General features: G+C 59.4%; 95 protein-coding genes, 5 tRNA genes, 17 pseudogenes and 1 riboswitch (1 of these 118 running past the window's edge). Of the genes and pseudogenes, 53 read left to right on the top strand and 64 right to left on the bottom strand.

Annotated elements, in window-relative coordinates; translation table 11 throughout:
* Window positions 1–137: 137 nt before the first annotated feature.
* Window positions 138–227 (bottom strand) — tRNA-Ser (locus AB4N76_RS23090).
* Between the two features lie 308 nt (window positions 228–535).
* On the opposite strand from AB4N76_RS23090, the gene AB4N76_RS23085 reads away from it, so the two are divergent.
* The 3 genes from AB4N76_RS23085 to AB4N76_RS23075 all read left to right on the top strand — a co-directional run bounded on the left by AB4N76_RS23085 (window position 536) and on the right by AB4N76_RS23075 (window position 3,268).
* Complete coding sequence (locus AB4N76_RS23085) at window positions 536–1,225, top strand: crotonase/enoyl-CoA hydratase family protein (protein WP_046027080.1); 690 nt, start codon at window positions 536–538, stop codon at window positions 1,223–1,225.
* Window positions 1,226–1,440: 215 nt separating this feature from the next.
* The gene (locus AB4N76_RS23080) at window positions 1,441–2,163 is read left to right on the top strand and encodes a lysophospholipid acyltransferase family protein (RefSeq protein WP_046027081.1); all 723 of its coding nucleotides are present in this window, start codon (window positions 1,441–1,443) and stop codon (window positions 2,161–2,163) included.
* A 133-nt stretch (window positions 2,164–2,296) separates the two neighbouring features.
* Window positions 2,297–3,268, top strand: coding sequence for a magnesium and cobalt transport protein CorA (locus AB4N76_RS23075; RefSeq protein ID WP_046027082.1), 972 nt, complete (start codon window positions 2,297–2,299; stop codon window positions 3,266–3,268).
* A gap of 83 nt (window positions 3,269–3,351) precedes the next feature.
* Here the strand turns inward: AB4N76_RS23075 and AB4N76_RS23070 are convergent, their stop codons facing one another.
* The 3 genes and pseudogenes from AB4N76_RS23070 to AB4N76_RS23060 form a co-directional block, all read right to left on the bottom strand.
* Window positions 3,352–4,074, bottom strand: coding sequence for an amidotransferase (locus tag AB4N76_RS23070; protein WP_046027083.1), 723 nt, complete (start codon window positions 4,072–4,074; stop codon window positions 3,352–3,354).
* Between the two features lie 95 nt (window positions 4,075–4,169).
* Window positions 4,170–6,313: pseudogene (locus AB4N76_RS23065) on the bottom strand (3-hydroxyacyl-CoA dehydrogenase NAD-binding domain-containing protein).
* A 28-nt stretch (window positions 6,314–6,341) separates the two neighbouring features.
* On the bottom strand, window positions 6,342–7,547 hold the full coding sequence (locus tag AB4N76_RS23060; RefSeq protein ID WP_077430602.1) for an acetyl-CoA C-acetyltransferase: 1,206 nt from the start codon (window positions 7,545–7,547) through the stop codon (window positions 6,342–6,344).
* 588 nt (window positions 7,548–8,135) lie between these two features.
* Between AB4N76_RS23060 and AB4N76_RS23055 the strand changes: the two genes are divergently transcribed.
* Window positions 8,136–8,957 carry a c-type cytochrome gene (locus AB4N76_RS23055; protein ID WP_460164632.1) on the top strand — a complete coding sequence of 274 codons (822 nt, stop codon included), beginning with the start codon at window positions 8,136–8,138 and terminating at the stop codon, window positions 8,955–8,957.
* A 121-nt stretch (window positions 8,958–9,078) separates the two neighbouring features.
* Here AB4N76_RS23055 and AB4N76_RS23050 read toward each other — a convergent pair.
* The 10 genes and pseudogenes from AB4N76_RS23050 to AB4N76_RS23005 all read right to left on the bottom strand — a co-directional run bounded on the left by AB4N76_RS23050 (window position 9,079) and on the right by AB4N76_RS23005 (window position 18,109).
* Window positions 9,079–9,889 (bottom strand): annotated as a pseudogene (locus AB4N76_RS23050) (transglutaminase family protein).
* A pseudogene (locus tag AB4N76_RS23045) lies at window positions 9,886–10,837 on the bottom strand (alpha-E domain-containing protein). The pseudogenes AB4N76_RS23050 and AB4N76_RS23045 overlap by 4 nt, the downstream one beginning before the upstream one ends.
* A 12-nt stretch (window positions 10,838–10,849) precedes the next feature.
* Window positions 10,850–12,259, bottom strand: a complete 1,410-nt coding sequence (locus AB4N76_RS23040; protein WP_077430604.1) for a circularly permuted type 2 ATP-grasp protein — start codon at window positions 12,257–12,259, stop codon at window positions 10,850–10,852.
* A gap of 395 nt (window positions 12,260–12,654) precedes the next feature.
* Complete coding sequence (locus tag AB4N76_RS23035; protein WP_460163565.1) at window positions 12,655–12,996, bottom strand: ribonuclease E inhibitor RraB; 342 nt, start codon at window positions 12,994–12,996, stop codon at window positions 12,655–12,657.
* Between the two features lie 215 nt (window positions 12,997–13,211).
* On the bottom strand, window positions 13,212–13,445 hold the full coding sequence (locus AB4N76_RS23030; RefSeq protein WP_046027089.1) for a hypothetical protein: 234 nt from the start codon (window positions 13,443–13,445) through the stop codon (window positions 13,212–13,214).
* A gap of 161 nt (window positions 13,446–13,606) precedes the next feature.
* Window positions 13,607–14,482, bottom strand: coding sequence for a polyamine aminopropyltransferase (speE, locus tag AB4N76_RS23025; protein ID WP_046027090.1), 876 nt, complete (start codon window positions 14,480–14,482; stop codon window positions 13,607–13,609).
* A gap of 269 nt (window positions 14,483–14,751) precedes the next feature.
* Window positions 14,752–14,938, bottom strand: a pseudogene (locus AB4N76_RS23020) (PLDc N-terminal domain-containing protein); the annotation flags it as partial.
* A gap of 85 nt (window positions 14,939–15,023) precedes the next feature.
* Window positions 15,024–15,551, bottom strand: a pseudogene (locus tag AB4N76_RS23015) (hypothetical protein); the annotation flags it as partial.
* 105 nt (window positions 15,552–15,656) lie between these two features.
* A pseudogene (locus AB4N76_RS23010) lies at window positions 15,657–16,174 on the bottom strand (ankyrin repeat domain-containing protein).
* 96 nt (window positions 16,175–16,270) lie between these two features.
* Window positions 16,271–18,109, bottom strand: coding sequence for a long-chain-acyl-CoA synthetase (locus tag AB4N76_RS23005; RefSeq protein ID WP_460163564.1), 1,839 nt, complete (start codon window positions 18,107–18,109; stop codon window positions 16,271–16,273).
* Between the two features lie 340 nt (window positions 18,110–18,449).
* On the opposite strand from AB4N76_RS23005, the gene AB4N76_RS23000 reads away from it, so the two are divergent.
* The gene (locus AB4N76_RS23000; protein WP_046027152.1) at window positions 18,450–18,728 is read left to right on the top strand and encodes a DUF3509 domain-containing protein; all 279 of its coding nucleotides are present in this window, start codon (window positions 18,450–18,452) and stop codon (window positions 18,726–18,728) included.
* 209 nt (window positions 18,729–18,937) lie between these two features.
* On the opposite strand, the gene mtnC is transcribed toward AB4N76_RS23000, so the two are convergent.
* The 5 genes and pseudogenes from mtnC to aroC form a co-directional block, all read right to left on the bottom strand.
* Window positions 18,938–19,621: an acireductone synthase gene (gene mtnC, locus AB4N76_RS22995; protein WP_460163563.1), complete on the bottom strand. Its 684-nt coding sequence runs from the start codon at window positions 19,619–19,621 to the stop codon at window positions 18,938–18,940.
* 4 nt (window positions 19,622–19,625) lie between these two features.
* Entirely contained in the window at window positions 19,626–20,171 is a 546-nt protein-coding gene (locus AB4N76_RS22990) for a 1,2-dihydroxy-3-keto-5-methylthiopentene dioxygenase (protein WP_077430607.1), read from the bottom strand.
* A 12-nt stretch (window positions 20,172–20,183) separates the two neighbouring features.
* Window positions 20,184–20,803, bottom strand: a pseudogene (locus AB4N76_RS22985) (methylthioribulose 1-phosphate dehydratase).
* On the bottom strand, window positions 20,800–21,951 hold the full coding sequence (locus AB4N76_RS22980; RefSeq protein ID WP_460163562.1) for an MFS transporter: 1,152 nt from the start codon (window positions 21,949–21,951) through the stop codon (window positions 20,800–20,802). Before AB4N76_RS22980 ends, AB4N76_RS22985 begins: the two are co-directional and overlap by 4 nt.
* A 28-nt stretch (window positions 21,952–21,979) precedes the next feature.
* Window positions 21,980–23,070 (bottom strand): annotated as a pseudogene (gene aroC, locus AB4N76_RS22975) (chorismate synthase).
* 84 nt (window positions 23,071–23,154) lie between these two features.
* Between aroC and AB4N76_RS22970 the strand changes: the two are divergent.
* A pseudogene (locus AB4N76_RS22970) lies at window positions 23,155–24,154 on the top strand (alpha/beta hydrolase).
* A 95-nt stretch (window positions 24,155–24,249) separates the two neighbouring features.
* The gene (locus AB4N76_RS22965) at window positions 24,250–25,041 is read left to right on the top strand and encodes a hypothetical protein (RefSeq protein ID WP_046027100.1); all 792 of its coding nucleotides are present in this window, start codon (window positions 24,250–24,252) and stop codon (window positions 25,039–25,041) included.
* A 126-nt stretch (window positions 25,042–25,167) separates the two neighbouring features.
* Here the strand turns inward: AB4N76_RS22965 and prmB are convergent, their stop codons facing one another.
* On the bottom strand, window positions 25,168–26,076 hold the full coding sequence (prmB, locus tag AB4N76_RS22960; protein ID WP_046027101.1) for a 50S ribosomal protein L3 N(5)-glutamine methyltransferase: 909 nt from the start codon (window positions 26,074–26,076) through the stop codon (window positions 25,168–25,170).
* Window positions 26,077–26,314: 238 nt separating this feature from the next.
* Between prmB and AB4N76_RS22955 the strand changes: the two genes are divergently transcribed.
* The 5 genes and pseudogenes from AB4N76_RS22955 (at window position 26,315) to AB4N76_RS22935 (ending at window position 29,087) form a co-directional block, all read left to right on the top strand.
* Window positions 26,315–26,905 (top strand): cysteine hydrolase family protein, encoded by a 591-nt coding sequence (locus AB4N76_RS22955; RefSeq protein ID WP_460163561.1) that lies wholly within the window; start codon window positions 26,315–26,317, stop codon window positions 26,903–26,905.
* Window positions 26,906–27,036: 131 nt separating this feature from the next.
* A pseudogene (locus tag AB4N76_RS22950) lies at window positions 27,037–27,356 on the top strand (hypothetical protein).
* A 74-nt stretch (window positions 27,357–27,430) separates the two neighbouring features.
* Entirely contained in the window at window positions 27,431–27,988 is a 558-nt protein-coding gene (locus AB4N76_RS22945) for a Smr/MutS family protein (protein ID WP_046027104.1), read from the top strand.
* A gap of 77 nt (window positions 27,989–28,065) precedes the next feature.
* Window positions 28,066–28,611 carry a GTP cyclohydrolase I FolE gene (gene folE / locus AB4N76_RS22940; RefSeq protein ID WP_003204506.1) on the top strand — a complete coding sequence of 182 codons (546 nt, stop codon included), beginning with the start codon at window positions 28,066–28,068 and terminating at the stop codon, window positions 28,609–28,611.
* Window positions 28,612–28,715: 104 nt separating this feature from the next.
* Window positions 28,716–29,087: a glutathione S-transferase N-terminal domain-containing protein gene (locus AB4N76_RS22935; protein ID WP_046027105.1), complete on the top strand. Its 372-nt coding sequence runs from the start codon at window positions 28,716–28,718 to the stop codon at window positions 29,085–29,087.
* A 62-nt stretch (window positions 29,088–29,149) separates the two neighbouring features.
* Here AB4N76_RS22935 and AB4N76_RS22930 read toward each other — a convergent pair whose 3' ends face one another.
* Window positions 29,150–30,316: an aminotransferase-like domain-containing protein gene (locus AB4N76_RS22930; protein ID WP_046027106.1), complete on the bottom strand. Its 1,167-nt coding sequence runs from the start codon at window positions 30,314–30,316 to the stop codon at window positions 29,150–29,152.
* Between the two features lie 82 nt (window positions 30,317–30,398).
* Between AB4N76_RS22930 and AB4N76_RS22925 the strand changes: the two genes are divergently transcribed.
* The 3 genes from AB4N76_RS22925 (at window position 30,399) to AB4N76_RS22915 (ending at window position 33,202) form a co-directional block, all read left to right on the top strand.
* Window positions 30,399–30,845: a MarR family winged helix-turn-helix transcriptional regulator gene (locus AB4N76_RS22925; RefSeq protein WP_046027107.1), complete on the top strand. Its 447-nt coding sequence runs from the start codon at window positions 30,399–30,401 to the stop codon at window positions 30,843–30,845.
* A gap of 317 nt (window positions 30,846–31,162) precedes the next feature.
* Entirely contained in the window at window positions 31,163–32,512 is a 1,350-nt protein-coding gene (locus AB4N76_RS22920; protein ID WP_077430608.1) for an NCS2 family permease, read from the top strand.
* A 63-nt stretch (window positions 32,513–32,575) separates the two neighbouring features.
* A complete protein-coding gene (locus tag AB4N76_RS22915; protein ID WP_077430609.1) occupies window positions 32,576–33,202 on the top strand; it encodes a LysE family translocator in 627 nt (208 codons plus the stop codon).
* Window positions 33,203–33,395: 193 nt separating this feature from the next.
* Here the strand turns inward: AB4N76_RS22915 and uraH are convergent, their stop codons facing one another.
* On the bottom strand, window positions 33,396–33,749 hold the full coding sequence (gene uraH / locus AB4N76_RS22910; RefSeq protein ID WP_046027110.1) for a hydroxyisourate hydrolase: 354 nt from the start codon (window positions 33,747–33,749) through the stop codon (window positions 33,396–33,398).
* 423 nt (window positions 33,750–34,172) lie between these two features.
* Here uraH and puuE point away from each other — a divergent pair, with 423 nt between their 5' ends.
* The 8 genes and pseudogenes from puuE to AB4N76_RS22870 all read left to right on the top strand — a co-directional run bounded on the left by puuE (window position 34,173) and on the right by AB4N76_RS22870 (window position 42,222).
* Complete coding sequence (puuE, locus tag AB4N76_RS22905; protein ID WP_460163560.1) at window positions 34,173–35,099, top strand: allantoinase PuuE; 927 nt, start codon at window positions 34,173–34,175, stop codon at window positions 35,097–35,099.
* Complete coding sequence (gene uraD / locus AB4N76_RS22900; RefSeq protein WP_109787707.1) at window positions 35,096–35,611, top strand: 2-oxo-4-hydroxy-4-carboxy-5-ureidoimidazoline decarboxylase; 516 nt, start codon at window positions 35,096–35,098, stop codon at window positions 35,609–35,611. Before puuE ends, uraD begins: the two co-directional genes overlap by 4 nt.
* Window positions 35,612–35,700: 89 nt before the next feature.
* Window positions 35,701–36,696, top strand: coding sequence for an allantoicase (gene alc, locus AB4N76_RS22895; protein ID WP_046027113.1), 996 nt, complete (start codon window positions 35,701–35,703; stop codon window positions 36,694–36,696).
* A 128-nt stretch (window positions 36,697–36,824) separates the two neighbouring features.
* Entirely contained in the window at window positions 36,825–37,328 is a 504-nt protein-coding gene (locus AB4N76_RS22890; RefSeq protein WP_008146154.1) for an ureidoglycolate lyase, read from the top strand.
* 50 nt (window positions 37,329–37,378) lie between these two features.
* Entirely contained in the window at window positions 37,379–38,695 is a 1,317-nt protein-coding gene (locus AB4N76_RS22885) for a urate hydroxylase PuuD (RefSeq protein WP_460163559.1), read from the top strand.
* A 134-nt stretch (window positions 38,696–38,829) separates the two neighbouring features.
* Window positions 38,830–40,188 (top strand): nucleobase:cation symporter-2 family protein, encoded by a 1,359-nt coding sequence (locus AB4N76_RS22880; protein ID WP_046027115.1) that lies wholly within the window; start codon window positions 38,830–38,832, stop codon window positions 40,186–40,188.
* Window positions 40,189–40,276: 88 nt separating this feature from the next.
* A pseudogene (locus tag AB4N76_RS22875) lies at window positions 40,277–41,061 on the top strand (outer membrane protein OmpK).
* A gap of 375 nt (window positions 41,062–41,436) precedes the next feature.
* Window positions 41,437–42,222: an outer membrane protein OmpK gene (locus AB4N76_RS22870; RefSeq protein ID WP_046027117.1), complete on the top strand. Its 786-nt coding sequence runs from the start codon at window positions 41,437–41,439 to the stop codon at window positions 42,220–42,222.
* A gap of 140 nt (window positions 42,223–42,362) precedes the next feature.
* Here AB4N76_RS22870 and AB4N76_RS22865 read toward each other — a convergent pair.
* Window positions 42,363–43,534: pseudogene (locus AB4N76_RS22865) on the bottom strand (patatin-like phospholipase family protein).
* A 31-nt stretch (window positions 43,535–43,565) separates the two neighbouring features.
* Entirely contained in the window at window positions 43,566–44,501 is a 936-nt protein-coding gene (locus tag AB4N76_RS22860; RefSeq protein ID WP_460163558.1) for a lipid A biosynthesis lauroyl acyltransferase, read from the bottom strand.
* 118 nt (window positions 44,502–44,619) lie between these two features.
* Between AB4N76_RS22860 and minC the strand changes: the two are divergent.
* The 7 genes and pseudogenes from minC (at window position 44,620) to AB4N76_RS22825 (ending at window position 51,517) form a co-directional block, all read left to right on the top strand.
* Window positions 44,620–45,356 (top strand): annotated as a pseudogene (minC, locus tag AB4N76_RS22855) (septum site-determining protein MinC).
* A 201-nt stretch (window positions 45,357–45,557) separates the two neighbouring features.
* On the top strand, window positions 45,558–46,382 hold the full coding sequence (gene minD / locus AB4N76_RS22850; protein ID WP_460163557.1) for a septum site-determining protein MinD: 825 nt from the start codon (window positions 45,558–45,560) through the stop codon (window positions 46,380–46,382).
* Entirely contained in the window at window positions 46,369–46,623 is a 255-nt protein-coding gene (gene minE, locus AB4N76_RS22845; RefSeq protein ID WP_007944431.1) for a cell division topological specificity factor MinE, read from the top strand. The genes minD and minE overlap by 14 nt, the downstream gene beginning before the upstream one ends.
* A 179-nt stretch (window positions 46,624–46,802) precedes the next feature.
* Window positions 46,803–47,438 (top strand): RluA family pseudouridine synthase, encoded by a 636-nt coding sequence (locus AB4N76_RS22840; protein ID WP_046027121.1) that lies wholly within the window; start codon window positions 46,803–46,805, stop codon window positions 47,436–47,438.
* Between the two features lie 190 nt (window positions 47,439–47,628).
* Window positions 47,629–48,918 carry a M18 family aminopeptidase gene (locus AB4N76_RS22835; protein ID WP_109787711.1) on the top strand — a complete coding sequence of 430 codons (1,290 nt, stop codon included), beginning with the start codon at window positions 47,629–47,631 and terminating at the stop codon, window positions 48,916–48,918.
* 160 nt (window positions 48,919–49,078) lie between these two features.
* Window positions 49,079–49,255, top strand: a complete 177-nt coding sequence (locus AB4N76_RS22830; RefSeq protein WP_175648953.1) for a hypothetical protein — start codon at window positions 49,079–49,081, stop codon at window positions 49,253–49,255.
* Between the two features lie 114 nt (window positions 49,256–49,369).
* Window positions 49,370–51,517 carry a mechanosensitive ion channel family protein gene (locus AB4N76_RS22825; RefSeq protein WP_460163556.1) on the top strand — a complete coding sequence of 716 codons (2,148 nt, stop codon included), beginning with the start codon at window positions 49,370–49,372 and terminating at the stop codon, window positions 51,515–51,517.
* Here the strand turns inward: AB4N76_RS22825 and AB4N76_RS22820 are convergent.
* Window positions 51,493–52,206 carry a UTRA domain-containing protein gene (locus AB4N76_RS22820; protein WP_077430616.1) on the bottom strand — a complete coding sequence of 238 codons (714 nt, stop codon included), beginning with the start codon at window positions 52,204–52,206 and terminating at the stop codon, window positions 51,493–51,495. The genes AB4N76_RS22825 and AB4N76_RS22820 overlap by 25 nt on opposite strands.
* Window positions 52,207–52,567: 361 nt before the next feature.
* Here AB4N76_RS22820 and AB4N76_RS22815 point away from each other — a divergent pair, with 361 nt between their 5' ends.
* From AB4N76_RS22815 to AB4N76_RS22790, 6 genes are all read left to right on the top strand, one after another.
* A complete protein-coding gene (locus AB4N76_RS22815) occupies window positions 52,568–53,632 on the top strand; it encodes an ABC transporter substrate-binding protein (protein ID WP_046027125.1) in 1,065 nt (354 codons plus the stop codon).
* 185 nt (window positions 53,633–53,817) lie between these two features.
* Complete coding sequence (locus AB4N76_RS22810; protein ID WP_046027126.1) at window positions 53,818–54,624, top strand: alkaline phosphatase family protein; 807 nt, start codon at window positions 53,818–53,820, stop codon at window positions 54,622–54,624.
* Window positions 54,621–55,466 carry an ABC transporter permease gene (locus AB4N76_RS22805; RefSeq protein ID WP_460163555.1) on the top strand — a complete coding sequence of 282 codons (846 nt, stop codon included), beginning with the start codon at window positions 54,621–54,623 and terminating at the stop codon, window positions 55,464–55,466. Before AB4N76_RS22810 ends, AB4N76_RS22805 begins: the two co-directional genes overlap by 4 nt.
* Window positions 55,453–56,253, top strand: coding sequence for an ABC transporter permease (locus tag AB4N76_RS22800; RefSeq protein ID WP_046027128.1), 801 nt, complete (start codon window positions 55,453–55,455; stop codon window positions 56,251–56,253). Before AB4N76_RS22805 ends, AB4N76_RS22800 begins: the two co-directional genes overlap by 14 nt.
* The gene (locus AB4N76_RS22795) at window positions 56,250–57,254 is read left to right on the top strand and encodes an ABC transporter ATP-binding protein (protein WP_046027129.1); all 1,005 of its coding nucleotides are present in this window, start codon (window positions 56,250–56,252) and stop codon (window positions 57,252–57,254) included. The genes AB4N76_RS22800 and AB4N76_RS22795 overlap by 4 nt, the downstream gene beginning before the upstream one ends.
* A gap of 34 nt (window positions 57,255–57,288) precedes the next feature.
* Window positions 57,289–57,942, top strand: a complete 654-nt coding sequence (locus AB4N76_RS22790; protein ID WP_046027130.1) for an HAD family hydrolase — start codon at window positions 57,289–57,291, stop codon at window positions 57,940–57,942.
* 114 nt (window positions 57,943–58,056) lie between these two features.
* On the opposite strand, the gene AB4N76_RS22785 is transcribed toward AB4N76_RS22790, so the two are convergent.
* Complete coding sequence (locus tag AB4N76_RS22785) at window positions 58,057–59,019, bottom strand: NAD(P)H-quinone oxidoreductase (protein WP_460163554.1); 963 nt, start codon at window positions 59,017–59,019, stop codon at window positions 58,057–58,059.
* 139 nt (window positions 59,020–59,158) lie between these two features.
* Between AB4N76_RS22785 and AB4N76_RS22780 the strand changes: the two genes are divergently transcribed.
* Together AB4N76_RS22780 and AB4N76_RS22775 are read left to right on the top strand one after the other, a co-directional pair.
* A complete protein-coding gene (locus AB4N76_RS22780; RefSeq protein WP_175649011.1) occupies window positions 59,159–61,240 on the top strand; it encodes a carboxy terminal-processing peptidase in 2,082 nt (693 codons plus the stop codon).
* A 146-nt stretch (window positions 61,241–61,386) separates the two neighbouring features.
* A complete protein-coding gene (locus AB4N76_RS22775; protein ID WP_046027133.1) occupies window positions 61,387–63,177 on the top strand; it encodes a bifunctional diguanylate cyclase/phosphodiesterase in 1,791 nt (596 codons plus the stop codon).
* Window positions 63,178–63,342: 165 nt separating this feature from the next.
* Here AB4N76_RS22775 and AB4N76_RS22770 read toward each other — a convergent pair whose 3' ends face one another.
* From AB4N76_RS22770 to AB4N76_RS22735, 8 genes and pseudogenes are all read right to left on the bottom strand, one after another.
* Window positions 63,343–63,660: a hypothetical protein gene (locus tag AB4N76_RS22770; RefSeq protein ID WP_460163553.1), complete on the bottom strand. Its 318-nt coding sequence runs from the start codon at window positions 63,658–63,660 to the stop codon at window positions 63,343–63,345.
* Window positions 63,661–64,004: 344 nt separating this feature from the next.
* Window positions 64,005–64,433: a hypothetical protein gene (locus AB4N76_RS22765; protein ID WP_460163552.1), complete on the bottom strand. Its 429-nt coding sequence runs from the start codon at window positions 64,431–64,433 to the stop codon at window positions 64,005–64,007.
* 9 nt (window positions 64,434–64,442) lie between these two features.
* A pseudogene (locus AB4N76_RS22760) lies at window positions 64,443–69,244 on the bottom strand (RHS repeat-associated core domain-containing protein).
* A gap of 192 nt (window positions 69,245–69,436) precedes the next feature.
* Window positions 69,437–69,844 (bottom strand): SEL1-like repeat protein, encoded by a 408-nt coding sequence (locus tag AB4N76_RS22755; protein ID WP_046032938.1) that lies wholly within the window; start codon window positions 69,842–69,844, stop codon window positions 69,437–69,439.
* Window positions 69,845–70,216: a hypothetical protein gene (locus AB4N76_RS22750; protein WP_007898892.1), complete on the bottom strand. Its 372-nt coding sequence runs from the start codon at window positions 70,214–70,216 to the stop codon at window positions 69,845–69,847.
* Entirely contained in the window at window positions 70,213–70,554 is a 342-nt protein-coding gene (locus tag AB4N76_RS22745; RefSeq protein ID WP_046032946.1) for a helix-turn-helix domain-containing protein, read from the bottom strand. The genes AB4N76_RS22750 and AB4N76_RS22745 overlap by 4 nt, the downstream gene beginning before the upstream one ends.
* Window positions 70,555–70,668: 114 nt before the next feature.
* Window positions 70,669–71,124, bottom strand: coding sequence for a YkvA family protein (locus AB4N76_RS22740; RefSeq protein ID WP_046032937.1), 456 nt, complete (start codon window positions 71,122–71,124; stop codon window positions 70,669–70,671).
* A 294-nt stretch (window positions 71,125–71,418) separates the two neighbouring features.
* Window positions 71,419–72,132: an FKBP-type peptidyl-prolyl cis-trans isomerase gene (locus AB4N76_RS22735; protein ID WP_008060887.1), complete on the bottom strand. Its 714-nt coding sequence runs from the start codon at window positions 72,130–72,132 to the stop codon at window positions 71,419–71,421.
* Between the two features lie 267 nt (window positions 72,133–72,399).
* Here AB4N76_RS22735 and AB4N76_RS22730 point away from each other — a divergent pair, with 267 nt between their 5' ends.
* Window positions 72,400–74,208, top strand: a complete 1,809-nt coding sequence (locus AB4N76_RS22730; RefSeq protein ID WP_460163551.1) for a di-heme-cytochrome C peroxidase — start codon at window positions 72,400–72,402, stop codon at window positions 74,206–74,208.
* Window positions 74,205–75,338 carry a catalase family protein gene (locus AB4N76_RS22725; protein WP_046032935.1) on the top strand — a complete coding sequence of 378 codons (1,134 nt, stop codon included), beginning with the start codon at window positions 74,205–74,207 and terminating at the stop codon, window positions 75,336–75,338. Before AB4N76_RS22730 ends, AB4N76_RS22725 begins: the two co-directional genes overlap by 4 nt.
* A gap of 146 nt (window positions 75,339–75,484) precedes the next feature.
* Here the strand turns inward: AB4N76_RS22725 and AB4N76_RS22720 are convergent.
* The 4 genes from AB4N76_RS22720 to AB4N76_RS22705 all read right to left on the bottom strand — a co-directional run bounded on the left by AB4N76_RS22720 (window position 75,485) and on the right by AB4N76_RS22705 (window position 76,026).
* Window positions 75,485–75,561: transfer RNA gene (locus AB4N76_RS22720), tRNA-Asp, on the bottom strand.
* Window positions 75,562–75,579: 18 nt separating this feature from the next.
* Window positions 75,580–75,655: transfer RNA gene (locus AB4N76_RS22715), tRNA-Val, on the bottom strand.
* 199 nt (window positions 75,656–75,854) lie between these two features.
* Window positions 75,855–75,931 (bottom strand) — tRNA-Asp (locus AB4N76_RS22710).
* A gap of 19 nt (window positions 75,932–75,950) precedes the next feature.
* A tRNA-Val gene (locus AB4N76_RS22705) sits at window positions 75,951–76,026 on the bottom strand.
* A 161-nt stretch (window positions 76,027–76,187) separates the two neighbouring features.
* Here AB4N76_RS22705 and rdgC point away from each other — a divergent pair.
* The 3 genes from rdgC to sugE all read left to right on the top strand — a co-directional run bounded on the left by rdgC (window position 76,188) and on the right by sugE (window position 78,682).
* Complete coding sequence (gene rdgC, locus AB4N76_RS22700) at window positions 76,188–77,108, top strand: recombination-associated protein RdgC (protein ID WP_046032934.1); 921 nt, start codon at window positions 76,188–76,190, stop codon at window positions 77,106–77,108.
* A 175-nt stretch (window positions 77,109–77,283) separates the two neighbouring features.
* Window positions 77,284–78,249 carry a bile acid:sodium symporter family protein gene (locus AB4N76_RS22695; RefSeq protein ID WP_460163550.1) on the top strand — a complete coding sequence of 322 codons (966 nt, stop codon included), beginning with the start codon at window positions 77,284–77,286 and terminating at the stop codon, window positions 78,247–78,249.
* A gap of 118 nt (window positions 78,250–78,367) precedes the next feature.
* On the top strand, window positions 78,368–78,682 hold the full coding sequence (gene sugE, locus AB4N76_RS22690) for a quaternary ammonium compound efflux SMR transporter SugE (protein WP_027922462.1): 315 nt from the start codon (window positions 78,368–78,370) through the stop codon (window positions 78,680–78,682).
* Window positions 78,683–78,806: 124 nt separating this feature from the next.
* Here sugE and AB4N76_RS22685 read toward each other — a convergent pair.
* The 4 genes and pseudogenes from AB4N76_RS22685 to AB4N76_RS22670 form a co-directional block, all read right to left on the bottom strand.
* Window positions 78,807–80,682 (bottom strand): annotated as a pseudogene (locus AB4N76_RS22685) (MFS transporter).
* Window positions 80,683–80,780: 98 nt separating this feature from the next.
* Window positions 80,781–81,932: a TDT family transporter gene (locus AB4N76_RS22680; RefSeq protein ID WP_460163549.1), complete on the bottom strand. Its 1,152-nt coding sequence runs from the start codon at window positions 81,930–81,932 to the stop codon at window positions 80,781–80,783.
* A gap of 105 nt (window positions 81,933–82,037) precedes the next feature.
* On the bottom strand, window positions 82,038–82,349 hold the full coding sequence (locus AB4N76_RS22675) for a cupin domain-containing protein (RefSeq protein WP_046032930.1): 312 nt from the start codon (window positions 82,347–82,349) through the stop codon (window positions 82,038–82,040).
* Window positions 82,350–82,391: 42 nt separating this feature from the next.
* Complete coding sequence (locus tag AB4N76_RS22670; protein ID WP_460163548.1) at window positions 82,392–83,585, bottom strand: MFS transporter; 1,194 nt, start codon at window positions 83,583–83,585, stop codon at window positions 82,392–82,394.
* 149 nt (window positions 83,586–83,734) lie between these two features.
* Between AB4N76_RS22670 and AB4N76_RS22665 the strand changes: the two genes are divergently transcribed.
* Both AB4N76_RS22665 and AB4N76_RS22660 read left to right on the top strand, forming a co-directional pair.
* A complete protein-coding gene (locus AB4N76_RS22665) occupies window positions 83,735–84,271 on the top strand; it encodes a TetR/AcrR family transcriptional regulator (protein WP_046032928.1) in 537 nt (178 codons plus the stop codon).
* A gap of 153 nt (window positions 84,272–84,424) precedes the next feature.
* Entirely contained in the window at window positions 84,425–87,895 is a 3,471-nt protein-coding gene (locus AB4N76_RS22660; RefSeq protein ID WP_460163547.1) for a hybrid sensor histidine kinase/response regulator, read from the top strand.
* A 28-nt stretch (window positions 87,896–87,923) separates the two neighbouring features.
* Here AB4N76_RS22660 and AB4N76_RS22655 read toward each other — a convergent pair whose 3' ends face one another.
* Window positions 87,924–89,288 (bottom strand): DNA recombination protein RmuC, encoded by a 1,365-nt coding sequence (locus AB4N76_RS22655; RefSeq protein WP_175649012.1) that lies wholly within the window; start codon window positions 89,286–89,288, stop codon window positions 87,924–87,926.
* Between the two features lie 175 nt (window positions 89,289–89,463).
* Window positions 89,464–89,787, bottom strand: coding sequence for an SEL1-like repeat protein (locus tag AB4N76_RS22650; protein WP_077432170.1), 324 nt, complete (start codon window positions 89,785–89,787; stop codon window positions 89,464–89,466).
* A 951-nt stretch (window positions 89,788–90,738) separates the two neighbouring features.
* Between AB4N76_RS22650 and AB4N76_RS22645 the strand changes: the two genes are divergently transcribed.
* From AB4N76_RS22645 to AB4N76_RS22635, 3 genes are all read left to right on the top strand, one after another.
* Window positions 90,739–90,963, top strand: a complete 225-nt coding sequence (locus AB4N76_RS22645) for a hypothetical protein (protein WP_019407963.1) — start codon at window positions 90,739–90,741, stop codon at window positions 90,961–90,963.
* Window positions 90,964–91,239: 276 nt separating this feature from the next.
* Entirely contained in the window at window positions 91,240–91,722 is a 483-nt protein-coding gene (locus tag AB4N76_RS22640; protein WP_046032924.1) for a hypothetical protein, read from the top strand.
* A 146-nt stretch (window positions 91,723–91,868) separates the two neighbouring features.
* Window positions 91,869–93,140, top strand: coding sequence for an OmpP1/FadL family transporter (locus AB4N76_RS22635; RefSeq protein WP_046032923.1), 1,272 nt, complete (start codon window positions 91,869–91,871; stop codon window positions 93,138–93,140).
* Window positions 93,141–93,230: 90 nt separating this feature from the next.
* Here AB4N76_RS22635 and AB4N76_RS22630 read toward each other — a convergent pair whose 3' ends face one another.
* The 14 genes and pseudogenes from AB4N76_RS22630 to cobO form a co-directional block, all read right to left on the bottom strand.
* The gene (locus AB4N76_RS22630) at window positions 93,231–93,782 is read right to left on the bottom strand and encodes a glutathione peroxidase (protein WP_046032922.1); all 552 of its coding nucleotides are present in this window, start codon (window positions 93,780–93,782) and stop codon (window positions 93,231–93,233) included.
* A 55-nt stretch (window positions 93,783–93,837) separates the two neighbouring features.
* The gene (locus AB4N76_RS22625) at window positions 93,838–93,960 is read right to left on the bottom strand and encodes a hypothetical protein (RefSeq protein ID WP_256577145.1); all 123 of its coding nucleotides are present in this window, start codon (window positions 93,958–93,960) and stop codon (window positions 93,838–93,840) included.
* Window positions 93,957–95,166, bottom strand: a pseudogene (locus tag AB4N76_RS22620) (MFS transporter). The gene AB4N76_RS22625 and the pseudogene AB4N76_RS22620 overlap by 4 nt, the downstream one beginning before the upstream one ends.
* A gap of 53 nt (window positions 95,167–95,219) precedes the next feature.
* On the bottom strand, window positions 95,220–95,624 hold the full coding sequence (locus AB4N76_RS22615) for a MarR family winged helix-turn-helix transcriptional regulator (RefSeq protein ID WP_046032920.1): 405 nt from the start codon (window positions 95,622–95,624) through the stop codon (window positions 95,220–95,222).
* Between the two features lie 54 nt (window positions 95,625–95,678).
* The gene (locus AB4N76_RS22610) at window positions 95,679–96,410 is read right to left on the bottom strand and encodes an adenosylcobinamide-GDP ribazoletransferase (protein ID WP_460163546.1); all 732 of its coding nucleotides are present in this window, start codon (window positions 96,408–96,410) and stop codon (window positions 95,679–95,681) included.
* Window positions 96,411–96,412: 2 nt separating this feature from the next.
* Complete coding sequence (cobC, locus tag AB4N76_RS22605; protein ID WP_460163545.1) at window positions 96,413–96,988, bottom strand: alpha-ribazole phosphatase family protein; 576 nt, start codon at window positions 96,986–96,988, stop codon at window positions 96,413–96,415.
* Window positions 96,985–98,040, bottom strand: a complete 1,056-nt coding sequence (gene cobT / locus AB4N76_RS22600) for a nicotinate-nucleotide--dimethylbenzimidazole phosphoribosyltransferase (RefSeq protein ID WP_046032917.1) — start codon at window positions 98,038–98,040, stop codon at window positions 96,985–96,987. The genes cobC and cobT overlap by 4 nt, the downstream gene beginning before the upstream one ends.
* The gene (gene cobU, locus AB4N76_RS22595) at window positions 98,037–98,558 is read right to left on the bottom strand and encodes a bifunctional adenosylcobinamide kinase/adenosylcobinamide-phosphate guanylyltransferase (protein ID WP_046032916.1); all 522 of its coding nucleotides are present in this window, start codon (window positions 98,556–98,558) and stop codon (window positions 98,037–98,039) included. Before cobU ends, cobT begins: the two co-directional genes overlap by 4 nt.
* Window positions 98,559–98,705: 147 nt before the next feature.
* Window positions 98,706–100,156 (bottom strand): annotated as a pseudogene (locus tag AB4N76_RS22590) (cobyric acid synthase).
* The gene (gene cobD / locus AB4N76_RS22585; protein ID WP_046032914.1) at window positions 100,153–101,145 is read right to left on the bottom strand and encodes a threonine-phosphate decarboxylase CobD; all 993 of its coding nucleotides are present in this window, start codon (window positions 101,143–101,145) and stop codon (window positions 100,153–100,155) included. The pseudogene AB4N76_RS22590 and the gene cobD overlap by 4 nt, the downstream one beginning before the upstream one ends.
* On the bottom strand, window positions 101,138–102,046 hold the full coding sequence (cbiB, locus tag AB4N76_RS22580) for an adenosylcobinamide-phosphate synthase CbiB (RefSeq protein WP_046032913.1): 909 nt from the start codon (window positions 102,044–102,046) through the stop codon (window positions 101,138–101,140). Before cbiB ends, cobD begins: the two co-directional genes overlap by 8 nt.
* Window positions 102,043–102,693: a 5,6-dimethylbenzimidazole synthase gene (gene bluB / locus AB4N76_RS22575; RefSeq protein ID WP_077430637.1), complete on the bottom strand. Its 651-nt coding sequence runs from the start codon at window positions 102,691–102,693 to the stop codon at window positions 102,043–102,045. The genes cbiB and bluB overlap by 4 nt, the downstream gene beginning before the upstream one ends.
* Window positions 102,690–104,018: a cobyrinate a,c-diamide synthase gene (locus tag AB4N76_RS22570; protein WP_046032911.1), complete on the bottom strand. Its 1,329-nt coding sequence runs from the start codon at window positions 104,016–104,018 to the stop codon at window positions 102,690–102,692. The genes bluB and AB4N76_RS22570 overlap by 4 nt, the downstream gene beginning before the upstream one ends.
* Window positions 104,015–104,629 carry a cob(I)yrinic acid a,c-diamide adenosyltransferase gene (gene cobO / locus AB4N76_RS22565; protein ID WP_460163544.1) on the bottom strand — a complete coding sequence of 205 codons (615 nt, stop codon included), beginning with the start codon at window positions 104,627–104,629 and terminating at the stop codon, window positions 104,015–104,017. The genes AB4N76_RS22570 and cobO overlap by 4 nt, the downstream gene beginning before the upstream one ends.
* A gap of 81 nt (window positions 104,630–104,710) precedes the next feature.
* Window positions 104,711–104,945, bottom strand: a riboswitch (cobalamin riboswitch).
* A gap of 156 nt (window positions 104,946–105,101) precedes the next feature.
* Between cobO and AB4N76_RS22560 the strand changes: the two genes are divergently transcribed.
* On the top strand, window positions 105,102–105,686 hold the full coding sequence (locus AB4N76_RS22560; RefSeq protein ID WP_077430638.1) for a hypothetical protein: 585 nt from the start codon (window positions 105,102–105,104) through the stop codon (window positions 105,684–105,686).
* Window positions 105,687–105,753: 67 nt separating this feature from the next.
* Complete coding sequence (locus AB4N76_RS22555) at window positions 105,754–107,067, top strand: PQQ-dependent sugar dehydrogenase (protein ID WP_460163543.1); 1,314 nt, start codon at window positions 105,754–105,756, stop codon at window positions 107,065–107,067.
* A 36-nt stretch (window positions 107,068–107,103) separates the two neighbouring features.
* Here AB4N76_RS22555 and AB4N76_RS22550 read toward each other — a convergent pair whose 3' ends face one another.
* The 5 genes from AB4N76_RS22550 to AB4N76_RS22530 all read right to left on the bottom strand — a co-directional run bounded on the left by AB4N76_RS22550 (window position 107,104) and on the right by AB4N76_RS22530 (window position 111,752).
* Complete coding sequence (locus AB4N76_RS22550; protein WP_460163542.1) at window positions 107,104–107,640, bottom strand: C40 family peptidase; 537 nt, start codon at window positions 107,638–107,640, stop codon at window positions 107,104–107,106.
* A gap of 163 nt (window positions 107,641–107,803) precedes the next feature.
* A complete protein-coding gene (locus AB4N76_RS22545; protein WP_046032907.1) occupies window positions 107,804–108,430 on the bottom strand; it encodes a C40 family peptidase in 627 nt (208 codons plus the stop codon).
* Between the two features lie 214 nt (window positions 108,431–108,644).
* A complete protein-coding gene (hda, locus tag AB4N76_RS22540; RefSeq protein WP_010456804.1) occupies window positions 108,645–109,349 on the bottom strand; it encodes a DnaA regulatory inactivator Hda in 705 nt (234 codons plus the stop codon).
* Between the two features lie 236 nt (window positions 109,350–109,585).
* Window positions 109,586–110,653 (bottom strand): AI-2E family transporter, encoded by a 1,068-nt coding sequence (locus AB4N76_RS22535; protein ID WP_046032906.1) that lies wholly within the window; start codon window positions 110,651–110,653, stop codon window positions 109,586–109,588.
* Between the two features lie 37 nt (window positions 110,654–110,690).
* Window positions 110,691–111,752: a DUF2066 domain-containing protein gene (locus AB4N76_RS22530; RefSeq protein WP_460163541.1), complete on the bottom strand. Its 1,062-nt coding sequence runs from the start codon at window positions 111,750–111,752 to the stop codon at window positions 110,691–110,693.
* Window positions 111,753–112,124: 372 nt separating this feature from the next.
* Here AB4N76_RS22530 and purM point away from each other — a divergent pair, with 372 nt between their 5' ends.
* Genes purM through AB4N76_RS22515 form a run of 3 tightly spaced genes read left to right on the top strand, consistent with a single transcriptional unit; the run spans window position 112,125 to window position 114,555 of the window.
* A complete protein-coding gene (purM, locus tag AB4N76_RS22525) occupies window positions 112,125–113,183 on the top strand; it encodes a phosphoribosylformylglycinamidine cyclo-ligase (RefSeq protein WP_008033526.1) in 1,059 nt (352 codons plus the stop codon).
* On the top strand, window positions 113,183–113,833 hold the full coding sequence (gene purN, locus AB4N76_RS22520) for a phosphoribosylglycinamide formyltransferase (protein ID WP_460163540.1): 651 nt from the start codon (window positions 113,183–113,185) through the stop codon (window positions 113,831–113,833). Before purM ends, purN begins: the two co-directional genes overlap by 1 nt.
* An 8-nt stretch (window positions 113,834–113,841) precedes the next feature.
* On the top strand, window positions 113,842–114,555 hold the full coding sequence (locus AB4N76_RS22515; protein WP_046032903.1) for a DUF3108 domain-containing protein: 714 nt from the start codon (window positions 113,842–113,844) through the stop codon (window positions 114,553–114,555).
* Window positions 114,556–114,619: 64 nt separating this feature from the next.
* Here the strand turns inward: AB4N76_RS22515 and AB4N76_RS22510 are convergent, their stop codons facing one another.
* On the bottom strand, window positions 114,620–115,343 hold the 3' portion of the coding sequence (locus AB4N76_RS22510; protein ID WP_460163539.1) for a trans-sulfuration enzyme family protein. Its footprint extends 455 nt past the window's final position; 724 of the gene's 1,179 nt are visible here — the last part of the coding sequence; its start codon lies off the right edge, out of view; it ends in the stop codon at window positions 114,620–114,622.

Raw genomic sequence — 115,343 nt, 5'->3', positions numbered from 1 at the left:
AAAACGAGAGTGTCGGAACAGCGAAGGGACTGGATCGGAGTGACGGAAGGCGGGATGGGATGAGTAGTACAATTGAGTAGTGCGACTGAAAAATAAAAACCCCCGTAACTCATCGAATTACAGGGGTTTTCTGAATGTGGCGGTGAAGGAGAGATTCGAACTCTCGATACAATTTCTTGTATACACACTTTCCAGGCGTGCTCCTTAAGCCACTCGGACACTTCACCGTATCTCGTCAAACATGTTCTGTCTGTCGAGGCGCGCTAATGTAGTCGAAACCTTTTCTGATGGCAAACTTTTTTTGCAGAATTTTCATGCGCTTAGCGTTTTAGTCGTTCCGGCGGGTTCCGGGCCATGGCAAACCTGCCAATCTCTGGCTTCGCCCTTCCTTCTATATAGAGAGGAATACGCGACGGGTGTGGCCGGCTACGCTTGCCCGACGGGGAAAGGGTGACTGGCGGGTCAGTCACGGCGCTTTACCTGGCCTGCCGTGGTGGGTAACGTCAGCCCCAACTTTCATACAAGGAATAGCGTCATGAGTGAGTTGATTTCCTACCATCTCGAAGACGGTATCGCGACCCTGACCTTGAGCAATGGCAAGGTCAATGCCATCTCTCCGGACGTGATTGCTGCGTTTAATGCTGCGCTGGATCAGGCCGTGACTGATCGTGCGGTGGTGATCATTACCGGTACGCCCGGGATTCTGTCGGGTGGTTATGACTTGAAGGTGATGACGTCCGGCCCTAAAGAAGCCGTGGCGTTGGTCACGGCCGGTTCGACACTGGCCCGTCGCCTGCTGTCGCACCCGTTCCCGGTGATCGTCGCGTGCCCTGGGCATGCTGTGGCCAAGGGCGCGTTCCTGCTGTTGTCGGCGGATTACCGCATCGGTGTCGATGGCCCGTTCAGCATTGGCCTGAACGAAGTGCAGATCGGCATGACCATGCACCACGCCGGTATCGAGATCGCACGTGATCGCCTACGCAAGTCGGCGTTCCACCGTTCCGTGATCAATGGCGAGATGTTTAACCCGCAGAGCGCTGTCGATGCCGGTTTCCTCGACGCGGTGGTGTCGGCCGAAGAGCTGCAAGGCGCAGCGTTGGCGGCGGCTCGTCAGCTGAAGAAGATCAACATGACCGCGCACAAGAACACCAAGTTGAAAGTGCGCAAGGCGTTGCTGGAGACGCTGGACAACGCGATCATCCTGGATCAGGAGCATTTGGGTTAAGCCCAAAACTCGCTGCACCGAAAAGCCCGACCGTCGTGTCGGGCTTTTTCTTACACATCGCGATGAAAGGTCTGTAACCGCTCTGGTATGCGACTGACCAACAAGTCGGAAACATGCGCACAAATATCGCCTATCTCCCCCTTCTATAGCGGCAATTGCCGAAAACAGTGCACATCCGTACACTGCGCCACCTTTTGTCCCGGTGGGGCCTGTAAATGCTGTTTGTGTTTCGTATGTTCTTGATGGGCCTGCACTTTATTCTGGCCGGAGTGCTTGGGGTGCTTCTGGGCCTGTGTCGCCCGTTCAACCCGGACAACAGCCGTTTGTGCGCACGCCTGTATGCGTGGCCGGCGATGTGCATTTTGCGTTTACGGGTGAAGGCTGACGTCGGGCCATTGATGGATAAACCCGAGAGCTGCGTGATTATTGCCAATCACCAGTCCAACTACGACCTGTTCGTATTCGGCAACGTGGTGCCCCGCCGCACCGTGTGCATCGGCAAGAAAAGCCTCAAGTGGGTGCCGCTGTTCGGGCAGTTGTTCTGGCTGGCCGGGAACGTGTTGATCGACCGCGGCAATGCGCACAAGGCGCGCCAGTCGATGCTGACCACCACGCACACCTTGCAGCATGAAGACACGTCTATCTGGGTGTTCCCGGAAGGCACGCGCAACCTTGGCGAAGAGCTGCTGCCATTCAAGAAAGGCGCGTTCCAGATGGCGATTGCTGCCGGTGTGCCGATCGTGCCGGTGTGCGTCAGCAGTTACGTCAAGCACATGCGATTGAACCGCTGGCGCAGTGGGAAGATTCTGATTCGTTCGTTGCCGGCAATTCCGACGGTGGGATTGAGCCTGGACGATATGCCCATGCTAATGGACCAGTGCCGCGAACAGATGCGCGAGTGCATCGCTTCGATGGATCGGCAACTGCAAGCCGCGTAAAAAGAAACCCGCCTGGTGCGGGTTTTCTTTTACCTGCGAACGATGCAGAGTTTGCTCACTCTCAAGCAGTAGACAAGGCTAAGCTGAAGATTGCCTGCCATTGCCACCTGCTAAAAAGAAGTGAACTTGAATCATGGGTAGAGTTGTTGCTGCTGCGGTTTACAGCGCCGGTAAGAAAGTCACCAATATCACCTTGGATGAAGGCGCAGCCTGGGCCGCAAAGCCCGGCCATTTTGTCTGGATCGGCCTCGAAGAGCCAGACGCCCAGGAACTGGCCAACCTGCAACGCCAGTTCAACCTGCATGAACTGGCCATCGAAGACGCCCTGGAAAAACACAGCCGACCGAAGCTCGAAACCTTCGGCGATGCACTGTTCATCGTCACCTACTCGCCGATTCGCAAGGAAGGCAAACTCGAATTCATCGAGACGCATATCTTTGCCGGCAACGGTTACATCATTACCGCACGCAATGGTCACTCCGCGTCCTACGCCTATGTCCGACAGCGTTGTGAGGCGCGTCCGTTATTGCTTGAGCACGGGGAAGATTTCGTCCTCTATGCCCTCCTCGATTTCGTGATTGAAAACTACCAGCCGATGGGCGAAGCGATTCATGCCGAGATTGATGAGCTGGAGCGCAACGTGTTGTGCAGCGCGCTGAATGAGCATGACATCCAGAAGCTTCATGGCCTGCGCCGGGACGTCTTGCGCCTGCGTCGTTATGCGGCGCCGATGGTGGAGATCGGTGAAGAGCTGCAGAAGCTGAGCTTTCCGTTTATCGACAAGAACATGCGCCCCTACTTCCGCGATGTGCAGATCCACGTCACACGACAGATGGAAGACCTGACGACTTTGGCCGACATTGCCAGCCAGACGATCGAAATTGGCGTGCTGCTGGAGGCTTCACGTCAGAGCGTGGTGCAGCGCAAGTTTGCAGCGTGGGCGGCGATTCTGGCGTTTCCGACTGCAGTGGCCGGGATTTACGGGATGAACTTCCAGAACATGCCGGAGCTGGCGTGGCAATACGGGTACTTCGGGGTACTGGGGTTTATTGCCGTGGGGTGTACGGGTTTATGGGCGAGTTTCAAGAAGTCGGGGTGGCTTTAGTCAATACCGAGCCGTCTGTGACAATCGCGAGCAGGCTCGCTCCCACAGGAAATCAGCATTGTGGGAGCTGGCATGTGTTGGCATTAAACCGTTTCTGGCTTGTGCGCCACAAACCGCATCATCCACTCCGCCACCGTAGCGCCATGATGCTCATGCTCAAGGCTGGCTACACCTTTGGAGTAGATTTGCTCGCCCAGTGCTTGCTGGCGGATTTCCAGCAGCGCTCGCGAGTAATCGTGAATGAATTCCGGATGCCCTTGGAAACACAACACCTGATCGTTGATGTGGTAAGCCGCGTACGGGCAGAAATCGCTCGAGGCGATGACTGTGGCGTTTGCCGGTAGCGTCGTCACTTGATCCTGGTGGCTGATCAGCAAGGTCAACTCTTCCCTGACCGGGCTCATCCACGGTGCTTTCGCCGCCAGTTTGTAACTGTGGGTGCCGACGCCCCAGCCTTGGCTGGCACGTTCGCTTTTGCCGCCCAGCAACAACGCCAGCAACTGGTGGCCGAAACACACGCCCAGCAGTTTGTCGCCGCGCTCGTAACGGGTCAGCAGGTACGTCTTGAGGGTTTCGATCCACGGGTCGGTGCCGAAAGAGTCGGCCTTGCTGCCGGTGACCAGATAAGCGTCGAAGATCAGATCATCGCTGGGGTATTCGCCCTGCATCACGTTGTAGACCGTGAACTCGGCCGCGATAGGCTGCTGCGAAAACAGGTGTTTGAACATCTGCCCGTAGCCCTGATATTGGTCGACCAATTCTGGACGCAGGATGTCGGTTTCCAGAATGCAGATGCGTAACGACATAAAAAATACCTGACACGTGATGGGAATAATGCACACCCCAGAGCCTGCCTCGAAACACCGTTCCAAGGCAAGCCCCGCGAGGCGTCATCGGTCCCTTAAAACGTCTCCCCTTTGGCGGCTTTATCCAGCAACAAGGCCGGCGGATTGAAGCGCTCGCCATACTGCGCGGCCAGGTATTGGGCTCGGGCGACGAAGTCTTTCACCCCGTACTGATTGATGAATTGCAGCGCGCCCCCGTCCACGCCGCGAAACCGATGCCGAAGATCGAGCCGATGTTGGCATCTGCCGTCGACATCAGCACGCCCTCCTCCACGCAGCGCACGGTTTCCAGGGCTTGCACGAACAACAGGCGATCACGCACATCCTTGGGCGATATCTGCCTGTCTGGCTGCTCGAAACGGCTTTTCAGCTCGGGCCACAAATGTTTCTGGCCAGCGGCCGGGTAATCGTAGAAACCGCCTCCTGCCGCTTTGCCGGGCCGTTTGTATTCGTTGAGCAGCAAGTCAATCACGGCAAAGGCCGGGTGCTCAATCAGCGGTTTCCCTTCGGCTTGCAGGTCTTTGGCCGTTTGCTGGCGGATATGGCTCATGAGGCTGAGGGAAACTTCGTCAGAGATCGCCAGTGGTCCGATGGGCATGCCGGCCTTGCGGGCTTCGGTTTCAATCATCGGTGCACTGACGCCTTCGCCGAGCATGGCGATGCCTTCGTTGGTGAAGGTGCCGAACACCCGCGAAGTAAAGAAACCGCGACTGTCGTTGACCACAATCGGAGTTTTCTTGATTTGCAGGACGAAATCGAACCCGCGAGCCAGGGTTTCGTCGCTGGTGTTCGCGCCTTTGATGATTTCTACCAGCGGCATTTTCTCTACGGGGCTGAAGAAATGCAGGCCAATGAACTTGGTCTGATCCGGTACAGCCGTGGCCAGGCCGCTGATCGGCAAGGTCGAAGTATTGGAGGCGATCACCGCCGCCGGGCCGACGACTTTTTGCGCGGCCGAGGACACTTTGGCCTTGAGCTCGCGGTCTTCGAATACCGCCTCGATGATCAGGTCGCAACCGGTCAGGTCGGCATCGCTTTCAGTGGTCACGATCCGCGCCAGAATCGCCTCGCGCTGCTCGGGGAGTAGCTGGCCCCGCGCGACTTTTTGTCCAGCAGCGCCGCCGAATGGGCCTTGCCCTTCTCGGCTGCCGCGAGGTTGATGTCCTTGAGCACCACTTCAATGCCCGCCGATGCGCTGACAAATGCAATGCCGGCGCCCATCATCCCGGCACCGAGCACGCCGACTTTTTGCGTCACATAAGGGGCAAAACCCTGTGGACGCGAACCACCGGCGTTGATTTCGTTGAGCTGGAACCAGAACGTGCCGATCAGGTTTTTAGAGGATTTGACCGGTGGTCAACTCGGTGAAATAGCGGGTTTCGATCAGGTGCGCGGTGTCGAAGTCCACCTGAGCACCTTCAACGGCTGCGCAGAGAATTTTCTCCGGCGCCGGCATGCAGCCTTGGGTTTTACTGCGCAGGATCGATGGCGCGATGGCGAGCATCTGCGCGACTTTCGGGCTGGACGGTGTGCCACCGGGGATCTGATAGCCCTTCACGTCCCAGCGTTGTACCGCCGTCGGATTGGCCAGAATCCAGGCCCGTGCCTTGCTGAGCAGCTCGCCAGAATCTTTCGCCAACGCGTCAATCAAACCCGCTTGCAACGCCTGTTGTGGCCGGACTTTTTTGCCCTCCAGCAAATAGGGCAATGCTTTCTCAATACCCAGCATCCGCACCATGCGCACCACCCCGCCTCCGCCCGGTAACAGACCCAGCGTGACCTCCGGCAAGCCAAGTTGTACGGACGGATTGTCCAGCGCCACGCGGTGGTGGCACGCCAGGCAGATTTCCCAGCCGCCGCCCAATGCTGCGCCATTGATCGCCGCCACCACCGGTTTGCCGAGGGTTTCCAGGGTGCGCAATTGACCTTTGAGGGTCAGCACCATGTCGTAGAACGCTTTGGCTTCGGGTTTGCCGACCTTGATCAGTTCATTGAGGTCGCCACCGGCGAAGAACGTCTTCTTCGCCGAGGTGATGATGACCCCGGCAATGCTGTCTTTTTCAGCGACCAGGCGAGCGACGGAGGCCTCCATGGCTTCGCGGTAGACCGCGTTCATGGTGTTGGCGCTCTGGCCCGGCATGTCGATGGTCAGGACGACAATCTGGTCCTGACCCTTTTCGTAACGAATGGCTTCAGTCATGAACATGTTTCCTTGGAAGTCGGGGGGCTCAGAGGCGTTCGATGATGGTGGCGATGCCCATGCCGCCGCCGACACATAGCGTCGCGAGGCCATAGCGCAGGCGCCGGGTTTCCAGCTCATCGAGCAGCGTGCCGAGAATCGCGCACCCCGTGGCGCCCAGCGGGTGGCCCATGGCGATAGAACCGCCGTTGACGTTGACCTTGTCCGGGTCGATGGCCATGTCCTTGATGAACTTGAGCACTACCGAGGCAAACGCCTCGTTGACCTCGAACAGGTCAATGTCTTCGACCCGCAGGCCGGCCTTGGCCAGTGCTTTGCGGGTAGCCGGCGCCGGGCCGGTGAGCATGATGGTCGGGTCGGTGCTGGTGACCGCCGTGGCGACGATCCGTGCCCGCGGCTGCAAGCCCAGCGCCCGGCCCTTGGCTTCGGAACCGATCAGCATCAGCGCCGCACCATCGACGATCCCGGAACTGTTGCCGGGCGTGTGTACGTGACTGATCCGTTCGACGTGGCTGTAGACGCGCAACGCCGTGGCGTCGAAGCCCATTTGCCCCATCATTTCGAAACTCGGCTTGAGCTTGCCCAGGCCTTCCAGCGTGGAATCGGCCCGAATGAACTCATCGTGATCGAGCAGGATGATGCCGTTCTGATCCTGCACCGGTACCAGTGACTTGTTGAACGAACCATTCGCCCGCGCCCGCGCGGCTTTCTGCTGCGAGTGCAACGCGTAGGCATCGACGTCCTGGCGGCTGAAACCTTCAAGGGTGGCGATCAGGTCAGCACCCACGCCCTGCGGGGTGAAATGGCTGTGCAGGTTGGTTTCCGGGTCCAGCGCCCAGGCCCCACCGTCGCTGCCCATCGGCACGCGAGACATCGACTCGACGCCACCGACCACCACCAGATCTTCGAAACCGGAGCGCACCTTCATCGCGCCAAGGTTCACCGCCTCCAGCCCCGAAGCGCAAAAGCGGTTGATCTGCACGCCCGAGACGCTGACGTCCCAATCCGCCACTTGGGTCGCGGTCTTGGCGATATCGGAGCCTTGATCGCCAACCGGCGTCACGCAGCCAAGCACGACGTCATCGACCTGGCTGGTGTCGAGCGAAGTACGCTGCTGCAACGCCGTCAGCAACCCGGCCACCAGATTGACCGGTTTGACGCTGTACAAGGCGCCATCGGCTTTGCCTTTACCACGGGGCGTGCGTAATGCGTCGAAAATCAAAGCGTGGGTCATGACGTCCTCGAACCTGGGCAGTGGGTAAATGCGAGTTCTTACCTCCCCCCTTATGCCGAGCCGCCGCGGATTCAATGACCGCAGCGCTCATCGACGTTGACGCACACGCTCAGACGGACGGTAGTGAACTACCGAATTAACCGATTCAGGAGACGGAGCTGTCTAGCGAAACGGGCGCCCAAGAAGCTGGCAATAGGCCTCATGCCTTTTTAAGAGCTTTAATGGCAGCCTCATACGAAATGGATCTAAACCGCGGCTGACGCGGGCTCTAAGGTGAAGTGTACGAAGTTGTCGTCGGGTTTTGCCGAGGCGCTCGTCTGACAGGAAGTGCAACGCTCTGCCGTCATGGAGATATGCAGGCAGGCATCAGGAAATAACAAAAAAGGCGGTCAAGCCATGTTCAAACATCTCGAAAGTACGTCAAGCCGGGCTCATTCTTTTCGCCACTACGCTGTTGTTGATTTTGCCGAACCTGACCAAGGTGATTGGCTGACTCAAGCGCCAAGAATTTATCGCCATCTTAAAATTGTGACCGGCTCGCTACCCGGGCCAGCGTGGGTGTGCCAACCTTTATGGCACTTGCACGACATGGACGGCGATCTATTGAAAACGCTCACACTGCTCGGGGCCTTGCTGCTCAGCACGCCTCTGTTTGCCGCACAGCTGAACCTTGAGCTGGGCGCGAACAGCCGCACCTGGCAAACCGGGGAACTGCTCAAGCACCCTAAAATCCAGACCCTTCACATTGCCGACGACGTTTCCTATAAACGCGAGATGAACTATCAAGCTGTGCCGCTGGCGGCGTTGTTGACCGGCATCAAGCCTGATGACCACCTGCAAGCCGTGGCGCTGGATGGATTTGCCGCCGAGCTGGCCGCCGCCCTGTTGCTCAACACTCAGGGCGCGCAGGCGTGGCTGGCGATTGAAGACCCGGCCAAACCATGGCCGGCATTGTCTGAAGGCAAACCGGGTGCCGGGCCGTTTTATCTGGTCTGGACGAATCCAAAAGCCGGCAATATCAGCCCGGAGCAATGGCCGTTCCAGGTCGCCAGCATCAAGCGCCTGGCGCCGGTGGCGGAACGCTTCCCTGCCCTGCTGCCTGATCCCGGGTTAAAAGCCGATGATCCGGTCAATCAAGGTTTTGCACTGTTTCAGAAGAATTGCCTGGCCTGCCATCGACTGAACGGTGCCGGGGATGCGCAGTTCGGGCCAGATCTGAATATTCCGTACAACCCGACCGAGTATTTTGGAGCGGATTTCCTGAAGCGGTATATCCGTGATCCGCAGAGCTTGCGCCAGTGGCCGCAGGCGAAGATGCCGGGGTTTTCCGCGCAGGTATTGCCGGATGGGGATCTGGAGAAGTTGGTGGGGTATTTGAAGCACATGGTCGGGCGCAAGGTTAAACCGTAACCGATCGTTCCCACGCTCCGCGTGGGAATGCCTCAATGGACGCTCTGCGTCCGCTTCGGTGGGACGCGGAGCGTCCGGGCTGCATTCCCACGCAGAGCGTGGGAATGATCAGCGTGCAGGTTTATTGCTGCTGGACAGAGATAACCGGCATCGGTGTCGGCGACACAAACACTTTCGCATGCATCTGTTCACACCCGCCGCCCCGGCGCATCCCGCGCACCGGGCAGGCATCCAGATAATCCAGGCCTACCGCCAGTTTCAAGTGACGTTCCGGCCGGGCCAATTCGTTGGTCACGTCGAAGCTGTACCAGGCGTCATCCAGCCAGGCTTCCGCCCAGGCGTGACTGGCCAGGTGTTCGCTGTTCTCGCTGTACAGATAACCCGAGACATAACGCGACGGAATGCCCAGGCTACGCGCGCAGGCGAGAAACGCATGGGTGTGGTCCTGACAGAACGCCGGAGCGCCCGGCGAAGGCCTGAGCCGCACTGGTGTCGACTTCGGTTGAGCCCGGCGTGTAGGTCATGTGCTGGTTCAAGCCATGCATCAAGTCGATCAGCGCCGTGCGATCCCGGCGTGTTTTGCACTCTTTTTGCGCGAATGCGCGCAAGGCTTCGTCGGGCTCGGTCAGGCGAGTAAAACGCAGGAACGGCAGCGCCGATTGGCTTTCATGCTCGGCTTCACTCAGTTCGTCGATGTCCACCTGGCCACGGGCGCCGATGATGATCGCCTCGTGCGGCTCGTCCATGGTCAGCACGTGCAGGATGTTGCCGAACGGATCGAGTTGCGCGCGCACCGGGCGCGGCAGGTCGAGTTGCCAACTGAGCACGTGCTGGCGCTCGCTGTCGTGGGGTGTCAGTCGCAGGTACTGGATGCTCGCCCGCACCTGATCTTCATAGTGATAGGTGGTTTCGTGGCTAATGGAAAGTCTCATGCAGCCTCCAGGTAAGAACTGTGAATGGCGTTGCCCAACTGGCGCACCAGCGGGATGAATTCGGTCAGCCAGGCGTGCAGGCCTTCGTCGAGAATTTCGTTGATACCGGTGTAGCGCAGGCGCGCGTCGATTTCAGCGGCCAGACGCTGTGCGGGACGGCCATTGGCTCCCGGCGGACTGGCAAGGATCTGGTCGATTTCTTCGGTGCAGGCGCGCAGCGAACGCGGTACATCCGCCCGCAGTAACAGCAACTCAGCCACATGCCGGGCACCGGGCGCGTCGCGGTAGATCTCGGTGTACGCCTCGAACGAAGACAGCGCCCGCAGCAAGGCACTCCACTGGTAATAGGCGTGCGCCGTGCCGTCACCGACGGCTTCGGCCTGATCGCCGGCCATTTCGTAGCGAGCGTCGAGCAGGCGCAGCGTGTTGTCCGCCCTTTCGATAAACGTCCCCAGGCGAATGAAGCGGAACGCATCGTTACGCATGATGGTGCCGTAGGAAGCACTCGCGAAACAGATGGGAACGTTCCTTGATCCACTCGCAAAAGCGACTCATGCCGTAGCGACTCAAGCCCTGCTCGGCAATCCCGCGAATTTCCAGCCAGGTGGCGTTGATGTTTTCCCACATGTCGGCGGTGATTCGCCCACGCACCGCATGGGCACCGGCCCGCGCCGCGCCGAGACAGCTGTAGATGCTGGCCGGGTTGGCGGCGTCGAGGGCGAAGAAGTGCAGCAGCCGTTCGGCATGCAACTCACCATGGCGCTCCAGGTAATCGTCCAGGGTGCCGGTGATCAGCAACGGCATGGCGAGTTCGTGCAGGCCGTTGCCGCGATCATCCTGCGGCATCAACGACAGCGAATAACTGATGTCGAGCATCCGTGCGAGGTTTTCCGCCCGCTCCAGGTAACGTGACATCCAATACAGATCCGAGGCAGTTCTACTTAACATGGCAGGCTTCCTTCAATCCTCGACCACCCAGGTGTCCTTGGTTCCGCCACCCTGGGAGGAATTCACCACCAGAGAGCCTTCACGCAGGGCGACACGGGTCAAACCGCCGGGCACGACCCGGGTTTCGCGGCCAGACAAAACAAACGGACGCAGGTCGATATGGCGTGGCGCAATGCCGTTTTCGACAAAGGTCGGACAGGTCGACAGGGACAACGTCGGTTGCGCGATGTAGGCGTGCGGCTTGGCTTTGATCCGCTCTCGGAACGACTCGATTTCCGCCGTCGTCGCCGCCGGCCCCACCAGCATTCCGTAACCGCCCGAGCCCTGGGTTTCCTTGACCACCAGATCCGGAAGATTGGCCAGTACGTGGGACAGCTCAGACGGGTTGCGGCACTGGAACGTCGGTACGTTCTTCAGGATCGGTTCTTCGTCGAGGTAGAAACGGATCATGTCGGTGACAAACGGATACACCGACTTGTCGTCCGCAACGCCCGTACCGATGGCGTTCGCCAGCACGACATTGCCGGAGCGGTACGACGACAGCAGCCCCGGAACGCCCAGCATCGAGTCTGGATTGAAGGCCAACGGGTCGAGGAATGCATCGTCGAGGCGACGGTAGATCACGTCGACGGCTTTCGGGCCGTCCGTGGTACGCATGAATACTTTGTCGTCACGCACAAACAGGTCCGCGCCTTCCACCAGTTCAACCCCCATCTCCCGAGCCAGAAAGGCATGCTCGAAAAAGGCGCTGTTGAAACGACCCGGCGTCAGCACCACCACGCTCGGATTGTCGATCGGGCTGGAGCTTTTCAGCGTGTCCAGAAGCAGATTCGGATAGTGATCGATGGGCGCGATGCGTTGTGCCGCGAAGAGTTCGGGGAACAGCCGCATCATCATCTTGCGGTCTTCGAGCATGTAGCTCACGCCGCTGGGTGTGCGCAGGTTGTCTTCGAGCACGTAATACGTGCCGTCACCGTCGCGCACCAGATCGACGCCAGAGATGTGCGAATAGATATCGCGATGCAGGTCCAGCCCCTGCATTGCCAACTGGTATTGCTCGTTGGCCAGTACTTGCTCGGCCGGAATGATGCCGGCCTTGATGATGCGCTGCTCGTGATAGAGGTCGGCAAGGAACATGTTCAATGCCTTGACCCGCTGAATGCAGCCGCGTTCGACGACCCGCCATTCGCTGGCAGGGATGCTGCGGGGGATGGTGTCGAAGGGAATCAGGCGCTCTGTCCCCTGCTCGTCCCCGTAGAGCGTGAAGGTAATCCCGGCGCGATGAAATAACAGATCGGCCTCGCGTCGCCGTTGTGCCAAAAGCTCGTCAGGCGTTTCGGCCAGCCAACGGGCAAACTCCCGATAATGCGGGCGGACCTGGCCGCCGGCATCGTACATTTCATCAAAATAGGTGCGGATCATGCCGTACTCCTTGTCACCCGGACATCCAGACCTTCGCAAGGCCCGTGCCAGCGGCATAAACGCTTTGATATCAATCAGTTGGATTTTCACACCGCCAATACCGCACCAATCCTGTGCAGCAAACGCCCCAACCTGATTGCCCCCGCTTCATTGCAAGGCGACGTTGTCGCCTATCACCAGCATAGTCAGAGTTGATTTCACTGCCCGGTTTCGGCCCGGGATAATCCGCGCATTCGCTGGAAAAACAGCCCGAACTTCCCTTTAGCCGCCTGCTCAGGCGGTTTTTTTGCCTCGGATTCTTGTTTCAGGGTTTTGCCAGCAGCGGTTTACTGCGCCCATAAACCAAAACGGCCAACCCGAAGGTCAGCCGTTAGTGCGTGTCACTGTTCATAGGATTATGCGAGTAGCCCTCGTACCTCCTGCTTGACGCCCCATCCTTCAATGATGCCGCCCAGAGGCTCGACCACGGCCTCGAAACCTTGCTCGAAATCGCCGATGTCATCATAAGTGGCGTACATGACCTTGCTCAGTTCGAGTGCCCATGCGCCATCGTCGCGCACACTGATTTGCGCATTCAGCGATTCGCCACGGTAATGACCTGCTGCTCTGCGGGCCCGCTCCTCGTCGGGAAAAATGGCGTAGAACTCGATGGGGTGGAATCTTGAAAAGTCGAAACCGCCTTCTTTCATGCGGCGCAGCACCGGGCTGCTGATGTCTTCTTGATAGGCTGTGCTCATGAAACGTCCCCCTCATAGTGATGGATAGACTTTCCGTATTCCCGGCACACGCAACCGAATGGTGCGTGCGATGCGGCAACCTCGTTGCCGGTGGGAAGCTAAGCATGTAGCTGACAAGACCAGACCTTAGCGATCCATTCGCTGATCTCGATTGCAGAGTAGCCTCAAGAGAGAGCCGCTGCCAAGAGCCTGGATGAGAATGAGACAGGAGGTGTTCAGATTGGCGTGATGCCGAGGATTTGGATGCTGTTCTGGGCTTTGAGGCTTTTGACGCCGGCATCAACGGTTCGTCCTTCCAGATCATTCAGATCCAGTTCGGCGGCCACAGGAAGAAGCCTGGCCTTGATGAGTTTGGCGGCTTCCTCGTTGTCCGGGCACTCGTCGCACTCAAAGACTTCGTCGATGGTTTCGCCGTGATCATCCACGAAAGTGATTTTCCACTTTTGCATCAGTGCCTCCTCGATAAAACCCATGGATGGGCTTACAAGCATCTCGACCTTGTTAGCAGGCTAATTGTTCCACTGACGCGCTCCAGGACAGATGAAAAAAAGGGCCGGCAGCGGTGTGTTTTCCACACCACCGCAAACGGCCCTTTCTGATTGACGCGGGATCAGTCGTTGCTTGGCTTGTTCACAGCCTGCAGGACGTATTGCGGCAAGGCAAAAGCGCCGATGTGGATCTCTGGATTGTAGTAACGGGTGATGATGCCGCTACCGGCAAAGCGCTGCTGCAGGGTTTCGCGGGACAGTTTGCGATAAGCGGTATTGGTCGCGCCCCAGGCAAACGTCATCGAGCCGCCGATGTAGGTCGGCACGGCCGCCTGGTAGAAGTGCCAATCCGGGAACAGGCTGCGCAGGCGCCCGGCGGTGGTTTTGACTTCTTCTATCTGCATGAACGGCGTGCCGTTCTGGGTGACCAGAATGCCGCCTTCGTTCAGGCAGCGGCGGCAGGCCTGGTAGAAGTTTTCCGAGAACAGCACTTCGCCCGGACCGATCGGGTCGGTGGAGTCGGAAATGATCACGTCGAACTTTTCAGTGGTGGTGGCGACGAAACGCATGCCGTCGTCGATCACCAGGTTCAGGCGAGGATCTTCGTACGCACCTTTGGAGTGGTTTGGCAGGAATTCCTTGCACATGTCGACCACGGTACCGTCGATTTCGACCATGGTGATGTGTTCGACGCTGCGGTGCTTGGCCACTTCGCGCAGCATGCCGCCGTCGCCGCCACCGATGATCAGCACACGCTTGGCGCTACCGTGCGCCAGGATCGGCACGTGGGTCAGCATTTCGTGGTAGATGAATTCGTCGGCTTCGGTGGTCTGGATCACGCCGTCCAGTGCCATTACCCGGCCCATGCGCGGGTTTTCGAAAATCACCAGGTGTTGATGTTCGGTGCGCACTTCGTGCAGCAGTTTTTCCATGCGAAAACGCTGGCCATAGCCTTCGTAGAGGGTTTCCAGGTAGTCGCTGGTAGGGGTGGTGCTCATGGGAAGTGCTCCGATGAATGCGGGTGGCAACGGACGGTTACCCGCCCATGATGGCCAATCGATTGGCTCGATTGACCGGGAAAGGCGCGCATTCTACGTCGCCGAAGATGACAGGTCGAACCTCTTGATCGGCTCACCCCAATCCTGTGGGAGCGGGCTTGCCCGCGAAGCAGACGACGTGATCTGTCAGTTGCACCGCGATATCGTTCATCGCGGGCAAGCCACGCTCCCACAGGTTCAGTGTCGTTTTTTGGGAGACCCGTCAGGAATTTGACGTTGCCCCGTGGCCCGGCGATGGCCCAGATGATCAGGCCCAGCACCGGCAGAAAGGCGATCAACAACACCCAGAGGGATTTTCATCCCGGTGGTGGCACCACTTTTAAACACGTTGATGATGGCCCAGATGTCCAGGACAAAAATGATCAACGCAACAAGGCTGTTGAACGTGGAACCCATGGTGACGCTCCCAAAGAGTGATAAGCCCTCTTAGGATAGACGGTCGTCGCGAGGGTTCCTTTTTATTGACAGTGTCTGGGTGTCGGACGTGGATGGCCACTTTCAGCGCTTCCAGCGATGGCGCGGCAGCGATGCCGACTTCGGCGCACAGCTCCAGCACGCGAGGAATGTCGTTGCCGTAGACCAACACCACTTGCAGCTCATCGTCGAGCAACTGGCTGAAATTCATCAGCGTGTAGCCGCCGTTTTCCTTGTTCATGCTGCCCATCTGCACCTGAATGCGGTTGAGCGCGGTCAGGGCTTCGGTTTTGGCCAACTGCTTGGGTTTGATATTGAAATCAACGCCTGGGCCGAACGAGGCGACGATCTGCGCGAACAGGTCCACGTAGGTATCAGCCTGGAACAGCACCGTCTCCGGCAGGCTGCCGACCACCACCCATTCGCCCAATGGAATCGGGAACGTGTCGTCGTAGTTGATATCCGGATTGGCCGTCAGAAAAGCTTCAGGATCGGCGTAGGCCTGGGCCGCTTCGTCCGCGACCTTGAGGATTTCGTCGTCGCTCATGCACCCGGAGCTGATTTTGCTGATGAGTTCGACGAGTGCGGCTTTCATGGCGACGGATCCTGTAGCGAGTGAATTTTGGAGGGCGCGAAGGATAGCGCATTCAGGAGGGATTGCGGACCTGTGGTGAGGAGCAAGCTCCCTCGCCACAAAAGGTCAGCCGAGCAGCTTTTCCAGCTGAGCGATGGTATCGACAGCGCCCAGGGTTTTCGCCGCATCGAGTGCCGACACGCCATTGGCGTCCTTGGCTTCGGATCGGCGCCTTTGCTAATCAGGTAGTCCACGATGGCAACGCGGTTGAACATCGCGGCCATCATCAAAGCAGTACGGCCATCAAACGATGAACCTTCCACTTGCGCGCCACCGTCGACCAGTGCCGTGACCACTGCCAGATCGCCCTTGAACGCCGCACCGGCGATCGGGCTCTGGCCGTTGTCGTTGCGAATTTCCGGGTCGGCCTTGTGTTCGAGCAGGACTTTCACGGTCTCCACGTGGCCATGGTAGGCGGCCAGCATCAGCAAGGTGTCGCCTTTGTGGTTGCGCAAGTTAGGCGGCAGGCCTTTGGTCAACAGCGCAGCCATCATGGCCGCATCGCCCTCGCGCGCCTTGTTGAATACCTGTTCGGCAAATTCAGCGGCTTCTTCGGGGGTCATCTGGCGGCTTTGGTCTGACATCGGGGGCTCCCTGTTGGGTTATTCGCAAAGCCGACAGTTTCCCGAGCGGCCCCCACGCTGTCACTTGTTTTTTCTCAAGGGCCGCCATAGCCACATTCAATAGCGGTACTTGCCACCCTGGATATCCGCCAGCACCTGCTCGGTCACTTGTACGTAAGTCTGGGTGCCGGGTAGCCAGGCATAGATCGGGTCGTCGCCGGTTTTGCCTGGGTCGAAGGCTTCGTCCTTGAGCCGGGTCTTTTGGTATTTGAACGTCCCGGTGGTCTCCATTTTCACTTTCACCCGCAAGAACAGCGGCACCGCATAGGCCGGCATTTGCTGGCGAGCAAATTCCAGCAGTTCGCTGAAGTCCAGGGTGGCCAGGGATTCAGCCGGCGTAATTGCCGCCATCCCGGCACGCCCGTTGGTGTTCTGGACTTCCACGCCATACGCCACGGCTTCGGCGATGTGCGGGTGTTGCAAGAGGATATTTTCGACTTCCGTGGTCGATACGTTTTCGCCCTTCCAGCGGTAGGTATCGCCCAGCCGATCGACGAATTGCGCATGGCCGAAACCGATGTTGCGCAGCAGGTCACCGGTGTTGAAGAAACGGTCGCCCTTCTGGAACACGTCATGCAATACGACTTTTTCGGTCTTTTTCGGATCGGTGTAGCCGTCCAGCGGCGCCTTGTCGTCGATCCTGGCCAACAGCAAACCCTGTGCACCCTTGGGCACTTTGCTCATGAAACCCTTGGCATTGCGAATCGGCTGACCGCTGTCGTGGTCGTAAGCCACCAATTCCCAGGCCATCAGCGAGAAACCGATGGTGTGGTCAAAGTTGAGGATATTGGTGAACCCGATGTTGCCGTCGCTGGCCGCGTACAGCTCGCAGATGTGGTCGATGGCAAAACGGGTTTTGAAGGCGTCCCAAGCGCCGGGACGCAGACCGTTGCCGACCATTTTTTTCACGGTGTGCTGGCTGTCGTCGGCGCTCGGTGGCTGATCCACCAGATAACGGCACAGTTCGCCCACGTAGCCGAGGGTGGTCGCGTGGTATTTGCGGACGTCGCTCCAGAACTGGCTGGCGCTGAACTTGCGTCGAATGGCAAACCCCGAGGCGCCACTGATGGCCGAGCCCCAGCACACGCAGAGCCCGGTCGCGTGATACAGCGGCAAAGTGCAATAGACGATGTCGTGCGGCTGCATGTCGAGGGCGATCAGGCCGAAACTGGCGGAGCTGCGCATCCAGCGCCCGTGCTTGAAGACACCGGCCTTGGGCAATCCGGTGGTGCCCGAGGTGTAGATATAGAAACAAGGATCGTCGAAAAAAACCTGCTGGCTGCTGGCCGGGTTGTCGTCGATCGCGTCGGCACTGGCCGTCATCAGGTTGACGAAACCATCGGGGGCAATGCCCGGATGGCTGTAGGTGTCTTGATCGGCGACGTACCAGGTTCGCGCTGGCGCGATGGACACCCGTTCGCGGACTTGCGAAAACGCCGGGACCAGTTCGCCACCGACAATGATCGCCACGGGCGCCACCAGGTTCAGGCTGTGCGCCAGCGTATCGCGGGTCTGCGAGGTATTGAGTAAGGCGCTTATCGCGCCGACCTTGGCCACCGCCAGAATCGTTACCAGCAATTCCGGGCGGTTCTCGATGAAGACTGCGACCACGTCACCCTTGCCGATGCCTTGGGCAATCAGATGATGCGCAATGCGGTTGGCCCATTGGTTGACCTGCGTATAGCTCAGCGTGACATCGCCCTGCAGTAATGCGGGCCCCTCGGGGTTGCGCAATGTCGCCTGCTCGAAACTCCAGCCCAGGCCACACGGTTGGGTCGGATCCTTGACGTTGGCGACTTTCAGGCCCTTCACCACGCGGGGAATGGCTTTGGCGATCGTCGGCAGTTTGCGGAGCATCATGCCCCAGGTAATCGTGTCGTTCGACGTGCGTTTCATGCGTGCTCCCGCTGATTTTTTTATTGTCGGGCGGCGTTTATAGAGGCCGAAAATACGTCAGCGGTTCTGGCGCTGTACACGCGGTTTTTGCAATGTTTTGTATCCGCCCAGCGACGGATGAATCGTGAACATCGACGCGCCGATTGGTTCCATTCAATCATCGCTCATCTTTCAAAATGCAGGATGCACGATGGCCATTCATGCAGATTGCACGAAACCGAAAAACAGCAAGATTATTAACTTATTGATTTACAACGACTTTATAAAAATCAGGTACTGGCACAATCACTGCAACCTCCTCTCCATGCTTGCCAATCATGTGCAAATGGAGCTGATCGACATGAACCTGATCCAAGAAAAATTTTCGTCCCTGTTCTCCAACTTCGAAGTCACCACCCAACCGCGCCCGGACGGCGGGATTCTGCTGACCCTGCGCAGCACAGAAGGCAAAGTGTTTAAACGTTCGATTTCCTACCAGCAATTGCACGCTGGCGATCAGCTGTCGTGGGTAATCAGTGCGATTCGCCGTGACTTGGCCGAACAGGCCAGCGAATTGCCGCAGATCTCCATGCTGCAAAGCCAGCAACGGTTTGCGCTGCCGACTTATCACACGGCGTAAACCGCGCCAGCGCTAAAACAACTCAGGCCGTGAGAGCTTTCGCTTCACGGCCTGAGTTGTTTCTGGCGCTGCAGACAATATCTGGTTGCACACCAACCCTGTAGGAGCCGAGCTTGCTCGCGATGGCGGTGTGTTATTCAACAACAATATTGAATGACGGGGCCTCATCGCGAGCAAGCTCGGCTCCTACAGGTTATGAGTTGTGGGCTTTAGAAAGTGGTGGGGTTTATCCGCTCGAAACTGTCGACGGTTACATGGCCCGCCAACTCCCCGCCCTCTCGCGCCAACCCGCAGGTCGCCATCCCGGCCGTGCGCGCAGCGTCCAGCTCTTCGACGATGTCGGACAGAAACAGAATCTGCGAAGGCTCAAGGCCGATGGCCTGGGTGATGCGCTCGTAAGACTGCGCTTCACGCTTGGGACCGGACGTGGTGTCGAAATAACCGCTGAACAGCGGCGACAAGTCACCCGCCTCCGAGCAACCGAAAATCAGTTTTTGCGCCTGAATCGAACCCGACGAATAAACAAACAGTTGATAGCCTTCCTGATGCCAGCGCTTGAGCGCTTCAACAGCATCCGGGTAAACGTGGCCCTTCAACTGCCCCGCCTGATAACCCTGCTCCCAGACCATGCCTTGCAATGCCTTGAGCGGCGTGGCTTTACGGTCTTCGGCGATCCAGCCCAGTAGTATCTCGATCACGCGCTCGACATCAGCATCGGGCTCATTGCTATCGCGGCGAACGGCAGACAGCTGCTGCGCCACATCGGCGCGCCCGGCGTGCTGACGGACAAAATCCGGCAGGTGTCTGGCGGCGTAGGGAAACAACACGTCGAACACAAAACTCACCGCGCTGGTGGTGCCTTCGATGTCGGTGAGCATCGCTTTGATCGGCATCGGTTCAGTCCTCAAGACGCGGGAAGCGGTTGGCGATGTCTTCGCCGGTGAAATTGGCCACCCAGCCTTCAGGGTTGTTGAACAGGCGGATCGCGACGAAATGCGGATGCTCGCCCATGTCAAACCAGTGCGGCGTGCCCGCCGGCACCGAAATCAGGTCGTTCTTTTCGCAGAGTACCGCGTAGACGTAATCACCGATGTGCAGGGTAAACAAACCACGACCGGCCACGAAAAACCGGACTTCGTCTTCGCCATGACGGTGCTCGTCGAGGAACTTGGCACGCAGTTCGGCTTTTTGCGGGTGATCGCTGTTCAGGCTGATGACATCGACGGTGATGTAGCCGCGTTCGGTCATCAGCTTGTCGATTTGTTCCTGGTAGGCGGCGATCACTTCTTCCTGACTGGCGCCAGGCTGGATCTTCGCCGCCGCTTGCCAGCGGTCGAAGCGCACGCCCTGCTCGGCCAGCGTCGAGGCGATGTCTTCGAAATGGGTCAGCACCTTGTTCGGTAAGTCAGGGCTTGAGACGTGGTAAACGGACAGGCTGCTCATCAGGGCAACTCCTTAACGGTTAAGGATCGCGCGCGTCTTCAACTCGCACTCGAACAAAAATTCAAAGGCCTCGATCTGCCGCAACGCATCGCTCATCCGTGCGCCCCAGGTATAGAGGCCATGACCGCGAATCAGGTAGCCGACGCAATCGGGGTGGGCGTCCAGCCAAGGCTGCACCTCGGCGGCAAGGCGCGCAATATCCTGATCATTGTCGAAAATCGGTACCCGTACCCGAGACTCGTGGGTTGACACGCCGCTGAAGGCTTTTTGCAGTTCGTAGTCTTCGAACTCGATGAAGTCTTCCGGCGTCAGGCGCGACAACACCGTGGCGTTGACCGAATGGGTGTGCAGCACCGCGCCGATCTCCGGGCGCCAGTTGTAAAGCTGGGTATGCAGCAAGGTTTCGGCCGACGGTTTTTCCCCGGCTCCAGGCTGTTGCCCGCCAGGTCGGTGGCCAACACATCATCCAGACCCAACTGACCTTTGTGCTTGCCGGACACGGTCAGCAGCGCTTCGCTCGGCGACAGGCGCGTCGAATAGTTGCTGCTGGTGGCCGGTGACCAGCCGCGGCCATACAGAAAACGCCCGGCGTCGATGATTTCCTGGGCAAGGTGTTCACGGGTAAGGCTCATGGCCTGTCCTCTTGCAGAAGTGTGGCAATGATAACGGCAGCCGCCAGGGCTGCGAGGCTTGCAATACTAAAGGTCAATGTGGCGCCCAAGGCATTCCAGCTGTAGCCGGAATACAGCGCGCCCAATGCGCCACCGGTGCCGGCCAGCGCGGCGTACAACGCCTGGCCCTGGCCCTGCTGGCGTGCGCCAAAGCTGCGTTGCACGAACTGGATGGCAGCTGCGTGAAAGCTGCCGAAGGTCGCCGCGTGCAGCACCTGGGCAAACAGCAACACCCACAGATGGTCGGCAAATGACCCCAGCAGCAGCCAGCGCAGTGCCGCCAGCAGAAAACTCGCCATCAACACCCGGCGCACCGAGAAGCGCATAAGGATTTTGCTCATGGCCAGGAACATCAGGACTTCGGCGACCACGCCGACCGCCCAGAGCATGCCGATCACGCCACGGCTGTAGCCCAATCGCTCCAGGTGCAAGGTCAAAAACGTGTAGTACGGACCATGGCTCAACTGCATCAACGCCACGCAGCCATAAAACGCCAACACGCCGGGGCTGCGCAATTGCGTGAGGAAGCCCTCGCCCGCCAGCCGCTCACCCTGGACCGGTTGCGCGTTGGGCACCCACAGGCTGCTGAGCACGATCCCGGCCATGATCAACACCAGCGCGGCCGGATAGATGTCGAGGCTGAGCCATTCGAACAACCGCCCCAGCGCGACCACGGTGATGATGAAGCCGATCGAACCCCAGAGGCGAATCTGGCTGTAGCGCGCAGTCTGGCCTTTCAAGTGCGCCAGGGTGATGACTTCGAATTGCGGTAATACCGCGTGCCAGAAGAACGCGTGCAACGCCATGACCATCGCCAGCCAGGCGTAGGTCTTGCTGACGAAAATCAGCGAAAACGTCAGCAACGTGCACACCGCGCCGAAGCGCACGATGGCCAAGCGTCGGCCGGTGTAATCACCCAGCCAGCCCCAGATGTTCGGTGCCACGCAGCGCATCAGCATCGGGGTCGCCACCAGCTCGCCGATCCGCGCGCTGGAAAAACCCAGGTGATCGAAATACAGCGCCAGAAACGGCGCCGTCGAACCGAGCAAGGCGAAATAGAACAGGTAGAAACTGGAGAGCCGCCAGTACGGGAGCGCCGCCACAGTCATCAGACTGCAGCGGCTTCAAGGCCAGCCATTAAAGCTGACCCAGCACCGGTGTGCTCACACGCACATCGGCGTTCTGCCCGCGATGGCGCAGCAGATGATCCATCAGCACGATGGCCATCATCGCTTCAGCGATTGGCGTTGCACGAATACCGACGCACGGGTCGTGACGGCCCTTGGTGATGACTTCCACCGGGTTGCCATGGATGTCGATGGAGCGACCCGGCGTGGTGATGCTTGACGTCGGCTTCAGCGCTAGGTGCGCAACGATCGGCTGACCGGACGAGATCCCCCCAGAATGCCGCCAGCATTGTTGCTGAGGAAACCTTCCGGGGTCATTTCATCACGATGCTCAGTGCCGCGTTGGGCGACGCTGGCGAAACCGGCGCCGATTTCCACGCCTTTGACCGCGTTGATGCTCATCAGCGCATGGGCCAATTCAGCGTCGAGGCGGTCGAAGATCGGCTCGCCAAGGCCTGGCATGACACCTTCAGCCACAACGGTGATTTTCGCACCGACCGAATCCTGATCGCGACGCAGCTGGTCCATATAGGCTTCCAGCTCCGGGACTTTGTCCGGATCAGGGCTGAAGAAGGCGTTCTCTTCGACCGAATCCCAGGTCTTGAACGGGATTTCAATCGGGCCGAGCTGGCTCATGTAGCCGCGAATGACGATGCCCTGGGTCGCCAGGTACTTTTTCGCAATGGCGCCTGCCGCCACGCGCATCGCCGTCTCGCGCGCCGAGCTGCGACCTCCACCACGGTAATCGCGCTCGCCGTATTTGTGGTGGTAGGTGTAGTCGGCGTGGGCCGGACGGAACAGATCCTTGATCGCCGAGTAGTCCTTGGACTTCTGGTCGGTGTTGCGAATCAGCAGGCCAATGGAGCAACCGGTGGTGCGACCTTCGAACACGCCGGAGAGGATTTCGACTTCGTCGGCTTCCTGGCGTTGAGTGGTGTGACGGCTGGTGCCGGGCTTGCGCCGATCCAGGTCGCGCTGCAGGTCCTCAAGGGAAATTTCCAGGCCCGGCGGGCAGCCGTCGACAATGGCGACCAACGCCGGACCATGGCTTTCGCCCGCGGTGGTGACAGTGAACAGCTTGCCGTAGGTATTGCCGGACATGCAGGACGCTCCGTGAAATAGAACCTGAATACGTAATGCGCGCCAGTATACGCAGGCTACCCAAGTAGTTCATCCTCGAACCTTATGGGTGCCTGCGAGTCCAACCGGCATCTTTGTGAATGATGGCGTGATGATGCTGCGAGTTCTAGCCTTGAGCCTTACCCTGATATCTGGCTTTGCCCAGGCCACTGTGTTGCAACGGCCCATTACATTGGACACCGGCAGCGGTGAGCTATTCGGCTCGTTGTTGCTGCCAAAATCCGACAATCCCGTACCGGTTGTCCTGATCATTTCCGGCTCCGGCCCTACGGATCGTGACGGAAACAATACCGATGGCGGGCGCAATGACAGCCTCAAACGGCTGGCCTGGGTGCTGGCCAAACACAACATCGCCAGCGTGCGTTACGACAAACGCGGCGTGGCGGCGAGCCTTGCAGCCACGCCGGACGAGCGCAATCTGTCGGTAGAGGCCTATGTCGCCGACGCTGAAGCCTGGGGCGAGAAACTCAAACATGATCCACGTTTCGGCCCATTGATTTTGCTCGGCCACAGCGAAGGCGCCTTGATCGCCACGTTGGCGGCACCGAGTGTCGATCCTGCGGCGGTCATTTCCCTGTCCGGCAGTGCTCGACCGGTCGATCAGGTGTTGCGCCAGCAGTTGAGCAATCGCCTGCCGCCCGCCCTGATGCAGCGCAGCAATGAGCTGCTCGACAGCCTCAAGGCCGGGCACGTTGACGAAAACGTGCCGCCACCGCTCCAGGTGATTTTCCGCCCAAGTGTACAGCCGTACCTGATTTCGCTGTTCCGTCAGGACCCGGCGGCAGCGTTCGCCAAGTTGAAGATGCCGGCGCTGATCATTCAGGGCAGCAACGACATTCAGGTCGGCGTCGGTGATGCCAGGCTGCTGAAGGCCGCCAAACCGGACGCCGAACTGGCGCTGATCGAAGGCATGAACCACGTCATGCGCATCGTGCCCAACGATGTAAAACGGCAAATGGCCTCTTATAAAGATCCGCAATTGCCGCTGGCGGCCGAACTGGGCACTCGCATCCTCGGGTTTATTGACGGACTTCGCACCAGTTAAGCGCCGTTTGCCCTCCAGTCCTGTCAAAAACGGCCGATAAGCCTTTGTCGCCAGCGCAATGGCTGGCGGCAGGGCTTGGACAGGATCTCGCCGTTATGACTGATACCCAGACTTCACCCGACACCACCGCTGAAAAAGACGCTCCCACAGCGGTCGAGCTGCCGTGGGCGGACGTCCACGTCGAGCACCACAAGATGCTCCGTCTGGCGCCGCTGAAAACCGACCGCAACACCGGAGGTCGGCCACTTCGCTTTGTCGAATTCGGCTATGCCGAACGCAACAACAAAGAGCAGAGCCTGATGCGCATGAGCATCACCCTGCCCGGCCAGCGTGTGCGCAAAGAACAGAATCATCTGGACGTGTGGGTCGATCACACCACCAAACGTGTGCATTTCGGGCCCGACAGCGGCTTGCAGATTGAACCGATGAACCGTGGCATCGGCCGCTTCATGGCGGCTCAAGGGATCACCTGGGCGAAGAAGCGCTGGTCCGGCTACACCGTCGACGGCACGGACCTGAACAACAAAGATGCGTTGAACGAAGACACTCGCCTGCGTCGCGATCACTTCCTGAAGGCGCATGGTTTTGAAGTGGTGTATGCCGATGCCCAGCATTTGAAGGGCAGCGTCAAAGACGTGCAGGTGGGTGATCTGTCGGGCGAGTGGAACACTGAAAAACTGCAACTGGTGGAAATTCTCGAAGCCGCGCAGATGCTTCAGCAGGCCGAGCAGAATCTGGCCGAGCAAGAAGTGAAGCTCAAGACGCACGAAGAAAAGGTCAGCAAGTACAAGCGTGAAGACGCCGGGCTGCGCTTTACCATTACGTGTCTGGTGGCGTTTGCGGTGTTTCAGGCGGGGTTGTTGATCTGGATTGCGACACACCGGTAAAGATTCAGGACCGAGGCGTGCCCATCGCAGGCAAGCCGTGCTCCCACAGGTTTTATGTTGTGCTCAAGTTATGTGGCACACCCAAAACCTGTGGGAGCACGGCTTGCCCACGATGGCGCCCTCAGGTCAGACGCGGGAAGCGAACAAGGCCTGATGTTCGCGGCATTGTTCCGCCGTCAACATGAACACCCCATGCCCGCCACGCTCGAAATCGAGCCAGGCGAAATCGACTTCCGGGTACAGCGCCTCGACGTGAACCTGGCTATTGCCCACTTCGACAATCAGCAAGCCCTTCTCGGTCAGATGATCCGCCGCTTCTGCGAGCATGCGGCGCACCAGGTTCAAACCATCATCGCCACAGGCCAGTCCCAGCTCGGGCTCGTGTTGATATTCGTCCGGCATGTCGGCGAAATCTTCCGCATCGACGTAGGGCGGGTTCGACACGATCAGGTCGAAACGCTGACCCGGCAAACCATCAAAACCATCGCCCTGAACGGTGTACACCCGCTCATCGACACCGTGGCGCTCGATGTTCTGATTGGCCACCTCCAGCGCTTCGAACGACAGATCGGCCAACACCACTTCGGCGTTCTGGAACTCGTAGGCACAGGCGATGCCGATGCAGCCGGAACCGGTGCACAGGTCCAGAATGCGCGCAGGCTCGGTGCCCAGCCATGGCGTGAAGCGGTTTTCGATCAGTTCGCCAATCGGTGAACGTGGAATCAGCACACGCTCGTCGACAATGAACGACATGCCACAGAACCATGCTTCGCCCAGCAAGTAGGCGGTCGGGATGCGTTCTTCGATGCGGCGCTTGAGCAAGCGTTGCAGATTGACCAGCTCGTCTTCTTCCAGCGCGCAGTCGAGGTAGCTGTCGGCAATTTCCCACGGCAAGTGCAAAGCCCCCAACACCAACTGACGGGCTTCGTCCCAGGCGTTGTCGGTCCCATGGCCGAAAAACAGATCCTCCCCATGGAAGCGGCTGACGGCCCAACGGATATGGTCACGCAGGGTACGAAGGCGGGAAGTGATCACGGCGGCAAACTCCAGAAAAAACGACTGGCAATTCTAACAGCCAAAACGCGCCACGACGACGCAGGAAAAACACCGGAGCAGATGTAGGACCGATCCCTTTTTCCGCTGGCTATTGAACAAATCGAGTAACTTGACAAGGCTGCAAGCCAGCAAAGACGGCGCCTACGATAGTAGCGATTCACAGAACCGCTCAGCCAGAGGACAATGTCGCAAAAGCCCCACTCCAAGGAGCCCCAGAATGTCCGTTCCAAAAACGATGTTTCAACTCAGCGGCCGCGGTTATGCAGCCGCCAATCTGAGCCATGCGACGCTTGTTATTATCGATGCCCAGAAAGAGTACCTCAGCGGCCCGCTGGCCCTGAGCGGCATGGACGCTGCCGTCGCGAACATCAAGCAATTGCTCAACGCTGCCCGCGCCGCCGGCCGGCCAGTTGTGCATGTACGCCACCTCGGCACGCTGGGTGGGTTGTTTAACCCGCAAGGCGTCGGTGGCGAGTTCATCCCGGGGCTTGAGCCACAGGCTGACGAAACCATCATCGGTAAAATGCTGCCGAGCGCGTTCCACGGCACCGAACTGGCCAAACGCCTGGAAGACCTTGGTGCCCTTGACCTGATCGTCTGCGGTTTCATGAGCCACTCCAGCGTCAGCACCACGGTGCGCGCCGCCAAGAACCTGGGCTTTCGTTGCACCCTGGTCGAAGACGCCTGCGCCACGCGCGACTTGCCTTACAAGGGTGGCGTACTGACTGCCGAGCACGTTCATCAGACCGAAATGGCGATCATGGGGGATAACTTCGCTACCCTCGCGCTCACTCACGAACTGATTTGATCGGCACTCGATGAGCGGCCAATACTGCCGCTCATCCGCAAAAGTCTCTCATTTGCCGCAATTGTCTTAGCCTCAGGAACATCCCGGTCAACTCCCGGTCGAAGGGCCGATACCCATTGAGGAAGGTCGGAATGAAGTTATCCGATGGTTTTGACGCTCGGCGCTTGCGGCTAAAGGCCAACGCAACTGGCGTTTTCGAATTGGCGCCGCGTTTGCCGCATTGCTGGCAACCTGCGGTGTGTTGCTCGCCATGGCCGCCGCTGCCAGCCTGTTTGGCCACGTACCCGCGCTGGGTGAATTGAACGCCAGCCGGACCGCAGCGGCAGTGATTCTGGCGGTCGGCCTCTTCGTGCTGTACCTGGGCGTGTGGCTGTGGCGGCGCTGCCGGCGGCGTGCACGTCAGTCGCGCGAGCTGAACATGTCCCCGCACCTGATGAAAAAACACGACTGAACCGACGGCCTGGCTTTTTGCCGGGCCGTTTCGTGATTACTTGGGTAAACTGGCCGCCCTTCGCGGAGGCTGACATGCAAGACGACGATTTTTCCCTGTTCAAAAGTGCGATCCAAGGCGTCAAGCCGATCAAGCACGATCGCGCCGAAACCGGCAAACCCAAGGCCGACCGCGCGCAAATCGCCAAGCTGCGTCAAGCCGCGACCATTCGCACCGATGCCACCACCGTTGATGGGCTGTCCGATCAGTTCGTCATCGACGTCGGCCCGGAAGACGAATTAATGTGGGCCCGTGACGGTGTGCAGGAAAGCCAGATGCGCAAACTCAAGATCGGGCAGATTCCGTTCGAGGGCAGCCTCGACCTGCACGGCATGAACGTGGAAAAAGCGCGAGAAACCCTTTGGGCCTTTCTCGCCGAAGCCACCAAATTCGAAATTCGCTGCGTGCGCGTCACCCACGGTAAAGCCGTGCGTCTGGACGGCAAGCGGCCGATGATCAAGAGTCACGTCAACACCTGGCTACGCCAGCATCCACAGGTGCTCGGTTTCACTTCATGCCAGGCAAAACATGGCGGCGCGGGAGCAGTGTATGTAATGCTCAAACGCACCATGATGGAAGGTCGCGACGAGTAAAGCTGTCGCATCGCTCTTGCAGCACCGTGTTTGCCACCGTACCCTTGCCCTTTGCGTAAAATCCCACAGGTAGTTTCATGTCCCTGGAACAGAATTACACCGCGATCCTTGGCCAACTGGGCGAGGACGTCTCCCGCGAGGGCCTGCTCGACACGCCAAAACGTGCCGCCAAAGCCATGCAGTACCTCTGCCGCGGTTATGAACAGACGCTCGAAGAAGTCACCAACGGTGCCTTGTTCAGCTCCGACAACAGCGAAATGGTGCTGGTCAAGGACATCGAGTTGTACTCGTTGTGCGAACACCACCTGCTGCCGTTCATCGGCAAGGCCCATGTCGCTTATATCCCGAGCGGCAAAGTATTGGGCCTGTCGAAAGTCGCGCGCATCGTCGATATGTACGCCCGCCGCTTGCAGATCCAGGAAAACCTCAGCCGCCAGATCGCGGATGCGGTCCAGCAGGTCACCGGCGCCCTGGGCGTTGCGGTGGTGATCGAGGCCAAGCACATGTGCATGATGATGCGCGGTGTGGAGAAACAGAATTCGTCGATGATCACCTCGGTGATGCTCGGTGAGTTCCGCGAAAACGCGGCCACCCGCAGCGAGTTTCTCAGCCTGATCAAGTAACGGGCCGCACGAAGAAAACCGGCATTCATCGCCGGTTTTTTTTCGTCCGCAAAAAATCAGGTAAGCTGCGCGCCCTTCTTCATTCGCACCGTGAGGCTTTCAACGTGTTCGTAAAAGCGCTTCGTGTCGGCCTTGGCCAACTGATCATCTTCATCGACTTCATCACCCGTCCGGGCAAGAAGCAGCGCCCTGCCGCTGCTCAGGCTCAGGTCGAAGCGGCCGCCAAGGGCCTGACACTGTATCAATTCCACGCCTGCCCGTTCTGCGTGAAGACCCGCCGCTCCCTGCGCCGCCTGAACGTGCCGGTGGCCCTGCGCGATGCGAAGAACAACGAGCAGGATCGCCAGACTCTGCTGGAACAAGGTGGCAAGATCAAAGTGCCGTGCCTGCGTATCGAAGAGAACGGCCAGACCACCTGGATGTATGAGTCCAAGGTGATCATCGACTATCTGGATAAGCGATTCGCGGCTGCCTGACACCGCAAACTCCAGACAAAATTAAACCGGCCCTTGAGCCGGTTTATTTGTTTCTGCCCCCCTCAGGCTGCTTTAGCCGCCAGAGCCTGACGCACGACCGCCGCCAATCGCTTCAGCCCTTCATCCAGTCGAGCCGGGTCAATGTGACTGAAGTTCAGCCGCAGATGCCCGTGATGGTTGTCCGGCTCGGGAAAGAACGGTTCCCCCGGCATGAATGCCACGTCATTGTCCAACGCCGCATTGAGCAGGGTTCGTGTGTCCATTGGCTGTTTCAACGTCAGCCAGAAAAACAACCCACCCTGGGGCACGTTCCAGTCCGCCAGATCGGCAAAGTGCGTTTGCAGTGCTGCTTCAAATGCGTCTCGACGGCAGCGGTAGAAGTTGCGCAACTCACTCAGGTGTTGCTGGTATTTCTCGGTGCCGATCCATTGCAGCGCTTGCCATTGGCCAATCCGGTTGGTGTGCAGGTCCGCCGATTGCTTGAGCTTCAACAAATGCGGAAACAGGTCTGGGCTGGCAATCAGGTAACCGACACGCAGGCCCGGCAACAGGGTTTTCGAGACGGTGCCGGTGTAGATCCAGCTGGCTTTCTTCAAGCGACTGACAATCGGCGTGGCGCTGGCGCCGTCGAAGGTCAATTCACGATAAGGCTCGTCTTCGATCAGGGTCACACCGAACTCGTCGAGCAATGCCGCCACGGCATCGCGCTTGGCCTCGCTGTAACGCACTGCCGATGGGTTCTGGAACGTTGGAATCAGGTAGATGAACGCCGGACGATGTTTTTCCAGGCGTGCGCGTAACTGCATCAGGTCCGGGCCATCCGCTTGCTGCGGCACGGTGATGCAGTCGGCACCGAACAGCTGGAAGATCTGCAACGCCGCCAGATACGTCGGTGCTTCGAGCAATACCTCGGTGCCTTTATCGATATAGAGCTTGGCCGCCAGATCGAGGGTTTGCTGGGAACCGCTGACCACCAGCACCTGACTCGCCTCGCACGGCACGCCCAGCCCCCGTGCCTCTGCTGCCAGGGCTTCACGCAATGCGGGTTCGCCTTCGCTCATGCCGTACTGGCCCATGGACAACGGCAAGTCGGCCCATTCCACCTTCGGCAACATGGCTTCGGCCGGCAAGCCACCGGCAAACGACATCACTTGCGGACGTTGAGCGGCCGCGAGGATTTCTCTGATCAAAGAACTTTTGAGGCGCGAGACACGTTCGGAAAAAGCCATGAGAGTCACCGGTAGCGAGGCCTGAGGAAAATGAGTCAAACTTGTTGACCGAAATTACGACAGACCTGGCGGATACGTCAACATGATTGACCTTAAAAACCCGACATCCCAGCAACAGGCCATGGAAGCGTTTTTCTTTGGCTACCAGGCGTTCACCGCCAAAGCCGATGAAATGCTCGAACGTCGCGGCTTGAGCCGGGTGCATCAACGCATCGTGTTTTTCATCGCCCGTTATCCGAACCTCAGCGTGAAGGAGTTGCTGGCGCTGCTCGGCGTGAGCAAGCAAGCGCTGAACATGCCGTTGCGTCAGTTGGTAGAGATGCATTTGGTGAACAGTGTTGCGTCAGAAACTGACAAGCGGAAACGCCTGCTGGAGTTGACTGAGGATGGCGCGCGGTTCGAGCAATCGCTGCGGCGTGAGCAGGTGAAACTGCTGGAGCGGGTGTTTGCTGAGGCTGGGGAGACGGCGGTGAATGGGTGGTTGGCGGTGAACAAGGCGCTGGGGCAAACCCAGGTGCTTGCGGACTGAGTGTTCTGGTTGATGGATTTGTAGTGGGTGGTTTGGCCCCTTCGCGAGCAGGCTCACTCCTACAGGGGAATGCGGTCAACTGTGGGAGCGTGGCTTGCCCGCGATGGCGTCCTTCCTGGCGATATACCCCTATCGCCAAATATTTCGTCGACAAAATCAAAAACATTATTTGCTTTCTTTGTATACAAAAGCATAATCCACTTCGTGCGAGTTTCTGACCGTACGGTCAACAAATTCGCAAGTGCCTCAAAGGGCCGCTGCCACCCTCATGGGTCCGGCCCTGGAAATAACAATAAAACTCTTGAGGAGTACTCGCTGTGGAAAGCCGCAAATCCGAAGCATCGACGCTGGAACTCTCGCCGCCGTTACGCAATGGCTGGCTTGAGCGCATCTTCAAACTCACCTTGCATGGCACCACGGTGAAGACCGAGCTGATTGCCGGTCTGACAACCTTCATCACCATGGCTTACATCATCTTCGTCAACCCGAACATCATGGCCGACGCCGGCATCGATCACGGCGCCGCGTTTGTCGCCACCTGCATCGCCGCTGCATTGGGTTGCCTGCTGATGGGCCTGTACGCCAACTGGCCGGTCGGCCTGGCGCCGGGCATGGGTCTGAACGCCTTCTTTACCTACACCGTGGTCGGCACCATGGGCTACAACTGGGAAACCGCCCTCGGTGCGGTGTTCGTGTCCGGTGTGTTGTTCATGATCCTGACCTTTTCGCGGATTCGCGAATGGCTGCTCAACAGCATTCCGGTCAGCCTGCGCTTCGCCATGGGCGCCGGCGTGGGGTTGTTCTTGGGCCTGATCGGCCTGAAAACCGCAGGCATCGTCGTCGATAGCCCGGCAACCCTGATCAAGCTCGGCTCCCTGCGCGAACCCGGCCCGCTGCTCGCCGCCGTTTGCTTCTTGATGATCGCCATCCTCAGCTACCACAAAGTGTTCGGCGCGATCCTCATCAGCATCATCACCGTGACCCTGGCTGGCTGGGGTCTTGGCCTGGTGCATTACGAGGGCATCATGTCCGCCCCGCCGAGCCTGGCCCCGACCTGGATGGCCATGAACCTCGCCGGCGTCTTCAACGTCAGCATGATCAGCGTGGTCCTGGCCTTCCTCTTTGTGCACATGTTCGACACCGCCGGTACGCTGATGGGCGTGGCCCAGCGCGCCAACCTGGTCGGCGCTGACGGCCGGATCGAAAACCTCTCCCGCGCGATGAAAGCTGACAGTGCCTCCAGCGTATTTGGTGCGGTTGTGGGTGTTCCGCCGGTTACCAGCTATGTGGAAAGCGCTGCGGGTGTTGCGGCGGGTGGGCGCACAGGCCTTACTGCGGTGACCGTCGGCGTGCTGTTTATCGCGGCGATGTTCTTCGCCCCCCTGGCCGGGATGATTCCCGCCTACGCCACCGCTGGCGCGCTGATTTATGTGGCGATGCTGATGATGGGCGGCATGAAGCACATCGAATGGGACGAAGCGACCGACAGCATTCCGGCGATCGTCACTGCCATCATGATGCCCCTGACCTTCTCGGTCGCCGACGGCATCGCACTGGGTTTCATCACCTACGTGGCGCTGAAGGCCGGTACCGGTAAATACAAGGAAATCTCCGTCAGCTTGTGGGTGCTTTGCGCGATCTTCATCGCCAAGTTCATCTTCTTGTAAGCGGTCCTCGTTTCAACCCGCCTCACCCACCGGGTGGGGCTTTTGCACATTTGGAGGAAAGTGATGAGTCTGGAAACCTGGCTGCTGTTCAGCGGCGCTGCGCTGGTAGTGATCCTGATCCCGGGGCCGCTGTCTTTGCTGATGATCAGCAACAGTCTCAATTACGGTTTGCGCCGTTCTTACCCGGCGTTTCTCGGCGGTGTCATTGCCTCGATTTGCTTGCTCAGTGCCTCGGCGCTGGGCCTGGGCGCCTTGCTGTTGGCGTCGGAACAACTGTTCAGCGCGCTGAAAATCGTCGGCGCGCTCTATCTGTTCTACCTCGCCTGGCAGAGCTGGCAGCAATCGCGCCAGCCATCGGTGGGTGCCGAAGTGCCTCAGGCGGCGCCAGTGCCGCGCTTTCGTGCGCTGTTCGGGCGCGCGTTTGTGTTGGGCGCGAGCAACCCGAAAGACATTCTGTTCTTTGCCGCCTTCCTGCCGCAGTTCCTCAGCGCCGAGCAGCCGTTCCTGCCGCAGTTGCTGGTGATGATTGCGACCTGGACCGTACTCGACCTGCTGTGCAAGTTGGCCTATGGGCTGGGCGCACATGGCGCGGCGCGGTATCTGCGTAGTGGCAAGGGGCAGAGCTGGTTTAACCGGGTGAGTGCGGGGTTGTTTGGTGGTGCAGGCGCTGCATCTTTGTTGAGTCGCTAAGAGCATCGCGAGCAAGCCCGCTCCCACAGGGTTATGTGAGCGCCACAACTCCTTGTGGGAGCGGGCTTGCCCGCGATGGCGTCGGCACAGGCAACATTTCTCCAGACGAAAAAAAGCCCGCAGTGTGAGCGGGCGAAAGACCAAAGAAGCTATATGCGCAGTCGCTTCCAGGTTGTGGCAGCTGCTTGGGGGATCAGCTGCCGCGGTACGTGGAATAGCTATAGGGCGAAATCAGCAGTGGCACATGGTAGTGATCCTGCTCGGCAGAGATGCCAAAACGCAGCACCACCACATCCAGAAATGCCGGCTCCGGCAGCGCAACGCCACGGGCGCGGTAGTAATCGCCCGCATGGAACTGAACCTGATAGACCCCGGTACGGTAGTCATCGCCTTGCAGCAGGGGTGCATCGACCCGACCGTCGCTGTTGGTTATCGCGCTGGCGACCAATTCCAGCTGCGATCCTTCAACGCGGTACAACTCGACCTTGATCGAGCTGCCCGGGCAACCGTGTGCTGCGTCCAAAACGTGTGTAGTCAAACGTCCCATTGATTCTGCGCGCCTGCCTGCGTCAAGCAGTCAGACCTCGCGCCTCCCGAAGTCAGTTAAAAAAGGAGACCGCACCGGTTCGGAGCACGAAACGCTGCGGCGAGCGATTGATTAAGACACTTTTCAAAAAAATTGTACACAATAAAAACGACATATTTACCTCGACGCCCGCCAGTCGGGAATTTCCTGCGAATTTGCGCCACCTCATAAGATCAGAGGAGCCTCTACCATTTAGCTGACCGGTCAGGCAGGTTTCTTGCAGTATCATCAATTCATGACAGTTCGCGAAAAATGCAAAAATTCAGGCTTACAAAGTGAATATAAAGTTGTATACAATCAGCCCATCGCTGTGACGCCAGCCTGGCACTCAATGTTCAGGCACGTCGCGCCAACGTCATCACCGAATTAAGAAGGAAGACTGCAGTGAGCGCTGACTACCCACGCGACCTGATCGGTTACGGCAGTAACCCTCCTCACCCACATTGGCCGGGGAACGCCCGCATTGCCTTGTCTTTCGTACTCAACTACGAAGAAGGCGGCGAGCGCAACATCCTGCACGGCGATAAAGAATCCGAAGCCTTCCTCTCCGAAATGGTCTCGGCGCAGCCGCTGCAAGGCGCGCGCAACATGAGCATGGAATCGCTTTACGAGTATGGCAGCCGTGCCGGTGTCTGGCGGATCCTGAAGCTATTCAAGGAATTCGACATTCCACTGACCATCTTCGCCGTGGCCATGGCCGCCCAGCGCCACCCGGACGTGATCCGCGCGATGGTCGATGCCGGCCACGAGATCTGCAGCCACGGCTATCGCTGGATCGACTACCAGTACATGGACGAAGCCCAGGAACGCGAGCACATGCTCGAAGCGATCCGCATCCTCACCGAAATCACCGGTGAACGTCCGCTGGGCTGGTACACCGGTCGCACCGGCCCCAACACCCGCAAGCTGGTGATGGAAGAAGGCGGTTTTCTCTATGACTGCGACACCTACGACGACGACCTGCCCTACTGGGAACCCAACAACCCGACAGGCAAGCCGCACCTGGTGATCCCGTATACCCTGGACACCAACGACATGCGCTTCACCCAGGTCCAGGGTTTTAACAAGGGCGACGACTTCTTCGAATACCTCAAAGATGCGTTCGACGTGCTGTACGCCGAAGGCGCCGACGCACCGAAAATGCTCTCGATCGGCCTGCACTGCCGCCTGATCGGCCGTCCGGCGCGTCTGGCGTCGCTCAAGCGCTTTATCGAATACGCTAAGAGTCATGAACAGGTGTGGTTCAGCCGCCGCGTCGACATCGCTCGTCACTGGCACGACACCCATCCGTTCCAAGGGGCCGCGAAATGAGCACCTTTCAAACCGTCAAACCTTCGAGCCTGAGCCGTGACGCGTTCGTTGCCGCTTTCGCCGACATCTACGAACATTCGCCATGGGTGGCCGAGAAGGCCTTTGACCTGGGCCAGGACGCTTCGATCGACGAGATCGAAACCCTGCACCAGCGCATGAGCGACATCCTGTTGAGCGCCGATCACGCAAGCCAGCTGGCCCTGATCAACGCTCACCCGGACCTGGCCGGCAAAGCTGCCGTCCAGGGCCAGCTGACCGAAGCCAGCACCCATGAACAGGCTGGCGCCGGTATTCACCAATGCACGGCCGAAGAGTTCCAGCGCTTCACCGAGCTGAACGACGCCTACAAAGCCAAGTTCAAGTTTCCCTTCATCATGGCGGTAAAAGGCAGCAACCGGCATCAGATCCTCGCAGCGTTCGAAACGCGCATCCACAACTCGGTCGACACCGAATTCAAATGTGCGCTGGCAGAGATCAACAAGATTGCCCTGTTCCGATTACTGACCCTATAGCAAGCCTGGCCCGAGTGGATTCAAGAACGCTGATTCACCCAGGGCCTCGCAAGCATCCCAAGCCAACTTATTAAAGGCAGACAAGAAGAATGAAAGCTTACGCCGTACCTTTCGAGAAGTTCGTCAACCTGGCCGATGCCCGTTTGGGCACCAAAATCATCTCGGTCACCGATGACTGGTTCGCAGACGCCAACCGTCTGTTCCAACCGACCCCGGCCGTATGGAAGGAGGGCGTGTTCGATGACAACGGCAAGTGGATGGACGGCTGGGAGTCGCGCCGCAAGCGCTTCGAAGGCTACGACAGCGCGGTGATCCGCCTGGGCGTACCGGGCTCGATCAAAGGCGTCGACATCGACACTTCATTCTTCACCGGCAACTTCCCGCCGTCGGCCTCCCTGGAAGCCTGCTTCCTGGCTGAAGGCGAGCCGACCGAAAACACCCAGTGGGTTGAAGTTCTGTCCGCCGTCGAACTGCAAGGCAACAGCCACCACTTCCACGAAATCAACAACGATCAGGCGTTCAGTCACCTGCGCTTCAACATCTACCCGGATGGCGGCGTGGCCCGTCTGCGTGTGTACGGCGTGCCGCACCGCGACTGGTCGGCTGTTGGCGACAACGAGCAAATCGACCTGGCCGCAGCCCTGAATGGTGGCCGCGCCCTCGCCTGCTCCGACGAACACTTCGGTCGCATGAGCAACATCCTCAACCCGGGCCGAGGCATTAACATGGGCGACGGCTGGGAAACCGCACGTCGTCGCACGCCAGGCAATGACTGGGTGATCGTCGCGCTGGGTCATGCCGGCGAGATTGAAAAAGTCATCGTCGACACCCTGCACTTCAAGGGCAACTACCCGGACACTTGCTCGATCCAGGGCGCCTTCGTGAAGGGCGGCACCGACAGCCAGATCGAAACCCAGTCGCTGTTCTGGCGCGAACTGCTGCCGGCTCAGAAACTGGAAATGCACGCCGAACACACCTTCGCCGAGCAGATCAAGGCGCTGGGCCCGATCACCCACATCCGCCTGAACGTGTTCCCGGATGGTGGTGTGAGCCGCCTGCGCGTTCTCGGCAAGGTCGCTAAATAAGCGCTGAACCCAATCGCGGGCAAGCCCGCTCCCACAAGGAACTGTGGTGTACACAAAACCTGTGGGAGCGGGCTTGCCCGCGATAGCAATAGAACAGACAACAACGAATTCAAGGTAAGAAGACCAGCATGCGCACACTGACGATTGAACCGCTGACCAAAGAAGCCTTCGCCCCTTTCGGTGACGTGATCGAAACCGACGGCAGCGATCACTTCATGATCAACAACGGTTCGACCATGCGTTTTCACAAACTGGCGACGGTTGAAACCGCGAAGCCAGAAGATAACGCGATCATCAGCATCTTCCGCGCTGACGCGCAGGACATGCCGCTGACCGTCAGCATGCTGGAGCGTCACCCGTTGGGCAGCCAGGCGTTTATTCCGCTGCTCGGCAACCCTTTTCTGATCGTGGTCGCGCCACTTGGCGATGAACCTGTATCAGGCTTGGTCCGCGCCTTCGTCACCAACGGCAGGCAGGGCATTAATTACCATCGCGGCGTCTGGCACCACCCGGTGCTGACGATCGAAAAGCGGGATGACTTCCTGGTGGTTGATCGCAGTGGCACAGGCAATAACTGCGATGAGCATTTTTTCAAAGAGGATGAGCGTTTGATCCTCGCCCCCCACCAATAAGAGAAGGTCTGATCACTCGACAACAGAGTGACAGGCGAGAGGTAAAGACTGTGGAAGCACATCTGTTGGAATGGCTGAACCTGAGCGTGCGCTGGGTTCATATGATTACTGGCGTGGCCTGGATCGGTGCGTCGTTCTATTTCGTCTGGCTGGAAAACAACCTCAATCGGGTCAACCCGAAAAGTGGGCTGGCTGGCGATTTGTGGGCAATCCACGGTGGCGGTATCTACCACCTGGAAAAATACAAACTGGCTCCACCGACCATGCCGGACAACCTGCACTGGTTCAAATGGGAAGCCTACTTCACCTGGATGTCGGGGATCGCGCTGCTGTGCGTGGTGTTCTACTCCAACCCGACGCTCTACCTGCTGGCACCGGGCAGCGCCCTGAGCGGTCCTGAAGGCGTACTGTTGGGCATCGGCTCGCTGTTCGTCGGCTGGTTCGTCTACTCCTTCCTGTGTGACTCGGCCCTGGGCAAGCGCCCTGCCCTGCTCGGGTTCATCCTGTTCGTACTGATCATTGGCGCGGCCTACGGCTTCAGCAAAGTGTTCAGCGGACGCGGTGCTTACCTGCACGTCGGCGCGATCATCGGCACCATCATGGTCGGTAACGTGTTCCGCATCATCATGCCGGCGCAACGCGCACTGGTGGCGGCGATTGCCGAGAACCGCACGCCCGATCCGGCCCTGCCGGCCAAAGGCCTGCTGCGTTCGCGTCACAACAACTACTTCACCTTGCCGGTGCTGTTCATCATGATCAGCAACCACTTCCCGAGCACTTACGGCAGCCAGTACAACTGGCTGATCCTGGCCGGGATCGCGGTGTTGGCGGTGTTGGTGCGTCACTACTTCAACACCCGTCACGACAGCCACAAGTTCGCCTGGACATTGCCAGTCGCGGCAGTTGGCATGATCAGCCTGGCTTACGTCACCGGTCCCGCACCGATGACCAGCCCGGACGTGGCCAAGGCTCCGGCAAAAATCGAATACCAGCCGCTGCCGGAAACGGCGCTGGGTGGTGGTTTGAAACCTGCTGAAGCCAAGCCCGCCGAAGCACCCGCCGCCGCACCGGCCGCCGCACCGGCGCAAGCGTCCAACGCAGGCCCCGGTTTCGACAAGGTGCACAGTGTGATTCAGGAGCGTTGCGCGGTTTGCCATTCGGCCAAACCAACCAGCCCGCTGTTCAGTGCCGCCCCGGCCGGCGTGATGTTCGACACCCCCGAGCAAATCCGCCAGAACGCGGCGCGGATCCAGGCTCAAGCCGTCACCAGCCAGATCATGCCACTGGGCAACATCACTCAGATGACCCAGCAGGAACGTGATCTGATCGGTGCCTGGATTGTTCAGGAGCACCGACCAACTAAGTAGCAAAAGCATCGCGAGCAAGCTCGCTCCCACAGGTTTTGCATTGTCTGTGTGGGAGCTGGCTTGCCTGCGATTGGCCGCAACGCGGTCTACCTGATGCACAAAATCACAAGAATAAAAAAGATCCGAGGTGTTGCATGTCCGAGCTATCCGCAGCGCGCATCCCCGATGCACCCGCCATTCAGCGTTTGCCCCTTTTGCAACTGATCCTGGTCGGTCTGCAACATGTTCTGCTGATGTACGGTGGCGCGATCGCGGTGCCGCTGATCATCGGACAGGCCGCTGGCCTGAGTCGTGAAGAAATCGCCTTCCTGATCAACGCCGACCTGCTGGTCGCCGGCATCGCCACCATCGTTCAGTCGCTGGGCATCGGCCCCATGGGCATTCGCATGCCGGTGATGATGGGCGCCAGTTTCGCTGCGGTCGGCAGCATGGTCGCCATGGCCGGCATGCCCGGAATCGGTCTACAAGGGATCTTCGGCGCAACCATCGCCGCCGGGTTCTTCGGCATGCTCATCGCGCCGTTCATGTCCAAAGTCGTACGCTTCTTCCCGCCGCTGGTGACGGGCACGGTCATCACCTCGATCGGTTTGTCGCTGTTCCCCGTGGCCGTGAACTGGGCCGGTGGCGGCGCGAGCGCCGCTCAGTTCGGTTCCCCGATTTACCTGGCCATCGCCGCGCTGGTGCTGGGCACCATTTTGCTGGTGCACCGTTTCATGCGCGGTTTCTGGGTCAATATTTCCGTGCTGATCGGCATGTGCCTGGGCTACGTGATCTGCGGTGTGATCGGCATGGTCGACCTCAGCGGCATGGCCAACGCGCCGTGGGTTCAGTTCGTCACCCCACTGCATTTCGGTATGCCGAAGTTCGAACTCGCGCCGATCCTGTCGATGTGCCTAGTGGTGGTGATCATCTTCGTCGAGTCCACCGGGATGTTCCTCGCGCTGGGCAAAATCACCGGCCAGGAAGTCTGCCCGCGAATGCTGCGTCGCGGCTTGCTGTGTGATGCCGGCGCCTCGTTTTTCGCCGGGTTCTTCAACACCTTCACCCACTCCTCTTTCGCGCAGAACATCGGCCTGGTGCAGATGACCGGCGTGCGTTGCCGCTCGGTCACCATCGTTGCCGGCGGTTTGCTGATTGTGCTGAGCCTGCTGCCCAAGGCCGCGTTTTTGGTCGCATCGATTCCGCCAGCAGTGCTGGGCGGTGCGGCGATTGCGATGTTCGGCATGGTCGCAGCGACCGGAATAAAGATTCTCCAGGAAGCTGACATCGGTGACCGTCGCAATCAGTTGCTGGTGGCGGTGAGCATCGGCATGGGGCTGATCCCGGTGGTACGCCCGGAGTTTTTCGCCCACCTGCCCCTGTGGATGAGCCCGATCACCCACAGCGGTATCGCGATGGCCACCCTCAGCGCGCTGACGCTGAACCTGCTGTTCAACATCCTGGGTGGCGCAGAACGCGCAGCCATCAACGACTGCCACGCACACACCCATTGATCTGACGAACAACCAAGGGGGCCCGCCTGTGGTCAGCCCCCTGGCCACAACCTGCGCCTCGAACAATAAAAACAAGAGGGAGCAACAGATGATTCGGACGCAAACCAACGTGCTGTTGAGTGGTGGCCTGCTGGCCGCGAGTCAGGCCATGGCTGGCGATTTACTGCTGTGGCAAACCAACAGCCTGAGCTACCTGTACGGCAAGGATTTCGTGGTCAACCCGGCGATCCAGCAGACGATAACCTTCGAACACGCCGACCGCTGGAAGTACGGCGATAACTTTCTGTTCGTCGACAGCACCTGGTACAACGGCGAAAAAGACCGGAACAAAGGCGCCCACGCCTATTACGGCGAGTTCAGCCCACGCCTCTCCTTCGGCAAAATCCTCGATCGCCGTTTCGAATTCGGCCCGATCAAAGACGTGCTGCTGGCCATGACCTACGAAAGTGGCGAAGACGACACCGAGGCCTACCTGATCGGGCCCGGCTTCGACCTCGCTGTCCCGGGCTTCAACTTTTTTACCTGAACTTCTATTACCGTCAGACCGAAGGCTCGCGCCCCGGCGACGATGTCTGGCAAGTCACCCCGGCCTGGTCCTACACCCTGCCATTGGGCAACTCGAACGTGTTGATCGACGGCTACATCGATTGGGTGGTGGACAACGACCAGAACTCACACGGCACCTATCACGCCAACCTGCACTTCAACCCGCAGATCAAATATGACCTGGGCAAAGCCCTGGGCTGGCGTGAGAAACAGGTGTACGTCGGCGTCGAATACAGCTACTGGAAAGACAAATACGGCATCGAGAACACCTCTAACTTCGACACCAATGAAAACACCACCAGCCTGCTGGTGAAGGTGCATTTCTAAGATGACCGGCAACCGTGCCCCAAACCTGTCGTCGGTGCGCTGTTGCGGGGCACTCGAGACCTGGCCAAGGAGTCAGTATTCTCCGCGGCCGCCTGAATCCGCTTTAAAAAAAAGCCCGGATTTAATTCCTGACCAGAAGGCCAACTTATCCCGGCTCTGGACGGTACCAAGGCATTCCACCCCCTCTCAATCGACTGTTCTTGAGCAGCCGAGCGGGAGTTTTTTTTGCTTTTTGAAAGCCTTGGCGCAGCTCTTGCTAACAGCATTAAAGCTGACCGATTGGATGATTTTTTGCCGCTACAGAAACAGGCGCCACACCAGAGCGCCGACCTTAAAAAAATAACGTGGAACCACCTACTTTTTGGGAGCAACCGAATGAAACGTACGTGCACTAGCCTGATGTTGGCGGGATCGATGCTGGCCGGGGGCCAGGCCATGGCCGGCGACTTGCTGCAATGGCAGACCAACAGCCTGACTTACCTCTACGGTAAAGAATTCAAGGTCAACCCTGCCATTCAGCAGACCGTGACGTTCGAACACGCCGATGGCTGGAAATACGGCGACAACTTCTTCTTTATCGACAAGATCTTCTACAACGGCAAGGAAGACGCCTTTGCGGGCAAGAACACTCACTACGGTGAGCTCAGCCCGCGCTTGTCGTTCAACAAGATTTTCGACCAGAAATTCGAACTCGGCCCGATCAAAGATGTACTGCTGGCCATGACCTACGAGTTTGGTGAGGACGATACCGAGTCCTACCTGATCGGCCCGGGTTTCGACCTGGCTATTCCGGGCTTCGACTACTTCCAGTTGAACTTCTACAACCGTCACACCGAAGGCGATCGCCCAGGCGACAACGTCTGGCAAATCACCCCGGTCTGGTCTTACACCATTCCAGTGGGCAGTTCGAGTGTGCTGATCGACGGTTACATGGACTGGGTCGTCGACAACGACGTCAACAGCCGAGGCGAATACCACGCCAACCTGCACTTCAACCCACAGGTCAAATATGACTTGGGCAAGGCGCTGAATTTCGGTGCGAAGCAGCTGTATGTCGGTGTTGAATACGACTACTGGAAAAACAAATACGGGATCGAAGATTCCGGTGCCTTTACGACCAATCAGAACGTGACGAGCCTCTTGGTGAAGTTTCACTTCTGATCCGGCTGTAAGTGGCGTCTGCGAGGACGCCATCGCGGGCAAGCCACGCTCCCACAGGGTTTCAGGTCGTTCTCAAATTGTTTAAACGACACAAAACCCTGTGGGAGCGTGGCTTGCCCGCGATGGCCGCACCACAAGTCTCAAGCCGGGACCACAGACTCCACCAATCCCAGAAACCGGCAAAGCTCCCCACGCTTGGCCAACGCATCGCGTCGCCCCAGCTCAATCAATTCGCTGCAATACCCCGCCTCGAACAGCAAATAGCTCAACACCCCGCCCCGCTCGTCTTCGTAGCCCCAGGTCCACGCAGAAACAGGCGCAACGCTGCCGGTAATTCCTGCCGATGCCGCGCCGCAATCTCGTCGATCGGCTGACTCGGCGAAATCACCAGCACGTCTACCGGCGCCACGCCCAGCGCACGGGTCGGCGTACCATCGGGCATCAAGTGACTGAACTGATTCAGACGCTGCAACAGCTCGATGTCGCTTTCCAGGCTATCAATGAACGTACTGTTGAGCATGTGCCCGCCAATCTGCGCCAGCGTCGGCTGTTGCCCGGTGTAGGTGCGTTGCAGCGGTTGCTGCGGGTCGACGCCACGCGGGTTGCCGCTGACACCCACCACCAGCACGCGGCTGGCGCCCAGGTGCAGCGCCGGGCTGATCGGGGCGGATTGGCGCACGGCGCCGTCGCCGAAGTACTCCTCGCCGATTTTCACCGGGGCGAACAACAGCGGAATGGCGGAGCTGGCCAGCAAATGTTCGACACTCAATGCAGTCGGAACGCCGATGCGCCGATGACGCAACCACGAATCGATAGTGCCGCCGCCCTGATAGAAGGTGACGGCCTGACCGGACTCATAGCCAAACGCAGTCACCGCCACCGCCTGCAATTGCTTTTGCGCAATGGCCTCGGCGATGCCGGCCATGTTCAGTTTGTCATTGAGCAAACCGCGCAGCGGCGAACTGTTCAGCAATGCCACCGGCACCTGAGCGCCGATGCCCAACAAGCTATGACTGACAAAGCGGCTGGCCTGGCTGATCACGCCGGGCCAATCGCTGCGCAATACCAGATGGCTGCGAAAGCCCTGCCAGAACGCCGTCAGTTTTTCGATCGCGCCGCGAAAATCCATCGCCCCACTGGCGAGGCTGACGGCGTTGATCGCCCCGGCCGAGGTGCCGACGATCACCGGAAACGGGTTACTTGCGCCCACCGGCAACAGCTCGGCAATCGCCGCCAGCACACCCACTTGATACGCCGCCCGAGCCCCACCGCCGGAAAGAATCAACCCTGTAACCGGTTCAGCAGGACTCATCGCAACACTCCATGGCGCTTAAAGGGATCGGTCACTCAACCGCGTTTTTGTACAGCTTCGGCTCGCCCGGTGGACGGCTCTTGAAGCGGCGGTGAGCCCAGAGGTATTGCTCCGGGCATTCGCGCAAGGCGCCTTCGACCCACTGATTGATGCGGATGCAATCGGCCTCTTCGGTTTCGCCGGGGAACCCTTCGAGTGGCGCATGAATCACCAGTCGATAGCCGCTACCGTCCGCCAGGCGCTCCTGAGTGAACGGCACCACCAACGCCTTGCCCAACCGGGCAAACTTGCTGGTGGCGGTGACCGTTGCGGCCTGAATGCCGAACAGCGGCACGAAAATACTTTGTTTGGCGCCGTAATCCTGGTCCGGCGCGTACCAGATCGCCCTGCCCGCGCGCAGCAATTTGAGCATGCCGCGCACATCGTCGCGCTCTACGGCCAGCGAATCGAGGTTGTGCCGCTCGCGACCACGGCGCTGGATGTAGTCGAACAGCGGATTTTTGTGTTCGCGGTACATGCCGTCGATGGTGTGCTGCTGCCCCAACAGCGCCGCGCCGATTTCCAGCGTGGTGAAATGCACCGCCATCAGGATCACGCCCTTGCCCTCGAGCTGAGCCTTTTTCAGGTGCTCCAGTCCTTCGACATGGGCCAGTTTGGCCAGGCGCTGACGCGACCACCACCAACTCATCGCCATTTCGAAGAAGGCGATACCGGTGGAGGCAAAGTTTTCCTTGAGCAGCCGCTTGCGCTCGGCGGGCGATTTCTCAGGGAAACACAGTTCGAGATTGCGTTTGGCAATGCGCCGTCGGTCGCCGGCCAGGCGATACATCACGGCCCCCAAGAGGCGACCGATAAACAGCAACGCCGGATACGGCAACTGCACAACCAGCCACAACAGCCCCAAGCCACACCACAGCGGCCAGAAACGCGGAGAAAGAAATGCTGTTCGAAAACGCGGGCGATCCATTAAAGGTTCCGGAAAGACAATGGCCGGGCATTCTACATCGTTCGACCCGGCTTGCGGCTTGCGGGCGTTCTCGTTATAAGTCTCGGCACTTTTAGTGACAAGCCGTTGTATGCCGACCATGAGCCAAACCGAACTGCAAGACCAGGATCCCGTGTTCCAGTTGAAGGGCAGCATGCTTGCCATTACGGTGCTGGAACTGGCCCGCAACGACCTCGAGAACCTTGATCGGCAACTGGCCGCCAAGGTCGCACAGGCACCCAACTTTTTCAGCAACGCCCCGCTGGTGCTGGCCCTGGACAAGCTCCCGGCCAGCGAAGGCGCGGTGGACTTGCCGGCCCTGATGCGTGTCTGCCGTCAACACGGCCTGCGTACCCTGGCCATCCGCGCCAGCCGCATCGAAGACATCGCTGCCGCCATTGCGGTCGATCTGCCGGTGCTGCCGCCGTCCGGTGCCCGTGAGCGCCCGCTTGATCCGCTCGAAGGCCAGGTGAAGAAAAACCGGAAAAACCACCGGAACCGACTATCAAACCGACGAAAATCATCACTTCGCCCGTACGCGGCGGTCAGCAGATTTATGCACAAGGCTGCGATCTGGTGGTGATTTCCTCGGTCAGCCCGGGTGCGGAACTTCTCGCCGATGGGAACATCCATGTATACGGCCCTATGCGCGGCCGGGTATTGGCCGGCGTCAAAGGCGACACGAAAGCCAGGATTTTTTGTCAGCAAATGAGCGCTGAACTGGTGTCCATCGCAGGCCACTACAAGGTTTCCGAGGATCTGCGTCGCGATCCCTTGTGGGGTGCGGGCGTACAGGTCAGCCTGTCCGGCGACGTGTTGAACATCATTCGGCTTTAACGGATACTGCCGCATTTTCCAAGCATCTCTAAAACGTAGCGAAAACGGCTCAAACGAAGTAGGAAAACGGCCAAAGGCAGTGTTTACCGGAGGTAAACCCCGCCCAGGACCGAATTCCAGCCAAGGCTGTCCGACTGCAGTAGTTTTTCAAGAGATGTTTTTCAGGGGCTAAAAGTCCTTTTTCCTTAGGGGTGAAACACCTTGGCCAAGATTCTCGTGGTTACATCCGGCAAGGGTGGTGTGGGTAAGACCACCACCAGCGCCGCTATCGGTACCGGCCTCGCTCTGCGTGGTCACAAAACAGTTATCGTCGACTTCGACGTCGGCCTGCGTAACCTCGACCTGATCATGGGTTGCGAACGCCGCGTCGTGTATGACTTCGTCAACGTGGTCAATGGCGAAGCCAACCTGCAACAGGCGCTGATCAAAGACAAACGCCTGGAAAACCTTTACGTACTGGCCGCCAGCCAGACTCGGGACAAAGACGCGCTGACCACTGAAGGCGTGGAAAAAGTCCTGATGGCGTTGAAAGAAGACTTCGAATTCGTGGTCTGCGACTCTCCGGCGGGCATCGAGAAAGGCGCCCACCTGGCCATGTATTTCGCTGATGAAGCGATTGTCGTGACCAACCCGGAAGTGTCCTCGGTACGTGACTCGGACCGCATGCTCGGCTTGCTGGCCAGCAAGTCCCGTCGTGCCGAACGTGGTGAAGAGCAGATCAAGGAACACCTGCTGATTACCCGCTACCACCCGGAACGTGTCGAAAAAGGCGAAATGCTCAGCGTCGAAGACGTCAAGGAAATCCTTTCGATCAAATTGCTCGGCGTGATTCCGGAATCCCAGGCGGTGCTCAAGGCTTCCAACCAGGGCGTGCCAGTGATTCTTGACGACCAGAGCGATGCAGGTCAGGCCTACAGCGACACGGTTGATCGCCTCTTGGGCAAAGAAAAGGAACATCGTTTTCTCGATGTAACGAAGAAGGGATTCTTCGAGCGCCTGTTTGAGGTAGGTAATGAACATTTTTGACTTCTTTCGTGCCAACAAGAAGCCAAGTACCGCATCGGTAGCGAAAGAGCGTCTACAGATTATCGTGGCGCATGAACGCGGCCAGCGCAGTACCCCGGACTACCTGCCAGCCTTGCAGAAGGAATTGGTCGAAGTGATCCGCAAGTACGTCAACATCGGGTCCGATGACGTGCACGTCGCTCTGGAAAACCAGGGCAGTTGCTCGATTCTGGAACTCAACATCACCCTGCCGGATCGTTAATCGATCCAGCGGTAGCCACGGCGGCTCAGGCTTGCCCCTGCAGGAGCCGAGCTTGCTCGCGATGACGGTTTTACATTCAACGACGATGTTGAATGAACTACCGCTATCGCGAGCAAGCTCGGCGCCTACAGGGTGCGAGGTTCTGAGCCGCCGTTGGCGTTTGTTACGAGGCTGTTTTAATGCCGTTGTCCAACGTTCACATCATCCATCAGGACGCCGCCGTACTGGTGGTGAACAAACCGACCCTGTTGCTCTCCGTGCCCGGCCGGGCCGATGACAACAAGGACTGCCTGATTACCCGCCTGCAGGAAAACGGCTACCCGGAAGCGCGAATCGTCCATCGTCTGGACTGGGAAACCTCCGGCATCATTCTGCTGGCCCGCGACCCGGACACCCATCGCGAGTTGTCTCGGCAATTTCACGATCGCGAAACCGAAAAGGCCTACACCGCCCTGTGCTGGGGCCAACCGGAACTGGACAGCGGCAGCATCGACTTGCCACTGCGCTACGATCCGCCGACCAAGCCTCGTCATGTGGTCGACCACGAATTCGGTAAAAACGCCCTGACATTCTGGCGTGTGCTGGAGCGCTGCGGCGACTGGTGCCGCGTCGAACTGACGCCGATCACCGGCCGCTCGCACCAACTGCGCGTGCACATGCTTTCCATTGGCCACCCGCTGTTGGGTGACGGGCTCTACGCCCACGAGCAAGCCCTGGCCGCCTGGCCGCGCCTGTGCCTGCACGCCAGCATGCTGAGCTTTACTCATCCGCAAACCGGCGAACGTTTGCGCTTCGAGTGCCCGGCACCGTTCTGACAGCCGATGATTAACCTGTAGGAGCTGAGCTTGCTCGCGATAGGCGGTCTGTCAGCCGACATCCACGTTGAATGTGGCATCGTCATCGCGAGCAAGCTCGGCTCCTACAAGTGATTTTCCACACCCGCAGCCCACCGCCAATTCTCTGACCAATACGTTAAACTGGTGCCACTGCTGTCTGGAGCTTCTTATGCGCGAAGAGTTGAACCAAGGCCTGATCGACTTCCTCAAGGCCTCCCCTACCCCGTTCCATGCCACCGCCAGCCTTGTTCAACGGCTGGAAGCGGCGGGCTATCAACGCCTCGACGAACGCGAGCCATGGACCACCGAAGCCAACGGTCGCTACTACGTCACCCGTAACGACTCCTCGATTGTCGCGTTCAAGATGGGCCGTCATTCGCCACTGCATGGCGGTATTCGCCTGGTGGGCGCGCACACCGACAGCCCATGCCTGCGGGTCAAGCCCCAGCCGGAGCTGCAACGCCAGGGTTTCTGGCAATTGGGCGTCGAAGTCTATGGCGGTGCGTTGCTGGCGCCGTGGTTCGACCGTGACCTGTCCCTTGCCGGCCGCGTGACCTTCCGCCGTGATGGCAAGGTCGAAAGCCAGTTGATCGATTTCAAGGCGCCCATCGCCACCATCCCCAATCTGGCCATTCACCTCAACCGTGAAGCCAACATGGGCTGGGCGATCAACGCGCAAACCGAACTGCCGCCGATCCTTGCGCAATTCGCCGGTGACGAGCGCGTGGACTTCCGCGCCGTACTGACCAATCAGTTGGCGCTCGAGCATGGTTTGAACGCCGATGTCGTTCTTGACTACGAGTTGAGTTTCTACGACACCCAAAGCGCTGCGGTCATCGGTCTGCATGGTGACTTCATCGCCGGGGCGCGCCTGGATAACCTGCTGTCGTGCTACGCCGGCCTGCAAGCTTTGCTGACCGCCGAAACGGACGAAACCTGTGTGCTGGTCTGCAACGATCACGAAGAAGTCGGTTCCTGCTCGGCCTGCGGCGCCGATGGCCCGATGCTCGAGCAGACGTTGCGTCGCCTGTTGCCTGAAGGTGACGAGTTCGTGCGCACCATCCAGAAATCCCTGCTGGTGTCGGCCGACAATGCCCACGGCGTGCACCCGAACTACGCCGATAAGCACGACGCCAACCACGGCCCGAAACTCAACGCCGGCCCGGTGATCAAGGTCAACAGCAACCAGCGCTACGCCACCAACAGCGAAACCGCCGGCTTCTTCCGCCACCTGTGCATGGCCGAAGAAGTACCGGTGCAAAGCTTTGTGGTGCGTAGCGACATGGGATGTGGCTCGACCATCGGCCCGATCACCGCCAGCCACCTGGGCGTACGTACCGTGGACATCGGCCTGCCGACGTTTGCCATGCACTCGATCCGCGAACTGTGCGGCAGCCACGACCTGGCGCACCTGGTCAAAGTCCTGAGCGCGTTCTATGCCTGCCAGGAATTGCCGTAGCCGCTGAAAGGCTTCGCGAGCAGGCTCGCTCCCTACTGGTTGATACGAATCATGTGGGAGCGAGCGCTCTGCTCAGACCGGCTCATTTCTGATACACATCACCCTCGGTCACCCAAAAGCCACCTAGACTTAAATTATCCCTCCTGACAAGGCTGTCTCCATGATCTCGTTGTCTTCGTTTCACGCCATGCTGATCCCGATCCTCGCCGGGATGATCCTGCTGGCCCTCGGCTTCAACTTTCGTGACAAAAACGCCGGCGTGTTTGCCATGTGGATCGGCATGATGACGATCCTCGCCACCGTGGTGATTAAAATCCTCGCCAAACTCAACGAATAAATCCTCCCCTGGCTCGCATTGATTTAGACGGGCTCGTACACTCGGCCAATCCGTTCATCCCGAGGTTGACCGCCTAGTGCTCGCTCGTCTTTTCGCCCTGCCGTGTTCTCTTCCTTGCCTGCCCTCTTGGTGCTGCTGCCGATGGCACCTGCCCAGGCGGCCGGTTTGCCGAGCTTGCTCGGCGGTTCGACGAAAGCCCAGCCAGAGGCGCAAGTCCCGTTGGGGCAATCGCTCGACGAAGTCATCAAGTCGCTGGAAAACGATCAGCAGCGCACCAAGCTGCTCGCGGACCTGAAGAAGCTGCGCGACGCCACCAAAAAAGCCCAACCCGCCGCCGAAGAAGGCGTACTGGGCTTGATCGGCGGCACGTTGGCCACGTTTGAAAAACAATTCTCCGGGGCCGATAGCCCGCTCAATCGCTGGTCTGAAGAGTTTGGCCTGGCTCGCGATGAGCTGTCTGCGTTGCTGCTTCCCGCCAGTGAATGGCTGCCGATCATCTTCGCCTTCGCCATGATCCTGATGGTCTGGAGCCTGTTGGCAGCAGCCCTGATCTGGGTCAGTCATCGGGTGCGGATGCGCTTCGGCCTGACCGAAGAATTGCCGCAACACCCCAAGGCGCTGGACATGTTGCGCTTCGCCCTGCGCAAGCTCGGGCCATGGATGATCGCGTTGGTGATCACCGTCTACATGAGTTACGCCCTGCCCTCATCGCTGGGCAAAAGCCTGGCCATGGTGCTGGCTTATGCGCTGGTGGTCGGCACCTGTTTCTCGGCAATCTGCGTGATCGCGTTCTCCCTGCTCGATGGCCCACACCGCCACCGCGCCTTGTACATCCTGCGACACCAGGCGTTCCGGCCGTTATGGCTGATCGGCAGTTTCGCCGCGTTCGGTGAAGCGCTGAACGACCCCAGACTGGTCGCCGGCCTTGGCAGTCATCTGGCCCATACGGCCGCGACGGCCGCCAACGTCATGGCGGCGTTGTCCACCGGGCTGTTCATCATGCGGTTCCGCCGGCCGATCGCGCATTTGATCCGCAATCAGCCGCTGTCCCGACGCCTGACCCGGCGCGCGCTGAGCGATACCATCGAGATCCTCGGCACCTACTGGTATGTCCCGGCACTGGTGCTGGTGGGCGTCTCGCTGTTCGCCACGTTCGTCTCGGCCGGCGACACCAGCACCGCCTTGCGTCAGTCGCTGATCTGTACCGTGCTGCTGGTGTTGTGCATGGTCATCAACGGGCTGGTGCGGCGCCATGCCCTCAAACCGCAACGCGGTGTGAAGCGCCACGCGCTGTATTCGGAACGGCTGAAAAACTTCTTCTATACCCTCGCCCACTTGCTGGTGTGGCTGGCGTTCATCGAACTCGGCCTGCGGGTCTGGGGCATGTCGTTGATCTCGTTCACCGAAGGTGAAGGCCATGAGGTCAGCGTCAAACTGTTCAGCCTTGCCGGCACGCTGATTTTCGCCTGGCTGATCTGGATCCTCAGCGACACCGCCGTGCACCACGCGCTCACCCGTTCACGCAAAGGCCTGGCCAATGCCCGCGCGCAGACGATGATGCCGCTGATCCGCAACGTGTTGTTCGTGGCGATTTTCATTGTCGCGCTGATCGTCGCGCTGGCGAACATGGGCATGAACGTCACGCCATTGCTGGCCGGTGCCGGTGTCATCGGCCTGGCCATCGGTTTCGGCGCGCAGTCTCTGGTGGCAGACCTGATCACCGGACTGTTCATCATCATCGAAGACTCCTTGGCCATCGACGACTACGTGGACGTCGGCGGTCACCTGGGCACCGTCGAAGGGTTGACCATCCGCACCGTGCGCCTGCGGGACATCGACGGCATCGTCCACACCATTCCGTTCAGCGAAATCAAAAGCATCAAGAACTACTCCCGGGAATTCGGCTACGCCATTTTCCGCGTGGCCGTGCCCGCCAGCATGAACATCGATGAGGCCATCAAGTTGATGCGCGAAGTCGGCCAGAAAATGCGCACCGACCCGCTGCAACGGCGCAACATCTGGTCGCCGCTGGAGTTCCAGGGGGTTGAAAGCTTCGAGTCCGGCAACGCGATTCTTCGCGCCCGGTTCAAAACCGCGCCGATCAAACAGTGGGAGGTTTCACGGGCATTCAACCTGTCGCTCAAGCGTCATCTGGACGACGCAGGGATGGACCTGGCGATGCCGCGCATGAGCGTGCAGGTGGTGACCGCTGGTGGTGGACCGCAGACCGAAAACGATCAGACCACATCCACCCCGACGTGAATCGCATCATGACGCCAAAACTCCAGGTCACAATCGATCAGCCGCTCATGCTGATCGTAGTTGACCCGGGCGATGCGCAGTCCCGGGCTGCCCACTGACACCCGTAGCGCGGCGGCCGCATCCGCCGAGAGCGACGTTGGCACAATTTCGAAACGCACCCGCCCGTAGTGCAAATCGTAATGCCGTGCGTACAACTCGGTGATCGACTGATTCAAATCAAACTCGAGAATCCCCGGAAAATACTGCGGGTTCAGATAGTGCTCCACGTACAACACCAGCCGCTCATCAATGCGTCGCGCGCGGCAAATCTGGATCACGCTCGACAGCGCCGGCAATTGCAACCAGGCGCACACCGCCGCTGACGCCGGCTGCAACCGCGCCGAAATCACCTCGGTGGACGGCACCCGCCCCTGCGCACTGACCATCGCGTGAAAGTGACTGCGCTGCATCAGGTTATAGGCCAGGCGCGGTGGTGAAACGAACCAGCCGCGACGCTCCTCGCGATAAATCTGCCCCTGCGCTTCCAACTGCAACAGCGCCTCACGCACGGTAATCCGCGTGGTCCCGAACAACTCACTGAGCTTGCGCTCGGCCGGTAGCTTGCTGCCGGGCGGCAACAGACCGTGGTCGAGCTGTTCCTGCAGGACCTGACCTATGGCTGTCACCGCTTTTGTTGCCTCATCACGCATCAACGTTACCTATCTGGACTAGACCAGCACAGTTTCGGGGCAGAACCGCACTGTAACCCCGGCTCATTTTCATCCTGCAAGCGTAGGCAGTGCAGATGACTGATCGATGACAAAGCTACCCAACGGTCATGCCCACGGTCGCTTCAAGCCCTGCAATACATCGGCCAAGTCCCTTGTTCACCGGGCCTTTGCCCATGGTCTACGCTTATCTGGCACCTGCCAATACCGGGCAAATAATTGTGCTGCCGGGCGACGACCGACATGAAAGTGTCATCGAGCCCACCTAAATTGGCTCAGGTATTGCTGACCTAGACCAACACAACCGCAATCGCAGCGTTGAAAACGCCCAAAGGAGCTTCGGATGAAAAAGCTTTTCCTGGCATCACTGTTAGGCTCGACCATTGCCATGTGCACCGCCGCCATGGCGGCTGATGATTTGAAAACCCTCGAAGCCGCTGCGAAAGCGGAAGGCGCCGTCAACAGCGTCGGCATGCCCGATGACTGGGCCAACTGGAAAGGCACCTGGGAAGACCTGGCCAAAACCTACGGCCTCAAGCACATCGACACCGACATGAGCTCGGCACAGGAAATCGCCAAGTTCGCCGCTGAAAAAGACAACGCCAGCGCCGACATCGGTGACGTGGGCGCAGCGTTCGGCCCGATCGCGGTCAAGCAAGGTGTGGTTCAACCGTACAAGCCGACGACCTGGGATCAGGTTCCCGCCTGGGCCAAGGACAAGGACGGCAACTGGGCACTGGCCTACACCGGCTCCATCGCGTTTATCGTCAACAAAAAACTGCTGCACGGTTCCGAAGCACCGACCAAGTGGGCTGACCTCAAGGGCGGCAAATACAAGGTTTCCATCGGTGACGTGAGCACGGCGGCCCAGGCGGCCAACGGTGTATTGGCAGCGGCATTGGCCAATGGCGGTAACGAGGCAAACCTTGAACCGGCCCTGAAACTGTTCGCCGAAATCGCCAAGCAGGGTCGCCTGTCCATGGCCAACCCGACGATTGCCACCATGGAGAAGGGTGAAATCGAAGTCGGCGTGGTCTGGGACTTCAACGGCCTGAGCTACAGGGCCAAGATGGCCAACCCGGATGACTACGTAGTGCTGATTCCATCCGATGGTTCGGTGATTTCCGGCTACACCACCATCATCAACAAATACGCAAAAAACCCGAACGCCGCCAAGCTGGCCCGCGAATACATCTTCAGCGACGCCGGCCAGATCAACCTGGCAAAAGGCAACGCGCGTCCGATCCGTGCCGAGCACATCACATTGCCGGCCGACGTGAAGTCCAAGCTGCTGCCTAACGAGCAGTACAAAAACGTGACGCCGATCAAAGACGCGGACGCATGGGAAAAGACCTCCAAAGCCCTTCCTCAGAAGTGGCAAGAAGAAGTCATCATCAATATGCAGTAATGCGGTAGATCCCCATCTGGAGATCTAATGGAGATCCCTGTGGGAGCGAGCTTGCTCGCGATGGCGGACTGACCGTCAACATTGATGCTGACGGGTCCTCCGCCATCGCGAGCAAGCTCGCTCCCACATGGGATTGAATTGACTTCAAGATTTTCGACATCCTGTTTCGCGGAGTTTTTGCCCCTATGAAGCACAACGTCATCCTTGTCGTGCTCGACGGCCTCAATTACGAGGTCGCGCGCCACACCATGGGGCACCTGCAGGCCTACGTCGGCGCAGGACGCGCAGCGCTCTACAAACTGGAGTGCGAACTGCCGGCCCTGTCTCGCCCCTTGTACGAATGCATTCTCACCGGCGTCCCGCCGATCGAGAGCGGCATCGTTCACAACAATGTCTCGCGCCTGTCCAACCAGCGCAGCATCTATCACTACGCCACCGACGCCGGCCTGAAAACCGCTGCGGCGGCTTATCACTGGGTCAGTGAGCTGTACAACCGCTCGCCGTTTATTGCCGCACGGGACCGTCACACCGACGACGAGAACCTGCCGATCCAGCACGGTCACTTTTACTGGAACGACCACTACCCGGATTCGCACCTGTTCGCCGACGCCGAAAACCTGCGCTTGCGTCATGCGCCGAACTTTCTATTGATCCACCCCATGAACATCGACGACGCCGGGCACAAACACGGCCTCGACACCCCGCAATACCGCAACAGCGCCCGTTCGGCCGACATCATCCTGGCCGACTACCTGCGCACCTGGCTCGACGCCGGTTATCAAGTACTGGTGACGGCCGACCACGGCATGAACAACGACCGATCCCACAACGGCCTGTTGCCGGAAGAACGCGAAGTGCCACTGTTTGTCCTCGGCGATGCGTTCAGCTTGAACACCAGCGCTACGCCGAAACAGACTGAAATCTGCGGCACCGTCTGCGAACTGCTGGGCGTCGCCCACGACAAACCTGTGTGCCGGGAGCTGCTCAAGTGAATGCCAATACCCGTGGCAAGTGGCTGGCGGCGTTGTGTCTTGTGCCCTTTGTAGTGTTCTTTATCGTGTTCGAAATCGCCCCGCTGATCTGGGTGATGATCAACAGCCTGGAATCGGAAGAGTTTGGCTGGGGCCTGGCCAACTTCACCAAGATCTTCAATTCAAAGTTCTATTTGCAGGCGATCCAGTACAGCCTTGAGATCAGTTTCTGGTCCAGCGTATTCGGGATCATCATCGCGGTGCTGGGCGCCTACTCCCTGCGTCGGGTCGACTCGAAACTGCGCAACTTCGTCAACGCCTTCGCCAACATGACCAGCAACTTCGCCGGCGTGCCACTGGCCTTCGCGTTCATCATTCTGCTGGGCTTCAACGGCAGCTTCACCATCATGCTCAAGCAGGCCGGGATCATTCAGGACTTCAACCTGTACTCGAAAACCGGGCTGATCATTCTCTACACCTACTTCCAGATTCCGCTCGGCGTGTTGCTGCTCTACCCGGCGTTCGATGCCTTGCGCGAAGACTGGCGCGAGTCCGCCGAACTGCTCGGAGCCAGCGACTGGCAGTTCTGGCGGCACATCGGTTTGCCGGTGCTGACGCCAGCGCTGCTCGGCACATTCGTGATCCTGCTGGCCAACGCCCTCGGCGCCTACGCGACGGTGTATGCACTGACCACCGGCAATTTCAACGTGATGACCATCCGCATCGCGGCAATGGTGTCCGGAGATATTTCCCTCGATCCGAATCTGGCCAGTGCCCTGGCGGTGGTGTTGGTGGCGTTGATGACCCTGGTGACCATCGTGCATCAGCTGCTGTTGAAGAGGAGTTACCATGTCTCGCGCTGAACTGGGCCCCGTGGGCGTTTACCACCGCGTCGTGGTGTACCTGCTGTTTGCCATTCTGTTGTTGCCGCTGCTCGGCACGTTCATCTATTCGATCTCCAGCAGTTGGTCGGCAACTATCCTGCCCAGCGGCTTCAGCATCAAATGGTACGTGCAGCTGTGGAGCGATCCGCGCTTTCTGAACGCTTTCGGTCAATCGCTACTGGTCTGCGTCGGTGCGCTGATCCTGTCGGTGGTGCTGATTCTGCCGCTGCTGTTTGTGGTGCATTACCATTTCCCGAAACTCGACGCATTGATGAACATTCTGATCCTGCTGCCCTTCGCGGTGCCGCCGGTAGTGTCTTCGGTGGGGCTGTTGCAACTCTACGGGTCGGGGCCTTTCGCGATGGTCGGCACGCCGTGGATTCTGATTGGCTGCTATTTCACGATTGCCCTGCCGTTCATGTACCGGGCCATCACCAACAACTTGCAAGCGATCAACCTGAGCGACTTGATGGACGCCGCCCAACTGCTCGGCGCCAGCACCTGGCAAGCGGCCTTCCTGGTGGTGCTGCCGAACCTGCGCAAAGGCTTGATGGTGGCGTTGCTGCTGTCGTTCTCGTTCCTGTTCGGCGAGTTCGTGTTCGCCAACATCCTCGTCGGCACCCGCTACGAAACCCTGCAGGTCTACCTCAACAACATGCGCAACAGCAGCGGCCACTTCACCAGCGCACTGGTGATTTCCTACTTCCTCTTTGTGCTGGTTCTGACCTGGGCGGCCAATATCTTGAACAAGGACAAAAGCGAATGAGCTATGTGAGCGTCCAACATCTTCAAAAGAGCTACTCATCATCAAGGCAGGCCGGCACCACAGTATTCAGCGACATCAACTGCGAAATCCAGAAAGGTGAATTCGTTACCCTGCTCGGCCCGTCCGGTTGCGGCAAGTCCACGCTGCTGCGCTGCATCGCCGGCCTGACCTCGGTCGATGGCGGCAAGATCCTGCTCGATGGCCAGGACCTCGTTCCCCTGAGCCCGCAGAAACGCGGAATCGGCATGGTGTTTCAGAGCTATGCGCTGTTTCCGAACATGACGGTGGAACAAAACGTCGCCTTCGGCCTGCGGATGCAGAAGGTCAACGCCGACGACAGCCAGAAGCGCGTCGCCGAAGTGCTCAGTTTGGTGGAGTTGAACGACTTCGCCGCTCGATATCCGCATCAACTGTCCGGCGGCCAATGCCAGCGCGTCGCCCTCGCCCGTTCACTGGTGACCCGGCCACGCTTGTTGTTGCTGGACGAACCGCTGTCAGCCCTCGATGCACGGATTCGCAAGCACCTGCGCGAACAGATCCGTCAGATCCAGCGTGAACTGGGCCTGACCACGATCTTTGTCACACACGATCAGGAAGAAGCGCTGACCATGTCAGACCGGATTTTCCTGATGAATCAGGGAAAGATCGTACAAAGCGGCGACGCCGAAACCCTGTACACCGCCCCGGTGGATGTCTTTGCCGCCGGTTTCATCGGCAACTACAACCTGCTGGATGCCGACAGCGCCTCGAAGCTGCTGCAACGGCCAATCAGCCACCGCATCGCCATTCGCCCGGAAGCCATCGAGCTGAGCCTGAACGGCCAACTGGATGCCCAGGTGCGCAGCCACAGTTTGCTGGGCAACGTGATTCGGTACCGGGTCGAAGCCCGTGGTGTGGAATTGGTGGTAGATGTGCTCAACCGCTCGGCGGCCGACCTGCATCCCGATGGTCAGCGCCTGGCGCTTTCCATCGATCCGACGGCCCTGTGTGAGGTAGCCTGATGACCTTGCTGATGTTGAAGAGAGAACTGCACTAATGGCCCTGGCAATTTTTGATCTGGATGAAACCTTGATCCACGGCGACTGCGCCACCCTCTGGAGCGAGCAAATGGGTCGACTGGGCTGGGTCGATCCCGAGTCGTTCATGCGTCAGAACAACGAACTGATGGACGCCTACAGCCACGGCAAGTTGCGAATGGAGGACTACATGACCTTCAGCCTGGAACCGATGATCGGCCGCACGCCGGAAGAGGTTGAGCACTTGGTCGGGCCTTGGGTGGAGGACTTCATCGAGCCGATTATCTTCAGCGACGCGACCAAGGCCATCGCCGCCCACCGCAAGGCCGGCGACCGGATTCTGGTGATCTCGGCGTCCGGCACGCACCTGGTGAAGCCGATTGCCAATCGCCTGGGCATCGACGAGATTCTCGGCATCGAACTGGAAGTGGCGCATGGCGTGTACAGCGGCCACACCGTGGGCACGCTGACCTACCGCGAAGGCAAGATCATCCGATTGCTGGAATGGCTGGATGCGGAAGAGGAAAACCTCGAAGGCGCGAGTTTTTATTCCGACTCTCGTAACGATTTGCCGTTGTTGCTGAAGGTAGATTTCCCACACGTGGTAAACCCGGATCCGGTGCTGCTTGGGCACGCCGAAAAAGCCGGCTGGCCGATCCATCTCTGGAAGTAACATAAATTACCTTGTGGGAGCGTGGCTTGCCCGCGATGAACGATGACGCGGTCTGACTGATACACCGCGTCGCCTGAATCGCGGGCAAGCCACGCTCCCACAGGTTTTGTATTGTCAAACCAGGCTTTCGTCGATCACCAGCACCAGCTTCCCCGCCACCGTGTTGCTCGCCAATTCGGCAAACGCCGCTTCGGCATCCTTGATCGGGAACGTCCTGGCCAACTGCGGGCTCAAACGCCCCTCGGCAAACAGTGGCCAGACGTGCTGGCTCAAATCGCTGAACAAGTCCGCCTTGAACTGATCGTCGCGACTGCGCAAGGTCGACCCCAGCAGTTGCACACGCTTGGCCAGCACTTGCGCCAGGTCCAGCTGCGCCTCACGGCCGCCCATCAGGCCGATCAGCACCCAACGTCCATCTCGGGCCAGCAGCTTGAGGTTCAGCGCCGCGTAATGACCGCCAACCGGGTCGAGGATCACATCGAATGGCCCCAGGTCATTCAAACTGTCCAGGCCACCCTTGCGCACCACCCCGCCCTGCGCCCCCAGCGCCTCACAGTAAGCCAGACGCTCGGCAGAACCGACGCTGACCCAGCACGGGTTGCCAAACGCCTTGCACAGCTGAATGGCGGCTGAACCAATTCCACTTGCTCCGGCGTGCAGAAGAACTTTCTCACCCGGTTTAAGCGCCGCGAGTTGATACAAATTCAGCCAGACGGTTGCATACACTTCGGGCAGTGCTGCCGCCTCGACCAGTGACAAACCGTCTGGCACTGGCAACACATGCCGTCCGTCGACAACTACCTCTTCGGCCATCCCGCCCCCGGCCAGCAAGGCGCAAACCCGATCTCCGACCTGCCAGGAAGACCCCGGGCCGACCTCGCTGATCACCCCTGAACACTCAAGACCCAGTACTTGACTGGCCCCGGGCGGCGGCGGATACAGACCCGCTTTCTGTAACAAATCGGCGCGATTGAGACCCGCAGCCGCCACGCGAATGCGAACTTGTCCTACATCGCATGTAGGACTGGGCTCTTCAAGCCACTCCACTTGACCGTCAACGCCTTGCAATGCTTTCACAGTGCCTCCATAGTGAGTCTGGACTGAGCCCGTAGCTGTAGCCTCGGGCTTTCTTGCATTATGCGACCGGCCCTTGTGGATCCGGCGACTTCAAAGACGGCCTAATATGCGTGATCAATTGTCCCCGCGTCGAATCAGCATGAAGCATTTTTTCCCTGGCACCGCCCTAGCCCTATTCATTGGTATCGGCCTGTTGCCGCTATCGACCAATACGTTTGCAGCCAATAGCTGGGACAAGCTTCAGCCTGATCGTGACGAAGTAATCGCCAGTCTGAACGTCGTCGAATTGCTCAAGCGCCATCACTACAGTAAGCCGCCGCTCGATGACGCGCGCTCCGTGATCATCTACGACAGCTACCTCAAGCTGCTGGACCCGTCGCGCAGCTACTTCATGGCCAGCGACATCGCGGAATTCGACAAATGGAAAACCCAGTTTGACGACTTCCTCAAAAGCGGCGACCTGAACGCCGGGTTCACCATCTACAAGCGCTACCTGGACCGCGTCAAGGCGCGTCTGGACTTCGCCCTTGCCGAGTTGAACAAAGGCGTCGACAAGATCGATTTCACCACCAAGGAAACCTTGCTGATCGACCGCAAGGACGCGCCTTGGCTCAAGTCCACCGCCGAACTCGACGACCTGTGGCGCAAACGCGTCAAGGACGAAGTGCTGCGCCAGAAGATCGCAGGCAAGGACTCCAAGCAAATCCAGGAAACCCTGACCAAGCGCTACAAGAACCAGTTGGCGCGCCTGGACCAGACCCGCGCGGAAGACATCTTCCAGGCGTACATCAACACCTTCGCCATGTCCTACGACCCGCACACCAACTATCTGTCGCCGGATAACGCGGAGAACTTCGACATCAACATGAGCCTGTCCCTGGAGGGCATCGGCGCTGTGTTGCAGAGCGATAACGACCAGGTGAAAGTCGTGCGTCTGGTGCCGGCAGGCCCGGCCGACAAAACCAAACTGGTTGCTCCGGCCGACAAGATCATTGGTGTTGCCCAAGGCAACAAAGAGATGGTCGACGTGGTCGGCTGGCGTCTCGACGAAGTGGTCAAGCTGATCCGCGGCCCGAAAGGCACCGTGGTGCGCCTGGAAGTCATTCCGGCCAGCAATGCGCCTAACGACCAGACTTCCAAGATCGTGCCGATCACCCGCGAAGCGGTGAAGCTTGAAGACCAGGCCGTGAAGAAGTCCGTGCTGAACCTGAAACAGGACGGCAAGGACTACAAGCTCGGCGTCATCGAGATTCCGGCCTTCTACCTGGACTTCAAAGCCTTCCGTGCCGGTGATCCGGACTACAAGAGCACCACGCGCGACGTCAAGAAACTGCTGACCGAGCTGCAGAAGGAAAAAGTCGACGGCGTGGTCATTGACCTGCGTAACAACGGCGGCGGTTCCCTGCAGGAAGCCACCGAACTGACCAGCCTGTTCATCGACAAGGGCCCTACTGTTCTGGTGCGTAATGCCGACGGCCGTGTCGACGTGCTGGAAGACGAAAACCCGGGCGCGTTCTACAAAGGCCCGATGGCGTTGCTGGTCAACCGCTTGTCCGCCTCGGCTTCGGAGATTTTTGCCGGCGCCATGCAGGACTACCACCGCGCGTTGATCATCGGCGGCCAGACCTTCGGCAAAGGCACCGTGCAGACCATTCAGCCGCTGAACCACGGCGAACTGAAACTGACCCTGGCCAAGTTCTACCGGGTTTCCGGCCAGAGCACCCAGCATCAGGGCGTACTGCCGGACATCGATTACCCGTCGATTATCGACACCAAGGAAATCGGCGAAAGCGCCCTGCCGGAAGCCATGCCGTGGGACACCATCCATGCGGCCATCAAGCCTGCGGTCGACCCGTTCAAACCGTACCTCTCGCAACTCAAGTCCGAGCATGACGTGCGTTCGGCCAAAGACGCGGAGTTCGTGTTTATCCGCGACAAACTGGCCCTGGCGCAGAAACTGATGGCAGAAAAAACCGTCAGCCTCAATGAAGCGGATCGTCGTGCACAACACACCGATATCGAAGCCAAACAACTGGCCATGGAAAACATCCGTCGCAAGGCCAAGGGCGAAGAGCCGCTCAAAGAGCTGAAGAAAGAAGACGAAGACGCCATCGCGGCCGAGCCGGACAAGACCAAGCCAGAAGACGACGCCTACCTGAGCGAGACCGGTCGGATCCTGCTGGACTACCTGAAACTCAACAGCGCGGTCGCCAAGCACTAAGTTGTTACAATCACGATGATGGCAATTTAATGCTGACGCTCCCCGGAGCGTCATCAAACAGTCATCATTCTGTCGTGAAATAAGGGACTGGGAGCACCTCTGAAAAGAGGCTGCTCCCAGTCCTTTTTTATCGCCCCGAGATTGCCATGACCATGACAGAACAGCTGAGTGCCTTGAGTTCCATACTGGCTCAAAGCGGCTTGCACAGCCTGTTCCAGCCGATCATTTCCCTCTCCGAGCGACGCATTGTCGGCTATGAAGCCCTTACTCGCGGCCCTTCGAACAGCCCGCTGCACTCCCCCATCGCCTTGTTCTCCGTGGCGCGCCAGGCCGGTCGCTTGAGCGAGCTGGAAATCGCTTGCCGTGAAAGTGCTTGCCGACGTTTCAACGAACAGCAACTGCCAGGCAAGCTGTTTCTCAATGTCTCCCCGGAATCCCTGCTCGAAGCCGCCCACCAGCCTGGGCGCACGCTGCAACTGCTGCAGGATTTCGGTATTCCACCGAGTCAGGTGGTCATCGAACTCACTGAACAGACCCCGACCGACGATTTCCAGTTGCTGCAAAACGCGCTGCATCACTATCGGGCGATGGGCTTTTCCATCGCACTGGATGATCTGGGGGCGGGGTATTCAAGCTTGCGATTGTGGTCCGAGCTGCGTCCGGATTACGTGAAGATTGATCGCCATTTCATCGACGGGATTCACCAGGACGCGCTCAAACGCGAATTTGTCGGCTCGATCCTGCAAATCGCCAAAGCCTCGCGGGCCCAAGTGATTGCCGAAGGTATCGAATTGCCGGAAGAGCTCGCGGTGTTGACCGAGATGGGCGTCGACCTGGTCCAGGGCTATTTGCTGTGCCGTCCTCAGGAGCACCCGCCCCGGGATGCACGTAACCTGATGCCCAAACACGACAGCACCGCCGTCGCGCTTAACGACGAAGGCAGCGACCTCAGTGCCCTGCTCAACGACCAACCGGCCGTGTCGCGCGATACGCCGACCGCCACCGTGCTGGAAGCGTTCCGCCGCCAGGCCAACCTGAACTCCCTGGCGGTGCTCGACGAGCAAGGCCACCCCTGCGGCATCGTTCACCGGCATTCGCTCTCAGACGCGCTACTCAAGCCGTTTGCCACCGACCTGTTCGCGCGCAAACCGATCAGCCGCTTGATGAACGACGACTTTCTGGCCGTGGAAATGAGCCAGTCACTGCAACAGGTCAGTCGCCTGATCACCAGCCGCGCCCGCCAGCGCATCGAAGAAGATTTCATCATCACCCTCAACGGCAGTTATCTGGGACTGGGTCGGGTCATTGATGTACTCAAACTGATTACCGAACTAAAAATCCAGCAAGCCCGCTACGCCAACCCGCTGACCCTGTTGCCCGGCAACGTACCGATCCAGCAATGCCTGACGCGGTTGCTGCAACAGGAGCGCGAGTCGATCATCTGCTACGTCGACATCGACAGCTTCAAACCCTTCAACGACATCTACGGCTACGGCCGTGGAGACGAAGTCCTGTTGTGCCTGGCGCAATGCCTGAATGACCGCGTCGACCCTTCCCGCGACTTCGTCGGCCATATCGGCGGCGACGACTTCCTGCTGGTGCTCGGCCCGGAAGACTGGCGAAAACGGTTGAACCAGTTGCTGGACGACTTCCACAGCCAATGCCGACGCTTCTACCGTAGCGAACATTTGGAAGCCGAGTGCTTTATTGCGCCGAACCGTCAGGGTGTGCGGCAGGAGTTTCCATTGTTGTCATTGTCGATCGGCGTGGTCCATTTGCATCCACAGGCCTGTGGACAACTCGATGCGAGCCAGTTGGCGGAGATGGCATCGCAGGCTAAACACCATGCGAAGAATGTGCAGGGGTATAGCGTGCATGTGATTGATAGTTTGGCGGTGCCAGCAGCCGAAGAAACGCTAATGGCCGGACACCGCTAACCCGACCATTCCCACGCTCCCGCATGGGAATGCCTCCAGGGACGCTCCGCGTTCCAGTCACGCCACCGGTGTCGAGCCGGGCACCCGATTGACGCAGAGCGTCATGGGCTGCATTCCCACGCAGAGCGCGGGAACGATCATTCAAAAAGCAGTGAGTCGAGACGCCTAAGGCGTTGCCCGCAACCGCCGCCCGATCACATCCAGCACATCACAGCCATCGCGCAACGGGATGGCGCACAGCAAGGCAAAATCGCTGAGGATGAAGGACTCGCACTCGACCGAACCACGCATCGACATGTTCTCCAGCACCTGCGTGACGGCGCGAATTCGATAGCTGGCAGCGTCATACAAAACATCGAGCGGCGCGTGGGTATCGACGAACAGCGTGGGCATGTCGGTGCAGTTGCCGGTGAGGGCCATGAAGCGGCTTTTGGGGTGGGGGATTGGTTTTTCGTAGGGTGGATCGGGGTGAAGATTTTTCATTATTGAAGCCTCTGGTAGTGAACGGTCGCTACCATCGGCCTTCCTACAGGCTTGGGTGGCAGCTATGCACGGGGTAGGAATATCGAGACCAGAGAACTCGACCACACCGAAGCGTGCCCGCGCACGGCCGCCGCAACTGATCTTACGGACGCATGTTGACGGCCGCAATTCAGGTGTCGACGCCAAAGCGTCCTCTCTAGTCTTGAAGGGTTCCTACACCCTGCCACTGAATGTTCAGTGACCACCAGAGACTATCGATGGAAAACATTTCACACCAGTTCATGGAAACCGCCGCGACTTGAAGGAAACTTCCGACGGTCTTGCCCAGAAATTTCGCGTCCGTCTCAAAAACGCCGACTACCAAGTGGATTGGTCTTCAAGACTGGCTTTTTTAAGGTCTTCTTCCACTCTTCTCTTGCGTATTTATATACATCTTCAAAGAAGCCTCGAGGATCGACTATCTCCGTCTCATCCCAAGCCATAGACGTATTTGCCTCATAATCACTTTCAAACTGTGTAGAAAAATCAAAATTCGACTGTGCTAGAGCATCCTCAAGAATCTTAAACATCAAAAATCGATGCCTATATGGCAAATACTCAAGCTTACCTAACAGAAACACCCTAATAATTTTTTCTCTATCAGCACTATCATTCGGGTTATATACCCACAATGCCTCACCAAGTGTTTCCTCACGATCAAAAATAGAGATACCTCCCAACCAGTACAAAAGCGTTGGCTCAAAAGGAAGGTCATACAAAGGCCACTTCAACATTTCATTATCCTAATCCGGGAACGCAGTATAGGGTTTGACAAGACCACCCTGACGAAACCTGACCTCTGAGTAATTCAACTCATCTACATACTGCGGATTATCTAGATCTTTTTTATTTGGTTTATAGCCTCTACCACCTGCCGGCATTTCCTTCCTTACAACGGGATCCCCTGTTTGGGTAAAACCCGTGGGAGCAGGTGGATTTCGACTCATCCTAGAAACCGCATCATTTATCGCATTCATCTGGAGTAACCAGCTTCTGAACTGGGAACTTGGATTAATTCTCTCCTTTTTTCCTTTTTTTGTTGGATGACTCCCATCAATCGATCTCTGCTTTAGCGCCGCGTCTGGAATTTCGGGATTATGCTTCGCGACAGTATGCATGTCGTAATCTTCCTCCCATTCCAAAACTCGCCGCTTCGCATTTGCCTCTGCCAACTCATCAATCCGCACCCTCCGCTGATTTCCCCTCAGCTTTGGCAGCGGCGGCTCACCTTCATCAACCCTAGCGCCAGTCGTATCATCCGGCGCCGAACACCCAGGCTTATTCGGCGGCGGGCAGTTCCCGCTCAACCCCAACGGATCAACCCACCCCGTCGGGTTCGGCGTGTACTGGTACTGATTCAGCCCACCCGCCAACTTGATCGGGTCCGGCGTCAGGTACCGTCCAACATCCGGATCATAGTACCGATGCCGGTTGTAGTGCAGGCCGCTCTCGGCGTCGAAGTATTGCCCCTGAAACCGTAGCGGCTGCTCAAGCTGCTCGCCTCCGCCGAACGCCAGGCGCGTGACTTTGCCGTAGGCGTTGTACTTCGCCGACCAGACGATTTCGCCGCCAAAATCGGTCAGTTCCTGCGGCGTGCCGAGGTGATCGAGTTGGTAGTAGAACGGGCAGGCCTTGCGCGGGCCTTTGCCGTCGAGCATCGCCAGCGGGCGGAAGCTGCCGGGTTCGTAGACGTAGCTGCGGTAGTGTTCGCGGCTGCTTTCGGCGATGAGGTTATCGCCCTGCCAGAAGAATTCGGTGGTGTGGCCGTCGACGGTTTTGGCGATGCGGCGGCCAAAGGCGTCGTAGTGGTAACTGGCGGTGCGACCGTCCGGGGTGGTGACGCCGATCAAGCGGTGCTGGCAGTCGTAGCGGTAGTCGGTGACGAGCTTTTTTGCGGTGCCGCGGCGTTCGCGGATCAGGTTGCCGAAGGCGTCGTAGTCGTAGTGGCGGTCGCCTTGCAGGAGCAGGCGATTGCCCTGCACTTTGGCGGCGCCGGGGCGGTCCTGCATCAGCAGGTTGCCGGCTGGGTCGTGGGCGAAGCTTTCCGGTGGGTCGTCGCGGGTGTGGCGCACGCCCGTCAGGCGGTTGAGCGGGTCGTATTGGTAGTTGCGCTGGCCGTGGCGGGTGTCGGTAATGCTGTCGAGATTGCCGTTGGCGCTGTAGGCATAGTCGCGGCGGTACAGGTTTTTTTGCTGTTGACTGACAGCGTGAGCCTGCAAACGGCCCTGATCGTCGTAGGCATATTCGCTGAGCAACTGGCCTTGCTGGCGCCGCTGCTCGCGACCGAAGGCAAACTGATGGCTGGTGAGCCGCGTGTCGTTGAGGTCGACGGCGGTCAGCGTACCGCCCTTGGCGTGGTGGTAGTCGAGTTTGCTGTTGTCCGGCAGGCGCAGGCGCGTGAGCTGGCCGCAGGCGTCGTAGGCATAACGCAGCGTGCCCCAGCCCTGATGTTCGGTGATCAGCCGGTCCTGTCGGTCGTACTCGAATTCCAGCGGATGGTCGTGGCCGTCGTCGACACCAACCAGCCGGCCGAGGCTGTCGTAGCGGTATTCGACCTTGAGGCCGTCGGGCAGGGTTTTGACCCGCAACCGACCGGCCGAATCCCGCTCGTAAGCGGTGATCAGCTGCGAGCCGTCAGCGCCGAACTCGGTTTTCTCCAGCAGATGGCCATTGAGGTCGTAGGCGTACGCCGTGCGTTGGCCGTCGAAGCCGGTTTCCTGTCGGATCAATCCGCTGGCGGTGTAGTCCAGCTGATATTTTTCACCGGATTCGTTCTCGATTTCCGTGAGTAACAGCTGCGCGTTGTCGTAGCGATATTTCAGCTGAGTGCCATCGGCGTTGAGACGGCGGCTGACCAGGTGCAGATCGTCGACGTACTCGTAACGCGTGACGCGCCCCAGTTCGTCGCGTTCGGCGGTGATTTTTCCGTAGGCGTTGTAGCTATAGGCGCGACTGGCACCAGTAGGAAGAATCGTCTGGGTCAGTCGGCCAACGGCGTCCCATTGGTACTTCGTGACGGCGCCATGTTCGTCCTGACGGGTAAGCTGCCGCCCCAAGGCATCGTAGGAAAAGCGCCGTTGACCACCGTCGGGCAAGGTCTCTTCGAGCAATTGCCCCAAGGCATTCCAGAGGAATACATGGCGGCTGGTGTCCGGGTAGCGGGTCGACAGCAAACGTCCTTGGGCATCGTAGTGGTAATGGGTGGTTTGGCCATCGGGGTCAGTCGCTTCGGTGACGTCGCCCTGAGCGTTACGGTGGTACTTCCAAATGGCTTGGCCGCGATAGCGCGCATGCAGGAAACCGTTGCGGTACTCGTAGGCCGTTGGCTCGTCTTCTGGCGGAATCAGCGCCACCAGGCGTCCGACTTCGTCATAGCGGTATTCGGTGACGGCGCCGAGCGGGTCCTGTTCGGCGATCAGCCGCCCTTGCTCGTCGTAGGCCTTGAGCTGTTCGCCACCGTCCAGGTCGACCTTGCGCACCAGCCGCGCACGCTCGTCGTGGACGTAAACTTCTTCGCTGCCATCGCTGTTGTGGACGGTGACGCTGCCAGCGTCATCCCAGACATAGCGCGCGTCCATCTGCGCAAACGACGCCCAGTGACGGATGCAGCGCGCGGCCTTGCCGGAGCGCTCCCACTCCCAGAAAAACTCGCCCCCCCAGCCAGTTGCCGCTGGAGGATGACGTGTTGGTCGTCGTAGTCGTAGCGCTCGCTTTCGTCGGCGGCGTTGGTCGCTTCGATGAGTTGCGCGCGTTCGTCGTAGGCGTAACTGACCAGGGTTTGCTCGGTCTGCCAGGACTCGTCGTGGGTCTGCGCCGGGGTAAACACCTGGTAGTCGACGGCAACCAGATGGCTGCGTTCATAGCGCAAGCGCAAGGCGCGGCCGGCACCGTTGTCGAGGCGCTGAATGCGTTCCTGGCGGTCGCGGGTGATGCGCAAGCGGTTGTCGTACGCATCGCTGATCGCCGTGAGTCGGCCGTGGTGAAAGTGGTAAAAGCGCGTGTCGTCACCGGCCTGGGCGAGGATCAGTTCTTCCGGTTCGGCCCCGAGGTAAATCGCGGCGCGCGACAGGCTGTTGTGGATTGCCGGGCGCTCGGTGCTCGGCAGCGGGAACGGAGTGCTACGGTTTTCGTGGTCGATCCAGGTGACAGTGTCGGCGTCGATTTCCAGTCGATGGGATAAGGAATGACTCCAGCCGAAACCGAGGCCGCTATCGAGCTCGGCAGCGCTGGTGCGATAGAGCCGGGTGAAGTCGAACGGCAGGAGGCCATCCAGCGTACCGTCAGTGAGGGTCAGCAGTTCTTCGCCGGTGACCATCGACACCGGACACTTGTTGGTGGCGGTGTTAGCGGCGGAATCGGCACTGTCGCCGTTGGGGTTTTTCGCCTGATCCGGGACGTTGTCGTGGTGTTCGTTTTGCTTGAGGGCGGTGTTGCGTTTGGCATTCCAGCGCAACTGCATGCGGCCCTTTTTAAGACCCGCCGCCACACCACGTGCGGCGACGGTTTTGTAGCGGTCGACGTAGGTCGTGAAGCGGTTGATGATCGTGAAGATCGCTTTGACGAAGCCCGTTACTGCGCTGACGAACCGCGCACCATGGTGGGCCAGGCGCAGGCCCAGATAGGCAATGCCAGCGCCCGCACCGGCGAAGGTCAAGACGATCCCGATCAGCAGGTCGATGAGCAATTGCACCACGGCTGCCGAAACAACTTCGGCGGTTTTACCGACGATCTCGCTCGGCGGCAGCATCTCCAACCACAGGCTGGCCGTGCGCAGCAGCAAACACAGCGCCGCTTCGTCACTGGCCAGCAGTTGGACCGTTGCCATCACCTCCGGCGCGGTCTTCGCGAGTTTGACCAGCTCGGCAGCACCACTGCCCAATCGCTTAACGAACTTACCGGGATCTTGAAGGATGTCCGACAGCAAGCTGATGCTGTCCCACACGCCGACCACCGCCGCCCAACTCCCGGCGAGCATGCCGTTCCCCGCCGCGGCAAAAGTCGATTGCGACCACTGCGGCTTGAACCCCTCCCACTCCTTGCGCAGCCACCCGTCCAGCTCTTTGCTCAGGCCGTCGTAGGCGGAAAAAAGCTCATCAATTTGCTCAGGCGCCACTTCGCTTTGAACTTGAACGCGGTAGAACTTGCCGGGTGTACCTTCGAACTGCCCTTTGCCGTTTTCATCGAGCCTGACCGGCGTGATCTTGCCGCCCTCCACGGCAATGACATCTACCTGAATATTCCCCAACGGAATGTCATAAACCGACTCGAACTTGCTCTCGATCTGCAGAATGCCGCCTGCCGGACACTGCGCCACATTGGACAGAAAATCCGCATCGCCACTGCTCACCGCCGTCGTGGTACTGCCCAGTTTGATCAGCCGTTCCATACCCATCAGCGCAGGCATATCCACGGCGTGACTGGCCGTGTCCGCCGTTCGGTTAAACCAGCGCTTGAGCTGTTCGCGGTATAGCGAAAGCGTGTCTGGAAAACTGTCGAGTTCCTGCTCGATGCGGGCGATGTGCGGGTGAACAATCGGGTCAATCATGGGCAATCCCTCGCGCAGAAAATGGGCGCGCGAGACTGTGCCGGGGATCAAACCGGAAAGAAGTCAGGGAAGTAGGCGATGGCCGTAGGGAAAATCTCTAATTCGCCCTCACAAAACGTCAGACAGGCACAAACAAAAACGTGGCGTGAGGTTTCCCTCACGCCACGTTCATTTATCAGACAGTTTTTGGGGTTACTGCGTAGGGCCGCGAGCCGCCAACTCTTTCAATTTGAGCTCGGCCAATGGATGCCCGGCCTTGGCGGCCATGCCCCACCAGCGCGCGGCTTCGAGTGGGTCCGGCGCCTTGCTCGGCGTGCCGGCCAGGCTGATCACACCGACCTGGTAGGCGGCCTTGCCGTCACCCGCCAACGCCGCCAGGCGCAGCAGTCGAACGCCCTCTTCACGAGCACCCAGCCCGACACCGCGAAAGGTCAAAATGTGGCCATAGAAGCTCTGAGCGCCAACGTCACCCAGGTTCGCCATGCGTGCGAACTGGCCTTCGAGCCAGTGCCAGCCCCGCGGCTGGCGCACAAACCATGACCAATGAAACAAACGGCGAGCCAGCCAGTAACCAGCCCGCGCCTTGAGCTTTAAAAACACTCAGGCCTCTGCCGATTCGGGGTATTCGTATTCGAACACTCGCACCACTTCCGATGCATGCCAGGACGCGGCGGCGACACCGTCAGACGGCCCGGAAAAACGCCCCAGACGCTCGACACATTCGAAGAAGCCGGTGCGCGGAAGACGGCTGGCACCCTGGCTGATCACCAGCGAACTACGCAACGGCTGTTCGGCCCTCGCATCCAGTGCGGCCAGATGTTCAAGGGCTGCCGTCAGGGTTTGCATGGCCGGCGTGGGCAATTGCAAGCGCTCCAGCAACGCTCGATACGTCAAGAGATGGCGCTGACGTCGCGCCTGATCCAGCTCCCCAAGCAATCCGTCCCAATGTTGACGACTGATGCGTACGCTCACGATTCATCCCTCCACCCTGGCACCGTCAATTCCCAGGCCAGGCTGCGGCGAATCGCAGCGTCGGGTTGACGCTCGCCACTTTCGATCAAGGCCAGATAAGACGGGCTGATGCCTACCGTGCGGGCCAACGCTTCAATGGCGATGCCCTTCCCTTCGCGCAAACTGCGTAGTTGATCCAGACCGGGAAGAAACGGGTCTGGTGTTGCCACGTGAGGCACTGGCGCTTCGCGTGGCGGTTGCTCGTTGATGCCTGCTGCTTTCAGTAGAGCCTGATATTGAGCCCACGGTAAAACTGCATACTCGGGCTCGCCTTCGCGTGTGATTATCTGAATATCCATGACTTCCCCGTAGGACAACGACACTTAGCGAGTCGGCACTTTTCCCTAGAAGTGTAATCCTAACAGCGGCCAAGGTCGCGCGGGGGTATGAATAAAGGGGGATTCTCAATCAGTTCAGTGTTTTCTCGGGCCCTGAAGCTGAAGTTTTTCCGGGGTGTCAGGCAGACGCTCGACCACCGCCAGCTTTTCCGGCACCTGACGTTTGCGCCAGAGGCGGAAGGCGTTGAGTTCGTCGTCGAGCACTTTCATCAGCCAGGCCAGCACTGCGATGTCATCGAGCATGCCGAACACGGGAAGGAAATCCGGAATGGCATCCACCGGACTGAGGAAATACATCAGGCCTGCGACCACCGAGATCAGCGCCTTCGGGCTGATGGCACGGTACTCCCCACGCCAGTAGGCCAGGCACAGTGCCTGCAACAAGCGCAAATCGTCTTTGACCTTGCCCAGACGATTACCCTGGCTGGCACCTTTGCTGGCAACAGCGAACAGCAGCGTCGGCAAACGCCCGCGTGCGAGCAGGCGCCCGGCGAGTGGCAAGAATCGAGCGAAACTCCAGGGTGCTTTCATCATTCCTCCCACTGAAATGTTATCCACACAAATTGTGGATAACCTTGTGAACAGAGCTGCATTTCACGGCTGAAACCCCCGTTTCATAAGGGTCTCGCTCAGATCGGGCGTTTTTTACTCACATAAAAAAACCCAAGATTTCATTGACTTGGAGCGCCGGCGCCGCTAGCACGGGCCTCTTCAATGGCTATGACTCCAGCGTACAGCAACCGTTCGCTTTGTTTACCTTCGCTAAACGCCAGATGCAACAACGCCCCGCATTAAGCGAGGCGTTGTTGTCAAAGCAGACGCAGATTACTTGGCGGCGTCTTCTTTGGCTGGATCTTTGATCGCCAGCAGTTCCAGGTCAAATACCAGCACCGAGTTGGCTGGAATTGCCGGGCTTGGGCTTTGGGCGCCGTAAGCCAGTTCGCTAGGGATGTACAGTTTGTACTTCTCGCCAACGTGCATCAGTTGCAGGCCTTCGACCCAACCCGGGATCACACCGCTAACCGGCAGATCGATCGGGCTACCGCGCTCGACGGAGCTGTCGAAAACGGTGCCGTTGGTCAGCTTGCCGGTGTAGTGAACGGTCACTACATCAGTCGGCTTAGGCTGTGCGCCATCGGCTTTCTTTTCCACTTCGTATTGCAAGCCCGAAGCGGTGGTCACTACGCCGGCCTTCTTGGCGTTTTCTTCGAGGAACTTCTTGCCGGCAGCGGCCGACTCTTCGCTCATCTTGGCCATACGCTCTTCAGCACGCTTTTGCAGCGCGGCGAAGGCTTCGACCAGCTCCTCGTCTTTGAGTTTCTGCTCTTTCTTGCCGACGGCATCTTCGATGCCCTGGGCTACGGCCTTGGAGTCCAGGTCATCCATGCCTTCTTGAGCCAGGCTTTTGCCCATGTTCAGGCCAATGCCGTAGGAAGCTTTTTGCGCCGGAGTTTTCAGCTCTACGCTGGTCTGCGAATCACAACCCGCGAGTACCAGGCTAACCAGGGCTACCGCCGCCGCCAACCGATGCTGTTTCATGCTATTTCCTTGTTCATGCGCCTAAAGGGCAATCGAGTAAAGCCGCGAGCTTATCAGGCGGCCACGACCAATGGCTACCGGCATGAGAGCGGGAAACTTCTGATAAGTTCAGGTGTTTTAACCCATTTGAGCAATGGGATGATGAAGCTTCTGTCATCTGACTCCTACAGACACTGATCCCGGATCCCATAACATGGCGTAATGGCCACTTGCCGCACCTCAGACACTGAGGCATAAGAGAGCTACAACTCGACAAGGAAGTTCATCTTGCGCCTCTTATCTCGCCTCTTAATGCTGGTCGCTGTATTGCTGGGTCTTGGCCTGACCGTAGCGTTGTACTACGTCGCCAACCCCAAGTTACCGAGCTGGTCGCCCGCTCAACAGGTGCATTACCTGGAGCAATGGAGCGCAGCGGACCGCCAGACTTACTATTTCACCCCTCAAGGCACTCAGGTCAAAGGCTTGCACTATGACTGGTTCAACGCCCTCGAGCTGCCCTTCTCGCAGCAACGATTCGCTTCGCCGGACTACCTCGCACGCTTTGGTTTCCTGATCGACCCTGGCCTGAAAGCCACACCCGACAACCCCGGCAATCTGCCCGTCGGGTTTGCCCGTCACAAAAACCCCGGCAGTCAGGACGAGTTTCTCGACATCACGTGCGCGGCCTGCCACACGGGCGAATTGCGCTTCAAAGGCCAGGCGATTCGCATTGACGGTGGCTCGGCACAGCATGTGTTGCCTTCCAGTGTGCCTACATTGAAAGGGGGTAGTTTCGGACAAGCGCTGGTCGCCAGTCTGACCTCGACTTACCTCAACCCCTGGAAATTCGAGCGCTTCGCCCGCAACGTGCTGGGCGAGGACTACGACGCCCGACATCAACAGCTGCGCAATGACTTCAGGGCGTCTCTCCTGACCTTCGTCAAAGTTGCCTGGAACGACACCCACCGTGGGCTCTACCCCACCGAGGAAGGACCGGGCCGCACCGACGCCTTCGGGCGCATCGCCAATGCGGCCTTCGGCGATGCGATTTCCGCCGACAACTACCGCGTGGCTAACGCCCCGGTGGACTACCCGCAGCTGTGGGACATGTGGACGTTCAATTGGGTGCAATGGAACGGTTCGGCGCAACAACCCATGGCCCGCAACATCGGCGAATCGTTGGGCGTGGGCGCCACCCTGAGCTTCTTCGATGCCAGCGGCCAGCCGCTTAAAGGCGATGAGCGCTACCCGTCGAGTGTCCGACTGCGCGACCTGCACCATATCGAACAAACCCTGCAACGACTCAAACCACCGGCCTGGCCTGAAGCACTGCTCGGCGCAGTCGACAAGCCCCTGGCCGCCAAGGGTCGCGAGTTGTTCAGTGAAAATTGCGCCGGTTGCCATATACCGCGCTCGGTCGAAAGTGACGGACGCTGGGTGCAGCATCTGAAAATGCTGCCGGTGGATGTCATTGGCACAGACCCGGGGGCCGCCAACAACATTGCCGACCATCGTTTTAACTTGAGCGCCTTGCAATGGGATGTGACTGAGCTGAAACAACTGGACGTTCACCTACAGCCGACACCCACTGAACCGCTGGACTTGAGCAAGCTGTCGTCGGCCAAAGGGTTGGCCTACATCACCGCTTTCGTCGGCAACCGCGCCTACCGCGACGCGAAAATTCCCACGGCGGAACAACCTGCCATGAATGGTTTCGGCCTGCCGATTGGTGTGCGGGAATTGCGCGCCTACAAGGCACGACCGTTGGCGGGTGTCTGGGCGACGGCGCCCTTTCTGCACAACGGCTCAGTACCGAGCATTTATCAATTGCTCTCGCCTCAGGATGAACGCGCCACCACCTTCTATAAAGGTACGTTCGAGTACGACCCCCAACACCTTGGTTATCGCACCGAGGCCTTTACCGATGGCTTTGTGTTCGACACACGCATCACCGGCAATCACAACAGCGGCCACGAGTTCCGTGCCGGCCAGCGCGGCAATGGCGTGATTGGTCGTCTGCTGCTGCCAGAGGAACGCTGGGCGCTGCTGGAATACCTGAAAGTATTGGGCGGCCCGCTGGAGACACAATTGCCATGAGCACACTTTGGATGCGCTTGGGCGCTTTCCTCGGCAAAACCCTTCTGTGGCTGCTGGGTCTTGGCGTGCTCGCCTGGGCGCTGGCCACGGCATGGTTTGCCTGGCAGCACAGTGGCCCGGTTTCGGCAGATGAATTGATTCCGGAAGGCGAAGCCGCAATGACCCAGGACGTGATTCAGACGGCCGTGCGCATTGTCGATCAACACCGCGAGCCCACCCGCTACCTGCGCGACGCCCATGCCAAGGCGCATGGCTGCGTGAAAGCCGACGTTCAGGTGTTGCCGGACCTGGCTGGAGAGATGCGCCAAGGTGTGTTCAGCGAGCCCGGCAAAACCTGGCAAGCGACGATGCGCCTGTCCAACGGCAATGCGTATCCGCAGTTCGACAGTATTCGCGATGCCCGGGGCATGGCGATCAAATTGCTTGATGTGCCTGGTAAACAACTGCTCGCCGACCAACAGCGTCGCGCCGAACAGGACTTCGTGATGTTCAGTCACCCGAATTTTTTCGTCAGCGATGTCGCCGAGTATCGTCAGAATGTGGCGGCTCAGGCTGACGGCAAGAAGCTGATGGCGTTTTTTCCGGGTTGGGACCCGCGCAGTTGGCAAGTTCGCCATCTGTTTATCGCGTTGGCGACCTTGTCGCCTGCTCCGGAAAGTCCAACCCGGACCACCTACTTTTCGGTGTCGCCCTACAAGTTTGGTGAAGCCAATGCCAAGTTCCGGGTGATACCGGACCCGGATAGCTGCCCGGCCTACACCCTGCCCGCGCAAAACCAGAAATTGCCGAACTTTCTGCGCAACGCGCTGAACCAGCAATTATCTACGGATCGGGTGCCGGCCTGTTTCGTCTTGCAGATTCAGCGCCAGGACCCAAGCCACTACATGCCCATCGAAGACACCAGCATCGAATGGAGTGAAAACGAGGCGCCGTTCCAGACCGTGGCGCGGATCAAAGTCCCCGCGCAGGACTTCGACACGCCAGCGCTGAACCTGCAATGCGACAACCAGTCGTTCAATCCGTGGTTTGGCCTGGAGGCTCATCGGCCGATTGGCGGCATCAACCGTCTGCGTAAGGCGGTGTATGAAGCCGTGAGCGACTACCGGCACAGTCGCAACGCTCAGCAATAAGCCGATAGAAACGAAAAAAGCGACCCGTACAGGTCGCTTTTTTTGTGGAGGCCCGGCAATTGCCAAACCCCGGACAGCAAAAAAGCCCGCATTAAGCGGGCTTTCTGTGTGGTGACCTGGCGTTCAGTGTTCCAGGTTACCGAATATGGCGCAGCGGACGGGACTCGAACCCGCGACCCCCGGCGTGACAGGCCGGTATTCTAACCGACTGAACTACCGCTGCGCGTAGCGTTGAAAGTAATGGTGGGTGATGACGGGATCGAACCGCCGACATTCTGCTTGTAAGGCAGACGCTCTCCCAGCTGAGCTAATCACCCTTTACCTTCGTTGCGGGGCACATTATGCCACAGGTTTTCGTAAAGTGTTGATTTAATTGAATAATTTTTCAAATAAATCTGAAAACCAGTGAAACGACGCAACCCACAGGAACAACATGCAAACTTCAGACAGAAAAAAACCCGCGTTAGCGGGCTTTTCCGTGGTGACCTGGCGCTCAGCGTTCCAGGTTACCGAATATGGCGCAGCGGACGGGACTCGAACCCGCGACCCCCGGCGTGACAGGCCGGTATTCTAACCGACTGAACTACCGCTGCGCGTAACACTGAATGCGAATGGTGGGTGATGACGGGATCGAACCGCCGACATTCTGCTTGTAAGGCAGACGCTCTCCCAGCTGAGCTAATCACCCTTCACGTTCGGTGTGGCGCGCATTCTACGGAGCGACCTCACCTCTGGCAAGCACTTTTTTAAATAATTTTCTCAGGCCTTCCAAAGGCTTAGCGAAGGGTTGGCCTATGGCGCCGCTAAGAGAATAATGCCCACCTTTGTATATAAGGAGAGACTTACCCCATGTGGTTCAAAAACCTGCTTATCTATCGCCTGACCCAAGATCTGCCTGTTGATGCCGAGGCGTTGGAAACTGCACTGGCCACCAAACTGGCGCGTCCATGTGCAAGCCAGGAGTTGACCACCTACGGTTTCGTCGCGCCATTCGGTAAAGGCGAAGATGCGCCGCTGGTTCACGTCAGCGGCGACTTCCTGCTGGTCTCGGCGCGTAAAGAAGAACGCATTTTGCCGGGCAGCGTCGTGCGCGACGCTGTGAAGGAAAAGGTCGACGAGATCGAAGCCGAGCAAATGCGCAAGGTCTACAAAAAGGAACGCGACCAGATCAAGGATGAAATCATCCAGGCTTTCCTGCCTCGTGCCTTTATTCGCCGCTCCTCGACGTTCGCCGCCATTGCACCGAAGCAGGGCCTGATCCTCGTCAACTCGGCCAGCCCGAAACGTGCCGAAGACCTGCTGTCCACCCTGCGCGAAGTGATCGGCACCCTGCCAGTACGTCCACTGACCGTAAAAATGTCGCCGACCGCCACCATGACCGAATGGGTCACCACGCAGAAAGCGGCGGACGATTTCTTCGTGCTGGACGAATGCGAGCTGCGTGATACCCACGAAGACGGCGGCATCGTGCGCTGCAAGCGTCAAGACCTGACCAGCGAAGAAATCCAGCTGCACCTGAGCACCGGCAAAGTGGTCACTCAGTTGTCGCTGGCCTGGCAGGACAAACTGTCTTTCGTGCTCGACGACAAGATGGTGGTCAAGCGCCTGAAGTTCGAAGACCTGCTGCAAGACCAGGCCGAACAGGACGGCGGCGAAGAGGCCCTGGGTCAACTGGACGCCAGTTTCACGTTGATGATGCTGACTTTCGGTGACTTCCTGCCGGCACTGGTAGAAGCGCTGGGCGGCGAAGAGACGCCGCAGGGGATCTGATAACAACCGGTTTCTACTAATGAAACCGAACTAATTGTGGGAGCCGGGCTTGCCCGCGATGGCGATCAGTCAGCTATCAATCGGCTGACTGATACACCGCTATCGCGGGCAAGCCCGGCTCTCACAATGATTGAATTCCACCCTGGGATTGCTACTGAATAATAAGGATCAAGCCATGCGCGCACTGGCTGCATTGAGTCGTTTTGTCGGCAACACTTTTGCTTACTGGGTACTGATTTTTGCAGTCGTGGCGTTCCTGCAACCGGCCTGGTTCATCGGCCTCAAAGGCGCGATCGTGCCGCTGCTGGGGTTGGTGATGTTCGGCATGGGCCTGACCCTCAAACTTGAAGACTTCGCCGAAGTCGCCCGCCATCCGTGGCGCGTGGCCTTGGGCGTGGTTGCCCATTTCGTGATCATGCCCGGTGTGGCGTGGTTGCTCTGCCAGGCGTTCCACCTGCCACCGGATATCGCCGTCGGCGTTATCCTGGTCGGTTGCTGCCCAAGCGGTACCTCGTCGAACGTGATGACCTGGCTGGCGCGCGGCGATCTGGCGCTGTCGGTGGCCATCGCCGCCGTCACCACCCTCCTCGCCCCACTGCTGACCCCGACACTGATCTGGCTGCTGGCGTCGGCCTGGTTGCCGGTGTCCTTCATGGAGCTGTTCTGGTCGATTCTGCAAGTGGTGCTGTTGCCGATCATTCTTGGCGTGGTGGCTCAACGCGTGCTCGGCGCCAAGGTGCGTCATGCCGAGGAAGTCTTGCCGCTGATTTCGGTGGTGAGCATCGTGATCATCGTCACCGCCGTGGTGGCCGCCAGCCAGGCGAAGATCGCCGAGTCCGGCCTGCTGATCATGGCGGTGGTGATGCTGCACAACAGCTTCGGGTATCTGCTGGGTTACTTCACCGGGCGCCTGTTCAAGCTACCACTGGCGCAACGCAAATCCCTCGCGCTGGAAGTCGGCATGCAAAACTCTGGTTTGGGCGCTGCGTTGGCCAGTGCCCACTTCTCCCCGCTGGCGGCGGTGCCGAGCGCTTTGTTCAGCGTGTGGCACAACATTTCCGGGGCGTTGCTCTCAACGTATTTCCGTCGCATGAGCGAGAAAGAAGATCGAAAACTGGCGGCACAGCCCGTCGCCGACTGAGCCACAACTTGATCCCCGGATTAATGATTGGCACTCTATGGCGCATTGCGAGGACGACCTCGCGGCTCGATCGAGTCATTAATCTGGGGACGACCCCGTCAATCGATGGAGGTCTTTCATGTCCTGGATCATCCTGTTTTTCGCCGGCCTGTTCGAAGTCGGCTGGGCCGTCGGCCTGAAGTACACCGACGGTTTCAGCCGCCCCCTGCCCACCGCTTTGACCGTTGCAGCCATGGCCATCAGCCTTGGCTTGCTGGGCCTTGCCATGAAGGAATTGCCGCTGGGTACGGCCTATGCGATCTGGACGGGCGTGGGTGCCGTGGGCACGGTGATCGCGGGGATCATTCTGTTTGGTGAGTCGATGGCGTTGTTTCGGCTGGCCAGTGTGGCGTTGATCATTGCCGGGTTGGTTGGGCTCAAGGTTAGCGCCTAGGCCACTGACGCCATCGCGGGCAAGCCCGGCTCCCACAGGGTCCTTGGAGCGCCTAAAATCTGTGGCACAACACAAAACCTGTGGGAGCCGGGCTTGCCCGCGATGAGGCCCACACAAACTCCAACTATCTAACGGTGCCGCGCAACTCGCCGACCATCGCCTGCAACGCCGCCGGCTGCGCCGCCTCGACCGCCACAGCAGGCCCCGCCACCAACGTCACCCGCGACCACAACCGGCGAAACAACCCCTTGCCCGGATCACGGCTGAAGAAACTCCCCCCACAAGCCCTGCAACGCCAGCGGAATCACCGGCACCGGTGTCTCTTCGAGAATCCGCGTCAACCCGCCCTTGAATTCGTTGATCTCCCCATCCGCAGTCAATTTGCCTTCCGGGAAGATGCACACCAACTCGCCATCCTTCAGATACTGCGCTATCCGCTTGAAGGCTCTTTCGTAGATTTGAATGTCTTCCTGACGACCCGCTATGGGAATTGTCCCGGCCGTGCGGAAGATAAAGTTCAGCACCGGCAAGTTGTAGATTTTGTAATACATCACAAAGCGAATCGGCCGACGCACTGCGCCGCCGATCAGAAGTGCATCGACAAAGGACACGTGATTGCACACCAGCAACGCCGCGCCCTCATCGGGAATCAGATCAAGATTGCGATGCTCCACGCGGTACATGGAGTGACTGAGCAACCAGATCATGAAACGCATGCTGAATTCGGGGACGATTTTGAAGATGTAGGCGTTGACGCCGATGTTCAGCAGCGACACCACCAGGAACAGCTGCGGAATCGACAGTTTGACCATGCTCAACAACACGATCGAGACAATCGCCGACACCACCATAAACAGCGCGTTGAGAATGTTGTTGGCGGCAATCACTCGTGCCCGTTCATTCTCGGCGGTGCGCGACTGGATCAGCGCATACAGCGGCACGATGTAGAAACCGCCGAAGATCCCCAGACCCAGGATGTCGATCAGCACCAGCCAGGTGTGGCCAAACCCGAGGATTTCGACCCAGCCATGGCCCGTCACGCTGTCCGCAATTCCACCGGAATGCCACCACAGCAGCAGGCCAAACACGGTCAGGCCAAACGAGCCGAACGGCACCAGGCCTATCTCGACTTTGCGCCCGGAGAGCTTTTCGCACAGCATCGAGCCGAGCGCGATACCGACCGAAAACACCGTCAGAATCAGGGTCACCACGGTTTCGTCGCCGTGCATCCATTCCTTGGCATAGGCCGGGATTTGCGTCAGATAAATCGCCCCGACAAACCAGAACCACGAGTTGCCGACGATCGAACGCGACACTGCCGGGGTCTGCCCCAGGCCCAGTTTCAAGGTGGCCCAGGATTGACTGAAGATGTTCCAGTTCAGGCGCATTTGCGGTGAAGCCGCCGCCGCCCGTGGAATGCTGCGACTGGCCAGGTAACCGAGCACCGCAACGCCAATGATCGCGCTGGAGACGATCGGCGCGTAGTGACTGGACGACATCATGATGCCAGCGCCGATGGTCCCGGCGAGAATGGCCAGGAAGGTCCCCATTTCCACCAGCCCGTTACCGCCGACCAGTTCTTCTTCGCGCAGGGCCTGGGGCAAGATCGAGTATTTCACCGGCCCGAACAGCGCCGAGTGGGTGCCCATGGCAAACAGCGCGACCAGCATCAATGACAGATGATCGAAGAGAAAGCCGACTGCGCCGACCGCCATGATGACGATTTCGCCGAGCTTGATCAGACGGATCAAACGGTCCTTGGCGAACTTCTCGCCGAACTGCCCGGCCAGCGCCGAAAACAGAAAAAACGGAAGGATGAACAACAGCGCACAGAGGTTGACGTAGATCGAGCGGTCACCGTCGATGGTCAGTTTGTACAAAATGGCCAGGATCAACGACTGCTTGAAGATATTGTCGTTGAACGCCCCGAGGGACTGCGTCACGAAAAACGGCAGGAAACGCCGGGTGCGGAGCAAGGTGAACTGTGAGGGGTGACTCATCTTCCATGTGTCCCTGATGTTAGGTAGCGAGTGGCGTGGATACGGTTATTGGAATGTCGAACGTCGATCCAGGCCACACATTACCTAATCTTGGCAGGTTATTTCTTTAATCCTGCAATGCATGGCGAGACAAACAGCTCACCGCGCCAGGCGCCTTTCAGCGTGCGTTGGGCAACGATCATCCACATCACCATCAGCAGGGCCACCAGCACGCAGCCAAAGACACTGAAGAACGTCAGGTTCAAGGTGCTGGCCAGTTTCAACGTCGTCAGCGAGTAAACACCCAACGGGAAGGTAAACCCCCACCAGCCGAGGTTAAACGGAATGCCGTCGCGCAGGTAGCGCACGGTGATCAGCACCGCGATCAGCATCCACCACAAGCCAAGCCCCCACAGCGTGATCCCGGCCACCAGCCCCAGGCCGGCGGCGACTTCCCCTATGCCCGGCAGACCGTTGGCGGCGAAGATTGCCGGTGCGTCGGCCCCCAGCAGCAACATGCCCAGTGCCCCGGTACCAATCGGGCCCAGCGCCAGCCAGCTCGAAGCAGCCATGTTTTCGTGGGGCAGTTTATGCAGCGCCATGCGCAACAACAGGATCGTCAGAATGCTGAACGCGACCGGCAGGGAAAAGGCCCACAGCACGTAGCTCGTCACCAGCACCACCAGTTGCGAATGAGCGTCCACCAAGTGCGGCGCCAGCAAACCACCGCTGGCCGCCGCGACTTCTGCGGCCACCACCGGCAACAGCCAAACGGCGGTCATCTGGTCGATGCTGTGTTCCTGACGAGTGAACATCATGTAAGGAATCAGTACGCCGCACGCGAGCGACATCGCCACATCCAGCCACCAGAGCATTTCGGCGACATGAATCACACCGTCGCCCCAGCGCGGCAGGCCAAACACCAGGAAGCCATTGATGATGGTCGCGAGGCCCATCGGGATGGTGCCGAAAAACATCGACACGGTGGAGTGGCCGAAAATGCGCCGGGCTTCGTCGAAGAACAGTACCCAGCGGGCCGCGTACATGACGCTGAACAACACGAACAACAAAATATTGAACAGCCACAGGCCTTCGGCGAGCGCGCGCAAGCCGGGTATGGCGACGGGCAATTGCGCCAGCGCCAACGCGAGCACGCCGGTGCCCATGGTCGCGGCAAACCAGTTGGGTGTGAACTGACGGATGACTTCACGCGGGTGCTGCAAATGGCTTAAGGGTTTGAAACCGGTTTTGACGCTATTGGGGCATGTCATGGCGAACTCCTGTCCTCTGATGAGGTAGAGCCCATGGTAGAACCGAATAGAATATCTATATAACGGGTAATATCTCTAACTGTTATCTGTTTTGCAGATATAGAGTCAAATACTGCCTTCTGATTCGATCACCAATATCCGTGCCGCGCCCTGCGGATGGGCCACATGCTCGGTGCCGACGGACGCATAAAAAATGTCGCCGACGTCGAGCAGCGCTGCCTTCTCGATGCCCTCTTCGCGGTAACGCATCTGCACCTGCCCATCCAGCACCACGAACACTTCCTGGCCATCGTTGACGTGCCATTTATAAGGCTGATCGGTCCAGTGCAAACGCGTGGTGATGCCGTTCATGTTGGCGATGTCCAGCGCCCCCCAGGCACGGTCAGCGGTGAAGGATTTGCTGCGGATGATTTTCATCGGGGCGGTCCGTCGAATGAGTGGCGAGGCCTAGGCTAACGATCAACGCACATCAGCGCCACAGACTTTCAATGAGCGCTGAAGCATCAAGGCCAGTAACGCGCCAACGGACAACACAATCAAAATCAGGCCATACCCATCGGTTGTTGCGACCAACCCGAAGGCTCGGATCAGATTCCCCGCCAGCAACGATGGCAAACAGAACGCCAGGTAACTGAGCACATAAAACGCCGACATCAACCCTGCGCGCTCATGGGGCAAAGCCAACGGCACCAGACTGCGCACGCCCCCCAGAAAACCGGCACCGAAGCCACATCCAGCGACAAGCGTACCCAGGAAAAACAGCGACAGGCTGGCGCTGTGCACGCCCAGTAACACCAGGACAATGCCCATCGGCAGCAGACTCGCCCCCAACCGTAGCGCCAGGGCGGCAGGTCGATTGCGCAGGATGAAAATCATCAATGCCCCGGTGAGTGTCAGCGCGGCAACGGTCGAGCCGGCAATCAGGTTCGAGGTGGAACCGGTGGCCGCGCGTACCAACGAAGGCGCCAGGGACGCATAAAAACCACCGAGCGCCCACGTCGCGGTGTTGAGCGGCAACACCCGCCACAAGGTGGGGCGCGCCTGAACCGGCACATGCAGGGTCGGTCGCAATGACGCCCATGCCCCGGCCTGTCGCGAGACACTTTCCGGTAAACGCCAGCTGTACAACGCCTGCAACGCAAACAGAACCAGCAGCAGCCAGTAGGTCAAGTGCAGCGGCGCCGGGGCAAATTCTGCCAGTAAGCCGCAGCCCATACCGCCGAGGGCCATGCCGATCAACGGCGCAACGCTATTGATCAACGGCCCTTGCTGGCGGTCAGTGTCCAGCAGCGTGGCACTGAGCACCGCGGTTGCCATGCCGGTGGCAAACCCTTGCAGCACCCGCGCGCTGATCAGCCACGTGACGCTGTCAGCGTAGATAAACAGCAACATCGCCAGAGCATTCAGCACGACCGCGGTGAAAATCACCGGTTTGCGCCCGAGGTAATCCGACAGCGACCCGACCGTCAGCAGCGCGGCCAGCAGGCTCAAGGCATAGACGCCGAAAATCAGGGTCAGGGTGGCCGCCGAAAAATGCATCTGCTCCTGGTACAAGCGATACAACGGCGTCGGCGCCGTGGAAGCCGCCAGAAAACTGAGTAAAGTGATCGCCAGGAACCCCAGGCTGGCACGGTTTGAATGGGAACTGGACATCAGCACACTCCGCAAAAGCTAATTTTTTGCTTTTGCGGAGTGTTACCGACCAAGGCTTAAAGCAAATTCTTTGTGTTAAGGTCCGCTGCATGGCTTTACCACCGATGCCCACCTAGTCAGCGGGTTGCGGCGAGAACAGGAAACACGCAATGACAGGCCCCACTTTACGTCCCGGCGGCCGAAGCGCCCGGGTGCAGGAATCAATTCACAAAGCCGTGCACGCACTGCTCGAAGAGCAGGACCGCGCCAGCGTGACCGTGCCGCAAATCGCAGCGCGCGCAGGGGTTACGCCGTCCACCATCTATCGACGCTGGGGGGATTTGTCAGCGCTGCTGGCGGACGTCGCGCTCGCCCGTATGCAACCGGAAACCGAGTCGGCCAATACCGGCAGCCTCTCGGGTGATGTGCAGGCCTGGGCGGAACAGTATCTGGACGAGATGAGCTCCGAACCCGGTCGCAACATGCTGCGCGACGTGCAATCAAGCCTCAAACCCAGTTATTGCGCGACGATCATTGGCGGACAGTTACAGCTGATTCTGGATCGCTACCCGAATGAGCCCAAACCGGATGTCGATCGGTTGATCAACATGGTGGCGGCGCCCATTGTGTTTCGTATCCTGTTTGCGCAGGCGCCGCTGGAGGTTGAGGAGCTGCATCGGTTGATCGCGATTGCGTTGAACCAGTAAGGGCTTGCTCGCAAAGGGACCCGAAAAGACACCCTTGATCCCCCTGCGCCCCCGCGCCAAGTCTCGACCTTGGTCGACACTGACTAACCGGGGCGGTCGTGCGAGACTGTCTGACCGGGCGGGAGTCCCGGCTGTCTTTTGTCTGGAGTTCCCATGTCGCTGTCCAGCGGGCTGATCGCCGCCGTCGCCCTGGCCTATATGGCCATCATGTTCGCCATCGCCTTTTACGGTGACCGTCGCAGCACACCGTTGCCGCCGCGAGTGCGCGCCTGGGTGTACAGCCTGTCGCTGGCCGTTTATTGCACCAGTTGGACCTTCTTTGGCGCCGTGGGCCAGGCCGCGGAACAGCTCTGGTCGTTCCTGCCGATTTACCTCGGGCCGATCCTGCTGTTAGTGGGCGCGCCCTGGGTCCTGCAAAAAATGGTGATGATCAGCAAGCAGGAAAACATCACCTCCATCGCCGACTTTATCGCCGCCCGTTACGGCAAATCTCAGTCGTTGGCGGTGGTGGTGGCGCTGATTTGCCTGGTGGGCGTGCTGCCCTACATCGCGCTGCAGCTCAAGGGCATCGTGCTTGGCGTGAACCTGCTGATTGGCGCGGGCGCCGACGCCATGGGGGTTCGCGCTCAGGACACGGCGCTGATTGTGTCGCTGGTGCTGGCGCTGTTCACCATTGTCTTCGGTACCCGCAACCTCGATGCCACGGAACACCACCGTGGCATGGTGCTGGCGATTGCATTTGAATCACTGGTCAAGCTGTTCGCCTTTCTTGCCGTCGGCGCGTTCGTCACGTTTGGTCTGTACGACGGTTTCGACGATCTGTTCAACCAGGCCATGCTCGCACCGCGCCTGGAGCAATACTGGAAGGAAACCGTCAATTGGCCCTCGATGGTGGTGCAGACCGGCGTGGCGATGATGGCGATCATCTGCCTGCCCCGGCAGTTCCACGTGACGGTGGTGGAAAACATTGATCCTCAGGATCTGCGCCTGGCCAAATGGGTGTTCCCGGCCTACCTGGCGTTGGCTGCACTGTTTGTAGTACCCATCGCCCTCGCCGGCCAGATGCTGCTGCCCAGCTCGGTGTTGCCGGACTCCTTCGTCATCAGCCTGCCCCTGGCGCAGGCTCACCCCGCCCTTGCCTTGCTGGCGTTTATCGGTGGCGCTTCGGCGGCAACCGGCATGGTGATCGTCGCCAGCGTGGCACTGTCGACCATGGTGTCCAACGACATGCTGTTGCCATGGTTGCTGCGACGCAATAATGCCGAGCGGCCGTTCGAAGTGTTCCGCCAGTGGATGCTCTCGGTGCGCCGCGTGAGCATCGTGGTGATTTTGCTCCTGGCCTACGTCAGTTATCGCCTGCTGGGTTCGACCGCCAGCCTGGCAACCATCGGCCAGATTGCCTTTGCTGCCGTGACACAACTGGCACCGGCCATGCTCGGCGCGCTGTACTGGAAACAGGCCAACCGCCGCGGTGTATTTGCCGGCCTCGCTGCCGGGACATTCCTGTGGTTTTACACGCTGATCTTGCCGATTGCGGCCCGTGGCCTCGGCTGGCCGCTGGAGAGCTTTCCGGGCTTGGCCTGGTTGCACAGCAACCCGATGAACCTGCCGATCACCCCGCTAACCCAAGGCGTGGTGCTGTCGCTGGCCGGTAATTTCACGTTATTTGCCTGGGTGTCGGTGTTGTCGCGTACACGGGTGTCGGAGCACTGGCAGGCCGGTCGTTTCATCGGCCAGGAAATCAGCGCACGCCCCAGCGCCCGTTCGATGCTGGCGGTGCAGATCGACGATTTGCTGCAACTGGCGGCGCGTTTCGTCGGCGAAGAACGGGCGCGCCAGAGCTTCATCCGATTCGCCTACCGTCAGGGCAAAGGCTTCAACCCGAACCAAAACGCCGACAGTGAATGGATCGCCCACACCGAACGTTTGCTGGCGGGTGTACTCGGTGCCTCCTCGACACGCGCAGTGGTAAAAGCCGCCATCGAAGGTCGGGAAATGCAACTTGAAGACGTCGTGCGGATCGCCGACGAGGCGTCGGAAGTGCTGCAGTTCAACCGCGCCCTGCTGCAAGGCGCCATCGAAAACATTACCCAGGGCATCAGCGTGGTCGATCAGTCGCTGAAACTGGTGGCCTGGAACCGGCGCTATCTGGAGCTGTTCAATTACCCGGATGGACTGATCAGCGTCGGCCGGCCGATTGCCGACATCATTCGCTACAACGCCGAGCGCGGTTTATGCGGCCCCGGCGAAGCCGAGGTGCACGTTGCCCGCCGTCTGCACTGGATGCGCCAGGGTCGCGCCCATACCTCTGAACGGCTGTTCCCCAACGGGCGGGTAATCGAGCTGATCGGCAACCCGATGCCCGGTGGTGGTTTCGTCATGAGTTTCACCGACATCACCGCGTTCCGCGAAGCCGAACAGGCGCTGACCGAAGCCAACGAAGGCCTGGAGCAGCGGGTGACCGAGCGCACCCACGAGCTGTCGCAACTCAACGTCGCGTTGACCGAAGCCAAGGGCACCGCCGAGTCCGCCAACCAATCGAAAACCCGTTTTCTCGCAGCCGTCAGCCACGACTTGATGCAACCACTGAACGCCGCGCGCCTGTTCTCCGCCGCCCTGTCCCACCAGGACGATGGCTTGTCCGCTGAGGCACAGAAGCTGGTCCATCACCTGGACAGCTCATTGCGCTCTGCCGAAGATTTGATCAGTGACCTGCTGGACATTTCCCGTCTGGAAAACGGCAAGATCAACCCTGACATCAAGCCATTCGCGCTCAACGAACTGTTCGACACGCTCGGCGCCGAGTTCAAGGCGCAGGCTCAGGAACAAGGGCTGACGTTCAACGTTCGCAGTAGCACATTGCGGGTCGACAGCGACATCAAACTGCTGCGACGAATTCTGCAAAACTTCCTGACCAATGCATTTCGCTACGCCAAAGGGCCCGTGCTGCTCGGCGTTCGCCGGCGCAAGGGAGAGTTGTGCCTGGAGGTCTGGGATCGGGGACCGGGCATTGCGCCAGACAAGCTGCAGGTGATTTTCGAAGAATTCAAACGCCTCGACAGTCACCAGACTCGTGCCGAGAAAGGCCTGGGGCTGGGTCTGGCAATTGCCGATGGCCTGTGTCGCGTCTTGGGACACACGCTGCAAGTTCGCTCCTGGCCGGGGCGCGGCAGTGTGTTCAGTGTCAGCGTGCCGCTGGCCCGGGCGCAAACCGTCGTGGCGACACCGACCGCTGAACTCAACGGCCATGTGTTGAGCGGCGCGCAGGTGCTGTGCATCGATAATGAAGACAGCATCCTGATCGGCATGAACAGCCTGCTGACGCGCTGGGGTTGCCAGGTCTGGACCGCGCGCAATCGGGATGAATGCGCAGCGCTGCTCGAAGACGGTGTACGCCCGCAACTGGCGCTGGTGGACTACCACCTCGATCATGGCGACACCGGGACGGAGCTGATGGCGTGGCTGCGCACCCAAATGGGAGAGCCGGTGCCAGGCGTGGTGATCAGTGCCGATGGCCGGCCGGAGATGGTGGCACAAGTGCATGCGGCGGGGCTGGATTATTTGGCCAAACCGGTGAAACCGGCGGCGTTACGGGCGCTGCTGAGTCGGCATTTGCCGTTGTAGCGCGACAGGCCGCGCCCTAACTGAAAATTTACTCGGGCAACTCGACCAGGCCATCCACATCGGTCATCGCCCGCTCCAGCAAATCGGCCGGCAAACTCTTGCTGGCTCGCGCGCCGAGCAACTTCAATTGTTCGCTGCGACTGACCAGATTTCCGCGCCCCTCTGTCAGCTTGTTGCGCGCAGAGCTGTAGGCTTTGTCCAGTTGCTGCAAGCGATTGCCGACTTCGTCCAGGTCCTGGATGAACAACACGAACTTGTCGTACAGCCACCCCGCTCGCTCGGCGATTTCACGGGCGTTCTGACTTTGCCGTTCCTGCTTCCACAGGCTGTCGATGACCCGCAGCGTGGCCAACAACGTGGTGGGGCTGACGATCACAATGTTGCGGTCGAAGGCTTCCTGGAACAGTGTCGGCTCGGCCTGCAAGGCGGCGGAGAACGCGGCCTCGATCGGTACGAAGAGCAAAACAAAATCCAGGCTGTGCAAGCCGTCGAGCCGTTTGTAATCCTTGCCGGCCAGGCCTTTGACGTGATTGCGCAGTGACAGGACATGCTGCTTGATGGCGATCTGGCCGATGGTGTCATCTTCAGCCGCCACGTATTGCTGATAGGCCGTAAGGCTGACCTTGGAGTCGACCACCACCTGCTTGTCGCCCGGCAGGTAAATAATCACATCCGGCTGGAAACGCTCCCCGTTCGGGCCCTTGAGGTTGACCTGGGTCTGGTACTCACGACCCTTCTCCAGGCCCGCGTGCTCCAGCACTCGCTCGAGAATCAGCTCGCCCCAGTTGCCTTGGGTTTTCTGCCCTTTGAGCGCACGAGTGAGGTTGGTGGCTTCGTCGCTCAGGCGCAGGTTCAGCTGCTGCAGGCGCTCCAGCTCCTTGGCGAGCGAGAAACGCTCGCGGGCTTCGGCCTGATAACTTTCCTCGACGCGCTTTTCGAAGGACTGAATGCGTTCCTTCAGAGGATCAAGCAACTGACCCAATCGCTGCTGGCTGGTTTCGGCAAAGCGCTGCTCGCGCTCGTCGAAAATCCTGCCCGCCAGTTCTGCAAACTGCGCCCGCAGCTCATCTCGCGAACCTTGCAGGTCACTGAGGCGCTGCTGATGGCTTTCCTGCTGCTCACGCAGTTCGGCCTTGAGGGAGGCCGCCTGGGTGTCCAGGCGACGCAGCTCAGCCTCTTTGCCGGAGCGTTCAATGTTCCAGGCATGGGCCGCATCGCGGGCGTCGTCGCGCTCGATTTGCAGCAGTTCGACTTCACGGCGCGCGGCGGCGAGGTCTGCTTGTCTGGCGGCGTTAGCCTGGCTCAGATCAGCGACTTCATCGCGACACGCATCGAGTTGGGCGTTCAAGCCGTCCTGCGCCAGTTGGGCCATGGCCAGCCGTTCTTCCAGCAGTGCAACCTCGGCCTGCGAGGAGCTCGCACGGCGCTGAATTTGCCAAGCCAGTACCAGCAATGGCAGGCCAGCGCCCGCCAGACCGAGTAATAGGCTGGTCAAGTCCATAGCCATAGAGATTCCTGCTGATGAGATAAAGCTTGAAGGTTAACCAAGGCAACCGGACTTGGACAGCTCAGTCTTCGATCAGGCCCAGTTCCTGTAGGGCGCGTGTATCTCCTGCTCGCGCGGCTTGGCGCAACAGGTCCTGGCCGATGCGGCGATCACGGGCATTGCCGCATTCGCGGCACATCAATTGCCCGAGACGGCTTTGCGCGGCCACGACGCCTTCACGGGCAGGCTGTTTAAGCAAACGCCCGGCGAAGTGCTTGATGTTGGGGTTATCCCCAAGGCGTGGACTGTCCAGCAACCACTCTGCCACGCGCATTGAAAAGCGCTTGGGCGGGGTAACACTTGAGGGCGTTGAGGTAGCAGGGTTTGATACTGAGCGAAACTTCATAAAGCACTGTAGGGCAAATCCGAAGGCGCGCAACTCTACTCTTTTTTCTTACAGGTAAAGCCCAAAAAAACCCGGCACGCCCGTGCTAGAGCAAGCGCTCGGGACAATCCACAGAAGCTGTGGATAACTCAGTGGACAACCGCCCTTGAACTCGCGCAAAGCCCTGTGGAATGGGGCTCGCAGTCAAACTGACGATTTTTTCACCAGTAAAAAAAAGCGATGTTTTTCATTGACTTAAATTTTCAACACAGGCACCCACTGCGACTGAGGCGTGGATGACAGTGGGGTTACAGTCTGCGCAACTTATGTGCACAAGTACCTACGAGGCGGTTATATCGCTGCCCTTTTTCGGCGCATATTTGCCTGGCTTCTGGGGATAAACCGGGAAAACCCTTGATCCAGGCAGATCGCGGCCCGATGAACGACCGCCACCACCGGTCGGAATGTGGACGATTGCGGGGCACATCGTCCGACCTCACGAATTCTTTTTGCTAACACACTTCCTTTCTGAAATTCAATCCGTTAGTATCCGCGGCGTTAGTACCAAGCTGAAAGTCAATTCTGGTCGAACAAATCCTCGCGGTCAGCCTTCCCTCAAGAGAAGCCTCCACCGACAAAACAGGATCGACCACCTCGATGGTTTCCAGGTAAACCTTGCGCCAACACAGCCTTCGAACAAAAGCGAAGGGTGTTGCGAAGCTCACTTACTCTGACCGAACCAGCCTGCAAATTGATCAGGATCTTCACCCCGGGCCCAGAACCTTTGCCCTTGATGTGTTGCCTGCCCTCCTAAGTACCTACCTGCCAGCCCAAGCGCGCCAATTATCAGCGCTTCAAACTGGCTGCTTTGTTCCAGTCGGGTTCTTCGTTCGACCAACGGTGGTCGTCGTCACTGGAACGTTTTAATTTTGCACGGCTCTTATCCGTGTCGCTTGTAGGAACACCAACACTATGTCTACTCAAATCCACACTCAGGATGCCATCCGCACCCTAACCAACGCTTTTGCACCAATGAACTGCCTGATCATGGCCGCTCGCAAAGGCTGCTTCAGTTTCACTCTGGTCAACGAACACGGCATCGCTCGTCACAGCGAACGCCTGTACCCCGATCAATACTCCAGCGCAGAACCGCTGCAGGCCGTGATCGAGCGTACCCGCCAGGCATTGATCGCCTGAGACGCCAGAAAGACTGAAAAACCGAAAAGCCCTGCTCAAAAAGCGGGGCTTTTTTATTGCCCGTTATTTCTCTTTTCACCCCCTGCGGCTAAGCACTAACCGATATAACGGTTATAACTCGAAGCTGGAAATATTTTAAAAACAGTCCTTTACAACGCGAATATGACACTACACTTCAACTCAAGCGGCGTGATCCGCTTCCGGCGAGCCTGATTCGATCCACCGCTGCCAAGGCCCCTTCAGGTATCGCCGCCCACTTCATGTTTCGAGGGCTTTATGGGTATCGCTGCCAGCGAACTGTGCCGTTATGTGATTCGTCCGACACTGATTTACCTCGGACGCCATAGCGCAACTGCCGAATCCCTGCTGCTGGGCATCGCCGCCAGCCAGTCTGCCCTTGGTTCCGCCCTGCATGACCGCCGTGGCCACGGCCTCTACCGAATCGCCGAACCCCGCCACCAGGCACTCTGGGATCATTACCTGGCCCTGGACCCCGAACGCGCGAGCCTCGTGCGCGGCCTGGCCAGCCAACATGCCTTTCTCAGTGGGCCGCACCTGGAATTGACCGTTAACCTGCGTTACGCCACCGCCATCGCCTGGCTGCTGGTAGAAGAACAGAACACACCCCTCCCCGCCGCCGATGACTTGTTGGGCATGGCCCGCATCTGGCGTCAGACCTTTCAGCCTCAAGGACGCCTGCGCGACTTCACCTGCGCCTGGCAAACTTGTGTTTCACCACTGAATCAGGTCGCTTGCTGACCCACCAGTTCTGAAAGATCGTGCAACCGGTCGCGAATCTGGTCGGATTGTCCTACAAAACCGCTCTAACTCAAGCCATACAGCCTATAGCGCTGGGACGAAAATGTTGGTAGTTTTCGCCCCGGTGATCACCAGGAGTTCTAATAATGAAAAAAGTAATGCTCAAAACTACCCTTAGCCTCGCCGTTACCCTGGCATCCACCCAGATCTTTGCAAGTGGCTTCGCCATTAACGAACAAAGCATTAGCGGGATGGGTACAGGTTTTGCCGGGCGATCTTCCGCTGCCGATGACGCAAGTACAATTTTTGGCAACCCTGCCGGCATGTCCCGCATCAAGCGTGAACAAGTCACCGGCGGTGTTGCGATGATCGACGCACACACTGACATCAGCCACGCAAGCTCCTTCCCGAACGGCGGCAGCAACGACGGCGACATGGTACCGTTCATCGCCGTACCTATGGGCTACTACGTCAAGCCAATCGACGACCACTGGGCCTTCGGTATTGGCGTGTACGCGCCGTTCGGTCTGGTAACCGACTACGAAAACAACTTTGCCGGTCGTTACTTCGGTAGCAAGAGCGAAGTAAAAATCGCCACTCTGCAACCGACTGTCAGCTACGCCTTCAACGACAAGGTTTCCATCGGTTTCGGCCCGACCATCAACCGCATCGACGGCACCCTGGAATCGAATCTGTCGATCACCCAGGCCGCGCCAGATGGCAAGGTCAAGATCAAAGGTGACGACACCGCGCTGGGCTACAACATCGGCGTGCTGGTTCAAGCCACCGACAGTACTCGCGTCGGCCTGACCTACCACTCGAAAGTGAAGTACAAGCTCGAAGGCAGCACCAAGGTCAACTACGGCGTGCTGGGCCTGATCGGCCAGAACCCGAATCAGAAATACGACGCTTCGCTGGACGTGACCACGCCTGAATCGGTGGACTTCTCGGTTACTCACCAGCTCGACGACAAGTGGACTCTGTATGCAGGCAGTACCTGGACTCGCTGGAGCCGCCTGAAAGACATCACCGTCGAAAACAGTGGTGTTCCAACCGTTCTGAACGGCCAATTCGGTACCATCACCGAAGAACAGAACTGGCACGACACCTGGGCTCACGCCATCGGCGCGTCCTACCAGCTGAACAAGGAATGGGTACTGCGTGGTGGTCTGTCCGTTGACCAGGCACCGACCAACAACGTCGACCGTTCCCCACGCATCCCGACGGGCGATCGCAAGGCATTCAGCCTGGGCGCTGGCTGGAGCCCGACCAACGACCTGACCATCGACCTGGCGTATTCGTACCTGCGTGAAGAGTCGGTCAAGATCAACAACTCCAACGACCGTGGCCAGACCTACAACGCCAAGTATGAAAACTGGGCGAGCGGTTTCGGTCTCGGCGCAACTTACCGCTTCTGATGATTCACGGCGAACCTGAACCACTCGCCGGCTGAATCAAAAAAGCCCCGCTCTCTGGTTACAGAGGCGGGGCTTTTTAGTGGGCGTCGATCAGGGCTGGGAAGCCAGGGCTTGCTCCACTGCAGCGATGAACTCGGGATCGTCAGGCTTGGTCAGGCTGGAGAAATTGGCGATGACGTTGCCTTTGCGATCAACCACGTATTTATAGAAATTCCATTTGGGCGCGCTGGTCTGTTTGGCCAGAACCTTGAACAGGTGCGTCGCGTCTTCGCCTCGCACTGACTGCGGTTCGGTCATGGTGAAGGTCACGCCGTAATTCACGTAACAGACCTTGGCGGTCTCGGCGGGGTCCTTGGACTCTTGCTTGAAATCGTTGGACGGAACGCCAATCACCTCCAGCCCCTGCCCCTTGAAGCGCTGATTGAGCGCCTCAAGGCTTTTGAACTGTGGGGCGAAACCGCAGTGGCTCGCGGTATTGACCACCACCAGCGGCTTACCTTCAAACCGTTGGCACAGGTCGATGGACTCCTTGGCGCGCAGCTTTTGCAGTGATCCTTGCAACAGCTCCGGGCACTCGGCCGCGCAGGCCAGCCCGGTAAACGTCACCAGCAACGCGGGGACTGCAATCCAGCGCATCAGCATGTCGGTGCATCCTTGATAAGTCGTCAATAGCGACGTTACTCGCCCTCGCCGCTCGCTAGCAAGCACCCATGCCCAGCTGCATCAACGCGAGCCCGCCCTGATGCCAGCCCCACCATGACAACGCCAGCAACAAGGCGCAGACAACCGCTAGAGCGATCCGCGGCCACAGACTGTTCATATCGCACTCATTAGTGATTGCAGCCGCGCTACCGGTCGCTCACGCACCGGCCAGTTGAGGGCAGCGGCCGCCAGACTCAAAGAGAATTGCCACTTGCCAAATCAAGTCGTAACTCCCGGTTCGGTCATACACCACCCCGCCCAACCAGCCGCCCAGAAACGAGCCGAGCTGGTGAAACAGGAAAACAATCCCGCCGAGCATGGACAGGTTTCGCACACCGAACAAGGTCGCCACGGTGCCGTTGGTCAACGGCACGGTCGATAACCACAGGAAACCCATGGCCATGCCGAACAGGTATGCCGTGGTCGTGGTGACCGGCGCCCACAGGAACAGCGCAATCACCACCGCCCGCAGCAAGTACAAACCGGTGAGCAAGCGCGGTTTTGACATGCGCCCGCCAAGCCAGCCTGCGGTGTATGTGCCGAAGATGTTGAACAACCCGATCAGCGCCAGCACCGTCGTGCCGACCGTCGCCGGCAGGTGCTGATCCACCAGATACGCCGGCAAATGCACGCCGATGAACACCACCTGGAAACCACAGACGAAAAAGCCGAACGCGAGCAGCCAGAAACCCGAATGGGAACAGGCTTCACGCAGCGCTTCGCGGAGGGTTTGCTCGTGCCCCAGTGTCGGCAGCGGCTTGTCCTTGAGCATGCTCACCAACGGCACGATTAACGCCACCAACAGGCCCAGCACCAGCAACGCGGCGGACCAGCCGAGCCAACCAATCAACCCCAGCGTGCCCGGCAACATCGCGAACTGACCGAACGAACCGGCGGCACTGGCGATGCCCATGCCCATGCTGCGCTTCTCGGGCGGCACCGCACGCCCCACCACGCCGAGGATCACCGAGAACGAGGTGCCCGACAGACCGATGCCGATCAGCAGGCCGGCGCTCAGGGACAGGGTCACGGCGGAATCGGACAAGCCCATGAACACCAGGCCCAGCGCATACAACACACCACCGACCAGCACCACTTTGGCCGCACCGAAACGGTCGGCCAGCGCGCCGGTGAAGGGCTGCGCCAGGCCCCAGATCAGGTTTTGCAAGGCGATGGCAAATGCAAACGTCTCACGCCCCCAGCCGAACTCCGCGCTCATCGGCGCCAGAAACAGCCCGAAGCCGTGCCGCACGCCCAAAGACAACGCAAGGATCAGCGCACTCCCCAATAACACCCAACCGCAAGTACGCCACATCGATGTCATTTCTTATTCTCCGGTAGCGGGTATATACCCGCTTAAGATCGGAAAAACCGGCCTTACGCCAGTTCGTCCAGCAGTCGCAGCAAGGTTTCACGTTTCTCGGCGCCCAGGCGGTCAACCAACCGCTGTTGCGCCGCCTCCCAGGCCGGCAAGGCGGCCTTCAGTCGCTCGGCACCGGCCTCGGTGAGGCGAACAATGCGATTGCGCATGTCCTCGCCCTCGGCCAGCGCTACCAGCCCTTCGCCTTCAAGCACGCGCAAATTGCGCCCCAAGGTGCTGCGGTCCAGGCCCATGGCCTCGGCCAAGGTGGAAATACTCGGTTGATCCAGTCGTTGCAAATTACACAGCAAAGAATACTGGGCAACGTTGATTCCGAAGCCGTCCAGAGCGCCGTCGTAATGCCTACTGACGCCACGGGCGGCGCGACGCAGGTTGATGCATAAACATTGGGAGTCGAGCATGGTGCGTGTATATACCCGTGGTTGTGTTAAATCAAGTTACATGATGTGGGAAGATTAGAAGATCGCCAAGCCCACCAGCACCGCCACCTCCAGCAATTCCAAGAGTGCGCCGGCGGTGTCGCCAGTCGTACCACCCAATCGCCGCACCATTTGCCGCCGTAAGCAGGCGAACACCACCGCCGCTAAAACTACCGCGACGACACCGCTCAGACCCGCGATCAATACACAGGCCAATGCGCTGACCGCCAACACCTGCTTACCGGCCAATAGCGGCAGATGATCGGCCAGCGCTTGCCCCAACCCGCCAGCGCGCACGTACGGCGTGGTCAGGAACAAACCCAGCATCGCGCTGCGGCCGATCAGCGGAACGATGACCAGGAAAATACTGTGCGGCTGCTCGATCAACGCCAGCAATGCGGCGAACTTCAGCAGCAGCACCAACACCAGCGTCACCACGGCAATCGGGCCGCTGCGCGGGTCCTTCATAATCGTCAGTGTGCGCTCACGGTCGCCGAAACCTCCGAGCCACGCGTCGGCACTATCGGCCAGACCGTCCAGGTGCAACCCGCCGCTGAGCAAGACCCAAACCGTCAGCAACAACGCCGCATGCAGCAACAACGGTGTGCCCAGCAACAGCCCATTCAGCGCCCACAGAATCGCGCCAAACAGCAGCCCCACCAGCGGATAAAACAGCAGCGACCGGCCCAGCTCCTGAGGCGTCGGCATGCCGGGCAGACGAATCGGCAGACTGCTCAAAAATTGCAGGGCGATCCAGAACGGCAGCATGTTCAGTTCGCTTCCTTGAGAATGACGCCGGCCTCGACGCTCAACGAAAACAACGCACCATGAGCGACTTCGACATTGAGCAACTGCTCCCGAGGCAACCCGCGCGCTTGCGCCAGCAACAAACGCATGACGCCACCATGGCTGATCAACAGAATCCGCTCGCCAGCGTAGGCCACGGACAGGCGTTCGATGGCCGCCAATACCCGAACGGAAAAATCCGCCACTCGCTCGCCATCCGGCGGTGTAAACGAATAGGGATCAGCCCAGAACTGCCCCAACGCCTCGGCATCGGTGTCCATCAACGCCGCTGCGCTCTGCCCTTCCCAGGCACCGAAGTGCAGCTCTTGCAGGTCTTTATCCAACTGCACCGGCAAACCCAGTTGCACACCGAGCTCTTCAGCGAAGCGCGCACAACGCTGCAACGGCGAACTGACCAATCGATCCCACGGCCCCTGCTCGATCACCGCCGCGCGCATCTGCTCCCAGCCCTTGGCGGTCAGCGCGTCGTCGAGACTGCCGCGCAACCCGCCACCGAGTTCGGTCTCGCCATGGCGCAACACGTCCAGGTGCAATGTCATACCGGACGATCCGCAACCGCCGCTTCGGCGAAGGTCGCCATCTGCCCGTGCAGATCGCAAGCCAGACGCAACAACGGCACGGCCAACGCGGCACCGCTACCCTCGCCCAGTCGCAGGCCCAGGTCCAACAGAGGTTCGGCGTTCAGGCTTTCCAGTACATGGCGATGGCCCGGCTCGGCACCTCGGTGACCGAACAGCAACCACGGCCGACACTCGGGGTTCAAACGCACCGCCACCAATGCCGCGACGCTGCAAATGAATCCGTCTACCAGCACGGCCACACCTTCTTGCGCACACGCCAGGTACGCCCCCACCAGCGCGGCTATTTCAAAGCCGCCCAGATTGAACAGCGTCTGCAAAACGTCCCCGCGTTGAGCACTGTGCAGCGCCAACGCACGCTCGATAACCTGGGCTTTGTGATTGACACCCGCCGCGTCCAGACCGGTGCCCGGCCCGGCCAGATGCGCTACCGGGCAATCGAGCAAGGCACAGGCCAACGCACTGGCTGCGGTGGTGTTGCCAATGCCCATTTCGCCGCCGATGAACAACTGCGCTCCTGCCGCGAGGGCGCGCCGCACGCTGTCACGACCGGCGTGCAAGGCGAGTTCACCCTGGGCGGCGGTCATGGCCGGGCCTTTGACGAAATTCGCCGTACCGGGGCCAATGTTCAGATGACGCACACCCGACAGATTCAGCGTCGGCGTCACCGTACCCAGATCCACCACTTCAAGGGACGCGCCCAATTGCCGCGCCAATACGCTGATCGCTGCGCCACCGGTGACGAAGTTGTGCAGCATTTGCCCGGTGACTTCCTGAGGAAACGCCGACACGCCTTCCGCCACGACACCATGGTCACCGGCAAAAATCGCGATCCACAGTTGATCCAGACTGGGTTTGACTTGCCCCTGCAATCCGGCCAATTGCACCGCCACCGATTCCAGTCGACCGAGCGAGCCGGCCGGTTTGGTCAGCTGTTGTTGGCGCGCCATGGCCTGTTCGATGGCGTGAGCATCGATCGACTTGCACGGGTTCAGCCACCAGGATTGAGTCATAACGCAGTTCCTTTCAGGGTCAGGGGCAGGCCGGCGACGGTCAGGACGACACGTTGGCAGCGCTCGGCCAGAGCTTGATGCAGCCAACCGGCTTCATCGACGTAGCGGCGAGTCAATTCGCCCAGCGGCACGACACCCATTCCGGTTTCGTTGCTGACAAAAATGATTTCACCCGGCAATGAGGCCAGGCAGTCCAACAAGGCTTCGCGTTCAGCGTTGAGGCATTCGACGTCGTCGAGCATCAACAGATTGGTTAGCCACAGCGTCAGGCAATCGACCAGCAGGCAACGGTTGGCGCCAGCGGTTTCGCGCAGTACGCGGGCGAGCTCGATCGGCTCTTCGATCAAGGCCCATTCGGCGGGACGACGGGCGCGGTGATGGGCGACCCGGTCGTTCATTTCGCCGTCCAGCGGTTGGCTCGTGGCGATGTAGGTCACGGCCAGTTGGCTGTCTGTCGCCAGTTTTTCAGCCAGACGGCTCTTGCCGGAACGGGCGCCGCCGAGGATTAGTTGCAGCATGTTCATTCCTTTAAATCATCGGTGTCGTTGGGGGCCTCATCGCGGGCAAGCCCGCTCCCACAAGGATCGAGCCTGTTCGCAGATTTCTTGCCCTCCCACACAACCTGTGGGAGCGGGCTTGCCCGCGATGGCGGCCTCTAACTCAGCTCAAAACCCGCAGAGCTCTCGCAACAGCCCGGTATCCAGATGCTTCTCCACCAGATCCGCCAGCCGTTCGATATCGCGCTCGCGCAAGGCGTGGTAATCGACGTCCTGCACCTGCTGCAAACCGGCCCAACGCAACAACGCACCGCACGCTGCCGGCGATTCAAACAGGCCATGCAGGTAGGTGCCGAAAATCTGTCCATCGGCACTTTGCGCGCCATCGCAGCGACCATCGTCCAACTGCACGGCCGCGTTTTCCAACGCCGGCCCGGTGGTTACGCCCGCATGGATTTCATAGCCGCTGACCACTGCATCTTCCAGGGCCAGGCGACCGCGCACATTGCGCAATTGTTTCTCTTCTTCGAGTTGGGTCTGGAACGCCAGCAACCCCAGGCCAGCGCTGGAGCCCGGTGCGCCTTCAAGGCCCAGCGGGTCATGCACCTGTTCACCGAGCATTTGCAGTCCTCCGCAAATCCCCAGCACTTTACCGCCGTAACGCAGATGACGACGGATCGCCGTTTCCCAGCCATTGGCCCGCAGGTACGCGAGGTCGCTGCGTACGCTTTTCGAGCCCGGCAGGATGATCAGGTCGGCCGGTGGAATCGCCTGGCCGGGGCCGATGAATTGCAGGTCCACTTGCGGATGCAGGCGCAGCGGATCGAAATCGGTGTGGTTGCTGATGCGCGGCAACACTGGCACCACCACTTTGAGCACGTGGTCAGCCTTGTCGGTCTGGCGCTGATCGATGCCGTCCTCGGCCTCTAGGTGCAAGTCCATCACGTAGGGCAGCACGCCGATCACCGGTTTGCCGGTGCGCGCTTCCAGCCAGTCTAACCCCGGCTGCAGCAAGGCGATGTCGCCACGAAAGCGATTGATGATGAAGCCTTTGATCCGCGCCTGTTCAGTCGGTGACAGCAGTTCCAGCGTGCCCACCAGATGCGCGAAAACCCCGCCGCGATTGATGTCGGCAATCAGCACCACCGGGCAATCCACCGCTTCGGCGAAGCCCATGTTGGCGATATCACCGGCACGCAGATTGATCTCGGCCGGCGAGCCCGCGCCTTCGACCATCACCACCGGATACGCCGCACTCAAGCGTTCGTGGGAGGCCAGCACCGCTTGCATGGCGATGGTTTTGTAGTCGTGATAGGCGACCGCGTTCATCGTCGTGACGGCGCGACCATGGATAATCACTTGGGCGCCGGTGTCGCTGTTGGGTTTGAGCAGCACCGGGTTCATGTCGGTGTGGGGTTCGAGGTTGGCGGCCTGGGCTTGCACGGCTTGCGCGCGACCGATTTCGCCACCGTCAGCGGTCACCGCGCTATTGAGCGCCATGTTCTGCGGCTTGAACGGCACGACGCGCACGCCGTGGCGGGTCACCCAGCGACACAGCGCCGTCACCAGCGTACTTTACCGGCGTCGGACGTGGTGCCCTGCACCATCAACGTCGTCATTTTGTTTCCTTGGCGTAGGCTTCGAAGGCTTGCTTGAGGCGCGCCCAGTCCGCTTCGTCGGCGGGCAAGCCAAAACGCAGGCTGCTGTTGTGAGCAAACAACCGCAGCAAAATGCCCTGCCGCGCCATGAACTCATGCAGTTGCTCAGCCTGTTCGGTGATCAACCACTGAAACAAAGCGCATCCCCCCTGAGGTTTAAAGCCCTGCTGTTCAAGCAGCCGCGCCAGACGCTCGCTGGCCTCCTCGCTGCGATGGCGTTGGCGGGCATGCCCTTCGGTGTCCAGCAAACATGCCCGGCCAATCACCCGGGTCGGTCCGCTGACGGCCCAGGGCCCGACTTGCTCGGCGAGCAATTTGAGCAACTTGCGTTCTGCCAGCACAAACCCCAGCCGCACACCGGCCAGGCCAAAAAACTTGCCAAACGAACGCAACACGATCAAGCCAACCTGATGAGTAAACGGTGCCAGGCTCAGCTGCGGCGTGTTGTCCATGAACGCTTCGTCCACCACCAGCCAACCACCGCGCGACGCCAGTCGAGTGTGCCAGTCGAGCAGACGGCCTGGCGTCAGGCTCAGGCCAGTCGGGTTGTTGGGGTTGACCACTACCAGCACGTCAAGGCTGTCGAGAAAGAAGTCGACTTCCTGCTCCAGCACTTCGCGCACGATATAGCCGCAGCGCCGCCAGGCTTCGGCGTGCTCGGCGTAACATGGCGACAGCACCCCGACCTTACCGGCACGGCGCAAACGCGGCAGCAGTTGGATAGCCATTTGCGAACCAGCCACCGGCAGCGCGTGCGCCGCACTGTAATAGTCGCAGGCCGCCTGCTCCAGGCCGTCATCGTTTTCCGGTAAACGGGCCCAGGCGCGCGGCTCGATATCCGGGATCGGAAAAGGCCACGGCGCCAGACCGGTGGACAGGTCGAGCCAATCGGTTTCCGCGATGCCGTATTCGAGCGCCGCCTTGCGCAACCGGCCGCCGTGCTCAAGCATAGAATTCAGCCCCCACGCAGAGAATCAGTAACCACAACCATACCCCGCGCTGGACCAATTGCCAGCCACGGTCAATGGAGTCGGCATCCGCCGGCACACCTTCGCCCAGTTGCGGACGCTGATGCAGTTCACCGTGATAAATCGCCGCTCCGCCCAACTCGACACCCAATGCACCAGCACCCGCCGCCATGACCGGGCCGGCATTCGGGCTGTCCCAGGTAGGGCCTTGCGTGCGCCAGCATTTCAACGCCAGACGGGTTTTACCCAGCAGCGCGTAGGTCAACGCCACCAGACGTGCCGGAATGTAGTTGAGGATGTCGTCGATCTTCGCCGCAGCCCAGCCGAATCGTTCAAAGCGTTCATTGCGATAACCCCACATCGCGTCCAGCGTATTGCTCAAACGGTAGAGCACCACGCCGGGCGCACCGGCCACGGCAAACCAGAACAACGCAGCGAACACCGCATCGCTGCCGTTCTCCAGCACCGATTCGGTGGCCGCGCGGGCGACTTCAGTCTTATCCAGTTCACTGGTCTGGCGGCTGACCAGATACCCGACACGCTTGCGCGCCTCTTCCAGATCATCACTGCGCAATGCCTTGGCCACCGGCTCGACGTGTTCACCGAGGCTGCGCAGACCAAGGGCACAATACAACGCAAGAATCTCGACGACCCAGCCAATATAAGGCGCCCAGGACAATGCCGTCGCCAGCAAGGTCAGCGGCAACACGGCCATCACCCACGCCGTGACGCCATGACTGCGCCAGCCGCGCCCGGCGGAATTGAAACGTTGCTCGATGCGATCGGCAAAACGACCGAACGCCACCAGCGGATGCCAGCGTTTGGGTTCACCCAGCAGCGCGTCCAGCGCAACCGCGGCGACACTCAATAACGCCACACTCATTGACTCACTCCCCAATAATTTTCATACAGCAACTCACTCAGCGGACGCGCTTGCGCCCAACCTTCGAGTACCAGCATCGGCGCCGGATAGAATTCCTTGACCGGCCCCAGGCAAAGAACCGCCAGCGGCTTGGCCCCGGCCGGCAGACCCAGCAGGTCCGCCAGCGCTTGCGGCTCGAACAGCGACACCCAGCCCATGCCCAGACCTTCCGCGCGCGCAGCCAGCCATAAGTTCTGGATGGCGCAGGACAGCGAGGCCATGTCCATTTCCGGCAAGGTGCGACGCCCGAAGATGTGGCGCTCGCGATCGTCCATCAGCGCGGCGACCAGCACTTCGGCACAGTCATTGATGCCTTCGACCTTGAGCTTCATGAATTCGTCGGTGCGCTCGCCGAGGGCTTCGGCAGTGCGCACGCGTTCTTCTTCCACCAGCAACTGGATCTTGTCGCGCAAGTCTCGGTCGCTGATGCGGATGAAACGCCAGGGCTGCATCAGGCCGACACTAGGGGCCTGATGCGCCGCTTCGAGCAGGCGTCGCAGCAGCTCGGGCTCGACCGTGCCGCCGCTGAAGTGACGCATGTCGCGGCGCTCGCCGATGGCGCGATAGACCGCTGCGCGTTCGGCATCGGAAAAAGCGTTGTCGCTCATGGCCGCTTCGCGAGCAAGTCGGCCTCAAGGTCCGGCGCAAACAGCGCGGCAATGGCCGATGGATTGGATGGAAAATAGAAGTGCACGTAAGACGCGGTCATCCGCCCCTCACGATAAACCGCCTCGGCGCCGCGACCGCCGTTCGGACTGAGGCCGCGCGCGATAGGCTCAAGCTCGGTGCTGGTCAGGGAGTGGTGATACGTGTGGCCGCGCAGCGAACCTTCAGGCAGTTCGACCGCTTGCAAAGCCAACGCGGCCAGACGCTTTTGCATCACCGCGTCCCCTTTCAACAAACCGACCAGCTCTGCACGAGTGCCCTCGACATCGGTCAACGAGTCGAGCAAGTACAGCATGCCGCCGCACTCGGCCAACAACGGTTTACCGGCCGCATGGTGCGCACGGATTGCGTTGAGCATCGGGGTGTTCTGTGACAATGCGACATGGTGCAATTCGGGATAACCGCCCGGCAGGTAGAGGCTGTCGGCGTCCGGTAATTGGCGGTCACGGATCGGCGAGAAGAACGAGAGTTCGGCGCCCATGGCTCGCAGCAAATCCAGGCTCGCGCCGTAAGTGAAGGCGAACGCTTCGTCACGGGCTACCGCAATGCGCACGCCCGCGAGCAACGGCTCGGCAACAATCACATCCGGGGCGGCAAACTCCACCGCCGGCGGCAATGCCACTTCACAGCTGCTGGCCAGCGCATCGGCTGCCGCGTCGAGCCGCAGGTCCAAATCATTCAACTCGCTGGCCTGAACCAGCCCCAGATGACGGCTCGGCAACTCGATTCCGGTTTCTCGCGACAACGCGCCATACCAACGCAAGCCTTCGGTCAGGCTGCCTTCAAGCAATTGCGCATGCCGCAGCGTGCCCACGCGGTTGGCCAATACACCGGCAAACGGCAAATCCGCTTGATAGCGCGCCAGCCCTAACGCCAGTGCACCGAAGGTCTGCGCCATGGCAGTGCCGTCGATCACCGCGAGCACCGGCACTCCGAAGTGCCGCGCCAGGTCGGCGCTGGACGGCGTGCCGTCGAACAGCCCCATGACGCCTTCGATCAGGATCAAGTCGGCTTCAGCAGCGGCTTCCCACAGCAGTCGCCGACTTTCCTGCTCGCCGACCATCCACATGTCCAATTGATACACCGGCGCACCGCTGGCGCGTTCGAGGATCATCGGGTCAAGAAAGTCCGGGCCACATTTGAACACGCGCACCTTGCGCCCCTGATTGCGATGCAAACGGGCCAGCGCGGCAGTGACGGTGGTCTTGCCCTGACCGGAAGCCGGGGCGGCAATCAGTACCGCCGGGCAACAACGTGGCTGATTCACAGCTCGACGCCTTTTTGCGCTTTGATCCCGGCCTGGAACGCGTGCTTGATCACGCCCATTTCGGTGACGGTGTCGGCCAGTTCGATCATTTCCGGCTTGGCGCCGCGACCGGTGACCACTACGTGTTGCATCGGAGGACGAGCTTGCAAGTCGCTGAGCACTTGATCGAGATCGAGATAACCGTGCTTGAGCGCGATGTTCAGCTCATCCAGCACCACCAGGCCAATGGACGGATCGCTGAGCAATTCGCGGGACACCGCCCAGGCCGCTTCGGCGGCAGCAATGTCACGCTGGCGGTCCTGGGTTTCCCAGGTAAAGCCTTCGCCCATGACATGGAAACGCACTTGCTCCGGGAAGCGGCGGAAGAACAGTTCTTCGCCGGTGCTGTTGCGCCCCTTGATGAATTGCACCACGCCGCACTGCATACCGTGCCCCATCGACCGGGCGAGCATGCCGAATGCCGAACTGCTCTTGCCTTTGCCATTGCCGGTCAGCACCAGCAACAAGCCGCACTCGTTGGGGGAATTGGCAATGCGTTCGTCGATCACGGCTTTTTTGCGCTGCATGCGCGCCAAATGGCGTTCGTCACGATCAGGGGGGGTATCGGTCATGGGGGAGCTCTCCGTTGAGGCTGGATAACGGCGGGCGGGCACAAGAATAGACGGCAAGAAGCCTGGCATCGCCCACCGTGATGCCGCTGGATGAATCAGGCCGGTCTCCGGGCTCATGAGCGGCGTGATGCCGGACTGCGCGCCTTCCCATGTCGACAATAGACACAGTGGCTCAAGGCGCAGTTTTCACTCATTTACCGTTGCGGGGGCAGCGCCGGGATCGTGACGTTTCGTCGTTTTACGATAGTCACTCACCGGCTTCCCTGTTTCACTCTGTCGGCCACTGCCACAGAGCACCTGAAACAAGCCGCGAAGGTTAGAGGGTTGGGGGTGGAGCGTCAAATGAAGACAAAGCTGCGGCGAGCGATATACTGCCGCCGATCAATTTACTGACGCCAATCTTGCACCACACTGTCAGCAGTGATATCAAAGCGCCACAAAACCCAACAACACAATTACAAGGGTGAGCAACATGCAAGGCATGATCATCAGCAATCCGAAGCTGGAATTCCTGCGGCCGGTGCTGGAGCGCTGGTTTGACTGTATCGACCGCTACAACACGGTGCGCGGTGATAACGACTCGCCATATTGGCACGATGAAAAAGCCAACCTCGGCCTGCTCTCCGCAGCAGCCTGGATGGCGGAAATGGTCACGCTGCCAAACACGTCGACGCGCAAACAGAACGAAGAAGGCGAGCGCAACGCCCGCGCCGATCTGTTTATCGCAACCGCCGAAGAGCGCGCCTACCTTCAGGCCACTCAACGCTGGCCCAAGGTCAACAGCCTGAACCTGACGCAGGCACTGCAGGACATCACCAGCGATGCCAAACGAATCAGCTACGCCAGCGACCTGAAACTTGGTTGCCTGTTCGTTGCCCCGCAAAAAGCCCAGCAAAGCGCCACCCCTGAAGAACTTCAGGACATGGTCGACGATCTGCAAAAAGAACACTGCTGTGCCGTCGCCTGGTATTTCCCCTACGCCTATCGCAAGTTGCGCAACGAAGCCGGCAACTATCACCCAGGCGTTGCCGTGTTGTTCAAGGAAGCCCGCGGCTAATCGACGGAACCATCGCACGCTGAAGCTTCTCTATGATTAAGTCAGAGCAATCATAGGGAAGACCAGCATGCGCAAGTCCCCGCTCGCTATCGTCATAGTGCTCGCCGGAGGGCTTGCCGCCTGTGGTGAGACCTCCATACTGCAAGTCTCCGACGGCACCGGCCCGTCACCCAAGCTGCCTGAACCCAACAAAACCCTGATCCCGACGGTGAATATCGCCCCGGCGATCGGCTGGCCGAAGGGCGCGAAACCTACTGCCGCTGCCGGCACTCAAGTGGCCGCCTTCGCCGAAGACCTCGATCACCCGCGCTGGCTCTACGTGCTACCCAACGGCGACGTGCTGGTAGCCGAAACCAGCGCGCCACCCAAACCCGATGACGGCAAAGGCATTCGTGGCTGGGTCATGGGCAAAGCCATGGGCCGTGCCGGCGCCAAAGTACCGAGCCCGAACCGCATCACCCTGCTGCGTGACAAGGACCACGACGGCATCGCCGAAACCCGCACGGTGTTCCTGGAAAACCTCAACTCACCCTTCGGCATGACGCTGGTCGGCAATGACCTGTACGTGGCCGACACCGACCGATTGCTGCGCTTTCACTACGAAAGCGGTGACACCGCGATCAAGTCGCCGCCTACCAAGGTGGTCGATCTGCCGGGAGGCACGCTGAATCATCACTGGACCAAAAACGTCATCGCCAGCAAGGACGGCCGCAAGCTGTACGTCACGGTGGGCTCCAACAGCAACGTCGGTGAAAACGGCCTGGATCAAGAGGTAGGTCGCGCAGCAATCTGGGAAGTGGACCGCGCCACCGGCAACCACCGGATTTTCGCTTCCGGCATTCGCAACCCGAACGGTTTGGCCTGGGAGCCCCGCAGCGGTGCATTGTGGACGGCGGTCAATGAGCGGGACGAAATCGGCAGCGACCTGGTGCCGGACTACATCACCTCGGTCAAGGATGGCGGGTTCTATGGCTGGCCGTTCAGCTACTACGGCCAACATGTCGACATTCGTGTCGAGCCACAAAACCCGAACCTGGTGGCCAAGGCCATTGCGCCGGACTACGCAGTGGGTCCGCACACGGCATCGCTGGGGCTGACGTTCGCTGAAGGCACCAGCCTGCCCGCGCAATTCAAGGAAGGGGCCTTTATCGGTCAGCACGGTTCGTGGAACCGCAAACCGCACAGCGGCTACAAAGTGATCTTCGTGCCATTCGCAGGCGGCAAACCGACCGGGAAACCGGTCGATGTACTGACCGATTTTCTCAATAAAGACGAAGAGGCCATGGGTCGGCCGGTAGGCGTCGTGATCGACCAGCAGGGTGGCTTGCTGGTGGCGGATGATGTCGGGAACAAGGTGTGGCGCGTGTCAGCCGCTAAATAACCGCAACCCTCAATTTATAGGGGGGCAGCAGCGTGACTAGGGATTGCGTGCCAAGTGCTCGGGTTGCAGAACGCGCTTGGCGCTCAGGTAAGCCCGCTGCCAATAGGCTTTGGACAAGCTGTCGAGCTTCACCGTGCCGCCCGTGGCGGGTGCATGAACGAAGCGGCCCTCGCCCACGTAAATCCCGGCATGGCTCACCTGAGAACCGCCATTGGTAGCGAAGAAGATGAGATCACCGGTTTGCAGACCTTCCTTGCCCACATTGGCGGCTTGCATGCTGATCATCTCGTGCGTGGTACGCGGCAGGGAAATGCCGGCGGCATCACGATAGACAAAGCCGATTAACCCACTGCAATCAAAACCGGAGTCCGGCGTATTGCCGCCCCAACGGTAAGGCGTGCCCACCAGGCCCAACGCGCGAAAGAGCACCTCTTCTGCTTCAGGGGAAGATGCCTGGGAGGAACCAAAGACGATCGGCGCGCGATTCACCGGCGCAGTAGGCGGTGTGCGGCTGGCGCAGGCGCTGAGCAGCGCTGCGAAGAACATGAGTGCAAGGCGGGCCGACATCGTCATAAGCAGAGCATCCTGATCTGGCTGCGGCTTTTTCCTGCTGGGAGTGCAGAAAGAAAACCGCCTGCGCGTGACGCAGGCGGTTTGCCATCATTAAGATCAGAATTCTAGCGCCTACGCAGCAAACTTCAAGTAAGACTTTAACTTCGCCTTACAACTTGTACGTTTACTTGCGAGCGGTGACCACTGTCGGTGCCATCGCGAGGGCGCGTTTGGCTTCGATGAAGGTCTTGCTCCAGTAGCTGTCACCCAGGCTGTCGACCCGGACGCCACCGCTTTTGCGGCTGCTGGAGTGGATGAACTGGTTGTCACCCAGGTAGATCCCGGCGTGACTGACGCGACCACGACGACCATTGGTCGCGAAGAACAGCAGATCGCCTGGCTTCAGCGCGCTGCGAGCCACCAGTGGGGCGTCCACGTTAATCATTTCGCGAGTAGAACGAGGCAGGTTCATGCCCGCTTCCTCACGGAAGAGGTAACCGATGAAGCCGCTGCAATCAAAACCGGCTTCAGAAGTGCCGCCGAAACGGTAACGGGTACCGATCAGGGACATGCCGCGCTCAAGAATGCTGTCGGCCAGAACCGGTAGCTGGTAGGCCTTGCCGTCGGCAAAGTCGGCCAGTTCTTTATCGGTGGCCAGTTCTTCCTGGAAAAGAACGGAAGAAGATTGTGCGGTAACTGAATTTTTAGCCTGCTGTTGTTGCTCTTGCTGGGACACTGGAGAGTGAGCAGCGCAACCGAACAACAGGGTGACGAGTGCGAGAGGCACGAGGGGTGCGAAGCGCTTTAGCATGGGCACGACCGTGGCTGATAGTTGTAAAGAAGTCGAGACTATGCCCGCTATCATCCTCATTTGCAAATTCAATCGAACTTTATGTGACTTATCGGTTTCTCGTTAACATCTAAGCGCTTAAGCCCATTTTAAACGCTTGCGCAGCCTGCAGCCCTGTAGGAAAGCCGATTTCCTGGCGCCTGAAATATGCCGAAACCCCTGCCAGGCTTTGGTTTTACCAGCCCAGCGTTTCCTTCAGGAAGGGGATTGTCAGCTTGCGCTGAGCTTGAAGAGAGGCCTGATCGAGACGTTCAAGCAGCTCGAAAAGCGCACTCATGCTGCGGGTACCGCGAGTCAAAATAAAATGGCCGACTTCATCGGTCAGGTGTAGGCCGCGACGCGACGCACGCAATTGCAAGGCGCGCAATTTGTCTTCGTCAGAGAGTGGACGCATCTGAAAGATCAGCGCCAGGGTCAAGCGGGACTTCAAGTCTGCCAGCTTCACCGGCAGTTCACGCGGGGATGTCGACGCGGCGATCAGCAAGCGCCGACCACTGTCACGCAACCGATTGAACAGATGGAACAGCGCCTCTTCCCAATCCGCCCGGCCGGCAACCGCCTGCAAATCATCCAGGCAGACCAGTTCGTATTGTTCGAGGTTATCGAGAATCGAGATGCCACGATCCAGCAGCTCGGCCAACGGCAGGTACACCGCCGGCTCCCCCAACTGCTCGAAGCGCAGGCAGGCCGCCTGCAACAAATGCGTACGCCCTACCCCGTCCTTGCCCCAGAGATAAATCAGGCTTTCGGTCCAGCCGGCGTCGGCTTCGCATAGCCGCTCGACATAGCCGAGTGCTGCGGCATTGGCGCCAGGGTAGTAATTGATAAAGGTAGCGTCATCACGCAGACGCACACCTAGGGGCAGCTGAATCGGTTTCATGCTGACTGAACAGTTCCAAAGGAACCGTTAGTGGCCTCTGTGTAAAGTTTGCGAAGTTTATACCCGTGACGCTGGTCGCACAATGCGACAGACCACAAGCAAAATCAAAGGTTTGCGTTAACGCACCGGTTTTATGACAGTTTCTTTGACAGCACCGGCCTCTGGCACACCCGGGATGCAGGCCGACCTGGCACGAAAACAGGCCGACCTCTGTGAACCGTCGACAACCGTTGCAATCAAGGTTTGTCGACACCGCCGTACATATCTGAATCCCTATACAAATCCTGTACATGGCGCACCAGCACCATGATCACCGCCGCCACCGGCAATGCCAGCAACACGCCAGTAAAACCGAACAATTCTCCCCCTGCCAGAATCGCGAAGATCACCGCCACTGGATGCAGGCCGATCCGGTCCCCGACCAACAAAGGCGTCAGCACCATACCCTCCAGCGCCTGCCCGACCATAAACACCGCGACGATCCCCAGCATGGGATACAGTTCGCCGCCGAACTGAAACAGACCGGCAATCAACGCCGCGCCAATCCCGATGACAAACCCCATGTACGGCACGATCGCGGCCAGACCGGCAATCAGGCCGATCAGCAGCCCCAACTCCAGCCCCACCAGCATCAGGCCCGACGCGTAGATCACGCCCAAAGCCACCATCACCAGCAATTGCCCACGCACGAACGCACCGAGCACTTCGTGACATTCACCGGCGAGCTCGACGACGCGCTCTTCACGATCACGCGGCAGCAGGCTGCGGATTTTTGCCATCATCAGGTCCCAGTCCCGCAGCAGGTAAAAACTTACCACCGGGATCAACACCAGATTGGCCAACCAGCCAATCAATGCAAGACCGGACGCTGTGGCCTGGCTCAACACCACACCGACAATATCGCTGGTCTGCCCCATGTGTTCACTGATCGCGGCCTTGAGCTTGTCGAATTTCCAGAACCCCTCCGACAACCCGAACTTCGACTGCGCCCACGGCAATGCGGTGTGCTGCAGCCAATCGAGCATTTGCGGCGCCAGCTCATACAAACGAAACAACTGCCTGGCCAGCAGCGGCACCAACACCAGCAGCAGCGTGGTGAAAATCAACGTGAACAGCGCGAACACCGCCACCACGCCCCACGTCCTTGAAAGTCCGGCTTTCTCCAGCCGATCCACCAGCGGATCGAACAGATAGGCCAGCAGCAACGCCACCAGGAACGGTGTCAGGATCGGATGCAACAGCCAGATAAACGCGCAGAGCAGAACCACTCCACCCAACCAGAACCAACGCCGCGTATCGGCCATGTACCACTCCATATGCATCTATATAAAGAAAGAAAACTTACCAACGGAAGCGCAATTGCGGCACCGGTGCCGGCGCTGGGGCCACGGCTGGCGTCGCACCCTGCGCCACGGGCTGAACCGGTGCAACGGGCGCGGGCATTTCACCGGCGGGCATTTCCTGCAACTTCGCCAGCGACAACTGCGAGCGCAATTGCTCGGCGCTGCCGTTAACCCGATAAAGAATGCGATCACCGTCAACACTTTGCAGACGCGCACCAAAAGGGTCGAGCAATCGCCCCAGCGCCGCATAGCGCTCCAGGTTCATGCCCTGCACTTCCAGCAATTGCTCGCCAGAAGCGCCCGGCTTGACAACAAACCGTGGCGCCAGTCGCTCGCTGACCGCCAGCATCACGGCGTCAGCCACAGCGGCCTGATCCGCGCCCTGTACGTTGCCCGCTTCCTTCTTGTCGCCCATCCACAAATTCCATTTGGCCTGCCACTGGCCGCCCTCTTCGCGGGCATGCACGGCGAGCAAGGCGTCAGCGTTGTAACGTTCCGAGACCCCGCGCAGTGGCGTTGCGTCGGTGCCTTCCAGGTTGGGCGCCGTAGCGACCAGTTGCTCACTCAGGTCCGCCAGCGGCAAACGCAGCGGCAAACCACGGTGCTGCGCCGCTCGACGCAACGGTGTAGCGGCGGCCTGGCCATCGCCCACCAAACTTGAACCCTCGGTGGCATCGTTCAACCACCAACCGAGGATCGACGGTCGATTGGCACCCCACAACGACAACCCGGCACGACGCAATGCTTGCTCGGTAGTGTTCGGATCAAAATCGACCTTCAGTACTTCTGGAGGGCCCGCGTCAAAACCAAATTGGCTGATGATTTGCTGCGGATCTTTGCGCAGGGCTGCCAACCCCGGACTCTGCACCGCCTTGGGATCGCCGGTCAGACGCAACACCAGCGTGTCCAGCGCCCGCTGGATCGCTTGATCACGCTCCGCGGGCGCCTGACTGGTGACAGGCTCGCGCACCTGATAAAGGCCTTTCACGTTTTCGGCATGACTCGTGAGGCTGATCAGGGAAAAACAGCTCAAACACAAAAATTTAGAAAAAAAACGCATGGAAGATTCCTGACGACAAGAGCGGCTGGAACAGACCGCATGAAGACGATCGAACAGGGCTGTGACCACTTCCCTGTGCAAAACATTCACACGGCCGCGATAAGTTTTCGCACTGTCATAACGATAGACGGTTAATCGCGTTACCTTATACAGCCCACTAACACGCTCAATATCAATTTTTTTAATAGGATATGCCCCTGCCGTCGGCGTGAGGATGGCCGCTGCCCCTCAAGCCTGATAAAATCGCGCGCCTTCGCAGACCGGCAACAGCCGGGCACATCGAATTTCGCGTGAGGCAATCGCCCCCGTCGATTTCGGCGTCCCCCGCTGGACTCGGTCGTTACCCCTGAATCCCCCCTAAAGGCCTGGATCATGAGCAAGCAACCCTCCCTGAGCTACAAGGACGCCGGTGTAGACATCGACGCCGGTGAAGCATTGGTCGAACGCATCAAGAGCGTCGCCAAGCGCACTGCGCGCCCGGAAGTCATGGGCGGTCTGGGCGGTTTCGGCGCCCTCTGCGAAATCCCGGCTGGCTACAAGCAGCCTGTGCTGGTTTCCGGCACCGACGGCGTGGGCACCAAGCTGCGCCTGGCCCTGAACCTGAACAAGCACGACAGCATCGGCATCGACCTGGTGGCCATGTGCGTGAACGACCTGGTGGTCTGCGGCGCCGAGCCACTGTTCTTCCTCGACTACTACGCTACCGGCAAACTCAACGTCGAAACCGCGACCCAGGTCGTCACCGGCATCGGTGCTGGCTGCGAACTGTCCGGTTGCTCCCTGGTTGGCGGCGAAACCGCTGAAATGCCGGGCATGTACGAAGGCGAAGACTACGACCTGGCCGGTTTCTGCGTCGGCGTCGTGGAAAAATCCGAGATCATCGACGGTTCCAAAGTCGCAGCCGGCGACGCCCTGCTCGCCCTGCCGTCTTCCGGCCCGCACTCCAACGGCTACTCGCTGATCCGCAAGATCATCGAAGTGTCGGGTGCCGACATCGAAAACATCCAGCTCGACGGCAAACCGCTGACCGACCTGCTGATGGCCCCGACCCGTATCTACGTGAAGCCGCTGCTCAAGCTGATTAAGGAAACCGGCGCTGTCAAAGCCATGGCCCACATCACCGGTGGCGGCCTGCTGGACAACATCCCGCGCGTTCTGCCAAAAGGCGCACAAGCCGTGGTTGACGTGGCGAGCTGGAACCGCCCAGCTGTGTTCGACTGGCTGCAAGAGAAAGGCAACGTCGACGAAAACGAAATGCACCGCGTGCTGAACTGCGGCGTCGGCATGGTGATCTGCGTCGCTCAGGAGCACGTTGAAACCGCGCTGAACGTTTTGCGTGAAGCCGGCGAGCAGCCTTGGGTCATCGGTCAGATCGCCACCGCTGCCGAAGGCGCGGCCCAGGTTGAACTGAAGAACCTCAAGGCTCACTGATGTCAAAGACCTGTGATGTCGTGGTGCTGCTCTCCGGCACCGGCAGTAACTTGCAGGCCTTGATCGACAGCACGCGGAACGGCGACAGCCCGGTCCGCATTGCTGCGGTGATTTCCAACCGCGCCGATGCCTATGGCCTGCAGCGCGCCAAGGACGCGGGTATCGACACCCGCGCCCTGGATCACAAGGCTTTCGAAGGCCGCGAGGCCTTCGATGCCGCGCTGATCGAACTGATTGACGCCTTCAATCCCAAACTCGTGGTACTGGCCGGTTTCATGCGCATTCTCAGCGCTGACTTCGTGCGCCACTATGCGGGTCGCCTGTTGAATATCCACCCGTCGCTGCTGCCCAAATACAAAGGGTTACACACTCATCAGCGCGCGCTGGAGGCCGGCGACACCGAGCACGGATGCTCCGTGCACTTCGTCACCGAGGAACTCGATGGCGGACCACTGGTCGTACAGGCAGTAATACCGGTAGAGTTGCACGATTCGCCGCAAAGCCTGGCGCAGCGAGTCCACGTTCAGGAACACCTGATCTACCCGTTGGCAGTACGCTGGTTTGCCGAAGGTCGCTTAGCACTCAGCGAACAAGGTGCTTTACTGGATGGGAAGTTACTCGCGGCCAGCGGCCACTTGATTCGAACTTAGGAGATATTATGCGTCGCGCCCTGCTCTTCGCTTGCGCTCTGTTTGCCCTGCCCCTGGCACAGGCTTCGGAACTTCAACCTTTCTCCGCCAGCTACACCGCCGACTGGAAGCAGTTGCCCATGAGTGGCACGGCTGAACGCAACCTGACCAAGGAAGCCAACGGCGTCTGGAAACTCAGCTTCAAGGCGTCGATGATGATCGCCAGCCTGACGGAAGAAAGCACCCTGACCGTCGACAAGGAAACTCTGCTGCCTCAGACCTACCACTTTGAACGTGGCGGCCTGGGCAAAGCCAAGAAGTCTGATCTGGATTTCGACTGGGCCACCAAAATGGTCACCGGCACTGATCGCGGTGACGCAGTCAAGGTCCCGCTGAACCCTGGCATGGTCGATAAATCCACTTACCAGTTGGCCTTGCAGCACGATGTCGCCGCCGGCAAGAAAAGCATGAGCTATCAGGTAGTCGATGGCAACGAAGTCGACACCTATGATTTTCGCGTGCTGGGCTCTGAAAAAGTAGACACCAAGGCTGGCAAGATCGATGCAATCAAGGTCGAGCGTGTGCGCGACCCGACACAAAACAAGCGCATCACCGTCCTGTGGTTTGCCAAGGACTGGGATTACCTGCTGGTCCGTCTGCAACAAGTTGAAACCGACGGCAAGGAGTACAACATCATGCTCCTCGACGGCACGGTCAACGGCAAATCGGTCAAGGGTAGCTAATCCAGGATCGACAAGAAAATCCGGAATCCGATAAGGGTTCCGGATTTTTTTTGTCCGCTGAAACTCAGATCAGCGCCAGCGCTTGTGCCAGATCGGCACGCAAGTCTTCGACGTCCTCAACGCCCACGGACAACCGCACCAGCGCATCGCCAATGCCAAGTTGTGAGCGGGTATCGGCGGGGATGCTGGCGTGAGTCATGATCGCCGGATGCTCGATCAGGCTTTCCACCCCGCCCAGACTCTCCGCCAACGCAAATATTTGCACGTTCTCAAGGAAGCGCTTGGCGCCGGCCAGGTCGCAGTTCAGGTCGAGGGAGATCATGCCGCCAAAACCGCGCATTTGTCGTTGTGCCAGTTCGTGCTGCGGATGTGACGGCAGGCCTGGGTAGTAGACACGCGCCACTTGCGGTTGTTGCTCCAGCCATTGCGCCAGCGCCAGTGCGTTGCTGCAGTGGCGTTCCATGCGCAACGCCAGGGTCTTCACCCCGCGTAACGTGAGGAAGGCGTCAAACGGCCCGGCGATAGCGCCCACGGCGTTTTGCAGAAAGCCCAGCCGTTCGCCCAGCTCCGCGTTCTGCCCGACCACCGCAATGCCACCGATGACGTCAGAGTGACCGTTCAAATACTTGGTGGTCGAATGCACCACGATATCGAAGCCCAGTTCCAGCGGACGCTGGATCCACGGGCTCGCAAAGGTATTATCGGCCACACAAATGATGCCGCGCTGGCGACAGATGCGCGCGATGGCTTCGAGGTCAGTCAGGCGCAACAACGGATTGCTCGGCGTC

The organism is Pseudomonas sp. S2_F03, from assembly GCF_054668335.1.
Note: the sequence above shows the minus strand (reverse complement) of the source record. Positions and strands in the feature narration are given on the sequence as shown.

Excerpts from the sequence above, each read along its gene's own strand:
- AB4N76_RS23085 (WP_046027080.1), top strand. The coding sequence starts at position 536 with ATGAGTGAGTTGATTTCCTACCATCTCGAAGACGGTATCGCGACCCTG.
- AB4N76_RS23080 (WP_046027081.1), top strand. The coding sequence starts at position 1,441 with ATGCTGTTTGTGTTTCGTATGTTCTTGATGGGCCTGCACTTTATTCTG.
- AB4N76_RS23075 (WP_046027082.1), top strand. The coding sequence starts at position 2,297 with ATGGGTAGAGTTGTTGCTGCTGCGGTTTACAGCGCCGGTAAGAAAGTC.
- AB4N76_RS23070 (WP_046027083.1), bottom strand. The coding sequence starts at position 4,074 with ATGTCGTTACGCATCTGCATTCTGGAAACCGACATCCTGCGTCCAGAA.
- AB4N76_RS23060 (WP_077430602.1), bottom strand. The coding sequence starts at position 7,547 with ATGACCCACGCTTTGATTTTCGACGCATTACGCACGCCCCGTGGTAAA.
- AB4N76_RS23055 (WP_460164632.1), top strand. The coding sequence starts at position 8,136 with ATGGACGGCGATCTATTGAAAACGCTCACACTGCTCGGGGCCTTGCTG.
- AB4N76_RS23040 (WP_077430604.1), bottom strand. The coding sequence starts at position 12,259 with ATGATCCGCACCTATTTTGATGAAATGTACGATGCCGGCGGCCAGGTC.
- AB4N76_RS23035 (WP_460163565.1), bottom strand. The coding sequence starts at position 12,996 with ATGAGCACAGCCTATCAAGAAGACATCAGCAGCCCGGTGCTGCGCCGC.
- AB4N76_RS23030 (WP_046027089.1), bottom strand. The coding sequence starts at position 13,445 with ATGCAAAAGTGGAAAATCACTTTCGTGGATGATCACGGCGAAACCATC.
- speE (WP_046027090.1), bottom strand. The coding sequence starts at position 14,482 with ATGAGCACCACCCCTACCAGCGACTACCTGGAAACCCTCTACGAAGGC.
- AB4N76_RS23005 (WP_460163564.1), bottom strand. The coding sequence starts at position 18,109 with ATGAAACGCACGTCGAACGACACGATTACCTGGGGCATGATGCTCCGC.
- AB4N76_RS23000 (WP_046027152.1), top strand. The coding sequence starts at position 18,450 with ATGAACCTGATCCAAGAAAAATTTTCGTCCCTGTTCTCCAACTTCGAA.
- mtnC (WP_460163563.1), bottom strand. The coding sequence starts at position 19,621 with ATGCCGATCAAAGCGATGCTCACCGACATCGAAGGCACCACCAGCGCG.
- AB4N76_RS22990 (WP_077430607.1), bottom strand. The coding sequence starts at position 20,171 with ATGAGCAGCCTGTCCGTTTACCACGTCTCAAGCCCTGACTTACCGAAC.
- AB4N76_RS22980 (WP_460163562.1), bottom strand. The coding sequence starts at position 21,951 with ATGACTGTGGCGGCGCTCCCGTACTGGCGGCTCTCCAGTTTCTACCTG.
- AB4N76_RS22965 (WP_046027100.1), top strand. The coding sequence starts at position 24,250 with ATGACTGATACCCAGACTTCACCCGACACCACCGCTGAAAAAGACGCT.
- AB4N76_RS22955 (WP_460163561.1), top strand. The coding sequence starts at position 26,315 with ATGTCCGTTCCAAAAACGATGTTTCAACTCAGCGGCCGCGGTTATGCA.
- AB4N76_RS22945 (WP_046027104.1), top strand. The coding sequence starts at position 27,431 with ATGCAAGACGACGATTTTTCCCTGTTCAAAAGTGCGATCCAAGGCGTC.
- folE (WP_003204506.1), top strand. The coding sequence starts at position 28,066 with ATGTCCCTGGAACAGAATTACACCGCGATCCTTGGCCAACTGGGCGAG.
- AB4N76_RS22930 (WP_046027106.1), bottom strand. The coding sequence starts at position 30,316 with ATGGCTTTTTCCGAACGTGTCTCGCGCCTCAAAAGTTCTTTGATCAGA.
- AB4N76_RS22925 (WP_046027107.1), top strand. The coding sequence starts at position 30,399 with ATGATTGACCTTAAAAACCCGACATCCCAGCAACAGGCCATGGAAGCG.
- AB4N76_RS22915 (WP_077430609.1), top strand. The coding sequence starts at position 32,576 with ATGAGTCTGGAAACCTGGCTGCTGTTCAGCGGCGCTGCGCTGGTAGTG.
- uraH (WP_046027110.1), bottom strand. The coding sequence starts at position 33,749 with ATGGGACGTTTGACTACACACGTTTTGGACGCAGCACACGGTTGCCCG.
- uraD (WP_109787707.1), top strand. The coding sequence starts at position 35,096 with ATGAGCACCTTTCAAACCGTCAAACCTTCGAGCCTGAGCCGTGACGCG.
- alc (WP_046027113.1), top strand. The coding sequence starts at position 35,701 with ATGAAAGCTTACGCCGTACCTTTCGAGAAGTTCGTCAACCTGGCCGAT.
- AB4N76_RS22890 (WP_008146154.1), top strand. The coding sequence starts at position 36,825 with ATGCGCACACTGACGATTGAACCGCTGACCAAAGAAGCCTTCGCCCCT.
- AB4N76_RS22880 (WP_046027115.1), top strand. The coding sequence starts at position 38,830 with ATGTCCGAGCTATCCGCAGCGCGCATCCCCGATGCACCCGCCATTCAG.
- AB4N76_RS22870 (WP_046027117.1), top strand. The coding sequence starts at position 41,437 with ATGAAACGTACGTGCACTAGCCTGATGTTGGCGGGATCGATGCTGGCC.
- AB4N76_RS22860 (WP_460163558.1), bottom strand. The coding sequence starts at position 44,501 with ATGGATCGCCCGCGTTTTCGAACAGCATTTCTTTCTCCGCGTTTCTGG.
- minE (WP_007944431.1), top strand. The coding sequence starts at position 46,369 with ATGAACATTTTTGACTTCTTTCGTGCCAACAAGAAGCCAAGTACCGCA.
- AB4N76_RS22840 (WP_046027121.1), top strand. The coding sequence starts at position 46,803 with ATGCCGTTGTCCAACGTTCACATCATCCATCAGGACGCCGCCGTACTG.
- AB4N76_RS22835 (WP_109787711.1), top strand. The coding sequence starts at position 47,629 with ATGCGCGAAGAGTTGAACCAAGGCCTGATCGACTTCCTCAAGGCCTCC.
- AB4N76_RS22830 (WP_175648953.1), top strand. The coding sequence starts at position 49,079 with ATGATCTCGTTGTCTTCGTTTCACGCCATGCTGATCCCGATCCTCGCC.
- AB4N76_RS22820 (WP_077430616.1), bottom strand. The coding sequence starts at position 52,206 with ATGCGTGATGAGGCAACAAAAGCGGTGACAGCCATAGGTCAGGTCCTG.
- AB4N76_RS22815 (WP_046027125.1), top strand. The coding sequence starts at position 52,568 with ATGAAAAAGCTTTTCCTGGCATCACTGTTAGGCTCGACCATTGCCATG.
- AB4N76_RS22810 (WP_046027126.1), top strand. The coding sequence starts at position 53,818 with ATGAAGCACAACGTCATCCTTGTCGTGCTCGACGGCCTCAATTACGAG.
- AB4N76_RS22800 (WP_046027128.1), top strand. The coding sequence starts at position 55,453 with ATGTCTCGCGCTGAACTGGGCCCCGTGGGCGTTTACCACCGCGTCGTG.
- AB4N76_RS22795 (WP_046027129.1), top strand. The coding sequence starts at position 56,250 with ATGAGCTATGTGAGCGTCCAACATCTTCAAAAGAGCTACTCATCATCA.
- AB4N76_RS22790 (WP_046027130.1), top strand. The coding sequence starts at position 57,289 with ATGGCCCTGGCAATTTTTGATCTGGATGAAACCTTGATCCACGGCGAC.
- AB4N76_RS22780 (WP_175649011.1), top strand. The coding sequence starts at position 59,159 with ATGAAGCATTTTTTCCCTGGCACCGCCCTAGCCCTATTCATTGGTATC.
- AB4N76_RS22775 (WP_046027133.1), top strand. The coding sequence starts at position 61,387 with ATGACCATGACAGAACAGCTGAGTGCCTTGAGTTCCATACTGGCTCAA.
- AB4N76_RS22770 (WP_460163553.1), bottom strand. The coding sequence starts at position 63,660 with ATGAAAAATCTTCACCCCGATCCACCCTACGAAAAACCAATCCCCCAC.
- AB4N76_RS22765 (WP_460163552.1), bottom strand. The coding sequence starts at position 64,433 with ATGTTGAAGTGGCCTTTGTATGACCTTCCTTTTGAGCCAACGCTTTTG.
- AB4N76_RS22745 (WP_046032946.1), bottom strand. The coding sequence starts at position 70,554 with ATGGATATTCAGATAATCACACGCGAAGGCGAGCCCGAGTATGCAGTT.
- AB4N76_RS22740 (WP_046032937.1), bottom strand. The coding sequence starts at position 71,124 with ATGAAAGCACCCTGGAGTTTCGCTCGATTCTTGCCACTCGCCGGGCGC.
- AB4N76_RS22735 (WP_008060887.1), bottom strand. The coding sequence starts at position 72,132 with ATGAAACAGCATCGGTTGGCGGCGGCGGTAGCCCTGGTTAGCCTGGTA.
- AB4N76_RS22725 (WP_046032935.1), top strand. The coding sequence starts at position 74,205 with ATGAGCACACTTTGGATGCGCTTGGGCGCTTTCCTCGGCAAAACCCTT.
- rdgC (WP_046032934.1), top strand. The coding sequence starts at position 76,188 with ATGTGGTTCAAAAACCTGCTTATCTATCGCCTGACCCAAGATCTGCCT.
- AB4N76_RS22695 (WP_460163550.1), top strand. The coding sequence starts at position 77,284 with ATGCGCGCACTGGCTGCATTGAGTCGTTTTGTCGGCAACACTTTTGCT.
- sugE (WP_027922462.1), top strand. The coding sequence starts at position 78,368 with ATGTCCTGGATCATCCTGTTTTTCGCCGGCCTGTTCGAAGTCGGCTGG.
- AB4N76_RS22680 (WP_460163549.1), bottom strand. The coding sequence starts at position 81,932 with ATGACATGCCCCAATAGCGTCAAAACCGGTTTCAAACCCTTAAGCCAT.
- AB4N76_RS22675 (WP_046032930.1), bottom strand. The coding sequence starts at position 82,349 with ATGAAAATCATCCGCAGCAAATCCTTCACCGCTGACCGTGCCTGGGGG.
- AB4N76_RS22670 (WP_460163548.1), bottom strand. The coding sequence starts at position 83,585 with ATGTCCAGTTCCCATTCAAACCGTGCCAGCCTGGGGTTCCTGGCGATC.
- AB4N76_RS22665 (WP_046032928.1), top strand. The coding sequence starts at position 83,735 with ATGACAGGCCCCACTTTACGTCCCGGCGGCCGAAGCGCCCGGGTGCAG.
- AB4N76_RS22660 (WP_460163547.1), top strand. The coding sequence starts at position 84,425 with ATGTCGCTGTCCAGCGGGCTGATCGCCGCCGTCGCCCTGGCCTATATG.
- AB4N76_RS22650 (WP_077432170.1), bottom strand. The coding sequence starts at position 89,787 with ATGAAGTTTCGCTCAGTATCAAACCCTGCTACCTCAACGCCCTCAAGT.
- AB4N76_RS22645 (WP_019407963.1), top strand. The coding sequence starts at position 90,739 with ATGTCTACTCAAATCCACACTCAGGATGCCATCCGCACCCTAACCAAC.
- AB4N76_RS22640 (WP_046032924.1), top strand. The coding sequence starts at position 91,240 with ATGGGTATCGCTGCCAGCGAACTGTGCCGTTATGTGATTCGTCCGACA.
- AB4N76_RS22635 (WP_046032923.1), top strand. The coding sequence starts at position 91,869 with ATGAAAAAAGTAATGCTCAAAACTACCCTTAGCCTCGCCGTTACCCTG.
- AB4N76_RS22630 (WP_046032922.1), bottom strand. The coding sequence starts at position 93,782 with ATGCTGATGCGCTGGATTGCAGTCCCCGCGTTGCTGGTGACGTTTACC.
- AB4N76_RS22625 (WP_256577145.1), bottom strand. The coding sequence starts at position 93,960 with ATGAACAGTCTGTGGCCGCGGATCGCTCTAGCGGTTGTCTGCGCCTTG.
- AB4N76_RS22615 (WP_046032920.1), bottom strand. The coding sequence starts at position 95,624 with ATGCTCGACTCCCAATGTTTATGCATCAACCTGCGTCGCGCCGCCCGT.
- AB4N76_RS22610 (WP_460163546.1), bottom strand. The coding sequence starts at position 96,410 with ATGCTGCCGTTCTGGATCGCCCTGCAATTTTTGAGCAGTCTGCCGATT.
- cobC (WP_460163545.1), bottom strand. The coding sequence starts at position 96,988 with ATGACATTGCACCTGGACGTGTTGCGCCATGGCGAGACCGAACTCGGT.
- cobT (WP_046032917.1), bottom strand. The coding sequence starts at position 98,040 with ATGACTCAATCCTGGTGGCTGAACCCGTGCAAGTCGATCGATGCTCAC.
- cobU (WP_046032916.1), bottom strand. The coding sequence starts at position 98,558 with ATGCTGCAACTAATCCTCGGCGGCGCCCGTTCCGGCAAGAGCCGTCTG.
- cobD (WP_046032914.1), bottom strand. The coding sequence starts at position 101,145 with ATGCTTGAGCACGGCGGCCGGTTGCGCAAGGCGGCGCTCGAATACGGC.
- cbiB (WP_046032913.1), bottom strand. The coding sequence starts at position 102,046 with ATGAGTGTGGCGTTATTGAGTGTCGCCGCGGTTGCGCTGGACGCGCTG.
- bluB (WP_077430637.1), bottom strand. The coding sequence starts at position 102,693 with ATGAGCGACAACGCTTTTTCCGATGCCGAACGCGCAGCGGTCTATCGC.
- cobO (WP_460163544.1), bottom strand. The coding sequence starts at position 104,629 with ATGACCGATACCCCCCCTGATCGTGACGAACGCCATTTGGCGCGCATG.
- AB4N76_RS22560 (WP_077430638.1), top strand. The coding sequence starts at position 105,102 with ATGCAAGGCATGATCATCAGCAATCCGAAGCTGGAATTCCTGCGGCCG.
- AB4N76_RS22555 (WP_460163543.1), top strand. The coding sequence starts at position 105,754 with ATGCGCAAGTCCCCGCTCGCTATCGTCATAGTGCTCGCCGGAGGGCTT.
- AB4N76_RS22550 (WP_460163542.1), bottom strand. The coding sequence starts at position 107,640 with ATGACGATGTCGGCCCGCCTTGCACTCATGTTCTTCGCAGCGCTGCTC.
- AB4N76_RS22545 (WP_046032907.1), bottom strand. The coding sequence starts at position 108,430 with ATGCTAAAGCGCTTCGCACCCCTCGTGCCTCTCGCACTCGTCACCCTG.
- hda (WP_010456804.1), bottom strand. The coding sequence starts at position 109,349 with ATGAAACCGATTCAGCTGCCCCTAGGTGTGCGTCTGCGTGATGACGCT.
- AB4N76_RS22535 (WP_046032906.1), bottom strand. The coding sequence starts at position 110,653 with ATGGCCGATACGCGGCGTTGGTTCTGGTTGGGTGGAGTGGTTCTGCTC.
- AB4N76_RS22530 (WP_460163541.1), bottom strand. The coding sequence starts at position 111,752 with ATGCGTTTTTTTTCTAAATTTTTGTGTTTGAGCTGTTTTTCCCTGATC.
- purM (WP_008033526.1), top strand. The coding sequence starts at position 112,125 with ATGAGCAAGCAACCCTCCCTGAGCTACAAGGACGCCGGTGTAGACATC.
- purN (WP_460163540.1), top strand. The coding sequence starts at position 113,183 with ATGTCAAAGACCTGTGATGTCGTGGTGCTGCTCTCCGGCACCGGCAGT.
- AB4N76_RS22515 (WP_046032903.1), top strand. The coding sequence starts at position 113,842 with ATGCGTCGCGCCCTGCTCTTCGCTTGCGCTCTGTTTGCCCTGCCCCTG.